Raw genomic sequence first — 115,343 nt, 5'->3', positions numbered from 1 at the left:
TTGGGGATTAAATTGCTTCTATTAAGTAGATAAACACACTATGGGGGTGTTTAGATAACTGCCCCCCTACCATGTCTGTTATATTTATTGTAGCTTCTCTTCCTGCCTTTCCTCCTTAACTTGGCCAATTACTGAGAGAACTGAACCAACTGCCTGAATCCAACTGCCAGCAAAAATGATTGTATCTCCTGATGATGCTGGCTCCTTAGAAATCCGCTTTTCCTTTAAGTTAATGCTTCCACCGATTGCTTGTAGGGAATTACCTATAGACTGTAGCAAGTTCCCATATATATTATATATTTGCCCTGCTGCGGTTGGGTCATTAAATTCATCTCCTAAGGCAACTGCCCCACCAAGTGCTTGAATCCAATTCCCTGTAATAACTAGTTTTTCTTCACTTACTTCATCTACATTCCACACAAGCCCAGCCAGTACCGTACTGTTGCCTATGGCTTGGATTTCATTTCCAAGCTTCTCAAGTGAGGGGGTACTTTGCCCCTCTGCTTCAAGGGCATTCCCCATAGCTTGGAGAGTATTTCCGACAATATCAAAATCTTTATATAAGTCAATAATCCTAGTGGTTTCAGATGGGATACTAGCTATCGCTGAAAGAATGGTACCTATCGCTGCTATCACCGCTCCAAATATTTCTTTGACCTGATCGTCCATAACATACTCCTTAAAAGTGGTATGTTAAATTATATTCCGTTCTTGGAGTCCTGCTACGTCAAGATAGTTACTAACAATAACAATCACTTTATGAAAAATAAAGACCCTCGCGTAACGAAGGTCCAAACTCACTCCTTAGGATTTCTAAACCATTTTTTATACTCTATTTCTAAATCTGTAAGTGTCAACTCAAATAAATGTCGCTCATTCTTCTTATAGATTCCCGCACTGATTAAATAATTTATTAAGTATTTCTTTCTTTGTTCTACTGCTAATCTTAATTGTTTTGACATCCTTCATACCTCCAGTTTAGTGTATTCAGTACCCAACAAGTCTTAATACCGAACTTTGGAAACCAAACTGAATTATTTTCTAAAAGATACACCATTTCAACAAATAAAAAGCCCCCATAGTAACAGTACAACTTCTTGAACAGTTAACTAACAGGAGCCTTCGGGTGTCCGATCGGCATATATTTACTTTTGTTTTTTAGCATGTTTTTGTTGTGTTTTTCCTTTTGCTAGTAAAGGTAAACGGTGTTTTTCTATTGTATCGACTTTAGTTACCTGAGAGTTATGTACCGTTATTTGAACCGTACCATATTCTAAGCTCTCGAGTAAAACCTTATCTTTTTCTATTACTTGCTCATCAATTTGTCCTTTTGAAAGCAAGAAAATTATCCCCTTTATTCAAAGTCAATTTATTCTCCAATAAATCCTCTAAAGTGGTTTGATCTAACACATATGCGATGGTATCTCTTACAAGCGACCAGAGCGGCTTTAGTTGACATGAAGGTTCTAATTGACATGGTTCGTATTTCGTAATTGATGCACATCCCATAGGGGAAAGTGGCCCCTCTAACACCCGAATGACTTCACCAATGTTTATGTCCCTTGTCTCCCGTTTTAAGATATATCCGCTTTAATAAAATTTGTTCTAAATAACTTACAGTAACTAAAGTTTTATCTGAAATTTCTTGAATTGATACCACTTTTCCATGATGTTCCCCAAGAACTAGGAGTGCCCTTAGTGCATATTCTCCCTTACTTGAAACCTTCATTTTGTTTTCCCCCTACTTTAGCCCATTCAATTAATTAAATTTTAACCTCAAAGTTGAGTATTCTAGTCAACATTTTACCATAAAAAGATGATTTTTGATTAAAACAGTCGACTTTTGCATATAAAAATGGATTACTTTGTATTCTTTAGGGGGAAACAAAACTTAATTTACTACTTCACTTGCATTTGTACTTGTATTTTTAATTTTTATTACGATATATACAATCGAAGCTATCCAAATACCTGCAATGCTAGCGTAAACAAATGGATAAACATTTGTTTGATCAATCCATGTTGTTACAAGATTCCTAGAGTTAACTAAGATAATAAATCCTCCTACAAGCACACCCATTAATTGAGCATGGATTTTTTGTACTAACCAGGCAGCAATCGGTGCAGCAATTAATCCACCAATCATTAACGCTCCTACCCACAGCCAGTTTACTTGTTCCCAACCAAGGGAGATTAAAAATCCAAGAGTAGCAGAAACGGCAATGGCAAATTCGCTTGTATCAACTGTACCAACTACTTTACGTGCACTGATTCCTTTTTGAGATAGCAAAACAGGAGTTGCAATGGGACCCCAGCCACCTCCACCAGTCGCATCAGCAAAACCGGCAATCAATCCTAGAGGGATGGATTTTTTTCTTGATAGGCCAATATTGTTTTTCTGTTCTCCAACTTTAAACATGAATAAGAATCTAGCTAAAACATATACACCAAGGGCAAGTAAAAAAATAGAAATATAGGGCTTTGCTAGGTCACCAGGAATATTACTTAAAAATGTAGCCCCTAAAAATGCTCCAATCGATCCTGGTATGACGAGTCTAACTACGGTTTTTTTATCAACATTCCCAAATTTAATGTGTGAAGCTCCAGATGCAGCCGTTGTTACCACTTCCGCTAAATGAACTGATGCGGACGCAACTGCTGGTGCAATACCAAAAGCTAGTAACATTGATGAGGACGTCACCCCGTACGCCATTCCTAATGCGCCGTCTATTAGCTGTGCAAACAAACCAATAAACGCAAATACAATTAACTTTTTCATTTCATTGCCTCCAAACTTCTTAAAGTAGCATTGTTTATATACTATAATCCACATTATCCCTACCTGTAAACTAGGAATTTAAAAAATATTAAAAACATTCTTTTGTTTGTTAAAAATAACCTGATCGGTTTTTAAGACCTGTTTCATGGAATATCTTAAAATATAAAATTTAGAGATTGATTTATAGGAGGTATTTACATGCAGGCAGTTGTTTGTACAGAGTATGGTAATTCTAATGTGCTTTCTTTAAAAGAGGTGGATAAACCTGTTCCTAAGAACAAGGAAGTGTTAGTGAAAATACATGCCTCTTCCATAAACTATGGAAATCTAGTTCTCTTAAAAGGTCAACCTTATTTAGCTCGATTGGCTTTTGGTTTATTTAAACCGAAATACTCCATACCTGGAGGCGACATTGCAGGTCAGGTTGAATCGATCGGCAATAAAGTAAACCAACTTCAATTAGGGGATGAGGTATTTGGTGACCTATCTGCCTATGGTTGGGGTGGTTTTGCAGAATATGTATGCGTCCCTGAAGGTGCACTTGCATTAAAACCGAATAATGTATCCTATGAGGAAGCTGCAGCAGTACCAATGGCGGGAGTTACCGCCCTGCAAGCACTAAGGAATAAAGGAAATATTCAACCAGGACAGAAAGTTTTGATCTATGGTGCTTCTGGTGGTGTTGGTACATTTGCTGTGCAAATAGCAAAAGCATTTGATGCGGAAGTTACAGGCGTTTGTAGTACGAGAAATGTGGAAATTTTACGTTCGATCGGTGCTGACCATGTCATCGATTATCAGAAAGAAAATTTCTCCCAATCTCAGGAAAAGTATGACTTGATATTAGGTGTAAATGGAAACCAGCCCTTATCTATTTATAAAAGAGCTTTGAATCCGAATGGCATCTTTCTTCATGTCGGAGGTTCAGGAGAACAGTTATATCAAACCATGATACAAGGACCATGGACATCAATCATAGGAAGTAAAAAGATCGGAAACATACTACAGCGAGCCAATCAAAAAGACTTAATTTATATTAAAGAATTACTTGAATCAGGTAGTGTAAAGCCAGTTATCGATAGAAAATATAAATTAAGTGAGATTGCTGATGCTTTCAATTATTTCTCTGAAGGTCATGCTCAAGGGAAAGTGGTAATCACTGTTTAATATTAATGATAAAAGCTCGTTTCCTCCTCATAACCTATAAAAATAGAAGTGTATCGCTTGTCACAATACCTATATAGAAAGTATAATTTTTTTAACTCAAAGAACCCATTTTTATTGTTTTCTGGAAACTAAAACAATAAAGATGGGTTCTTTCTATTTTTAGGAGGGGTTATCTTTTGTATCGTTTGGTCCTGCATTCATTTTATGTTTTTCTAGGAGCCTGTTCCTTCGGTATCTTGTCCACGATTGTGAAATTGGCTTACAAAGAAGGCTTTAGCTTTCGCGAAGTAACAATGGGGCAATATGGTTTTGGATGGGCGATTATGCTTATCTTAATGATTATTTTTTCCAGACAAAAAATAAGCTTTAAACAATTTATCCGTCTGGCGGTTGTTGGAGCATGTACAGCATTGACTGGCGTTTTTTACTACTATTCTCTACAAACCATCCCTGCCTCTATAGCGATTATTTTGCTGTTTCAATTTACCTGGATGGGCATATTGATTCATTCAGTAGCAACCAAAAAATGGCCTTCGAGGTCCACCCTTCTATCTATCTTCTTATTAATGGGCGGAACCTTCTTAGCAGGTGGAATAGTTGGAGGGAAAGTACATCATATAGATGTTATGGGGTTGATTTTTGGTTTGCTTGCCGCTTTAATGATGACCTTATTTATTTTATTAAGCGGAAAAGTCGAAACAAAACTACCACTCATTACTCGAAGTTTCTACATTTCTACTGGAGGTTTATTGATTCTACTAACGGTGTTCACACCAAAAGTAGTATTCACTTCGCTTGGAGAAGGTTTATGGTTTTATGGTTTCATTTTAGGAGCGTTCGGAACCGTCATTCCTATCCTACTCTTCTCATTAGGAGCACCAAAAATTAGCCCCGAACTCGCTAGTATACTTAGTGCGGGTGAACTTCCTGTAGCTGTCATAGCTTCAGTCTGGGTACTCCATGAGCAGGTGACATGGCTACAATGGTTTGGAGTGTTAATTATTTTGGCTGGAATTGCGTACCCGCAAATCAGATCTTACCTATTAACAAAACACCTTCAGAAGAATGTTAAGGTTTTGTAAAAAATAACTGTTTAGAACAGTATAAAAAGAAAGACATGTTATACTTGATTTCGAAAGTCAATATCGGTTTCCAATATTGATAATTGGAGGTGAATCTTTGGAAGACAAGGTATTAAGGAAACTATTTCTTGGATTTATCCACATTCATATCCTGCACCATGCCAAGGAGAAGCCTATCTTTGGTGTATGGATGCTCGAGGAACTGAAAGAACACGGCTACAATATTAGCTCTGGTACCCTCTATCCTATTCTCCATTCTATGGAAGAAGACGGATTGTTATGGAAGGAAGAAAAAAATGTTGACGGGAAAATAAGAAAGTATTATTCCACGACAGCAAAAGGGGTAGAGATTTTAACTGAGGCAAGAAATAAGGCATATGAATTATTTAAAGAAATAAAAGAATAGTTTTTCAGAGGTGATTTAATGAAACAAAGTAATCATTTGAAATCATTATTGGAAATCCTTATGGTGTCGACTCGACTAGGATTAACATCGTTTGGCGGTCCAATTGCTCATTTAGGTTATTTCCATAATGAATATGTACAAAGAAGAAAGTGGCTAGACGAAAAAACTTATGCTGATTTAGTGGCATTATGTCAATTCCTTCCTGGCCCAGCAAGCAGTCAAGTTGGTATCGGAATTGGTGTCATAAGAGCTGGGCTTCTTGGCGGAATTGTATCTTTTATTGGCTTTACTCTTCCATCAGTTGTTGCCCTTATGATATTTGCTCTCTTGCTTCAAGGATCCGGAGTAATGGATGCAGGTTGGATACATGGCCTAAAAATTGTTGCAGTTGCAGTTGTAGCACATGCGATACTAGGAATGGCTAGTAATTTAACTCCTGATATAAAAAGAAAAGCACTTGCACTATTTGCTCTGGTAGTAACACTGCTTTGGCAAACGGCCTTTACTCAGGTAGGTGTCATTCTAATTGCAGGAGTTCTTGGTTTTTTCCTGTACAGACAACAAACAGAGACACATGTACAAAAGGTGACTTTCCCGATTAGTCGTCGTTTTGGAATTATCTCCTTACTAGTTTTCTTTTGCTTATTATTATTGCTTCCTGTCTTAAGAGAAGGCACAAATATTCATTGGTTAGCTTTGTTTGATAGCTTTTACCGATCAGGTTCCTTAGTATTTGGTGGCGGACATGTGGTGTTGCCTTTACTGGAACGTGAATTTGTTCCTAATGGAATGTTAACGGAAGAAGCCTTTTTAGCTGGTTATGGAGCTACCCAGGCTGTACCAGGTCCCCTCTTTACATTTGCTGCTTATTTAGGAACTGTTATGAATGGTTGGCAAGGGGGGCTATTAGCCACTTTTGCAATCTTTTTACCCGCCTTTCTTCTTGTATTGGGAGCATTACCTTTCTGGGATTCGATTCGTCGTAATCCTAAAATTAAAGGAGCTTTAATGGGAGTGAACGCAGCAGTAGTAGGCATTCTAATATCCGCCTTCTATCAACCTATTTGGACAAGTTCCATTTTATCTTCAATTGATTTTGCATTTGCAGCTATTTTATTCTGTATGCTTGTATACTGGAAGATGCCTCCATGGATTATCGTCGTGACTGGAGTAATCGGTGGAACACTTATGACTTTTATATAAAAATAAGACAAAGGACTATGCTTGATTACTGGCTAGTCCTTTTTTACATGTAATAAATACTTGTTCTTAGAAATCATTTATTATTTTGTATTTTATTTTACATTTATTTACAAACTATTAGAGGAAGGAAATTATATAAATATAATGAGGGATCATATGAATCACGAACAACTTAAAAATTTGCAAAAACTGAAGGATACATCTAGCGAATTAGCCCATGATTGGGTTAATTATTGGAAAGAGTATTCCAGTATTGATACATGGCAGTTCTGGCTAAATATTGCATTTTTAATTATTCCATTAATTGTTTTATATTTTAAACTCGATCGGTCAAAGGCTTTTCATATCGGTTTTTTTGGCTACAGCGCTCATATTATATCAACTTATATTGATGGGTACTCAACCAGATTTGGACACTGGAAGTATCCTTATAAAATAATCCCCTTATTACCAATAAATATGGGATTGGATACGTCTTTAATCCCTGTAGTAATCATGCTTGTTTATCAATGGACGTTAAATAAAAAAAAGAATTATTACATTTCCATGTTAGTTGTAGCTTCACTGTTTGCATTTGTATTTAAGCCGATTTTATGTTATTTTGAATTATTTCAATTATCAAAGGGGACTACTTACTTTCATTTATTTCTTTGGTATATTAGCGGCGGTTTATTATCCAAATGGATTACAAATGTTTTTTTACACTTTGAAAAAAGTAGTAAATAAGCCAAAAGACCAAATCTATGGTATGTACGTTTGGTCTTTTTACTCCCCTTTTATTAGTCTCTCACGGTTATCCGATTGAGGTGGTTCCTCTAGCCACCCGTGTTTTATCATAATGTTTGCTCCATCCTCCGCGTATAGGGCAATTTCTGGAATTAGCGAAGCATATTTTAATCCTAAATCTCTTCTCGGACTCCTAGACATTGAAGCACCATAATTACCTATCCCAGCTGCAATCATACCAGACACATGGAACATCATTAGTTTCTCGGAGAAAACAGGGATTGTTGAATCCGTAAGAGCTGTGTCCCAAGTCATCGGTGCAGGTAAATCTTCCTTTTTTAAAAGGTCGCTGAATATGTCGATATATTTTTGAGCCATTCGTTTCCCTCTAATAAAATAGTCCTTCACTTCTTTTTGTTTGTGCAGTTTACAAATGTTAATTTTATAAGTATTCCTGGTCTTTCCTTCAGATTTCTGTCTAATATATTGAGGTTTGTAGAATATTACTACAGATAGAGATTTTATTTTTATAATCACAATAAGGGGATGATTAAATGGAATACGTAACACGCGAGAACATCATGAACGAATTACAACAATCTTTTCATTCATTAATGGATACATATAACCTAGAAGATATTGGTCTATTTGAAGAACAAGGTCCAAATGGCCAATATTACATGGGCTATACGATTAATCAGAATGGTGGAACCTACTTCATTCATCAAACCTATAAGACCAATTCTAACGGACATCTTGCACTTATCGGTAAAGAATGGACAATTGAAACAGATGAGCCGAACACTGATGACAAAACGGGGTATGAAAGCATAGAAGATGTTTTTCAACAATTGGATTAGGAAATGAGAAAGGTGCATTATCCGGTAAGGATTGATGCACCTTTCTTCTTTTGTATTTAGTGGCCTACAGCCTTTTGTTTTCCAGACATGAACCAACCGCCTACAGCAATTAATAGCATGACGGACCAAAAAATCGTATTCCAAACAGGACCTTCAACAAAATCATGTGAAATGATATGCACGGATGGGTGAGCCAGAGTATGCATAAGAAGTTTTATCCCTACCCAACCAACTAACAACATGGCGGCACGTTCTAGACTAGGACGTTCCGTTAAGATCTTAACAAAGAACGCTGCTGCAAATCGGATAACAATTAATCCTGCAATGGCTCCCAATAAAATTACGATGAATTGAGCCGCATCCATTCCACCAATATCTCCTAGTGGTGTATCTGGTAAAGCTAGGACAAGCGCAACGGCTGCCAAAATAGAATCCACGGCGAATGCAATATCTGCTAGAGCAATTTGAGCGACGGTTGCACGATAACTTTTTCCTTTTGCATCCTTTTCACGTTCGTGCTTTGTGAACAAGTGTTTTAACGCAATATAGATTAAATACGCTGCTCCGATGGCCTGCACTTGCCAAACGTGAAAGAGGAACGAAATGATAAAAATGGCCCCAATCCTAAAAACAAATGCTAATAGCAACCCAATATTGATTGCCTTTTTCTGTTGATCCTCAGGTAAGTGCTTTGCCATTATCGCTAAAACAAGGGCATTATCAGCCGATAATAAACCTTCTAAAACAATCAAAATCAACAAAACCCAACCATATTGCAACAATAATGAAACATCCATTTACTAAATCCCCCTATTTAACAGTTCCACTATAATTTCTTAGTGAATTTCCCTTTATTCTTCTTTTAGTGTTTGCAGAAACACAAGTTTAACTAATTCTACATGAAGGTACATTATTCCTTCCTTTACACATTTCTCCAAACCAAAAATACCTTTACTATTGTAAAGGCAGATTAATTTTGTACTTTGGAATGTTCGTATTTTTTTTGAGTCCACAAAAATACATTAGTCATGAATTTTGCCATCAGTGAAACAAAAATGTACCCCACTAATAAATGCAAATAATTCTTATTTTCATACATTCTAAACAAACCAAGTTCAACAAGTAGGGGTTTAAAAACAAACGAAAATCCCCCTGATGTTAAGAACGCATAAAGATAATAGTTCTTTTTGTGATTTATCGTCCATTGGTAAACGAGCATGAACGTAACTGGTACGAAGCTGGCGTCTATCGATAAGCTCGGTAATGTAGGAATTAATTGGAAAGGATAATGCCAGTAACCCGCATTCATTCCAAACAAATCAATATATGCAAAAACAACATGAAAGCTGTATCCAAAAAATCCAATTAAAAAGATTTTACTTTTATCTATTTTGAAAAATAATATTAATAATGGTACAACAAGAACAGAAGCCATCATCCAATATTCCAAAGTAGTATATAAATGATACTCCTTCCAAATTTGTATAAATAAATCGGTTGATTCCTCTCTCATACGTACGGCTTTATCAAATTGCTTTAGGCGGTCATTAGACAATTGAATCATCCTTTAAATACAATAATAACTGTATCGTTACCCAGATTGAACCAATGTATCCGAAGAACCATTAAATTAGTATTTTTCCATATTTTCCAGAAACTCCCTCGAACCCATATACCGAACCTTAATGAGATTTCGATGATGAAGTTCATGTCCTGCAATAATAAAAATTAATGCACGAACGGTAACCTCGGAACCATTTGCCTTTCCTTTACGTAAGTATGCTTCTTTTGGTAGGCTTTTTATCAACTGTATCGTTGACTGTCGAATTACTTTTAAGTTCTCGAGTAAATCCTTTAGGGAGCGCTCATTAAACATCGCATTTTCAACATATTCATTATCATTATACCCTGGAAGCTCGGCTGTTTCGCCACGTGCAATAGATAAAAGCCTGTATCCCATAATTCGTTCTGTATCCGCAATATGTCCAATCACTTCTTTTATACTCCACTTTCCTACCCCATAACGAAAATGCGCCTGTTGATCTGTTACATCTTTAAGAATAACTGATGTCTCATCCATTTGTTGAGTTAAAATGTCAATCATATTTCCTTCAGGAACCAAATCTACATACGTTGAATAGTAAGGCGCATACTCAGTTGTCTCTAATAAATGTTTCATCTTTCTACCCCTTTCTTTATTACTTCCTATTCAATAAGGCAATTTCACTTCAATGCTCGTTCCTTTTCCTACTTCACTAGAGATAGAGACGCTTCCTTGGTGATTCTCCACAATCCTTTTGCTTACCATAAAACCTAGACCCGTCCCTTTCTCCTTAGTCGTATAAAACGGTTGACCTAATTTTGATATAAGTTCGTCTGGAATCCCGTTTCCTTCATCTATAAAACGAATGATTAATTCCTGCTCCATTGTAGAAATCAGTTGTATAATTAAGGTTCCACCATCCGGCATGGCATCAATTGCATTTTTAATAAAATTGATACAGACTTGTTTGATTTGATATTCTTCACACATAACTTGTGCTGCTTCTGTTTTTAGATCCATAATAATTTGAACATTATTTAATGTTGCTTGAGGTCCTAAAAGCGTTACCACATCCCGAATAAGTACGGTTATATCCTTACGGGAAAAATGAACCGCTTGGGGTTTAGCTAACATGAGAAGTTCACTAAGGATTTGTTCAATACGATCGATCTCTGAGGACATAATGTCATAATAAATTTTCTTTTCATAGTTGCTTGATTGCATCAACTGAAGAAATCCTTTGATGGAGGTAATGGGATTGCGAATCTCATGAGCAATTCCAGCAGCCAACTCCCCTGCGATCGATAATTTTTCTGACTTTATTAACAACTCCTGCGCTTGCTTTCTTTCGGTTATATCCCTTATGATTACAGCCCAGCCATCAACCTTATTTTTTTCATCTAACAACGGAAAAGAAGATAACTGGACTTGAAGCACCTTGCCATCCTTGGTTTTTCTTATCGTTTCGTACCCTTTAACCTTTTCCCCCAATACGGCAAAGCTTCTATTAAGTATCACTTCAAATTTCCTATCCTCTGGAATAAAAGGAAGTTCATTCGCATTTTTACCTATCACTTCATTTGACATGTAACCAAAAGTTGTCTGATAGGCTTCATTTACCGTAATGACTTTGTCCCATTTATCAATAATGACAACCGGATCTAGATTATGAAAGATAAAGGATTGTAATTGATGCTTTGAAGCGTTTAATTTTTCTTCTAAATGGATTTGCTCTTCTTGTATAGCTAAAGAAGGGATAGCAATTGAACTATTTTTGTATAAATAAGATTTTACTAGTTCATGATCCGTCATAAAGTACTCATGGGATTTTAGCAGACTGTTTTGGAGAGAAGCAGATATTTTATTTCCGTTATATGCGCACACAGAAATAAGGTTGGTATAGCGCATGCATTGATCTGCTGTTTTTTCTAAGTTCTCAAGTTTTGCCTCGATTTCTTTTTCATCGTTCCAGCAAACATTCGCCCACGTTCTTACGGTAATATGTTTTTCTAGAAGATTATGGATTACATCTGAAAAATGACTAAGAATTAAGTCACAATGAAAATCATCATATAGTCGATAGAACTCATAATTATCAATAAAGTGGATGCATTCAAATTCTTCCCGCGTTAATCTACCGCTTAATCCAATCTTCATTTGTTCATATAAATCTTTGCTCTCAATTATCATCAGGTGATGTCCTTGTTCAATCCCTGTTTCAATATAAGAAATAGCATTTTCAATATAATTACTCACCGTATCGTATGTATACAAAATGTGACCGTGGTCCTTAATGTCTATCATATTCGTTAAAGGTACAATTTTATTTTCCATAAATACCTCACCTAAACGTAATATGTTAAGTATATAGCAAAACATAAATCATTTCTAATATTATGAAAATTGTTAACTACCAAATAGTTTTATTAGTTAGAATCATAAAAAAACTACCAGTTACGGCAGCTCCAAATTATCTTCTTATTCAATTTTTCCATTTATAAACCAAATTCGCCAATAGATTAGCCCCTATGAATAGTAAATTCCCCTGGGCATTGAAGTGTAGTTAAGTAAAAAGGTTTCATGAATTATTTTATTTAAAATTTAATTAGGGTAAAACCTCATATGCTAGTTTTTTAATGATTTTTTCGTGCTGCGGGTATTTCTGTAGTAATTGTTTTTGTGTAAATAGTTCAAAATCTTGATACTCAAATCCAGGGGAGACCATACAACCTACTAAAGCAAAACCACCTGCATCTAATACAGAAGAACCAAAGATCGTATTCTTCGGAACAGCTATTTGCGGAACTTCCCCCTCCTCTATGTTTAGCCCAAGGCGGACCTCTTCATATTGACCATTCTCATGGATAATGTGAACAGAAAGAGACTGACCGGCATGAAAATACCACAGCTCGTCTGATTGCAAACGATGAAAATGAGAAACCTCCCCTTCTCGCAATAAAAAATAAATACTCGTATAAAGAACTCTCGAATAATTTGACAATTCTTCACTTGACCGGAAGGACTGCTTAAAATACCCTCCTTCTGCATGTGGTTCTAAATTTAATTGATTAATCCAATAATCAGCTGTTTTCTTTTCCATATGTTTACTCCACTTCTATCCAATATCGTCGAATGATGTTTCCGTCTTCCTCCACATAATCATTGTCTCTTATTCCACCATTATTTATGATGACCTTTTCTGATGCGATATTCCATGCATCACAGACGACAAGTGCTTTTTGTATCCCGAGTTCCTTGGCTTTTTCTAATGACAACGCTAATAGCTGTGTGGCATAACCCTTTTTCCTCTCAGAAGGACGAATTCCATACCCAATATGACCTCCACGATTAAACAGATCATCAGTAAGCTGATGTCTAATGTTTACTGCACCAAGTACCGTTTTATTGTCATCCACTAACCAAAAAGTAGAATCCGGTACCCATCCTTCTGGAAGATTCTCACCCTTCTCAGTATCAATCATGGACTGGAGCATTTCTTGAAAGTTAGTGGGTTCCTTCGCAATAACCCAAAGTACCATTTTTTCCCCACTTTCCTTCCATTCTTCATAAAAATTTATGTATCGGTCTTTCAGTTCTACTGTAGGTCTTAATAAGATTACCATGTAATTAATTCATCCTCTCGTACGGGCATAACATCAACTCAATAACTCTATTTTGAATAATTTTACCATATGAAACCATCTGATTATTACTCTATTAAAAACAAAGAGAGCTTTGAACCAAAATGGTCACAAAGCTCATAAACCTATTATTTTATAGAATTTTCCGTTCTTGATAATTTGTTTCTTCCATATTTTCGTGATGTGCTTTTATCTTAAAGTGATAAATCAAGTAGCAGGCTATGACAAACGGAACACCGAGATATAGGGCTAATCTTTGCTCGGAATCAAATGCTAAGCTAGCAAGTACAATAATATTTAATGTTAGTGCAATTATGGGTAGTACCGGGAAAAACGGTGTCTTAAATTTCAGATCCTCTAGCTTGCCACCGTCTCGAATATATTTCCTACGGAAAGCAATTTGAGAAGCAGTAATTGATATCCACCCTACTTGTGCACCAAGTCCAGCAATGGAAAGAAGCCATACAAATACGGTTTCTGCTGCAAAAAATCCTGAAAGCAGTGACAATAAAGAAATCCCCATTGTTAAAATCAATGCATTCATGGGTACACCCTTTTTGTTCACTTTTGTTAAAACGGGACTTGCCATTTTTTCTTTTGACATAGCATATAGCATACGAGTAGCGGCATACAATCCTGAATTCCCAACTGATAACAAGGCTGTAAGGATAACAAAATTCATAATATCAGCAGCATATGGGATACCGATACTATCAAATACAACAACAAATGGACTCTCAATTACTCCGGCTTTTTCCATCGGAATTAATCCGGCAACCACAAAGATCGCTAGAACAAAGAATACTAGAGTTCTCCAAACCGTTTGTTTTATAGATTTAGGAATCGTTTTCTCTGGATTTTCACTTTCTCCTGCAGCTATCCCAATTAGTTCTGTCCCTTGAAAGGAAAAGTTTACAGCAATCATCGTAATAATTAACGCAGAAAATCCATTCGGTAGAAAGCCGTGAGCGGTAAAATTAGATAGAAACGGTGCCTCTTGTCCACCCTTTAGATCAATTAAACCAAACAAGGCTGCCCCACCTAAAGCAATAAAAAGAAGAATGGCTAGTATTTTTATACTAGAAAACCAGAATTCCGCTTCCGCAAAGGCTTTAGCGGATAATGCATTCAACGAGAACAAAACAACAGCAAAGATTCCACTCCATATCCAAACCGGAACATCAGGGAACCACCTTTCCATTAACTGCCCTGCTGCTAGGAACTCTAACGCTACCGTGACAGACCACCCGAGCCAATACAACCAACCAAGAGCAAAGCCCGTTCCAGGTCCAATAAACTTGGTCGTATATGTTTGAAAAGATCCTGATACCGGCATGGCGACAGATAACTCACCTAGGCACAGCATCGTTAAAAACATAATAACTCCACCCACTAGATAAGATAGGATCGCCCCCATAGGTCCTGCTTCGCTAATCGTATAGCCAGATCCTAGAAACAACCCTGACCCTATTACCCCTCCTAATGAGATCATGAATAAGTGTCGAGTTTTCATTGTTCTTTTTAGTTCATGAGAATTGTTATTTTCTGGTATATTCATTTTTATCCCCCTTTTCCCCATGCGGGTATGCGCTTACATTTTTAGTTATGCAAATTTCATGCCACATTGAAAAGGTTTAATTGTGAACTTTTTATGAACATACTGTGCAAACTAATTTGGCATTTGAACTGTAATTTTGCATAAGAGATGCAAAAAACTCTTTCCGTTTTATCGGAAAGAGTTTTTTATTCTAATCGGATCCGGTAATGATTAAGTCATCCTGAATGGTTGCTAGTACGGTCAAAGGTTTCACAACTTCGCCTTCCTTCACATGTAAAGAAGTGATATGGCCACTAATACCCACTGATATTTCTTCTGTACTACCGTTATTCTTTTTAATAACGAATAATTTTTCCCATTCATACACATGGTTACTTTCCCCTGTAAGAACCTTATCTATCCTACCGGAACAAGGACTATAAATACATTCATATACTTTACCTAGCAACTAAGCTCACTCCTTTTACCACTCTTTTTACTTACAGGGCTACTCTTTAAGGTTCAGTAACCTTCGTTCAGCTGCTCAGCTTATACCCAACCACGGAATCTAGCCGCTTCTGCCACCTTTTTAATACCTACCATATACGCTGCTAAGCGCATATCCACTCGATGGAGCGCAGCAGTTTGATATATATTCTCGAAGGAATGAATCATTACCTTCGACAGCTTTTCATCGACTTCTTCCTCTGACCAATAATATCCCTGATTATTTTGCACCCATTCAAAGTAAGAAACCGTAACTCCTCCGGCACTTGCCAAGATATCGGGCACTAACAAAATTTCTCGTTCAGTTAAAATAGTCGTTGCCTCAAGGGTGGTCGGACCATTAGCTGCCTCCACCACAATTTTCGCTTTAATATTGGCTGCATTTTGAGCTGTGATTTGGTTGGAAATGGCTGCCGGTACTAAAATATCACAGTCCAGTTCCAATAATTCTGAATTACTAATCGTATTCTCAAAGATATTAGAAAAGGTTCCAAAGCTATCGCGTCGATCCAGGAGATAATCGATATCAAGTCCATTCGCATCGTAAACCCCTCCGTAAACATCCGAAACGGCAATAACCTTTGCCCCCGCATCATGCATAAATTTAGCTAAATAGCTTCCCGCATTCCCAAACCCCTGAATCACGACTCTTGCTCCTTGTAATTCAATGCCTTTTTTCTTTACAGCTTCTTCTACGCAAATCGTTACTCCTCGGGCAGTTGCCGTTTCTCTGCCCTTAGAGCCACCTAATACGATTGGCTTTCCTGTGATAAACCCTGGAGAATCAAACTCACGCAATCGGCTATACTCATCCATCATCCACGCCATTATTTGTGAATTTGTATAGACATCTGGTGCTGGAATATCCTTTGTTGGTCCAACAATTTGGCTGATTGCCCGAACATACCCTCGACTTAATCTCTCGAGTTCTCTGAAAGACATTTTTCGTGGATCACATATGATTCCACCTTTTCCGCCTCCATAAGGGAGATCCGTGATCCCACATTTTAAGCTCATCCAGATCGATAATGCCTTAACCTCTTCCTCATCTACTTCCGGATGGAATCTTACGCCGCCTTTTGTCGGTCCCACGGCATCATTGTGCTGTGAACGATATCCTGTAAAAATTTGAACTGTCCCATCATCCATACGGACTGGAATTCGAACCGTTAGCATCCTTATAGGATCTTTTAATAATTCGTACATTTCGTGTGTATATCCTAGTTTATTTAAGGCTTTTTGGATAACCGTTTGCGTTGAAAGGAACAAGTTAAGTGATTCTTGTTCCTTTTGTTGATCCTTTTCGATCGCATTTACCACAGTATTATTAGGCATATTTCTACCCCTCAGTCGATTTAGTAGTATTGATAACGATTGATTATTATGAACCTAACACATTTTTAATTTTTTCAAGCGCCCAATCGATTTCTTCCTTCGTTATAATTAAAGGTGGTGCAAAACGAATGACCGTTTCATGCGTTTCTTTACACAATAAACCAGCTTCCTTTAGTTGCTCACAATATGGTCTAGCTGCTTCATTAAGCTCCAAACCGATAAACAATCCTCTTCCTCTAATTTCTTTTATTTTCGGATTGGTGATCGTTTTTAGTTGGTTCAAGAAATATTCTCCTAACTCTAGGGAACGTTCTTCTAGTTTTTCTTCCTCAATCACTTCAAGAGAAGCAAGCGAAACCGCACAAGCTAATGGATTTCCTCCGAATGTAGATCCGTGTGAACCTGGATTGAATACTCCTAATACATCAGAGTTTGCGACCACACAAGAGATTGGGAATACTCCCCCGCCAAGTGCTTTCCCAAGAATAAGGATATCTGGCTCTACTTCCTCCCAATCGCATGCAAACATTTTCCCAGTACGTGCTAAACCTACCTGAATTTCGTCCGCAATGAACAATACATTATGTTCTTTACATAAATCAGAAGCAGCCTTTAAAAATCCTTCCGGTGGCAAAAGAATTCCGGCTTCTCCTTGGATCGGTTCCATTAAGAAAGCAGCCGTATTTGGCGTGATTGCTTCCTTTAAAGCTTCTAAATCACCATAAGGAATTAACGTAATCCCTGGTAAAAGTGGTCCGAAGCCTCGTTTGTACTCGGGATCTGATGATAATGACACTGCCCCAAGAGTTCTTCCATGAAAGTTGCCTGTACAAGCGATGATTTCTGCTCGATTCTCTGCAATCCCTTTCACATCGTATCCCCAGCGACGTGCTGCTTTCAGAGCTGTTTCTACCGCTTCTGCCCCTGTGTTCATTGGAAGTGCCATATCTTTTTTGGTCAGCTTACAAATCTTTTCGTACCAAGGTCCTAACTGATCATTATGAAAGGCACGTGACGTTAAGGTGACTTTGTCCGCCTGATCCTTCAGCGCTTGGATGATTTTTGGATGACGATGACCTTGATTCACTGCTGAGTAAGCACTAAGCATATCCATATAACGATCGCCTTCCGGATTTTCCACCCATACACCCTCTGCCTTTTCAATAACGATTGGTAGCGGATGATAGTTGTTTGCTCCAAATTTTTGAGTTTGTTCAATAATCGTAGTAGTTTTTGAAGTTGTATGATTCATTGTGTTACCTCCTAGTTTTATAGAGTTTCAGATGTTGTTTTCGCTTGCATATGCAATAGTAAATAGTCAGGTCCACCAGCTTTTGAATCGGTTCCTGACATATTAAAGCCTCCAAAAGGTTGATAACCAACGATGGCACCTGTACATGTACGGTTGAAGTAAAGATTTCCAACATGAAATTCTTCTCTAGCTCTTTCAATATGCTCACGATTGTTAGAAATAAGTGCACCAGTTAATCCGTAATCCGTATTATTCGCAATCTCCAACATATGGTCAAAGTCTCGAGCTTTACAGAATGCTAGAACCGGTCCGAAAATTTCTTCCTGCATCAATCGAGACTTTTCATCAACGTCGGCAAAAATGGTTGGCTGAATGAAGAAGCCCTTTGAATTGTCCCCTTCACCACCAGACATTAACATGCCCTCTTGTTTCCCGATCTCGATGTACTCCATGATTTTTTTGTAAGCTTTCTCGTCAATGACAGGTCCCATGTAGGTTTCTTGTAATTCTGGATTTCCTACCGTTAGTTGTTTCGTTAAATCAACAGCTTTTTCAAGCACTTCCTCATACACGTCCTGGTGTATGACCGCTCGTGATCCTGCCGAGCATTTTTGTCCTGAAAAACCAAATGCGGAGTATACAATTGAAGCAGCTGCAAGATCTAAATCTGCATCATTATCAACGACAACTGTGTCTTTTCCTCCCATTTCAGCGATTACACGTTTAATCCAAATTTGTCCTGGGTGAACCTTGGCTGCACGTTCGTTGATTCGGCAGCCTACTTCTCGAGAACCAGTAAAGGATACAAAGCGAGTTTTTGGGTGATCAACTAGGTAATCACCAATTTGCGCGCCGCTACCAGGGACATAATTTAACACTCCTTTTGGCAAGCCTGCTTCATACATTAACTCTACAAATTTAGCCGCAATAACTGGAGTTGAATTGGCCGGTTTTAATAAAACCGTGTTTCCCGCAACGATTGCTGCAACAGTCGTTCCTGCCATAATCGCTAGAGGGAAATTAAAAGGTGATATAATTACCCCTACTCCGAGTGGAATATAGTGAAATTGATTGAACTCTCCTTCTCGACTTTGCACGTCCATCCCGTTTTTTAATTTCAGCATTTGACGTCCGTAATACTCAAGAAAGTCAATTGCTTCTGCTGTGTCTGCATCTGCTTCGTTCCACGGCTTTCCCGCTTCTTTTACTAGATAACTAGAAAATTCATGTTTTCTGCGACGCATCATTGCAGCAGCACGGAATAAAATATTTGCTCGGTGCTCAGGTTTCCACTTTTTCCAGCTTTCAAATGCAGTCAAAGCAGCTTGCATTGCTTTCTCCGCTAGCTCTTGATTTGCCATGGAAACCGTACCAATCATTTCTTCCTTATTCGCTGGGTTGATTGAAACGATCTTCTCCTCTGTCGTAATACTTTCATTACCAATGATTACTGGGTATTCTTTTCCTAGTTGAGATTGAACATTAGCTAGTGCTTTTTGAAAAGCATGTTTATTTTCTTCAATTGAAAAATTTGTAAATGGTTCATGTGTATAAGGTTTCATTTTCTCTCCCCCTTTTGATTCTTCCATATGCTAGATGCAAGTTTTGTGCCAACATTGAGTTTTGCGACACAAAAAGGATTCACTTATGTTAGGTGCAATATTTTTTTGCGCTTTTTTCGTTTTTTTGTCACAATTAACAAAAAATATTTTGCGTTTTGAAGTTTGTTTTGATTAAATAGTTGGTAATAGAACTAAGTCTAGGGGAGAATACTCATGGAGAATTCAAAGAAATCATTATCTTATCTTCAATATGTAAATAAGTTGTATGAACGTATTTTGGACGAGGTAGAAGTTGGCGTTCACGCAGTAGATGAAACTGGTAAAACGATTATCTATAACAAGAAAATGATGCAAATGGAATCAATGGATTTACACGATGTAATTGATAAAAATTTACTAGATGTTTTTATGTTTAAAGACGATCAATCTAGTACTCTAGTACAAGCCCTTCAAGAAGGCAAAGAGACGACCAATGTAAAACAAACGTACTTCAACAATAAAGGCCGAGAAATTACAACCATTAACAATACATTTCCTATTTATAAGGATGGTGACATTCAAGGGGCCGTTGAAATTGCCAATGATGTCACGAAACTAGAACGCCTGATCAAGGGAAATATGAACAGTAAAGGGTCGACACGGTTTACCTTTGATCACATTATCGGCAATAGTTCTGCCATAAAAGAAGTGATTGAATTTGCAAAGCGTGCCGCGCGGACATCTTCCTACGTTTTAATTGTTGGCGAAACCGGAACGGGGAAGGAACTGTTCGCCCAAAGCATACATAACGCGAGTAACCGATTTTCCGCTCCTTTTATTTCACAAAACTGTGCTGCCTTACCTGATAATTTAATTGAGAGTCTGTTGTTTGGAACAAAACGAGGAGCGTTTACCGGTGCCGTTGACACTCTAGGCCTTTTTGAACAAGCAAATGGCGGTACCTTACTACTTGATGAAATAAACTCCCTAAATTTGAATCTTCAAGCTAAATTGTTACGAGTTCTTCAAGAAAAAATGATTCGTCGTGTGGGTGATACGAAGGACACAACAGTCGATGTAAGAGTCATTGCGAATATAAACGAAGATCCAATTGATGCAATTGCTAATGATCATTTACGAAAGGATTTATACTATCGTCTAGGAGTGGTAACTCTCTTTGTTCCTCCGTTAAGGGACCGAAAAGAAGATATCCCCCTCTTAGTTAAGCATTTTATTGAAAAATACAATAACTGTTTCCAAATGAATGTGAAGGGTCTATCTGAAGAAGTGACAAGGTCATTCATGGAATATGATTGGCTTGGTAATGTTCGCGAACTTGAACATATAATAGAGGCGGCTATGAATATCATGTTGGATGAAGAAGTCATTCAATACTCTCATTTACCATACCAATATCGAAGCAAGATGCAAATGAAAGAAATGATGATTCCTTTATCAACTGTGGATCATTTTATTAAAGAGAGTAATGAAGTAACCGTACCGCTAAAGGACCAAATGGAACTGTTTGAGCGCTCGTATATTGAACATGTGCTAAAGAAAAATGACTTTAATATTTCCAAGTCAGCCAACCTCTTAGGGTTAAGCCGTCAAAGTCTACAATACCGAATGAAAAAATTAAATATTGAATCAAATTAATAGTGCACCGGAATCTTGAGAAAGGATTCCGTTTTTTTTCTAGAAATAATTTATCAACACTTGGAAATACTTAAGTTGCTAACTAATATTGATAGGAGGAATTTATAGTGGTTGAGGAAAATGAAATAAAAATGAAGAAGATCTTTCTAAATACCTGCGGCTCTTTCGAGAATTGTACCGAATCCAGTATCCAATCTTTTTTACAACAATGCGAAGAAAACGGCATTGACTCACAATTCTGCATGAGTTGGGTTGAGCAGCATAAATCAGAAATCCCTGAATGGGAAACGGTATCCCAAGTCTCCCTTGAATGGATGAATCAACACACGTCAACAGGTTCACCGATCTCATTCTCAGAATAAAAACAGTGGAGAGATTATTTCTCTCCACTGTAGCAACGGACCCTCTGTTCTAAACTGTCTAAAAAATCGACTACCCTACGAAACGCATCTTCAGCGGAATGTTGATTGTACTTTAAAGAGTAAGGATCACTAAATCCGTGTTTTCCTTCAAATTTGTGTACTTCCACTTTTTTATCAATTAATTTAAGAATTAAATTATCTATATGAAAACCTTCTTCTTTTTCCGAAAAAAGAAGTAGGGCAGGACAGGCAGGTTCGATTTCAATGTAATCTCTGATTCTCGAACCGTAATATCCAACTACCCCATCAATTCCTTCCACTTCACTACACAGCCATGCGATGGTTGCTCCCACGCTAAATCCCACTAGATAAATATTCTTATATTTTCCCCTACTCTCTTTTATCGTTTTCAAGATCTTGTCTCTTGCTTTAAAAAAACCGATTTCTTTCATAAAATGCTGATAAGCCATTTCTTCTTGTTCATATGGAAAAGGTTGTTTGTTCTTTAAAAGATTTGGGAAAAACACCTCATACCCTAATTTGTCAAGATGGTTACAGTATGTCTTAATATGTTGGTTCACTCCATATATTTCATGGATAACAATAATGAGTTTGTCAGACTTATTCAATTTACCACTCCTACAGTTTCCCCCTAAATTATTGCGACCCACCAGTATATTTATTATCCCCCATCATATAGTTAGAGCTATCCCCCGGTTTCCTTTCGGGTTGGTTGGGATGTGAGGATGATTCTTAAGTTTCTTTCTTTTCCAGTCAATCCAAATAGCAAACCCAATGGCAAGAAGGACACTGGATAGGAATATCCACATAGTTTTCGACCTCCTTTTTTTTCCATTTTATCAAATGAGGGAGGTTTTTTATACAAAAAAAAGGATTGCCTTCGCAATCCTTACACCGGATCTACTTCCACTCTTGTTACGTGGGTTACCTCTCCACTTTCTAACTCCTTATGTGTAGCGTCTCGATCCAGTTCCTCTTGTGTGTTCATACCAGGTGCAATAGTAGGTTCATTATTAGATGATTCGTTTGTTTTTTTCATACTATATCTCCTTCAAACTTTCATACTAAAATTATCTTGTCTAATTAACAAATATTTATTAGTAAAATTGTGTAATTTCTCATGTACAAGGAGAGAGTAATATTAATGGGAATTGGAGACAAATGGAGTGATTTTTAGTGAAATTTTTATTGTTATCAAGTAGTATAGTCATACCCTTATTAATGATGACCCTTCAAAAGAAATGGCCAAGGGTCCGCTTCTATTTTCACTTAGTTGCTTTCTTAAGCGCTCTTATATTTGGCAATATTTCGGCCTTTGCCATTTACGATATTATCATAGATGATACGGTATTTATGACCAATATTCATGCCATATTCCTTAATCCATTCTTCTTGCTCACTGGTGCTTATTTAGGTGTCTATTTTCTATACACACTCACTGTAAACTTACTGGTAAAAGATAATTAAAAGGACTACCTTATAAGTAGCCCTTCTTAAACGTTCTTATCTAGTGATGGTAGCACTCCAAGTTCCTCCACCTTGTTCACATGTAAAGTTCCCGGATGCTCTCTGTCCTTCAATTCTACCTGTGTAGGTACAGTCGTTGCCATCGCTGCTATTTCGACGTTCAATTCGAACCTGATTGCCCTGCTGTTGCATTCTTAATACGGCTGTAACAGGGGTAGCACCTTGTCTAGTCCATCTGGCATCAAATATATTGCTATTTCCTCGTCGTATCCAAACGCCTCTCCATCCACCTTCTTCTACTTCCCATCTCCTACCTAAATCTGGTTCTGCTGGTCCTCTTAAAATGGTAGCTGACCAAGGACCACCACCTCTGTTACACACATTACTTCCCATGATTCTGTTTCCTTCAATTCTACCTACATACTGACAATTGTTTCCGTCACTACTATTTCTTCGTGAAATACAGACGAAATTGCCATCCACATTCACTCTCAATACAGCGGTTATTGGCGTTTGTCCTGCCCTCGTCCATCTACCATCAAACACATTACTGTTTCCTCGTCTTGTCCAAACAGCTCTCCAACCGCCTTCCTCTACTTCCCATCTTGTACCTAAATTTACCGGTTGTCTTAAGGTAGAATAATAAAGATCCTCGTAATAATATGGTTGAACTTGTTGATAAGTAGGTTGGGCATAATAATATGGGTTACCGTAGTTGTACATACATACAACCTCCTCCAGTACTAATTCCTAACATTACGGAATCATCATATGCCTACTACGATGAAAATGACTCAATAATTACAAAAAATAAGAACCGACTAGCTGTTCTGAAAACACATATTCTAGAACATAAAGGATCCTTTATACGGGAATAATATAATTTCTCGTATTAACCTTTGTTTTTCAACTTGCGAATCGGTTCAATTGGATTTTGGGATTAGCAAATGGTATGAGCATTTAGGAATTTATAAGCTAATTAATATCACTTCATTTGGTGTGCTCTTACTTAGCTTATTTGTAGCTATATTAATTTATAGTTTCCAAAAATGGTTAGACCCTGTTTGATGAAACAAAGTTGAGTCAACCCTGTGGTAAACAAAAAAAGCCACCCTGAATGGTAGCGTTGTATAAGTAATAATTAAATTGTTAATTCTATAAGATTCCCTTCAGGGTCCTCTATTACACTTTCATAATAGCCGTCACCTGTTACACGTGGCCCATCTATAAGAACGTATCCCTCTTCTTGGAATTTTGCCGTGAGTTCATTGACCTTTTCTTTACTGCCAAGAGAAAACGCGACATGTGCCCAACCAATTCTGTCTGCTCCATCTTCTTTATCCACACCTGTTTTGCGCATAATCTCTAAACGCGCTCCACTTTCGTATTGAATAAAATAAGATTCAAAGCCTTTTTTTACATTATGATACTTTTCATTTGATTTTCCGTTAAAGTATCGTTCATAAAAGGCTTTCATCTTTTCTAAATCTTTAACCCATATGGCTATATGCTCAATTTTCAAATCACTTCACTCCTCCTTATTGATTACATAGCAGTAGATTCAGTCTTGCTATTCAATAAAATTTTCCTTCCGATTATAATCCTGTTTAACCTTTCAGATGTGGAAACCATGCCAATAGAAAACAGTACAATCACATAGGGGAAAATTCCAATCGTTGTTTGAGAAGCAACCAATCCTAGTAATGGAGGTAAAAAGGTACTTCCCGTATATGCAAGCGCCATTTGATAACCCATGATCGTCTGAGAATGTTTCTTTCCAAAGCGTGTTGGGGTTTCGTGTAACATACATGGAAAAATGGGCGCAAAGCCTAAACCAATAAATATTAAACCTACAAGTGAAAAGATGGTTGGTATGGGTAATAATAAAAGGATTGTACCAGCAAGAGCTGTCAGCTGACCAGATCGAATTAACGTTTTATTATCAACCTTTAATGTAATAAATCCGGTCAAGAACCTGCCTATCGTTATGCCTCCATAATATAAAGAAATCCACTGAGCAGCTACGCCTACTGACAAATCTTTTACGTTTACCAAATAGCTACTTCCCCAAAGACCTACACCTGCTTCAGCACCGCAATAAAATAAAAACGTAGCCATGGCTAACTTTACTCCCTTAATTTTAAGAGGCTTTTCATTTTTTGTAGTGTGACCGATTGAGGAATCTATTTCTATGTTTAGTTTGTTGGTTGATTTTCTAGCTACCTTTTCCCATAACGGTAAAGTTAAGAATAGAATAACGACTAATCCAAACTGAAGGCCAGCAATGGCAAAATATCCACTTCTCCACGATTGATCTCCCGTAAGATAGGAAGACATAATAATTGGCCCAAGCGTAGCCCCCACTCCCCAAAAGCAGTGAAGCCAACTCATGTGGTGTGCCTTATAGTGGGCAGCCACATAATTGTTTAATGCAGCATCCACGCAACCCGCTCCTAATCCAAGTGGGATTGCACAAATAAACAGCCAAATCATTGATGGTGCAAAATTAAATCCAAGTATCGCTACAGCCGTCAGAAGACAGCTAATAAAAGTCACCTTACCAGTTCCAAATCTATTTAGTACTTTCCCTGTAAAAAGACTCGAAACAATCGTAGCACCTGCAATCATCATAAATAGCCATCCAGCCATCTCCATTGGTGCTCCGTATTCGGATCTAATTAATGGCCAGGTCACTCCTAACAAGGAGTCTGGCAAACCTAAGCTAATAAAAGCCAAATAAATGATCACTAAGAAAAATGTTGCCATTAGAAGTTCTCCTCTCATGTCTGCTTACGTATTTATATTTGTGATCATGAGCTCCAGCCCTAAATTCTGTAAACCAAACAAATAGTCTTGTTTCCAGTTACTTTCTGTTAGTTCAGGAAGATGCTCACTTGGAACATAGATTGAACTTTTCTTTTTAATCTCTTTAAGGACCTTTTCGTTCACTTCACCATGACAAAAAATAACCATATGAGGATTTAAGATAGCGACAAATGTAGCTACTAACCTACTCACAGCATCCAAAGTATGATCATCAAGAAATGCCGCTCGATTTTCTAATGCTTGAAAGAAGTTTTGTTTTTCGTACTGGGGAACAAAGGATACCTCCCCCGAGAAAAAGGAACGCCCACGAACCACATTTCCATTAATTAAAACACCGGCACCTGGTCCATTCTGGCCAAAATACAAGTATACGAGAGACTGATTGTCCGTATTACTGAGCGATTTAAAGTAGCCAAGTACGGCTGCATTCATATCGTTTTCGATTACGACAGGGATAGAAAAAAGATTTTCATAATACTCTTTTAAATCAAAATTCTGTAAATGGTCATAATCAGGTATGTAAAATATGCGACCATTATCAACCGATCCAGGTACTCCAATTGCAATGGAGGAAATTCTTGGATACACCGCAATAATGCCCTGAATACATTCGGTCAATAAACTCAAATCGTTATTCTTTATGACGCTTGTTGTGTTCCCTTGTTCTTTTACCTCACCTAAACAATTAAAAACGGTATAGTGGGTTTCATTACTTTCTAAAAAAATCGCCAAGCCCAGCATATACTCGGGATTGTACGCGTAACGTTTGGCCCTTCTTCCTCCACTAGAATCATCAAGACCAACGACCAACAGTTCTCCATCCTTTTCCATTTGCGCAAGAAATTTGCTAATCGTAGGAAAACTAATTCCTAATTTATTACTTAATTCAACTTTCGTTGCGCTCCTAAGTTCAAGTAATCCAGATCGGATACCCCTTAAGATGACGTGTTTCATTGATTTCGGAGTTGTTATTAAATCACTCATTTATTCACCACCATTTCAAGACACTTATTAAACTTCTTTAATAAGTTACAAAGATACAATAGCATACTAAAACTCGTGTACACAATAACAATTTAAATAAACTCAATAAGAGTCAACCATTTAGGCTGACTCTTTACCTATTCACTATGCCATTTAGGCAACAAATGCCGTACCAACAATAATTAACAAGATGAATAGTACAACGATTAACGCAAAACTATTGTTATACATTCAATAACACCTCCCTCAGCGTTACAATACTATCCTATGAAGAAGCAATAAGATCGGAAGGGCGAATGCCTAAAATTACTATTGGTAAAACCTACCTATTCTCAAGTATCTCTTTTATCTTTTTCAAATCCTTTATATTTGCTCTTTGCATCATCGTAGCCATAAAAGGAGAGAAAACTTTAGAGAAACCAGTTGGATTCCCCCGATTACGAAGAGTCATACGGGTAACATCTCTTCCAATAGACTCCCATGTATAGATCGTCTCCATCGGAAACGGCCCAGTACTCGTCTTCATGGATAACTTCTCCCCTGGTTGGAATTCGGTTATCTCATATATATAAGCAAGCTCTCGACCGAGGAAACTTGCCTTAAATGCAATTTGAGATCCTTTCTGTACCGTTTTTTCAGTTTTCCATTCCGCCGACTGTATATTCACATACCATTCTGGAGCATTTTCCGGATTTGAGGCGTACGTTGATACTTTTTCTATCGGAATATTTATGATGATTTCTGTTAACACGTCTACCATGCATTTATTCCTCCAGTTGAAATGATAATACAATCTCATCTACGTTATTATTTTCTTCCAGCTATTTCTTTCATACCTGTTAATTGAATAGACAAAAAGAAGAACTGGTTTTCTCATCCAGTTCTTCCTCTCTTATCAATTTGAGGTTTTCACCATGCTTGGTAAAATCTCATGTATCTCCTTTAAATGTTGAATCTCATAAGTGGGATTAACCCCTGACTGATTTACTTTTCGTAACGGGTTATACCAGCATGTATCTATACCTGACAGCTGTCCACCTTTAATATCTGCAGATAAGGAATCCCCGATAATCAAGCCATGTCCTAGGGTATAGCTTGGAATTCTATCAAACACATAATCAAAGAATTCCTTCATCGGCTTTTGAAACCCTGTATCTTCCGAGACAAACACTTTCTTAAAATAAGGATATAAACCAGAATCTCTAAGTCTTCTATCCTGTGTTTTGGACACGCCGTTTGTCACAATGTACAATTCGTAGTGAGGGTGCAGTTCCATAATTAGCTCCATTGCACCGTCAATAAGCTGATGTCCTTGCTCTAAATAACTACGATACTTTTTTTCTAATACACTTCCATCTACTTCTAAATTGTATTGCTTGAAGAAAGTAGAAAATCTCGTGTTGAGTACCTCGTCCCGCTCAATTTTTCCGTTTTCATATGCATTCCACAAACTCTGGTTTATCTCTTTATATCTGCGTTCGTCTTCTGAGGTTAAGACCATATTTTGTTCTGCAAACAGAGAGCGTAACGCTTCCTTCTCCGTAGCTTGAAAATCTAATAACGTATCATCGATATCAAAAAATAAATACTTATATGTTTTCACATTATTTCCTTCCTATCTTTTAACAATATAATGCAATTCAACAAATTGATTGAACCTTTTTATCCTCTTCAACTCGAGCTTCTGTTCAAGCTCATATTCCTTAAATAACGGAATCCCTGCCCCAAGTAAAACCGGAGCTAGGGTAATCGTAAGCTCGTCCACAAGCCCCTCTTTTAAAAAGGAGTGAATCAAGTCTCCCCCACCAACAAGCCAAATAGACTTCCCTGGCTGTGCTTTCAGCTTGTTCGTAAATGGGACAATGTCTTCCGCAACAAACGTCACATGTTGATTGTTCCCCGGTTGTTTTCTAGAAAATACAAAACTCTCTTTTCCTTCGTACGGAAATTGTCCATTTACCTGGTTCATTACCCAATCAAAGGTCCTTCTTCCCATGAGGATTGTGTCTACTGTTTCATAGAACTTTGAATAGCCATTGTCTCCTTCGCCTTCTACTTGAAAAAGCCAATCCAATGATTCATCATTAGTGGCAATGTATCCATCCAAGCTCGTCGCTATGAAAAGCACAACCTTTCGACTCATCCATTTTCCCCCTAACAGTAAAAAAGCCACCTTGAAGGTAGCCATTTTATTTCCATAAATATCATTTTATCATATTTGTTATATTATGAAACAATCAATGATTGTACTAATTTGTTCTCTACTATGAAGACCACGCATCGTATCGAGCAACTCCCCATCCTTGAACAATAATAGTGTTGGCAACCCCATAACTTCAAACTGGGAAGCTAGTTCAGCCTCTTCGTCCGCATCGACCTTTGCAACTACTAATCGTTGACCATATTCATTTTCAAGTTCCACTAAAATTGGTTCCTGTACTCGGCATGGCGGGCACCACGGAGCGCCAAAATCCACTAATACAACTCCTTTTTTTTGCACTGTTTCACGAAACGTTTCTTGTCCTAGTTCCAACATCCTTCGTTCCTCCTTTTATTTCAATCCTTCTTCTTTAATCGCTGCCACACGATCCATTAAATTTAATCGGATCATTTGTAGCGTCTCAAGCTGCTTTTCAATTTCCTCCAGTTTTTGCTCATATATCGGCAATACTTCCTTACAAAAGGTTTCTTTATTTTTCAGGACACAATGTAAAAATCCTGAAATCTTCTCAATGGAGAGTCCTAAATCCAAATAAAATTTGATCGTATGAACTTGATCAATCGCTGTTTCGTTGTATACTCGATATCCGTTCGACAATCTCATCGGAATTAGAATCCCCTGCTCCTCATAATACCTAAGGGAACGAATACTCACCCCCGTTATTTTAGATAACTCACCGATTTTCATTGAGGAGACTCCTTTCATATCCTTGATACTCTTATTCTAAACTGTAACACTAATGTGAGGGTCAAGAGTTTTTTAAAAAAATAAAAAAGAGTTAACCAGTTTGATTAACTCCTTCAATAAGATTCATTTAGTATATGTAGTAACTTGCCAATGCTTCGTTGCAGGTCTTTTCGCCCCTGTCCATCCCAATTGCAATAGCTCTCTCGCTATTAATATATTAAAAAATCCATGTCCGACCAATACTACAGATTGGGATTTTTTTACTACACGGACTAAATGCTCTGCAGCTTGTTTAGCTCGAATTTTTGCATCTGCAAGGGATTCGCATTTTCTACAATAACCCGCAAGCCACAAGCACCTCATCAAGACTGCCCATCCGCTCGGCCGCAACTTTACTTTCGAGATAAAACCTGATATTATTGGCAACTCTGTTTCTCTGAACAAGGAATTAGAAACAACTTCCACTGTGGGAATTAATAATTTCGCAGACTCCCTAGACCTAAATAAATTACTTGTAAAAACCATACTGGCTGATACCAATTTTTTTTGCGTTTCCTCCGGGTAAGTCTCTTCTGCATATACCCCATGATCGTCATACCTAGTAACCCACTCTTCAAATTGTTTAGATGTAATCCAATCCTTCTGTACCCATTTTGATCTTCCATGCCTTATTAAAGAAATCTCCATAATTAATCTCCTACTTAAAAATTAATAAAAGCAATGTAAATGAAATCTACACTGCCCATCCAGAAATCACCTAAAAATAAGCACTACTAAACATCACCTCACTTCTTCGAATCATATATAAACCATTTGCCAAAGGAAACCTACAAACATAATCGAAAGCACAAACGCTGGTATTGAAAGTATGACTTTCACTCGAAATTTGAGACTCTTAAATTTTTTATATGTTTTACTTACCAAGCTAAAAATAATGATAATGACAGGTATCCCTATTACAATTGCAATTACATCAACGTAGGTAAATGGTTTACTTATAAAGTCATCCATAACAATATTAAAAACAAAAAGAATACTAAACAATGTAAATTGAGAGGCAAAAAACTGAAAATGTGTCATTTGGACATTCCCCTGTAAGAACTCTCAACCTACGTTAACCAATGTTTTGGTACGTTTAGGTGAGAAGGTAATTTAGTATATTTGTCGCCTTCCGTGGCATTTACTTGTGCTTGGGTGAGAAAGATACTGCCTTGTAAATTTGCGCCATGTAAATTGGCATCTCTCAAATCGGAACCAATAAAGTCACAGTAACGTAAATCACTTTCCCGAAGATCCGCAGCTATTAGAAAAGTGCCTCTCCAACTCATACCTTTTAAGTTTGCACCTTTTAACTTGGCACCGATTAAATCCATGCCTTTGCCAACTTTTTTCTGAAGATTTTTATCTTTTTTCACCTTCAGACGAACAAGCTCACTTGTTTTTAAAAGGAGTTCATTTACGACCGCACGATGATTAGATACATTAAGATTCATTAGTGAAACCGGATTAAGTTTCGTAAGTGCAACCGTCTCGTCTAGTACCTTTTGAATCTCGCTATGAATGGAACGAGTTTCTACTAGATTAACTGCTTCCTGTAGGTAATACAGCATCTCGTGAAGCTGCTGCATAATTGGAAAAACATGAAACATTTCTTTTGCTGTGCTCTTATTTTCCCGCCAATCCTTCCCCTTGTAAGTAAACTGAGAAACCTTTTGTCCAGCTCCAAAACATTCATACACAGTGCAACCCTTATATCCCTTACCACGTAAATCTTCGTGAATCCCACACCGAAAATCTGATTGTAGGTTTTTACATGGTGCGCCACCATCTTTATCAACAGCAAAATCTGCTGATTTGATAAAAGGCAAAGCGACACAGCATAAACCAAAACAATTTTCACAATCAGCTTTATACTTTATTAAATTTCCTTTATTTATCATAGTTTGATGAGACAACCTTTACACTCCTCTTCCCAATTTAAACAACTACTTAAAAGAGGAATACCTTAGCATGCCCCTTTTTATCAAATTACTATTTAAGAATTTGACGATATATTTTCTATCCTTCACTGCAGGCAGAGTCAATTTTTCCTTACATTGGAAATTAAACGAATGGGGCCAAAACTAGCAGTAAAGTCGCACTAGTAATAAGAATTTGCGTAATTTTCTTGGGGAGCTTTTCTCTCCCCTTACCTTTGTACCAACCATGAAACTGTAACTTATTCCTATATAGGATAAATAATATAATAAATAAAGCAATAAAGACCATCCACTCATTATTACGTACATTCATTTCTAAAAAATCATATATAAATATGAATAGAAACCCTAATAAACTTCCCGGAAAACCGAACAATCACTATCGTGCCTCCGAGTTAAAGTTCAACCTTACTAAAATGTTCTACAGTCGGAAACGGAGCATAGAAATGGTGTAATAATTGTTTCCATTCCTGGTATTCAGCGGATTCACGAAATCCAATGGTGTGATCCTCTAGTGTCTCCCATCTTACAAGTAGCAAGTACTTCCCTTTCACTTCCAAACAGCGCTGTAACTCATGTGATACATACCCTCGCATGCTGGATATTATACCGGATGCTTTTCGAAACGCTTCCTCGTATTCTTCTTCAAGCCCATCTCTTACATGGAGCATTACTGCTTCTAAAATCATAAAACCTACACCTTCCATCCTACAAGTCTTTCGATAGTCGAATCATATCTCTACAACGAATCCCATTTTCGTAGATTTCCTCTGTGTAATACTTTATAAAATAGTCGCTGTCTACACCTACAATTCGAAATCCACATTTTTGATAAAAAGCCAACTGGCCAATGCTTGAATTACCTGTACCCAATTCTATCGTTTGATAACCAAATTCTTCCGCTATTTGGATTGCGTGCAAAACAAGTTTTTTGCCGATACCTTTCCCTTGCTCACTCTGCAAAACAGATATGTTTACTAACTCAACAGTTTTAGGTCTAGTGGGTAGAATTACGTATACACCGACGATCATGTTCAATTCTTCAGCTACATAACACTCTCCCCTATTAATATAGTCTTTTACCATTTTTCGAGAAGGATCTGCTTCGAGTAACAAATCGAATGGAAGTGATTCTCCATAATTAATTTTTCTAATATTCATATTTTCTCTCCTGAATTCTCTACGATATCAATTTCCATTATACACCATTTATATTTAGTAAATGGAATATTTTGAGGAGGGAAGTCAATTGTTTTTTTATATGAATTTAGTTTATTCATTACACTAATTATTGGAAATCATATGTTCTAAACGCGGATTTAGTTCACTCATTCCACTTATTCCTGGAAATCATATGTTCTAAATCTAAATTCCTATTTAGTTCCCTCTATCCTCTAATTTCTGTAACCCTTCATTAGCTCCCGCTCACATAAAAAAATGAAGACCCACCTTGGATCCCCATCTTCCTAAATTATAAATTCTCAAAAAACACTCGGATGACATCTGCACCACCGATTACTGTACCTAGTGTACTTCCAAGGTTCGATAATACAACGATTAGTAAGATTCGACTAACTTTGTTTTTCCAGAAACCTTTTACACTAAAAACATCTTCAGACAACGTTTCAAAATCCTTCACACTTGGGCGTCTTACATAGGCTTGTGCAAGCCCAGCAAACCAGCCTGATGCAAGAACTGGGTTAAGCGATGTAATCGGCGCTGCTAAAAAGGCTGTTAAAATAGTCAAAGGGTGTCCAAGAGCAATAGCTGCTCCTAAAGCCGATAGCCCACCGTGCCATAAAATCCAACTAAACGTTTGGGATAACCCTGCTTGTGGGTTGGCGATAAACGTATAGGCAATGATTGCTAAGATCATCACTGGGATACTCCAACCAATAATTTTGGGCCATTTTGATTTGGGAGGAACAGAGGTTAGCTTTGCTAAGTCCTGTTCTTTTTTTATTTCTTCTTTAATTCCTGGTACGTGTGCAGCTCCTAGGACGGCAACAATTTTCTCGCCAGGCGCCTCTTTAATTTTTTGTGCAAGATATTGGTCTCGCTCATCAATTAGAGGTTTTTTTAACCGCGGAAAGGCTTCTGTGAATTCATTCAGTATCGCTTGAAGCGTGTCCTGGCTTTTCATTTTTTCTAATTCTTCTTCTGTAATACTTTCCTTGCTAAATATACCTGCAATCACCTGGCTTAAAAGAAGCGCTTTTCCTTTTAGACCAATCCCACCCCATATTCTAGCAAATGTAATTTGGATATTTCGGTCGGCGAGTACGAGTGTTGCTCCTGATTCTTTCGCCGATTGAATTCCTTGAATCATTTCCTGCCCTGCTTTAATGCCAAATTGATCGGCCATTCGATTTTGAAAGGAAGAAATCGCTAAGTTCATTAACAATAAGGAGGCTTTTTTTTCCTTAATCACTTGAATGATATCCATTTCTTTCCATTTATTTCCATCAGTAATGGATTGATATCTTTGCTTATCCAACTCTACACAAACAGCATCAGGTTTTTCAGCTTCAATAACTTCTTTCACCTGCTCTGCACTTTGCTTCGACACATGGGCGGTCCCAATAAGTATGTATTCTTTGCCATCTAGATGAATCCTTGTAATGTTATCCTCTACCATAGATACCTTCCTTTAAATCCATCACCTGATTTGTCTATTAACCTAATAATGATGTCTATGTTCTTTTTGTCCATTATAACATGAACACCTCTCAGTTTGCGCTTACTGAACCATGAGTTTTTTTCTGGGGGAAGTTCCCCTAATTTCTCCTTAGTTAGTATGTACTTTAGGGTTTGATTCCAAGTACAAAATCCCTAGGATAAAAGATACGTAACTCATGTTATAATACAATTTGTATTTATTATTTTTGAGGTGTTACTAGATGAACGAAAAGGAACCACGTTATATCACACTTTCCAAGCAAAAGTGTAAAGAAATAGGGATGGATCCAAATGAGATCGTTCGTCCCAAAGTAACTTTAACCAAACAAGAGGTTCAAGGCAGACAAGAAGCCTATAAAGAAATTTTATCTGTTGTTCGCTTCTTTTCAGAAAAACTCATTCATTCTTTACCAGAAACTCCTATATTAGTCGTAATCTCTGATTCTGACGGTTACTTATTAGAATTAGCAGGGGACGAGGTAATAAAAACTACCATCGATCAATTTGGTATTACACTAGGAAGTTTGTTTAGACAAGAAGATACTGGAACAAATGTAGTTAGTTTGGCTTTAGAACAGCGACATCCGGTTCAGCTAGTCGGTGAGGACCATTACCACACATTTCTTCATGAAATTGCGTGTTACGGAGCTCCGTTTCATTACACTGATGAGGATAACTTACTTGGAAGTGTAAGTATCATGGTCCCAATTCCCTTTCATAACTCCTTGTTTTTGCCCATGCTTAGTCAACTAGTGGACTCCATTGAACGAGAATTGCTATTAAGAAAACAAAATCGAAAGCTTAATATTTTGAATCAAGTATTGCTTAGTGGAGCCAGAAACGGAATCATTATTACTAATGAAACTGGGATTATTATAGAATTTACAGACTTTGCAAAACAACTCTTCTATCATACCCTTCCTAATTCTAGTATTTATGATCTTCCTATTATAGGAGACCATTTCAAATACGTCCTAACTGCGGAAGTACGTTATGATAGTAAAGAAGTCGTTTTTCAAAATTCTGCTGGTGATCCCATCATTTGTCTCTTTGATGCACAACCTATTTATGAGGGTGAGAAGGTTATTGGAGCTTACGGACAACTACGTGACATGACCGATCGCTATTTAATGGAGGAAAAGATTAAGGCAGCTGAAAAGCAAGCACTAGCGGGTCGAATTGCTGCGGGAATTGCGCATGAAATAAGAAATCCTCTTACAACTGTTCGTGGGTATCTTCAATATTTTGAAAAAGAAGTGGGGAGAGACATCGGGCAATTATTCACCGAATTACTTATTCCTGAAATTGATCGTGCTAATAAAATCATTACTGATTTCCTTAGTATCGCAAAACCTTCTGAAAAAGCGTTTGAACGGATCCAAATTAAACATTTTTTTACAGACTACTTATGGAACTTCCTAAAAAGTGAAGCTCTGCTTTACAACGTAGAATTAGATTTTGACATACCTTCACACACAGAAAATTACTATATCCTCTGTAATCGTGAAGAGCTTCTTCAAGTATTTATTAATTTATTTCAAAATTCTTTACAGGCAGAAGGTGAGAACCCCCTTGCCGTAAGAATTTGTACCGATATTAAAGATGGCCATATCCAAATTATATTCAGTGACAATGGGAAAGGTATTCCAGCTTCTATCCTCATTAATATATTTGAACCTTTCTTTTCAACTAAGGATATAGGTACAGGTTTAGGACTTTCCGTTTCTCAAAAAATCATTGAGAACCATAGTGGTCAAATGACTGCAAAGAGTATTGAAAATACTGGGACGACCTTTGTAATTGAACTCCCCCTTCACAAGGTAACAAAGTAAAACAGCAGCTTCCTTTATTGTTAGGAAGCTGCTGTTTTACTTTACACTTTAAATTTTCCAATTAATTGTTGTAGCTCTTCTGCCATTTTTGCTAAGGAGTCTGATGATGAACTAATTTCATCCATTGCTGCAAGCTGCTCTTCTGTTGATGCCGCCATACTTTGGGTTCCGGCTGCTGTCATTTCCGAAGTATCACCTACTTTTTCAACTGCAACAACCATTTGTTCTGTTTCCCTTGATATTTCTTGAACTGTGCTGGACATTTCACGAATATCAGCAGAAACATTCGTTACCGCTTGCTCTATTTCTTTAAACGACTTACCAGCATGCTGGATTAATGTTGTACCTTCTGTTACTTTTAGTGTTGTTTCATCCATTGAACGTATTGTTTGATGGGTGTCTGATTGAATAATGTGAATCAATTCAGAAATTTGACTAGCTGATGCTGCCGATTGCTCTGCTAATTTTCGTACTTCATCTGAAACAACGGCAAATCCTCTCCCGTTTTCTCCTGCTCTGGCAGCTTCAATGGCAGCGTTTAATGCCAAAAGATTCGTTTGCTCAGCGATACCAGTAATAACTTGAACAATTTCACTTATTTGACTAGAACGTTCACCTAGTTTTCTAACCTCTTGCGATAATTGTCCTACAGTAGAATTAATATCATCCATTTTTTCTGCAATTCCTTCAATTGCTTTGTTCCCTTCAACCGCTCCGCTTGACGTTGACAAAGCAGTTTTTGCAACCAATTCTGATTTTGATGCAATGGAACTTAATCTAGATGATAGTGTGCTCACTTTTATCGAGGTTTCTTTTACTGTTTGTACTTGATCATCTGTTCCTGAAGCTACTTGTTCTACTGTCGAAGCAATTTGTTCTGTTGCTCTTGTTGTTTCCTGCGAGCTAACATGTAATTGCTCAGCAGCGGCAGCCACCTGGTCTGCATTTTCACTAACTTGTTTCATTAAATCACGTAATTTCCCTACCATTTGATTGAATGATTTAGCCATCACGCCTAGTTCATCTTTGGATTGCAATTGAATAATATGTGTAAGATCGCCTTCCCCCTCCGCGATATCACGCAAACGCTCAGTCATCTCATTTAGTGGCTTGGTAATGGATCTGATAACAATTACTGCCACAACAAGTCCTATTAAAATAGATAGACCAATAACTGCATTTAGTATAATCGCACTTGTTTTTTTGTCATCATTTACTGTCTGTTTATCTGCTTCAATTTCTTTCGTTAGTTTGGTGATAAATGTTTCTATACTAGGATCAACCAATTCTTTTCGGATCTTTCTTTGTTCTTCCATATGGATCGTTAAGGCTACTTCTTTCTCTCCATTGGAATAGGTTTCAACCATTTGTTTATTTTTATCAAAATAGGTTTGTAAATTGGCTTGAATTTCTTTGATCGCTGCCTTATCTTCTGCAGTTAAGTCATCCGTTGATTCTAATTTAGAAAAGTAGTTATTTATATCTTCTACCTTCTCTTCAATTCCACTAACTAACTCTGTTTTCCCAGTTAGAAGAAAAGCTCTTTCATCATTTGAGATTCCGGTAAAACGATACTGAAGTGACTTCATGGTTAATTGGACTTCTTCATCCTTTTGCATTTCAAGAAATGCTCTTTCAGTAGAATTTAATTCCTTAATAGATAAAGTTCCCGTTACGATTAAAGCCACGAATAAAATAGTCATTAGTAGAATAAGTTTAATTTTTATCTTCACGTTTATCCCCTTTTCAAATTTATGTATAGTGTCTATATCGGCAGAAATCCAACGGTTCTTTAACTATTAATTTATTGCATGAAAAAAAGCGTAGAAAACTACGCTCCGATTACCCCCGCTCTATTACCATTGCAATTCCTTGACCGCCACCAATACATAAGCTGACAACAGCAAATCGGGCATTTCTCCTTCTTAGTTCATAAGCTGCAGAGAGTAAAATCCTTGCTCCACTAGCGCCAACCGGATGCCCTAAAGCAATTGCCCCTCCATTCACATTTGTCTTTACTCGGTTTAATTCAAGTGCTTTTTCTACCGCTAAATATTGTCCTGCGAACGCTTCGTTCACTTCGATTAAATCCATGTTATCAAGAGTAAGATTGGCTCGTTTCAATGCTTCCTTAATTGCTGGAACGGGCCCAATCCCCATAATTGTAGGATCTACTCCTGCAACGGCCCAGGATACAATTCTTGCAACTGGCTTCAGTTTGTTTTCTAAAATGGATTTTTTACTAGCTACGACTAGAGACGCCGCTCCATCATTGATTCCTGAAGCATTCCCCGCTGTAACGGTTCCATCATTTTTAAAAGCTGGCTTGAGGGATTGAAGTGCCTCAATCTGAACACCTGGCTTTATATGTTCGTCTTCCTTAATAATTCTAGAACTCTTTCTCGTTTTAACCTCGACAGCCACAATTTCTTCTTGAAAAATTCCCTTACTAGCAGAAGTGGCCGCTCGTTGATGTGATTGGGCGGCAAAGTTATCCTGCTCTTCTCTCGTAATCTCATACATTAGTGCCAGCTTTTCAGCAGTCATCCCCATTCCGCTTCCTGTATACTGGTCAGTCAATGTTTCCAGTAGCATGTCGTCAAACTGAAGATTCCCCATTTTAAAACCGCCGAATCTTTGGGAAAAATTTGAGTACGGGGACTGTGACATATTTTCTGCTCCTCCAGCAAGAACGATATTTGCATCACCGACTAGGATATGCTGTGCAGCTGTAATAATGGATTGAAGCCCAGAGCCACAAAGTCGATTTAATGTGAGTGCCGGCACCTCTTTGGGAACTCCACTATGCAATCCAATATGTCTTGATAAATAGGAGGCATTTTTACCAGTATGAATAACATTTCCATAGATTACATGATCAATCTGACCGGGGTCCACATTTGAACGACGAAGCGCTTCGACTGCACTCACTGTACCGAGCTCCATAGCCCCCGTTTGAGCAAATGAACCACCAAAATTCGTAAAAGCTGTTCGTGCGCCATCTACAATATAAACATTTGTCATTTTCTGATTCCTCCTGTTAATTGATTACCTAATGTCAAATACCATCTTATTTCGCGTCAACAATTAGTATTCAATGATTAATCTACTATTTCAATAATTTCTGAGCAAAAAAAAATGGAAGTAGCTTTCACTACTTCCGTTACATACTCTTTTCACGCATCCGCATAAATAGCTTTGTAATAAGATAGGCGATAGTAAATAATATGACATACAACAAAAAGACAAGAGGAATGTTAACCCACTTATACATTTGAAATAAGTCTAGACTGGTTAACAATGGTTTAAATCCAAACCCAAAAACTGCAGCGGCAATGATTCCATATAAATAAAAATTCTTATTTTTCTTTAATGTCCATTGGAAAACGAGCATAATTCCTACTGGAATGAGGGAGACATCAAGAGATACACTTGGGAGGTATGGAATTAATTGATACGGATAACCCCATAAACCACTTCTGATTCCAAACATCTCAACCCAAGCAAACAAAGCATGCGTAGCAAATCCAAAAAAACTGATTATAAAGATGTTTTTTCGGTCTATCGTAAAATATAACACAATTAATGGAACGATAAGCATTAGCAGGACGACCCAAAATTGCCATGAGCCGAAATCCGAATAGGTTTGCCAATACTCTACAAAACCTTGTGTGTTCTTTTCTTGGCCCGAAATTAATTTCTCAAAGTACTCTCTTTGTGGAGTATTCAAAACAACCATCCTTCTCTTCTCTTTTTCCATAGTTTTCCCAAAAAGTGAAAAATCATGAGTCAATGAAAAAAGCTACCATAAAGGTAGCTCCGATTTTATATCAATTTATATTTTTTAAAACTATTATAAATCCCATCGTTATCATGTGTATCTGTAATATCATCGGCTGCTTCTTTTAACGCTTCTTTCGCATTGCCCATGGCAACACCATATTGGACAAATTGGAGCATTTCTAAATCATTCATACCATCACCATAAGCGTATGTGTGTTCTCGATCAATTTGAAGATGCTCAAGCAATTTTTCTATCGCAACCGCCTTATGAATACCAGGCACGGATAATTCTCCACTATTCTCTCCAAATAGGGGAACCGTACTTGGAATCACAGTAAATTTAGATGAGAATTCCTGCTTTATCGTTTCAATGGGAACGCTAGAGCCTAAAAATGAAATTTTATTAATATCATCGCGAATCAGATCCTCATTGTCAATTAAGCAATCATGAAAGGGCTGAATTCCCTTATTGACCTCTTCAACTGCATGTGGGTTCTCCGCTAAAAAATCATGAATTATCCCTTGGATATGGTTCTTACAATTCTTACTAGCAAATAATCCACCATTTGACTCAAGATAAAAATCGATTTGATGTTTATCAAAAAACTCAACCAGATGTATCACATCTTCCGTAGAAACTCTCTCATGAAGTAAGACCTTTTCGTCTACTTCAATGTAGCCCCCAGCTGCACCAATAATCCCATCAAACCCAATTTCCATGATTTCATGAAATAACTCTGCCTTCGATCGGCCGGTACAAATAAATACTTGATGTCCATTTTTTCTCGCTTGTTGGATAGCCATTTTTGCTGATTTGGGTACAACACCGTGTTCATTAACAAGTGTCCCATCGATGTCCATAAATATAACTTTTTTCATTTCTATCACCTTTACCTGTTTAATTGTAGTTGAATGAATTTTCGTTTTCCAACTTGAATGATTAATCCATCGGTAATTGTCAAATGTAAATGGATATCTTCTACTTTTTCTCCATTCAATCGAATACCCTTGTTCTCTATCATTCGTCGTGCTTCACTTTTCGAATCTAACAGGTTTAGTGCTAACAAAAGCTCAATCAAGGACGTTTTCGTTTCCCCTTCCCATTTCACAGTTGGAATATCGTTTGGCATTGCCCCTTTTTGAAAAACAGAAATAAAATTCTGTTCTGCTAGTTCCGCCTGTTCTATTCCATGGTACATGCGTACAATTGTTTTGGCTAGTAACATTTTTGCATCTCTTGGGTGTATATCCCCAGTATTTATTTCCTCTTTCATAAGCTGAACCTGTTCAGGTGGTAAGTCAGTTACCAATTCAAAGTATTTAATCATTAACTCATCTGGAATCGACATGGCTTTACCGTACATTTCTCTAGGGTTCTCATCAATTCCAAGGTAGTTTTTCTTTGATTTTGACATTTTCTCCACACCGTCAAGACCTTCTAATAGAGGCATTAACATGGCTACTTGCTTTTCTTTTCCAAACTTTTCTTGAAAATGTCTTCCCATTAATATATTAAAATGTTGATCCGTTCCACCTAGTTCAATATCACATTCTAAAACGACAGAATCGTATCCTTGCATTAATGGGTAGAAAAATTCATGTAACGAGATGGGCTTACTAAAGGCAATTCGTTCCTCAAAATCATCTCTTTCTAACAGTCTAGCTACCGTAATTTTCCCCGCTAGTTGAATCACATCTTCAAAGTTTAGCTTGGATAACCAGTTAGAATTGTAATGAAGTTCGACCTTAGACATATCTATAATTTTGGCAAACTGTTCGAAGTATGTTTTGGCATTATGCTTCACTTCTTCATCTGATAATTGTTTTCTTGCCACTGATTTTCCAGTAGGGTCACCAATTTTCCCAGTAAAATCACCAATAATTACTTGAATGATATGACCATTCTCTTGAAACTGCCTCATCTTATTTAACACTACCGTATGTCCAAGATGAACATCAGGTGCGGATGGGTCCAATCCAAGCTTTATTTTTAAAGGCTTATTTTCTTTTATTGATTTTCCAATTTTGGCTTCAAGCTCTTCGGTCGGGATGATTTCTTGTACTCCTTGAGTATATATTGCCATCTGCCTTTTCACTTCTTGCTTTTGTTCCATCGTTAGTTCCTGCAATAACTTTGTCATCTCTACTTCCTCCTTTATATAAATAAAAAAACCACATCCCCCAAAAAGGGACGTGGTTTTTGCACGCGGTACCACCCTCATTGAAGAATCTAGTTCTTCCACTTAACGAATAACGGATCGTCCGTTCTTTGCTAGGCAAAGAAAGCTCAGGGAATGTATTTCATGTTATCTTTGTGTCGATTTACACCAACCATCGACTCTCTGTTACAGGGAGATAACTACTACTTGGTTTCCCGTCATCACTTTTACATTATTAAAATTTATTTTCTCTTATTAATCTTCTTAATAGGGACGAAATATTATGTTGCTCGACTTCTGACAAGCTTGAGACAATATCTACTTCTCCCATATGAAATCGTGGATAAAGTTCTTCCATTACTCTTTTCCCTTTCTCGGTAAGGAGAACGTAGGTTATTCTACGGTCTCTGTTATCCACCTTTCGATAACAGAGCTCTTTTCGTTCTAACGTATTTGTAATATTACTAATCGTTGCCTTTGAAACTCCAGCAGACGCAGCTAGTTTTTTTGTCTCCATCGATTCCCAAATCCATAAATCATATAGAATCGAAAATGATGTCCACGATAACCCATATTCCGATAAGACCTCTCGTTCCATTTTATTTCGTAAGCCCTGTGCAACTCGGTATATATTGGTCACTACTGCAATCGCTTCTAAGTTTAGTGAATGAATTGGCATTTTTGTTAAAAGATTAATGGTATCAATCTCTTCAAGAAGTAAATTACCCTTTTCATTAAATGAGTGAATATGTCTCACCTCTGAATTTTCATAATCATTAGCTATGAAACGATAATACCAAAAAAAGAATTGATAAGCAACTACAAATCGCTAATCAATTATGTTCTCTGGATGCCACTGGTATTCACCTAAACAAACCATACCCGTTTCGCTTACTTTCACTCCCTCGCTTTGTAAAGACATCATTTGCTCATGATAAGAGGAATCCTCTTGGATAGAAATTTTTCCTTTTACGCTGATGACACGATGCCAGGGTAAATGGTGCTTTTTACTCATCGAGTGAAGGATGCGAACAACTTGACGAGCAGCTCTTGGACTACCAGCAAGTCTGGCAATTTGACCATACGTCATTACTTTTCCTTCGGGGATATTTTAATAATCATTACTACTTGCTGTGTAAATGGCTGCATATGAAATATCCTTTCTTTCCAACTAGTAAAAATAACATTACTAAAATTGGACCTATATCAAAAAGCTGAGGGCTACTTAAATAGCCCACCAGCTCCCATTTTTTATTCTCTTATACCACCATCATACAACACTTCAAAGTAACGATTAACAGCATTCCCAGAATCATTCGTAGCCGATATTCTATAAAAATTATAGGCTGGACTATTATCATTAAATAAAAGGGTTTTTTCAAATGAACTAGTTAATGTCTCCGTCGTTTCATCCCCAAATCCAGAAACACCAAATAGTAAGAAATTAGCATCTGAACGACCTTTAAAAGTGATGGTATGATCCCCTTCAGGTAGATGTGTTACCAAATCAACAGGACTCTCAATTGTTAGTTGAGGAAGAGTAGTATTTGGTGCTTCTTTGAACGAAAGGCCATTAAGATTAAAATCGTAAGAAAGAAGTGACGGGTCTTCCGGTGATTCGGCAGGATTGGAAGTGACAACAAACATATAGTCACCTTCTGGTAACACATCTCCATTCCCATACATGGCTCCCCAATTTTTATCAGTAATAATAAAGTCAGAACCATCTGAATTCGGTCCCCAGGTTACCTCAATGGTCCCTTTTTTAGTAGTTGAAAAAAGATAGTAATGTGTCTCTAGGTCCCGATAAATCTTTCCTTTCCATTCAACACTCGTGATTTTCTTTTTTTCTTTTGTGACCTTTTCCTCTGCCTTTACCGAAAAATCTAATACCGGAACAGCTTTTGCCTGTAAGAAACTTGGTGTTAGCAATAACAACAACATAAATAGTCCGATCCCGATTAATAATAATATTCTTGATTTTAACATGCGTCTTGCACCCTTTCCTATCAATAAATGGGTAGTTCATCCGCTGCCATGTTGTGTGCTGTAACTTTTTCCACTAATAAGGTAGACGGGAATTTATAGGAAAGGTTACATACTTTTCATCCAAATAAACACGACAAGAAATGTCGTGTTTATTGCTTCACCCAGTATTCTGTGCAGTCTTTGCTGCGCTCAATAAATCCATACTCGATTAAGTACCGCCGAATGGTCGCAAAATCATTGAAGATGGTCTTTAATACGGTATTTACTTCCAACTCCGTATATCTTTTGTTTGGAGTAAATCGAGTAAGAATATGTTGAAGAATAATGATCTTTCGTTTTTCTTTGCTCGGAAAGTTGTCCAATGGACCATCTAATCCATTTTTAAAATAGGTTTCTAATACTTTTTCTTTCTCTTCTATAGTAATTGCGTAGCGTTCATCCACCATTTTTGCCCCCTTATGAATTTCAATAAAGTCCTTAGTACTTTTGTCCTTCTGTCCATTTAAAACATTCATAATGGCTAAATAGATCTTTGCTTGTTTTTCCTTCTCTCGAAATTTGAAACGATGATTTCTTATCGTCGAAGGGCTCCCACCCTCCAATTCCTTAACTATTTCCTTATCGTTTAAGCCTGATTGAAAGAAAGTTAACAATTCCTTTTGGTGTTCTGATAACCCGGTATACTTCTTGTCCATGGAAAGCAAGTATTCAAATGGACTTCCGTGGGAATGTAGTATATGTTGTTTTACTGCCTTTTTCGCTTCAAGCAGCCTATCACTCATTGGATAGATCACACCATCTTCAAAAGCCTCATAACAAAATAAGCAAGTGTACTGTTCTTTTTCATCATTAAAATAATAACCTTGAGAAAGTTCTTCAACTGAAGCGTCCCAAAAACGTTCTTCATTTACCAAAATAAACACCTCTTAAATTTGTTTATTATATATATAAACATTATATATATTTGTTTATATTTTAACAATAAAAAAAGATCCTTCAGATGAAAGATCTACCATTTATAGTTTAGCTTAACAGTTGCTACCAGGACTTCATTACGATAATCCTCTTCCTATGTAATTTGCTTGAACAGGTGAAAGCCCAAGCTCTCTCGCCCAAATAGATAATTGTCCGATATGATGAATTTCATGAACAATTACATGTTTCATGACCTCTCCATATGAAAAGACTCGCTTCCCTTCTTCGATGACTAATTGCTTATCGCTTAAATTATCTGTCCAATTTTCCACAAAATTTCGAATCATTGGATGCCAATGTTGATGTAGGTTAATCACATCATCAATCGTTTGATAGTCTTCTAGTTGAAACTCAATGACCTCTCCGCCAAGGAGATCATTGATCCAATCAAACTCAACTACAACAATATGTAGCAAAGTATGGAGAATGTTATTAAAACCACCGACTCGCTGTTTCAGCAGGTCTTCCGCTGATACTTGTTTTGCCCATTCAAACCACTCTTCTCTCACTTGCCAATTGTAATAAAAAAATTGCTTCAACTGCTTCACCTCATTTATGATGGTTTTCCACCAATAGGTTGAAACGTACTTATCCTTTCCACCCCCGTAATAATTGGCTTCGCTTGTTTAATTAAGGTTTGTGTTGACTCCAAGCCAAGAGAAGCTTGATGAGCATCTTCACTTTTCCACTCTTCGTAAACATATACGGAATTTGGCTCTAAGTCTGCTGTACTTACTAGGTACACCTCACAATCCTCTAAATCATTCATTGATTGTGCTGCTTCCATCAAAATCCGTACCATTGTGTCACGTTCCCCATCTTTAACAGTAAACTTTCCAAACAAACCATACTTGCTCACAATATCAACCCCTTATATTAAAAAAACACTATATATTCATTCTTTAAAACCATGTAATTGTCCTTCTTTACAGAAAAAACACTTCTCCTTAATTGGAAGAAGTGTTAAGCAAATTACCTTTTATCTTCGAAATAGTCTCTAAATTCCTTTGTATCCGTTAGGTTTTTATTTTTATAATAAGGATTATCCACTGTAGAATCCTTAGGATCTAAATTCGTTTTGATCACTAACATTGGTGCTTCTGTATGTTGAGCGATTACACGATCATCTAATTGTTCAAAATCGGGTAATTTATCGCTTCCAGGCTTTCTTGGCTCCACGTTCACACACCTCCTAATGATAGGATGCTTTAAAGAATCAGAACTATGTACGAAAAAGTTTCTTTAGGTAAATACTACTTTTAAAAGACATAGGAGGGAATAGACTTGGGAGCAATCGAAAGAAATGGCTGGACGTTTGAGACCGAATTCAGTGTGATTCAGCAAAAGGGATCGATTCAAGTGTATCACCATGGTGATTTTAAAGAAGAAATAACCTTTGATTTTCACGGGAAATTTCCAAACCACGATGAAATAGAAAAGATCGTCGATATCTATTGTGAAAGCCATCATATTTAATATTGGTTTTTTATGGTACGTACATTAATTTTATAAATAGGCAATAATATGAGCGATAACCTTGAAAGGGAGGGATTTTCTATGTCTTTAGAATGGTTTGATCGAGTAAGTGGTGAATTGCAAGATCATTTAGAGTCTATTTGCGATAAGTATGACCAAGTAGGTCATATGTCTGTTGATCGTGGTGCGAAACATCCACGTATGGAGTTTTACGTAGAAACAGAAGATGATGATCGTGAGTATTTCTGCACCCTTTATTTTGATCCACATAACGAGGAGTTCTACATTGATTCAATTGATGTAGACCTTGGCCAAACGTCAAAAACGATCCTTGCTGACATTGAGGATATAATTGATGCGGTTCATGAGAGTTTACATGATTTTATGAATGATGATGATTTCGATGATGAAGATTATTATGAAATGGATGACGACGAGGATGACGACGTTGAGGTCGATTATGTCCTAATGGACGATGAGGATGAGACTGACGATATCCTAGAACAGGTCGATGTTGACTGGGAAACTCCTGAAGTGACAGCCTTTATGTACGAAGATGAAATTGAAGTCTCCTACCAATTCGGTATCGTCCAAGAAACCGGTGACGGTGTGCTTCGAAGAGTAAACCGAATTTGGACCGATGACGAAGACCTAATCAAGGACGAAACCAATTTTATTTTCTCTAAAGAGGAAGCGAGCACAATTATTGCCATGATCGCGAGCCATATGGATTCGTTATCTGACTTTAACTATGACCGTTAATCAACATATAGATCACTCAAATTGAGTGATCTTTTTTTCATGCCTGGTAAATTACTTTAATTAATTCATCAGCGAACATTACAACTAATAGAAATTCCTTTTTTTTAGAATAGATATGTTAACACCAATTTAATCACCTGCGCATCCTATCTGGCATGTATTTCATCCATTTTTTCAGTCTATAACTCGCCACGCCATAGCCTACAAAGGAAACAGCCGATAATCCGATTCCTATTTTCCATATTAATGGGTTCATTACATACAGACCAAATCCTACACCAGCTAATCCGACTAACAAAAGTAGAAACAAATGTTTTTTATGATTCTCTTGAGTGATAAATAGAAAGTCTCGTCTTTGTTCGCTTTCTTTCAGCTGTTCGAGCTTTTGCGGTACTTGAAGAAATTCATTCACTGAGTGAACGATTTTAAAGATAGGTTGTGATTGGAACCACTGCCAAATAAAATTCCATTTATTGCTTTGGTTTCTGAGCCATTCCATAAATACAGGCTTTCCGAGGTCGAGTGGCTCTTCATCTGGAACTACATTTCGTAGGATGCCTTCGATTGTCCCCACTGACCGACCTAAAAATATGAATCTTGTAGGCACCTGAATAGGAAGGGCTTGAATGATATCGTTCATTTCTAATTTTAATGCAATCAGGTCTATCTTTTTCAGGTCCCCTATTTGAAAGGACATAAGCTCGGTTAAAAGTCTTTCCATTGTTCGTGAATCTGCATCTGGTAGCAAAAAACCTAAATGTGACAAGCAATCTACTGCCTTTTTGTAATTCTTAGCTAAGAAAGCCTCGATGAGTGATTGAAAATAGGAGGCATCCTTTTTACTGATTTGTCCCACCATTCCAAAATCTAATAAGATAATTCTTCCTTCTTTACTAACCATGATATTACCCGGATGTGGGTCGGCATGAAAATAACCGGCTTCTAACCATTGAGGTAAAAATAATTGAATTAGCTTTTGAGCAATCTCTTTACGACTAGTATCTATTTGCTCTAAACGTTCGCCGTCGGTCAGCTTTATTCCTTCTACCCATTCCATGACGAGCACCTTGTTTGTACAAAGCTCTGGATATACATTTGGTATTTTAACAAAATCATTATCACTGAATCGGTTATTAAATGATTGTAGCGCCTCTAACTCTTTGGCAAAATCTAGTTCCCTCTCAATCACCTCTTTTAATTCCTTATACAACACATGAAAATTAAGAAACCCTTTTGGTACTGGAACAAAATGGTCAGCAAACCATATGATGATTTGTAAGGTCCGAAAATCGATTTGAACGATAGATTGAATATTTGGACGTTGAATTTTAACAGCCACTTTCGTTCCATTCTTTAAAACGGCTTGGTATACTTCACCAATAGAGGCTGATGCCACCGCCTGCTTTTCAATAGAGTCTATTTTATTATAAATAGAGCCTCCCCATTCATTTTCAAGTATTTCCTGAATATCCTCCCATTTCGATGGCGGCACATGATCAGTCAGGTCTTCCATCTGTTTGATAAAAGAACGTGGCAATAAATCTGAACGAATGCTTAATATTTGACCAATTTTTATCAATAGACCTTCTAATTCAAAGAGGGTTTTCCGAAATCTTTCACCGATTTTCCCCCATAGATTTTCCCATTCTGAATCAGGCTTTCTTCGTAACTTGTACCAATAGATTTGAATAAAAATAGTAAATGCTAGTGACAACACCTTTGTCATACGAATGAACTTACTTTGAACTTTCATTCAGAATCCTCGTTTCCTTTTAAGAGTAAAAAGTGGCTACTGTTTGGCAATTCCTCTCCCCTTTTAAATCCAGAACTTACATAGAATTTATCCGCTTCCTTTGTATCTGTATGTAAAACAATTAATTGAAAATGGGTAGTAGCTTTAGAGAGTATATATTCTAATAAAAAAGTACCTATTCTCATCCTTCGATATCGTTTTCTTACATAAAAACGCCTCAGCCTCCCTATGGTAGGTTGTTTAGAAAAGGGGTCTTGATTTAATCCTCCTAAGGCCACAAGGTCTCCGTCATTATTAAACACACCATACAAAGCCTCACCTGGAAGAGAAAACCGATTGTCACCAGATTCATAATCATGTACTAGCCTAGTTACAAAATTGAAGCCCTCCCTTTTACTTTCTTTTACCACCTCAGCGAAACCTACCTGAGACAGAAGATTTATTTTTCTAACTTCAAACCCCTCCATACCCGTCCTCCTAATTCGCCTTTTACATCTAGTAAAAGAAAATACGATCATCTTTTATATTGGTTTCACCTCAAAAGTAAAAAACGTAAAAAACACGCGATTCCCCTTAAAAATCACGTGTTAATCTATATCAGGTTCATAAAAAGACATCATCATAATATACACAGGCTCATGACAAACTGTTCTCCAAGTGATCCAATCACTCTTCTCCCCGTATCATGAAAGCCAACTCCTAGATACAGATTTTGTGCAGGAATATTTTGATGGTTAACCCCTAATACGATTTCCTTACAGTTTGGAAAGTAATCCTGTATACATTTTTTTAACAGCGATAAACCTTGTTTGGCATATCCTTTCCCCTGGTTTCTGTAATCTATAGAAAATGCTGTTAAAAGCATCGCATGAGGATTCTCAGAATACTTCTTGACTCGCGATGTCGAGTGCAAGATAAAAAAACCAACAGGAGTCTCATCTTCCACTATAACAAAAGGAAACTGTCCCGATTGTACGTCCAGCACGTTACTTGGCAGGGCGGTAAATTTCTCCTGCTCTTTAGGAAGTTTAAAAGCAAGTAAACCTTCCATATGCTTAGGTTCATATAATTGTAGACTAATATAAATTGGTTGGCTCATTTCCCTACCTCCACTCTTCTGCAAGGATGGCGTAGTAATATTCATCCCACCAGCCATCTCCATTAGGGATACAGTTTTTAAAATATCCTTCCCGTCTCATCCCAATTTTGTCCATCACACGATAGGAACCGATATTTTCAGGCTGACATGTAGCGATAATACGATGTAACTTTAAATCCTCAAACCCATACTGAAGAACCGCTTTTGCAGCTTCGGAGGCAAAACCTTGGTTATAATAATTCGGGTGAAATACCCATCCAATTTCATATGTATGTTCACCAAAGTAAGGATGGAATACAATATGGCCGATAAGCGTGTTATTTTCTTTTAATATTACTGGGTACTTCTCGACCTTCTCCCCTTTATTTTTCACTACAAACTTCTTAGCATCCTCTTCCGTAAAAACCCCTTCTGGTATATACCTCATTACAATGGGATCGGATGTGTATGTATAAACTGCGAGGTAGTCGTTTTCTTCAAATTTTCGAATCGTAAGCCGCTCTGTTTCTATGAACATCGTTGCCACTCCTATAAATCATGATATAAAACTCCTAGACTAAACATTCGATATAAAAGGAAATTTCCCCTTCTTTCTAAATAGTAGAGTTAAAATTCGTTGCTGAATAGTACATAGAATATTAAGATTAACGTAACGAAACCGCGGGGAGGCAAGATTTTATTGCGTAACATGATGTGATTCCTTCATAAAAATAAAAAATAAGGGAGAACAATATGATGAATTTATTTAAGGGGAACTTAGTAAAACTTACTTCGGTTCGACCGGAGGATGCAGCGATTATGGCAACTTGGGAGGAAAACTCAGACTATTTACGTAATCTCGATACAGATATCGCCTATCCTCATTCAGTTGCGGAACTAGAGGAGAATAAAGAACGTAGTCATAATTCAGCCTATTTTCGTTTACGTACAATTGAAGATGACACTTTAATCGGCTTTGTCGTCATCCATTCTATCGAATGGAATAATCGGGTTGGCTCTCTAGCAATTGGAATAGGAGATACAAATTACCAAAACAAAGGCTTTGGTAGTGAGGCACTAGAGCTGATTCTACGTTATGCATTCCATGAGTTAAATCTACATAGAGTCGGTTTGGACGTCATCGGCTATAACGGTCGTGCTATCCGTGCATATGAGAAAGCTGGCTTTGTTGAAGAAGGCAGACTTCGTTCCGCTATTTATCGTGACGGCAACTACTCTGATCGTATTATAATGGGGATTCTGAGATCTGAGTGGGAACAACAACAGGTAAAACTATAGTAAGTCAAAAGAGCCAACGAATGATCGTTGGCTCTTTTGATTTTAAAATGTATGTGCCAAATCCTTTGCTCTAGCGATTGCATTTTCTTTGATTTCTTGTGCTTTTTCTGGCATAGCGGCATGACCTTCAACAAATAGTCCTTCAAACGAAGGTACTCCGTAAAACTGCATGATAATGCTTAAATAACGGTGTCCCATTTCAAAATCTGCAGCAGGTCCTTCAGAGTAAACACCACCGCGAGCTTGGATATGTAACGCTTTTTTATCCGTTAACAATCCTACTGGTCCTTCTGCCGTATACTTAAATGTTTTTCCAGCAACTGAAACAGCATCAATATAAGCCTTCATTACTGGAGGGAACGAGAAGTTCCAGAATGGGGTCACAAAAATATATTTGTCAAAAGACACAAATTGATCTACCAGTTCACCAAGACGTGCCACTTTTTCTTTTTCCTCTGAAGAAAGCTCGTCAAAGCCTTTTCCTGACTGAAGCTTGCCCCAGCCACTAAACACGTCAACATCAATTTGAGGTATGTTTTCTTTGTAAAGGTCTAAATGAACAACTTCATGGTCTGTATTCTTTTCTTTGTACGTGTCAATAAATGCTTTCCCTACAGCCATACTATATGACTGTGTGTCATCGTGTGGATGAGCAGTAATGTAAAGAACTTTCGTCATTTTCTCATCTTTCCTTTCTTCCATTGTTGTGCATTCTAGTTTGTGAGAAAACGACTTTTGTATGCATGTAATTCTTTTTTTATAAAAATAAAAAGGGACGTCCCTTGAATGCCCCTTTCATCCTATTTGGTTCCACTTATAATTAACTTTGCCTTTTCGTAAGGTCTATGTGCCTCCATATACAAATCCTCTGCTATCATCCAATTCTTCTCCCACATATCCCGAGCTTCCTCTCCGTCCCTATCAAGCCCTCTAGCTAATCTTGTTTCACGCGGGCACTCAACCCATATAGAATAATCATACATATCCACCAATTCTTCTCGGAGGGAGTAAACTCCTTCAATAATAACAATTTCCCCAACTGGAACCTGATGCCATTCAGCTAATTGATCGAGATTCCAATCATATCTCTGGTATTTACCTACTCTGTTTTGGCTTAGTGGATTGAGAACTTGGTTAAATAACCGTTTGTAATCAAAATCAGCGCCAATTGGCTTGTTCTTTGGATGATCCTGAATGATTTCTGAGGACGGTAAATAAAAATCATCGAAATGGACAATCGTTACATTCCTACATCTTTCTTCCAATTTCCCAGAAAATGTACTTTTACCAGAACCACCACACCCATCTATACCAATCAGCAAAGTGTTTTGTTTTCTCGGTAACAGATTGATTGAATGGATCAATTGATCAATACTTGTTATTTGCATACTAACACAGCCTTTTATCATTAATGAAATCGTTTTCGATTATACCACTTTTAGAAAATAATGGAACGAAAAAGTATGTAGCTCATTATGAACTACATACCATTCATCTTATAATTCCAACTTGCCTAACTTTTCATATGCCTTTAATCGGGTATGATTATACGACTGCCAAGTGGGATTACTTATATTAAATCGGTCTGCTTTTCTCTGCTTAAGCAACTCTTCTAATCCAGGTATTTGGGCTCCACTTTCATAGAGATCAATAAGCCCCAGTGTTCCGGTATATGAAAGATTATTTAAATAATAAATATCAATTTTTCCGGTTGTTTCATATCTCTTTATATTCTGGTCAACAACAAATTGGTCGATATTTACAATATTAATTCCTACGTAATAGACAAGTGCAGTAATAAAGAAAAAATGAAACAAAGAAAGTTTCTCCAGCCAAATCTTCACAAGCGTATAAGCAAATATCACCATTAGAAATATCATAAACGTATGTGCAAGTACCCTAGTAAACGTAAAGCCGTAAGCCTCCTCGTACATCATCATACGCATAAATGCAGATATAAGTAGGACAACACTTGAAAGAACAAGAATAGATAAACAAACACGGATAAACTTCTTTAAAGAGCCATGGACTGTCCTCGATAATTGGATGGCACCTGTCGTCACGGATAAGTTAATCATAGTTACAAATAGCAATTCAAAAAATCCGCGACGTGCATATTCAGCATACGTATATCCATCCCCTAACGAACCACTAAAAAAGTAAGTAAACTGTACAGCTACAAAAGCAATATACACTAAATCTAATAATAGTATTACTGTCAGTGTAATAACTCCATCCATACCCATGGGTTTAGTTGGGCCTTCCTTTTGGATAATTACATTATTCTTTATGAATAGGGATTGCATAAACCCGAAGAAAGCAAATGTAGAAATAACTACAACCATTGTTCGGAATATCATTTCCTCATTAAAGCTAAATAAAAGAGGAATCTCATTCACCAATTTTTCAAATTGAGCATCAGCAGAGAGGAGCAAATTCAAAACAATAAACAAAAACGGAATAGATAAGGCTATACCGAGGATAATTTTTTTCCAGACTACAAAGTAACCTCTATTCTCTGCCTTTGACAGGTTAGCAACGTATTTGGTAAAGAACACATGATAACGCAAGCCATCGATTATACGTAAGAATGTGTATAGAAAGAAATACATATTATGCCAAATCCTATAATTAGACGAAGTTACTAAGGATAAATGAAAGATTACAAGTGCTGGGATTACTAGAATATTTAATGCGTAGAAAAGCTGCGTGTCGTAAAGAAAGTATCCGACTGATAACATCCAAATACAGATTAATACGAAATATCCAACCCTGTGATGGGAGAACGGAAACTTATGAAATCTCCAGAAAAACACGGCATAGAACAACACAATAAATACAAAATACGATACTCCAATTTGATCTCTAAAAAAAGATTCTTCCCCTACTATTCCTAAAATGAAGCAAAGGGCCAAAAAGATCCAATCCTTTTTAAACAATTTTTCTTCCATCATGGTTTCCCTCCATTATATCGTTTTTCTATATACATAGTTATTCTATGTAGTAGGACAAAAAAAAGCTCAGATTGAAGCTTTTTTTCCCCAGCGATAACTGATAATGCACACTGGGTAAAGTAATAGTGTGAAAAAAATACAGATGACGATAAAGGTTTCAGTTAAAAGTGGGTGAAACCATTCACGTGGTATCAGATGAAAAACCGTTAGAACCATTAAAATAAGATTCGGTATTAATGCTAGCACAAATGTCTTTTTCATTACCCTCTTTCCTTTATGGCCAAATCCTCTTCCAATCTCATATCCTAAAAGAGCCCAGAAGAACATATAAATGCAAGCGATGATGATCGGAAAGGACGTAATATTTTCCCAAAAATTGGTCAGCCATTTCCAATCCAAAACATTATGAGCGAGCGTGAGAACGGCCCCACCAGCAAAGAATATTATATTCACAGCAATAAACAACCACTTCATTCTACTCGGGGTAAAAGAAAGTTCCTCTTTCCACATTGCAGCAATTTCTTCCGGTGTACCGAATCTTCCATAGACCTCTTGACGAATCTCCTCATACTCAAGTTTGTATAAACTTAATAGAAGTTCATCAAGATGCATCTCATATTCAGCTATAATGGATTCCTTCTCTTTGTGGTTTCCAAGGCTTTCTTTCAGGCTTTCTAAAAACTCACTCTTCAGCCGGTCCATGTTTTTTTCTCCCCATCATCTTGTTCATTACTGAAACAAAATCATTCCACTCACGTGTTTTTTCCAGGAGCATCTCTTTGCCTGCATCTGTAATTTTGTAATATTTACGGGCTGGACCTTTCTCCTGCTCTTTCCAGTAACACTCTATATACTCCTGCTTTTCAAGCTTATGAAGCGCAGGATATAAAGTGCCCTCCTTCACTGAAAACTCATTTCCGCTTCTGTTTTCTAGTTCTTTAACAAGCTCATAGCCATACATATCTCGCTCTTCTAAAAGCTGAAGCAACAAGAGCGAAGTGCTGCCTTTCACCAACTCACGATTAAACATCTTCTCACCTACCTAGTTTTTTTAGGTATATAGAAATTCTACAACAGAGTCATTTTATTGTAAAGTGAAATGATTACCCAAAAAAATTCTTGAATAAAGCTAAATGATTTGTTTATTTTGTCGAAATAAATAGTGTATTAGTTTTATTCTCGTTTTAGTCCAGAGGTGTTCTACATTTGAAAATCAATATCCATCTTCGTACATATGTTGCAGCTATATTCGCCCTAGTGATCATAGGATTAACAAGTGTCATAAGTATTGCTATTAGCAATCAATCTAGTGACATATTAAAAAAGGAGATCGGTCATACACTTTCGACTACCGCTTTTCAAATGGCAGATAAACTAGACTACTTCATGTGGTCACGTATTGCTGAGATTGAAGTGATTAGTGAATTAGATTTACTAAAAAACCAACAAAATAATAAAGAAGCCCGTAAATTACTTAATGAAGTTCAATCTAGTATCCCAGCATTCTCATGGATTGGATTAACTGATTCAGACGGGAAAGTCGTTGTCGCTACTAATGATATTTTAACCGGAGTAGATATATCAATGCGGCCAGTATTTAAAGAGGCACTTTCAGGAACATTTATTGGTGACGTGCATGACGCTGTTTTATTAGCAAAGCTACTTCCAAACTCAAATGGTGAGCCCTTACAATTTGTTGATATCAGTAAACCAATTATTAGTAATGATGGGGAATTTTTGGGCGTTTTAGCTTCCCACTTAAGCTGGAAATGGTCTGAGCAAGTGCATGATGAAATTATTTCTCCCTTAAAAGACGAGATGGAGGATGCTCAAGTCTTTATCATTAGTCAAAAGGATCAGACGGTCCTACTTGGTCCAAGAGGTATGGTTGGTACCTCTGTGCAGCTTGGAAGTATAAACAAAGCTAGAAAAGGAAAAACAAGCTGGTTGGTTGAGGAATGGCCAGATGGTGATAAATACCTAACTGGATACTCTTTAGGAGATGGTTATTTAAATTACAAGGGGCTTGGTTGGGTTACGATTGTTAGAATTCCAGCTGAAAAGGCATTTTCTCCTGTAAGAGATCTACAACTTTTTATTATTAAAATAGGAATTGTATCTTCCCTTATCTTTGCATGGATTGGTTGGTTCCTAACAGGATTTGTAACCAGACCACTACAGAAAATCTCTGAATCAGCCAATCAAATTCGTTCAGGGGGGGGGCAGTAGACATTCCATACTATCGAGGGATAAAGGATATTGAATTACTTTCCTCCTCCCTAAAAGATCTGGTTGAATCTCTTATCAAAACTGTCTCTGATTTAGGAAAAATGGAAGAGCTGGCTCACCGTGATAAACTAACAGGACTAGAAAATCGAACTGCCCTGGAGGAATGCATGAAGGTGATTGCAGATGAGGCAAGAAAATCTGGAAAAGCCATCTCCTTTTTATACTTAGATTTAGATGGTTTTAAAATGGTAAATGATTCGTATGGTCACGAAACTGGGGATTTACTTTTAAAAACCGTAGCAAACCGAATGAGGAAATGCTTGCAAGATATAACAGGGTATATTCGATTCTACCGTTTAGGTGGTGACGAATTTCTTGTTATCTACCTACCTGATTTTGATCAATCTATTGAGGAAACAAGCATATCCGCAAATTTGATTTTATCTTCTCTTAACAAAACTTATCATTTAGAAGGGAAGGATATAACGGTTGGCTGTAGTATTGGCGGTGCTATTTGGCCACAGGACGACCCAGATTTATTTACAGTTATGCGCTATGCCGATGAAGCTCTTTATGTATCTAAACGTTCGGGGAAAAATCGGATTACGTTTAAGTCTAGTATATAGATAAGTTCCCCTCTAATCCTTTATAGAGGAGAATTTCTTTTCATGATTTTCACATATATGTCAACTCAATTCCTTCATACTTTTGATCAATTCCCGTTTTTCCAAACTGATAATGGTTATTTCTTTGTCGGTGAAAAAGCTAATCCCTGTAACGACTCTTTTTACTAAACCACCATCGTTAGTATTACTAGTAAGAAAGCATCTACTGTGAAGGGTAGATGCTTTTACCTATTATTCTATTTCCTCGCTATCTAGGATGAATTTAGCCAGACTCATCGCCGATTCCTTAGAGTAGCTATTATACAAACCAGACTCTAATCGGACGGGATCTCCAAAAAAGAATCTTTCATATTGCTTTTGTCTTCCTCCAAAAGCACTTAGACAAACATCCCATGCTAAACGGAACAACTTGGTCCTGTCCCTTGCTTCACATGAGGCCCCCTGTAGATATTGGTTTAAGTCCCCACGTACGGGTGAATCAAAGTCTTTTTCAGTTGGAATGGAAATTAAACCACTTGCTCCTAACGTTTCTAAAATTTCAATAAACCTAGGATATAATCGTGGAAAGCTAGTAATGGCTGCGGACAATGGGTTAACATCAGGAACCATCCTCCCCCTCTTATCAGGCTTTGCGTTTATCTCAGAACTCAACAATAGCGCCTTTAACGTCTCTAAAGCCGAAATGATCTCACTAACTTTTCCTTGAACATGCGAATAACTACCTATATCAATTGTTTCCACAATCATCTGTGCAAGTCCTAATAGAAACTCAGTCTTCACCACCTGACGAGCAGTTGCTTGGTGGAGTAAAAAAGTGAAATACCTCGTTTCACTTGCTAGTTGCATAGAAATGGAGTAATCATTGTACAAAAACACCCGATCCCAAGGCACAAACACATCGCCAAAGACAACAATTGTATCCATTTCCTCAAATCTTGCACCTAGTGGATGGTCAAATTGCGAGGTTCGGTATCGAAAAGATTCTCTACATATAAACCTTAAATTGGGTGTATTACTTGGAATACTAAATGTATAAATAAATGATTCACTGATATACTTTCCCCCGATTGGTAAAACGAGTAATTCATCTGTAATCCCACCTTGAGTAGCTAACAATCTAGCACCTTTAATAATAATTCCATCGCTTGTTTCCTTTACTACCTTTGCAGAAATAGGATGCTCCTCATCTTCAAAATATAACATCGATCGATTCACTTGCGGATTCACAAATGTATGAGCAAAGGTTAAATCATTTTCTCTAGCACGCTCATACATTTGTAATATATTATTTCCCCTTGAAAGTGAATCTTGAAAGTGATCTGAAGCGGTTCCGAGGGCCATTAAGCAAGAGTTCATATAATCTGGTGACCTTCCCATCATTCCTCCTGATAGCTTTGCCCATGCTTGGGTGGAAAGTCTCCTCTTTTCTAAATCCTCTTTTGTTTTGGGCAGCATAAATGACGTTCCAACCCGTTCACCACTTACTGGAGAATTGTAGGTCATTAAATCCATATGATCCTTCTTCATTTGAAAGTCAAAAAGGGCTGCTTTACTTTTCAAAATATCTTTAAACGCCTCATGATTGCAAACATCTGTTATTCTTTTTCCTTCGATCCATATTTCAGGTTGTAGGTGGCGAATTCTCCTTAAGAATTCTTGACCGTTTATTGCAGGCAAAAAAACACCTCCGTTCAAAAGGTTTATAAATTCATATGTATGAACCATGAGATATTGCTTTTCCATATTAAATATATAAAAAGAAGGTTAACCATTATCGTTAACCTTCTTTTTATATATTGTATAATTGACCTATTATTTAACTAATTGTTTGACTAGCTCCCGATTCCGCTGCTTAAACACATCATTATGTGAAGAAACCATTGCCGCTTGCTGAGCATCTGGTTCGATAAACTTTTTCGCTTTGTTCACTGCGTTAGCTGCGTCTTGGAAAGCTCCTGCGATCAAGTTCAGTTTTCCATCGTACTTAAGAATATCCCCGGCAGCAAATAACCCAGGAACTGAGGATTCACTACAAGAATTTCCCTCAATATAAAAATCCTCCAGCATATTAATATGTAGATCGCTGTTTTTTAATAGGCCTGTATCCTGCTCATATCCGTGATTAATTACCACCTCATCAACTGCTAATAGAGTTACTTCCCCAGTAACATTATTCGTAATCTCTACCTGTTCAATTGTTTCTTGGTCGTTTGTAGCTATTAACTTCGTTATGGAAGTGTTACTTAAACAAGTGACTGAGCTATTTTGTAATTGAGAAACTTGAGCTTCATGACCTGACATTTTGTCTTTTCGAAATGTAATATAGACTTTTTTGGCAACAGGCTCTAGCTCATTTGCCCAGTCCAAAGCAGAATTCCCACCACCTGAGATTATTACCGTCTTATCCTTAAATTTCTTTAATGATTTAACGGTATAGCTCAGATTGGATACCTCAAAGCGTTCCGCCCCTTCTATATTCAGCTTCTGAGGTTTAAGAATTCCACTACCAACTGCTATAATCACTGTTTTCGAATAATGAATGTCACCAGAAGAACCTTCTAGCAAAAAGATACCTTCTTTGTTCCGAGAAATCGAAATAACTTTCTCGTTAAGTACTACTGTTGGATTAAAGGTGAGTCCTTGTTCAACTAGTTGCTCGATAAGCTTTGCTCCTGGAACGGGTGTCATTCCACCAACATCCCAAATCATTTTTTCTGGATACACATGAACCTTACCACCTAATTGGGGCTGAAATTCAATTAATTTCGTCTTCATTTCCCTTAAACCACTATAAAAAGTAGAGTACAGCCCTGCCGGCCCTCCCCCAATAATCGTTACATCAAACAGATTCATTTTCTCCATTTCACTCACTCCTATAACCAATCGTTATTGATTATCATTCTCATTAACTATTACTATACGACCTTTTTCATATGATGACAATCATAATATTCAAAAAAAAGAGAAGAAATTCGTTTATGTAAATTAATCTTACAAAAAAATATAAGAACTCTCTTGCCTTTTTCACACTTATTTGGCATGCTTAAGTTATCAGAATATTTCATATAATTATCAAGAATGGATGAAACCAAACATGTCCTTCATTCGTCTAGTTAATATGGCTTCAATTATTTTTTATCAATCATAAGGTTTCTGCTATAATAGGATGATATAGATATTTATTGGAATTTCTCTTATTTTGTTTGAAACATTTTTAAATATATTTTTCAGGAGGTTATCTATGTACGAAATTAAAGACAAACAAAAATTATTTATTTACACAGGTCCTGATGGTTCCGGAAGAAAAACGATTGCAAAAATGGTGGCAACTGCTTTTGACATGGAAACAGTTCTTTCCTATACTACTCGTTCACCACGTCATTACGAACAAAATGGAGAAGATTATTTTTTTATTGATGACATTACTTTCAAGAAAATGGAGGATAATGGAGAGTTTCTTGAAAGTGTAGAAATTGATGGTTTCCATTATGGTATTCGGGAAGAAGATATTGTTAAAGCATTCGAATCACATAATCTTGTTTACTTGACACTAAATCCAGAAGGTACTGAAAAACTAAAGAAAATGTATGGGGACCGTGTTATGCGCTTCTTCATTTACGCAGATCGTGATACGGTTATTTCTCGTCAGCAAGAACGCAAAGATAATGAGGATGTTATTAAACGTCATATGTCCCACTATGACGAAACCATGGCTTATAAAAATAGCTGCGAGCATGTATTTGAAAACTATGATTCACCACAGACTTCATTCCGAATCAGTGAAGTAATTGAGGCCTTCCTTGATCGAGATATGGTTGTTACAGATTATTAATAATAGAAAGGACGATTGAAAAAGCTTAATGCTCCTTTCAATCGTCCTTTTTAATTGGGAACTACTACTTATCCTTAGAAAAACTCTCTAATAGTGCCCTCGGAATATTCAGTTTTCCCTCACTTGCCTGTAAAAGGTTAAACTCGCTTTCAAAGTCATCATCATCGGAATCCCATTTACGTATTTCTTCATGTAAAGTTTCCATTTTTTTATCTAACATCGCTACCGTATCTGCAGCGTTTTTCAGTTCTTTTGATAAATGAGCTGGGACCTCGTTTTCAAATTTGTAATAGAGCTTATGCTCAAGACTTGCCCAAAAGTCCATTCCAATCGTACGAATTTGTACCTCTACATATACATTTTCGATACAATTGGACATAAAAACGGGAATTTTCACAATTAAATGCAAACTTTGATAACCATTTGGTTTTGGATGATTAATGTAATCTTTTTTTTCAATTACTTCAATATCACTTTGATTCTCAAGCATTCTACTTATCTCAAAAATATCAGAAATAAAAGAACACGTAATTCGAATCCCTGCAATATCTTTAATATTTTCCTTGATGCTTGGCAAAGAAAACTCAAGATTTTTCCTCTGTACCTTTTTAAGAATGCTTTCTGGTGATTTAATTCTAGATTTCACATGTTCAATTGGGCTGTAGTCATGTATATATTGAAATTCCTGCTTTAAAATATCAATCTTTGTGTTTAGTTCATCAATTCCAAATTGATATAACATCATAAATCGAGTTAATTCGTTTTTAAACTTTTTTAAAAGCTTTAAGTCAACTTGATTTGAACTCATTCGTTCTATTTCACCCTTTAAGAAAGAAGTATTTAATTCGAGTTTAATGTACACTTCTTCACAAACAATGTCAATTTAAAACCCAAGGACAATTTTGAACGGTTCCTTAATAAAGTCTATCCTTGTAACTTTCCTTCAGTCTTTCCTCAACCGCCTTAGCAGTCGTATTCGGTAAATTCACATGGTCAGAAATGATTGTAGCCACTGAAGGCAATAATCCTTCGTCCTGCCAAGTAGATGGGTCCCATAAACCTGATCGAATAAATGCTTTTGCACAATGAATAAAGCACTCATCCACATCTACAGCTATTCCAACTAAGGGGGTCTTTCCCTTTACAGCCATACTCTCTAGTATTTCTGGATCTTTTATAAGTTTCGCCTGACCATTCACACGCAATGTTTCACCTAGACCAGGGATGAAAAAGATCAATCCCACTCGCGGATTCGATAAAATATTACGCATAGAGTCCATTCTCTTGTTCCCAGGTCTTTCAGGTATGACTAGCTGGGTGTCATTTAACACGTGTACAAAACCAGGCAAATCTCCCCTTGGCGACACATCACAATAGCCTTCATTATCGGACGTAGATAACACTAAAAATGGTGACTTTTCTATAAAATCTTTACAGTGGTGATCAATATAGGATATGCTCTTATTTTTAACCATTTCGCTTGGATAACCCAACATAGACTGCAATTCATTAACTGAATTAATGATTTCTTGATATGTAATCTTTTTCAACGTAACCTTCTCCCCTTCTCCTACACTACCACTTTACTAATAGTTTAATTGTTCGTATGGCAAATGTAAAAAAAACACCCTTACATATCAAGATGCAAGGGCGAGTAATACTATAACAAATCACGAGGGATCTCAGATGTCCACGTTTTGCAAAACACCTGTTCTTCCCCTTCAAATGCGATTAATTCATTTTTTATAAAAAATTTGTCTTTATCTGCGCTCATCGTACTTAAACTTTCAAGCCTAGTCTTCCAATCTCCTCGACCTATATGCAATGTCCATTCACAGGTTACTTTAGCAGATAGGGGGTCTCCATCCTTAATCTGATAGATATTTCTATTTTCACTTCCATACTCAATATCGTTACTTATTAAGTGACGTGCTCCTTCATCAGAATAATCCTCAAGTACCCATTCACCTGTAAGTAAATTATGAGAGATATTACGTGATCGATTTTCTTCTCTTAGAATCTTTCTTGCCATAACGGGAGCAGTTTCCGGTCTATCGAATTCATGAAGAGTGTTATCTAGTGGCGAAGGATTTCGTACAGGTAGCCTCACTTTTGTATTTTTCCCAGAGAATAATTGTAACGTAACTACTTCTCCTGACGGCCATGCATGGGGCCAGTACGTAGGAGACAATGCCACTTGCCATCGATGACCAGCCTTCAACTTATGACCTACTGCATTTAATTGAACTTTTACTGTATAACGCTTCCCTGGCACCAATGGAGTTGGCTCCTCGTGGCTATCTCGGTGTGTTAGATTCAGTAATCCCCAACTTACTAATGTAGATGCCCCATCTTCGTCCACATCACATAGCCGAACAGAAAGTAAAGCATTGGGTTTATTAGAAGAAACTTCTACGGACACTTCTGGAGATCCTAAAATTTCCAGATCATGTTGTAATGGGTCAGAGGAGAAACATACCGCTAAACCATTCTCGAATCGCTGATCTGAGGCTAAATCACCTTCTTGACCAAACGGACACCATACACCCGAATATAATCCATGACTTTGCACACTCGGAATGGTAGCTATTTTTTCCTCTAGTGCCTTTTCGGCAAACTTTCCCTCACCAAACCAGTACTCTTTAAATTGTATATCGGGTGATGGCCACTCTGTCTCAGCCACCCATTTCCCCGGTCTTTCTTTGTAATCCACTTGTGGAGGGACACTTTCTTGAATCCAAGCTCGAAGTAAAGGCTCATCCATCACACCGGTTTCTTTCCCTTTTAACCAGTGGTCCCACCAACGAATACACTCCTGGAGAAATCCAATTGCAGGACCAGGTATAGCTACTTCTGGATACTCATGGGCCCATGGACCAATTAATCCCTTTCGGGGGCCTTCCAATCCTTTGATCAATCGAAAAATCGCATTTGTATAGCCATCTGCCCAGCCGCCAACAGCAAAAACAGGAATAGTAATCTTTGAATAATCCTCACATACGGACCCATGCTTCCAATAATCGTCACGACGTTGATGTTGGACCCACTTTTCTACAAATGGAGGTGTCTTTTCTAAGCGTTCAAGCCATGTACTCTTCCACTCATCCCCAACAATCAGGGGGTCTGCTGGTCGTGCATTGTAGACAAGCATTGTTGAAGCCCACCACAACATATCCGATGCTAGAAGGCACCCCCCCATATAATGTACATCATCAGCATATCGATCATCTGTTGAACACAAAGTAATGATCGCTTTTAAAGCAGGATGCTGTTTAGCTGCAACCTGAAGGCTACTGAAACCTCCCCAGGATTTCCCAATCATACCAACACTCCCTGTTGACCATGATTGCTCAGAAATCCAGCTCAATACCTCTAACGCGTCTTCTTGCTCCTGAACTAAGTACTCATCATAAAGTATACCGTCCGAATCACCAGACCCTCTCATATCTACTCGTATACTAGCATACCCATGTCCTGCAAAATAAGGATGGCGAATTGAGTCTCTCAGCGCTGTAAAATCATTTTTTCGATATGGAATATATTCTAGTATGGCTGGCACGGGATTTTGTTCAGCATCAGCTGGCATCCAAATCCGTGCAGACAACCTAGTACCGTCTGACATGGGTATCCAAATATGCTCTATTTCCTTAATTTCGTGAGTATATTCTGTTTTGATGAAGAGATTAGTATCACGCACATTAAAAACCACGGGAAAACCTCCTTAATAACACTCTTTTTCTATTAAAAACTTTCCTCTTTGTCTGTAAATGAAGACTTTCTTTCAATAAGTTTTCTATCGGGATTTAGAATGTTTTGATCAGTTCCAAAATCCTGCTTTAACCATCTTACTAATGAAATTGCTAATAACAAATAAATAATAATAACAGGAACAGATACAATAACAGACGAAGTTTGAATCACTTTTAGACCACCCACCATTAATAACGCGACCGCCATGACAGCAAGAATTGCCCCCCACAACAACCGATGCCAGCGTGCAGGCTCTTGCTGATCTTTTAATTCTTTTGTAGCAATTGCCGATAAAATGTATGTGGCAGAATCAAGCGATGTAGCTAGGAAAATGAAACCAAGCACGACGAAGAAAATAAGAACTATCTTACTAAGAGGTAAAGTGTTTAATAGCTCTACAACTACAGTTGGACCGCCTTGTTCATTTAGAATTTGAGATATTGGTAAAATATTATTGAGCTCGAGATGCATGGTGTATCCACCAAAGACAGCAAAATAGAGCCAACTTCCTAAAGAACCCCAGAGAAGAATTGAACTAATAAGCTCTTTTATTGTTCTACCTTTGGAAATCCTTGCCACAAATAAACCCATGAACGGTGCTGTGGCAGCAAACCATGCCCAATAAAAAACCGTCCAGGCCTGTGGAAATCCTCCCTTATTAATTGGATCCGTATAAAAGCTCATTTGTACGATATTTTGTAGCATTAAACCAAGGCTATTTGTAAAATATGAGAGGATAAATAAAGTTGGTCCTACAAGTAGAACAAAAACCGCAAGACCTAATGCTAGGTAAACATTAATATCACTTAGCTTACGAATCCCTTTATAAAGTCCAAGATAGGCACTAAAACAGTAAATTGTTGTCCAAATTAAAATAATAACGATACTAAGACCAAGAGATTGCTCCATACCCAAGATTTCACCTATAACAGCTGAAATCATTGGTACACCAAGACCTAATGAAGTTCCTAAACCACCAACTAGACTCCAAATCACTAAAATATCAATTATTTTCCCAATCCATCCGTCCGCATATCTACCTAATGCTCCACGACAAGCTGTACTAATTTTTAACGATGATTGTTTTTTCACGAAGAATGAATACGCTATGGTGACTGTAGGCAACGCATATAGTGACCAAGCGGATATACCCCAATGAAATAATCCATATGTAACGGCCCACTCTGCGGCTTCATTGGTACTGGGTTTAATACCAAATGGTGGTCCAATATAATAATAGATTGGCTCCATAATCGACCAAAACATAATACTTGTTCCCATCCCCGCACAAAAAAGCATGGAACCCCAGCTGAAATTAGAAAATTCAGGCTTCCCTTCCCCCAGCTTTACCTTCCCATACCGTCCGAAAATTAACCATATTAATAAAACAAATAGTCCAACGGTTAACAATTGAAAGGTCCAATCTAACTTATAAGTGATTTCTGTCATTAGGTTGTTTAAGACTGGCTCAGCAGATTCTTGATTCAATACTAATAAAAGCGTTGCAGCAACAATTACTAATAACGATGACCAAAATACCACAGGATCAATTTTCACCTTTTCCATTCATTCATCCCCTTTTTCCATAAAATGTTCTACAAACAGCTTCAAACATGTTAAAATTAAAAATAATCATGATTACTTTTTAATTATGATTATAATAACATAGCATCAATATCAAGACAATATAAAATATTCTGATAATTGATGAACAATATAATTATAATTTGTGAGGAGAATGACTTTTGAATAAAAAAGATTTAAAAAAAAGTAGAATGTGGAAATACTTTATCGACTCAACTGCAGAAATTATTCAAGAGGAAGGCATTGAGAAAATAACCATACGCAAAGTAGCTGACCGGGCTGGCTATAATAGTGCAACAATCTATAATTATTTCTCAGAAGTTTCTCACCTCATCTTTTTTGCATCGATGAAGTTTCTAAAACCGTATACGGATGAAGTTGCTATCTACATGCAAAGGGCAAATAATCCCCTCGATCAATACATATTGGCTTGGGAGTGCTTTTGTAAGCATTCATTTGAGACTCCAGAAATTTTTAATGCTGTGTTTATTATGGATTTGGGTGAAAATCCTGAAAAGCTACTAAAGGATTATTACAAAACTTATCCTAGTGACTTAATTAACATCCCAGAAGAACTTAAACCAATCTTATTTGAAAGAAACGTCTCCAAGAGAGGAAGGTCCGTACTAGAATCTGCTAGTAAAGCTGGGTATATCAAGGAAGAAAATATTGATGCAATTAATGAAATTACTATTCTTATATGGCAAGGAATGTTTACGAATATCTTAAACAATCGGAGAACATATAAATTAGATGAAGCTGCAACAATAACAATGAATTATATTACGGAAATTGTTCGAAACGAAAAAATGTTTGAATTTAATCAAATGAAAAACACATCTGATTGAGGTCAGATGTGTTCTCATTTTAGTCTTGGTTTTCTTCTATTTGCTTTTTCGTTTTCTTTCTTTTTTTCATGGCCTTCAACAAGAAACCCCCTCTAAATGTTTTCGGTTCATAGGCGATTATGAACGCATTGGGTTCAAATTGCTGAATCATGTCATATAGACCTTCTTCTTGGTTTCTCTTGGTTAAAACCTCTAGCTTGTAACGGATTGCTTCAATACCTTCTCCTTCGTAAACAGTCACGCCATAGCCCTCTTTACGAAGCTGATCAACGAGTTTCATATTTTTATTTGTTAGAATTACTTGAATCGTTGTATAACCTATCGCCAATGCTTCTTCAATTCTAGAACCAATGATAATTCCTATTCCAAATCCTATTGCATATACTAGCATTACAATCACATTCTGTTCGCCATTGAATACGATTGACAGCCCGAATATGTATATAAGAGACTCAATTAATCCTAAAAATGCTGCTTGCATCCTCAACCCTTTTACAAGGAAAATTGTTCGTAGTGTAAAAGTCGGAACGTAAACTAACTGAAGAACCAATACAAGAATAATATCCTTAACCATACACATTCCTCCTTACATTTTCACTCTGCCAAGTCTAACGAAAAAAAGTGCCTCTGTAAATACCCTAGAGTATCTACATTCATTTCCCTAACATGGATATAATTAAACCTAATATGTGTTAATCAAAAGGGAAGCCTGTCCCTTTCAATCGAGACAAGCCTTTTCATTGTTTATTAGGCCTGATCCGCTTTCACTGTTTGATTTCTTCCATCCCCTTTTGCTCTGTATAAGGCTTGGTCAATCAAATTAAATAACTCGTTGTGGTGGCTGGCGGTGTTTGGCATGTTTCCTACACCGACCGAGATTGTGACCGCTTTACCAATGGGACTGATTGTTTCCTCAGTTGTTTTCCTTATGCGTTCAGCAATTTGATACGCTTCTTCTATGGTAGTATTCGGTAGGAGTATCAAAAACTCTTCACCACCATAACGGAAACATATGTCACATTCCCTCGTTTGTTTTTGAATTAAACCAGATAAAAACTTTAATACTTCATCACCCATTAAATGACCATACGTGTCATTTACCATTTTAAAATGATCAATATCAAACAGGATAATCGAATACTCATTAAATTCATGAATTCGCTTTTGTAGAGTTCGACGATTAAACAAACCGGTTAGAGGATCTAACGTGGCTTCATTTTCAAACATTTGAATTTGTGATCGGTAATGGTCTACCATTAAAAACATCGTATGCTTTAATTCATTCACTTCAAAATAATCTTCAGGGATTTCCGGTCTTTTAGTGGTTGTTTTTTCAGCCACTCGATGTGCATACTGTGCTAATTCACGGAGTGGACTCACAAATTTTTTCAAAAGATAAACCGATATAAAGAAAACTAGAATAACAAAGGGAATTGTAACCTTACCAACTTGCTTCACTAGGTCTAAAGAAGGTTGAATATAAGAATTCTTCGGTGTTTGGCTGACGATTCCCCAATCACTCGTTCTCACATATGCATACCCAGCTAGCATTCTAGTCCCTTTGGAGTTAGTTATTTCTATTCTACCATCCTTGCCCTCTACGACTCGTTGGACAGCACCATTTTCAATCACATTATCGCCGATCCGAGCTTCTTCAGGATGATAGATAATGTTTCCCTTTGAATCCACAACATACACATATAAATCGACGGCATGATTCGGATGAAAACTTAACGTATCTTTAATGCTATTTTCTTCATCTAAATAAATGGTTCCTCCAAGAAAACCAAAATACTCTCCCTGTATATCAAAAACCGGCATGGAAACAAGTATAATTAATTTATTTGTAACCTTGCTTATATAAGGCTGGGAGATAAGCGGCTTTCTTTTGCTAATTGCTTCATTGACCCCATGAGTATCAATCTTTGTTCCCTCTAAATCAAGATGGGGAGCAGAACGTATAACTTCCCCTTCTTTATCGACTAAAAAAATCGAGTTAAAGAAGTTGGTTGAACTTAGTACTTGGCTTAATTCTTCAGATAAAAGGTCACTATTTTTAGTAAGTGGATAAATGGAAATGGCACTGACTTCAAGCGTTTGCAACATATTTTGAAATAGTAAATTTGTCGTATCTGCAAGCTTTTCTGCGTACACTTGGTTTTCACTTAGATATCCTTTTTCTCTGTTTTCCTTACTAACGACGATACTCGAAATCATTACACCTAGATATGTTCCAAGCATTGCAAAAGCTATTAATAGTAAGATAATTGATTGCAAAGTAGTTTTTCTTTTATTCATCTGTTTCTCCGCATAGATATTCTGTGTCAATTTCTATATCGGATAGAATTTAATATTTTTAATGTCTAACCTGTGAAAAATAAAAGCAGACACGCTTTGACTGCTTTAATAGCATTCTTACCGGAAAACCTTCGATGGTACATCAAAGATTTGCCATAGAGATAGGATAAATATAAAAGAAACCGCCCAAGCTAGGATTGGTCTACGATAATGGATCCATAAAACCAAAAACATAACCATATTAAATACTATCGACCATTTTATGTTCCACCCATTCGTATATGTAATGAGACCTGTTTTATAGTCGATCCCTTCGTTAATCATGTACAGACAGGTCCATCCTAATAAATATAATATCTGCTTGCTAAGTTTGTCCTTCGGGAATTTGGATAAATAAATGAGTGCAGTGGCCGGGTATTTAATCAACATTACAGATAAAGAGATATGCGTATTCGTGAGTCCTGCTTGTCTATCGATTTCAGGTGGATTGTATCGCCACATTGGATAAAGATCTGATAATAAATACAAATAAATAAAATCTCCTATAATAAAAAATAGAATAGTTGGGTAGTACTTTTGCCAGTTCTTCCAGTCCCCCCATTTCCACATCGCGAAAATCCAGACGGACGCATAGAGTACATTTACCATGATCTAGCATCTCCTATTTACATACATTTTTTAGGAGATTACCCCTATAATTCGAGTCTTTCCATAACAAAAGAATTTTACACAACAGATAGCACAGTTGACTCCCTGTGCTACTTTCTCATTCAATTCGACTCCTTTATTCTTTGACTGACCTTTTCTCCTAAAAATAAAACTATACCTGGGAAGATTGCATAAAAATAAGGGTCCCAACAAACAAAAACCTTTAGGATTCTGTTATGTATTAGAAAACCACTAATGGACAAAAGCGCAACTAGTAAGAAAATATATTTCCCCCATCTATATCTTAACTTTAGCTTGGCCAAAGCCGTTATGAGAAGGCCAGAGCCTATATAGTAAATAGCTGCAAATGCATTTGTGTCCTGAAACACATTCTCATACCACCCTAAATCGTAATAACGATTTGATAAAAACATGATTGGAAGCATATGAATTGTTCCTAAAATTGGACTAATAATTAAGAACAATAACAAAAAGTGGCGAATACCTTCTTGTTTTTCCAACAACCACCGGTACAACAATTTAATTATTGGAAAATAAAAAAATAATAGTCCAAAAAAGGTAAACTCAATTCTCCACCAATTATGCTGATATATTTTAAGCTCTAGAAATAACCATTCAATCCCTACGAGTAGTACTGAAAAGAAAAGTGACCAACCCCAATTTTTCCCCTGCGTTGCTAGAAACACACCGATAACTGGTAAGACAAATGCATTTGAGGCAATTGCTCCCATGTTGCTATCATACGTAGGATTACTAGGAATAAAATGAGGGTAATACACATAACAATGCAAAATGTTATATATAACCCCCTCTATGATATAGCCAAATCCAGTAGTGGCTAGCAATAGTAAAAATACTGGATGATTGCTTTTTTTGTAGTAAGTGTATATAAACAGAAGGCTACTTGCGGCCACTAACGCAAGATACCAGATGGAATGATAATCCATTAGTGACCACTCCTTCTCTAACTCCTTTCTATACATTATTCCAAATTTCGACAAAAATCTTCATTACTCTTAAAAAAATCCCACTTGAATTTGGTTCTTTATTTTCTAGGTATGATATAGCCATTTTCGATTTTCTGAAATCCAATTTTCGGGTAATACTCCATGGCTATTGGTGATGCCAAAAGGAGTAAGGATATATCATCTCCTAACTGTTCATGAACACGTCTTACAAGCTCTTTTCCAATCCCTTTTTTCTGATAATCTCGATCAACCGCTAAATCTGATAAATAACAGCAATAGCTAAAATCAGTAATTGCTCTTGCAATGCCTACAAGTGTCCCACCCTCCCAAGCTGTGATCGTAATATCCGCTTGGTCAATCATTTTTTGTAGTCTCGGAAGGTCCTCGACGGGTCTTCTTATGCCAGATTTTCTAAAAACGGCTGCCAGCTCCTCTGCAGAGATTGTTTTACTTTCTTCATAGTGTATCGTTGTCATCTTTTTCATCTCCTTTTTTTATTATTTTATCCATCTACTGACCATCACTAAAGTGTCAGATATGTTATAATTGACCATGCCAGTTTATATGAACAGGAGGGACATACCTATTCTTGAAATTACACTTTCTTTTGATTCTAATAGCTCGGAGCCCCTCTACTTACAGCTTTACTCTTTTTTTAAGAAAGAAATTGTTGAGGGGAGACTGATTCCTGAAACAAAATTACCTTCAAAAAGAAAGCTATCTACCCATTTGCAGATTAGTCAAACAACCGTTGAGAGCGCTTATCAGCAATTAATAGCTGAAGGATATGTCAAGAGTGAACCGAGAAAGGGATTATTTGTGACTCAACTTGAAATGGGGTTTTTCAATGAAAAAGAGCGCACCTCACCCCATGACAAACTACAGAAGAATCCTATCGTTAATCCAATCAAAGTAGACTTCGGTCACGGAAACATTGCTCGAAATGAGTTTCCGTTTCCCACTTGGCGTAAACTGACGGTACAAAGTCTTTATGAAGACGAAAGCCACCTCTTATTAAGTGGGCATCGTCAAGGGGATCTTCCTCTCCGCGTCGAAATCGCCAAATATCTATACCAATCCCGCGGGGTTCAATGTGAACCTGATCAAATTCTAATTGGTGCAGGCACACAATATATGGTTACTTTTCTTACGATGCTCATTGGACGAGATAGAGTATATTCAATGGAGAATCCAGGTTTCCACCGCACTCGAGAGGCATTTAAGGACCAAGGTGTCAAGCTTTTAGGCATTGAATTAGATCAAGAAGGTATAAAAATGGAAGATTTAGTAGCCAGTAAAGCTAGCGTAACGTACGTGACCCCCTCTCATCAGTTTCCAATGGGAATGGTAATGCCCATCTCAAGGAGAATGGAGCTATTGAAATGGGCACACGAAACGGAGAGTTATATTATTGAGGATGACTATGACGGGGAATTTCGTTATACAGGAAAACCGATCCCATCGTTACAAGGTCTAGACAAGCATGGACGGGTGATTTATCTTGGCACCTTTTCAAAATCATTGATTCCGTCTTTGAGAATTAGCTTCATGGTCCTTCCACCTACTCTTCTTTCGCGGTACCAAGATCGTTTTTCGATCTACAAACAGACCGTATCAAGACTGCATCAACAGACGTTGTACTTGTTTATGAAAGAAGGTCACTGGAGTCGTCATTTGCAAAAAATGAGAAACACTTATAGGAAAAAACAGACTGTTTTGCTCGCTCTCATTACCGAAAGGTTAGGAGAACACGTAACAGTAATTGGAGTAGATTCAGGACTACATATTTTACTCAAGGTACATAACCACATGACCGAAAGTGAACTAATTAGTCATGCTGAAAAAATGGGGGTTAGGGTGTATCCTACATCTGTTTATTATGACGGCGATCCTCATCCCAATATTCCCATGGTTTTGCTAGGATATGGTGGCGTATCGGAAAGAGAAATGCAAACAGGAATTCATTTATTACAAACAGCTTGGGAGCTATTTTAGCTCCAGCTGAATTTTATTAATTAATGCCTCATAAAACGTTTGATCATGTGGGACAAACTGTTCCTTATCAACAGATTTTTCATAGAAAGATCTCTCTCCATTTTCCACTTCAAAGCCTTGCATTGGAATCTGCTCCTTTTCATTCTTCCAAAGAGCTACAAAGTCACTAAACTTCATTCGGTAAATCCCTGCGACTTCTTCTTCCTGAAGAATAAACGAATCCCATTGAACATTTTTCATATGTAAAAAGACGTGAGCCAACTCGTTATCGAATAACGGTTCCATCTTAACCGAATACTTGAGAATCCCTAGAAATAGCAGGTCATCCATTTCAACGGTCAATCCTATTTCCTCTTCCACTTCACGAATTCCATCTTCAACTGTCTCATTTGCAAGTAAATGACCTGCTGCTGTAATATCCAAAAGGTTCGGATAATCTTTTTTCTTTGAGCTTCGTAGCTGAAGAAATATATAGTCTTCCCCCTGCTCCTTTTCCATTAGCCAATAGTGAAACGTCTCGTGCCAATACCCCTTTCCATGTATTTCAGCCCGCGTAGCTACACCTATTGGCTCATGGTCTTCATTAAAAATCCGCAACAGTTCTGATTCCATAACAACTCTCCTTTTGACTAAATAATACATCCATTTTATCACCACTTGGACGTGTATTACTATTTCAGCATTTCTTTCATTGTGATATATTAGCTGATAGCAACTAGATTTAGGAGGAAACGTATTGACTAGAAAGACCCAGATAATTACCATCATATTTACCTTTTTACTGATGTCCAACCTCCCTTTACAGGCATGGGCACATAATGGGTCAAGAGATGAGCTTGGAGGACATTTTCGACGAGCTGATTGTGTCTACTTGTTACATGAACCAACTGAGCTTGCGAAAAGTGCCTCAAATATGTCAGAACTCATTACCTTCATTAAGGTGCATAATAGTAACTCAACATGTTCGAGTGGATTATCAGAAAACAATGTGGACCTTGGAGGGTATACTTTTTCAAAAAGTAGTGTGGCTAGCGCATCAACATTAACAAACGGCCCATTGGAATTAGGAAAAACATACAAAGCCACGTTGGAAAAATGCACTGACGGAGACACCGCTACGTTTACGATTAACGGGGCGTCCTATAAAACCAGATTTTTATACATTGATACTCCGGAGAGCACAAACCAACAGGAACCTTACGGAAAAGAGGGAAGTGACAATTCGTGTTCCTTATTATCTAAAGGTGAAATTACCATTGAAACCGATGGCCCTTCTCTTTATGACAAATATGACCGTTTGTTAGCCTGGGTTTTTGTGGATGGAAAGCTTCACCAAGAAGAAATTACGAAGGCTGGTTTAGTTGAAGATTTTTACGATTATGGCACATATAAATACGAAGACCGTATAAATGAAGCGATGCTAGAGGCCAAAGCCAATAAGGTTGGAATATACACAGTTAAAAATGAGGAAGAGAATATTCATGAGGACTCTTCTAAGGAAGTAGTCGCACCTACCAATACGGAAAAAAACGACGCTTCCACTGAGGAGAACATGGAGCAAAGACAACCGATTGAACCCGAGCAAAGCAGTGGTTTAACTGGCCTAGGGATCTTTGCTTTAGCAACCGTATTTCTCTTTTTTATGTTCCCTCGTTTTAGCAGGAAGAGAGGGATTCAACCACTTCTAATTCATAAAATGTGGACAAAAAACCTCTGGGTCAATGCCTTGCTCCTATTCCCTGTTTATACTGCTTTATTTTTCTTCGTACTAGTAATCCTAGTCATTGAAGTGATTCGTTTTATAAAGATAAGAGTATGACCACCAAAGAGGTGGTCATTTTCTTTATGCAGCGACGTCTCTTTTCCTAAAAACGAAAAAGGCAAGACTATGGAAAAGGACAAAATATACGACAAGCATGCTAACAGAAAAAGGTAACGTCATTCCCTCTACCAATGGCATTCCTTCAAAATATTGCATTAGATCTGTGTTTGCAAATAAAATATACTTTGCCCAATCAAATTTTATAGCAATTAAATTGGTAAATTGAGCCCCGGTAAACATAAGGAAAATTGATAACCCAATAGCAAGTGAGCTGTTTCTGAAAACTGCCGATATCATAAAAGCCATGGTCGACAGCATAATCATACTAATCGAACTTAAACCATGAAATTTAATCAAGTGAAAAACCATCGATTCTTCGGTTACTTTTCCAGCAAAATAATTTAAATAAGGAGTTGACTGTTCTGGCATACCAAATGCAATCCATCCAACTAGAGTGGAGAAGCCAAATAATAAGGTCAGCATAAGTAAGGCGAAAGAAATAACGGTTGTATACTTCGCTAAAAGGATTTTTGACCGGCTTGTCGGTCGAATAAGAAGCAATTTAATTGTGCCCCAGTTAAATTCAGACGCTACTATTCCAGCTGCAACAATTATTGTAAATAATCCTGCTAATTGTATTAAGCTGGAGGCATCTTGAACAAAGCTCCATATAGCATATTCCCCATTCGGAGCGAGATTATGTTCCAAACGGTATTCATTAATGGCAATACTTTTCTCCAAATATTCTCTTTGTCCCTTTGGTACATTCTCCATCTGTACAAGATTTTGCTTCTGTTCAGCTATCGTCGTTTGAATCTCCAGCTTCCAGTTCGGGTTTGGCTTCTCATCTTGACTTTGGTATTTAATGATTCCCCCCATAAGAACAACGGTTACTAGTAAAAGGCCCATCATCACAAATGTACCAGGACGCTTGATGATTTTCATCCATTCGTTTTGTAATAGCTTAAGCATAAAGCGATACCTCTCTTTCCTCCGTTACTTCAAGGAAACGTTCCTCTAACGATTTAGTTACTTCCTTAATTCCATAAACGTTAATGTTTTCTGTTGTTAAACTTTTAACAATAGAAGGAATGTCCTCCTTGTTAATTTTACAAGTCAAACCTGCTTCACCCTTTCGTGCAGGGATACCCAGTGCTTGAATAATCACTAGAGCTTTATCAACTGGAACAACGTTAAACTCAACAACATGGTCGACACCATTTTTAAAATCTTGAATCGTTTGAACATCAACAAGCTTTCCCTTTTGAAGAATCGCAATCCGATCACACATCATCTCCATCTCCGAAAGCAAATGACTAGACACGATTACAGCTAAACCCTTTTCCCTTGTAAGCATTTTAAGATGATCCCTCATTTCCCGAATACCCGCAGGATCAAGTCCATTTGTTGGCTCATCAAGTATTAGTACCTCTGGGTCGTGCAAAAGCGCCTGTGCTACTCCTAATCTTTGGCGCATCCCAAGTGAATAATTCTTAACTTTGTCATGAATACGGTCCGATAAATTTACGAGCTTAACGACCTCGTCAATCTTCTGCTTATCGACTTTATTAGACAATCTAGCAAAATGGATAAGATTTTCATAGCCTGTTAAAAATTTGTACATCTCTGGATTCTCGACAATGGCTCCTATTCGACTCACCGCTTGCTCAAAATTAGATTGAATACTATTGCCTCCGATTTTGATATCACCTGAGGTTATCCCGATTAGTCCAACCATCATACGGATTGTAGTCGTTTTACCAGCACCATTTGGTCCTAGAAAGCCAAACACCTCCCCTTTATTCACTTCAAAGCTCAGAGAGTCAATGATCGTTTTCCCTTTAATCGTCTTTGTGACATTTTGTAACTGAACAATCCCTGTCATTTTCGTAACACCTTCCATCTCTTATGATCTTTATTTATCATACTTGGTATAAGAAGGAGAGCACACGAGCCCCCGCCGTAGTTTTTTCTAAGACTTTAGACGTAAATAAAAAGATAAGAACACAGGGATCTTCTCTTGAGGACGAGGGTTTTACATCCAAAATAAAAAGCGCAGGAATCACCTTGCGCTTCTTTCAACATTTATTACTCTTTAAGAAACTGTGTCTCCGAAATGATTCGTACTCCATTTCTCCTCAACAACGCAGCAGTTACACCGTGCCCTTTCACTTTTTCACCTGTAAAGGTTCCATCATAGATTTTCCCACTTCCACATGATGGGCTGTTCTCCTTCAAAACTACTACTGTTGCTTGGATCTTTTTGACAATAGCAAGCGTTTCATAAGCCCCTTTAACAAATGCGTCCGTCACGTCTGTTCCAGCATTGTCAAAAACCTTAGCCTTTCCATCCAACACATCTTCTCCGGATCCACCGACAATTTCGGCTGGCTGCCTAGGTGTTTCAAGTCCGCCTAGTAATTCAGGACATGCGGTAATAGCTTTCTTTTCACTTACCAGTCTATGTATTTTCTTTTCTAAAGAACTTAGCCCATTGTAACGAACAGGCAATCCTGCTAAACATGCACTGACAACAATCATTTCTCACCTCAAAAATTTAGTCTATATGACAGGTTATAACGTTATCTTTATGTTTTCAAAGCTTGTGCCAGTTTCTTTTACAACATCCCTTGTAGTAGGTAATATAATGCGAATCGTTGTCCCTTTATTTACTTCACTATCAATATGCAGCTGACCTTGATGGTTCTCGATAATCTTATAACAAGTCATCAAACCTAAACCTGTCCCCTTTTCCTTTGTTGTGTAAAAAGGTTCACCGAGCGTCGGAATACGTTCTTTTGGTATGCCCACACCTTGGTCAGTAATTTGAATGATAATCCCCTTCTCCTCATCCTTCTTGACCTTTAACTCAATGCTTCCTCCATTAGGCATTGCCTCAGTTGCATTCTTTAGTATATTTAGAAATACTTGCTTTAATTGATTTTCATCACAATAAACATTTGGTAGATTACTCTCATACTCCATTGATATTTGGATGTTGTTTAGGATCGTTTGTGTTTGGATTAACGTGATAACATTACCTAACAGCATTTTCACATCACGGTCCTGCATAGATGCCACTGTCGGTTTTGATAGGAACAAAAACTCTCCTACAATTCCATTGATTCGATCTAATTCAGATAGAACAATATCATAATAAACATTCTGGTCTTGTTCCCCTTTAAACAGTTGAACGAATCCTCGAATAGAAGTTAACGGATTTCTAATTTCATGAGCGATTCCTGCAGCCATTTGTCCCAAAAGGGCTAGTTTTTCGGACTTTTGTAGTAATTGGTCTGTGTGCTCATTTTTCTCAGTAATGTCTTTACCGATTGAAAGAATGGCCTCCACACCTTCAAAAATGATTTTTAGTGAAGACACCTCAAAATCCATCGTGGTTCCATCGTGTCGTTTCAACTTGTATTCAATGCTTTTTAAAGGTTCATTTCCATTAGATAATGCTCGTGTTCTCTTTTTCAATTGATCTGCATACTTAGGAGTAACGAGTTCTAAAGTAGATTTGCCAATTAGCGCTTTACGATTAGGAGCACGAAACATTGTCACTGCAAAGTCATTTACATAAATGACTTGCTGGTCTTTATGAATAATAATGGTGCTAGGGAGAGAATCTAATAAATTCTTATAACTCTTTCCACTTAATCTAGCAATCTGTTCATAATGCTTCGCCTTGTCGTACTGTCTTCCGAGAAACCACGAGAGTGCCCCGTAAAAAAAGAGCTCAAAGGTAAAGATGCTCTCTCCATGAGAAAAATTATGGAAAATGGTTATTCCTAATGTGAAAAGTACAAAAATGATTTGACCCCATATTTTCATAGGTATGCCTCTATAAATGGATTTTTTACTGTTATCATATCATAGAATTATGGGAGGAAATTTGAATTTTTAAAATTTAATAATAATATCTTTCTAAGACAGCCCTCAATTACCTCTTCGGAGTTCATGCTTCAGGTTTTACCATTACCTTTCTTACCTTTTGTGCTTTCAACCGTATGTAGATGGTTTCTTGCACGTAACAGGACTATTCTGACGGGCATAAAAAACCAATAGAATTTATACACTATTGGTTTTACCCGCTCCTAGCTAGGTTCTACGTGAACATGTACATTGTAAACATCATATTCCGTTATAAGCTTATCTTCAACTTTGCTGGAGATGTCATGTGCTGATCGGATACTTAAGTTTTCGTTTACTAAGATAATAATATCAACCACTGTATTATTACCGTAATTTCTAGCACGAATATCCTTAATACCTGCTACTCCTGTAGTTTTTAATATACTCTCTTTATATTCCTCAATTAACTGCTCATCAAAACCGTCTGTTAATTGATGAGAGGAATCATAGAAAATATCATAGGCTGTCTTACAAATTAGGAGTCCCACGATAATAGCAGCTAGGGGATCAAGCCATGGTAATTGAAACTGTGAACCAATGATTCCAATTGCTGCTCCTACACTCACCCAGGCATCTGATAAATTGTCCTTGGCTGCCGCTAACACAGATTGACTTTTCACCCTCTCTGAGAGCGCTTTATTATATCGATAAACAAGATACATAACTACTGCGCATAGAAGCCCAGTCCACGCTGCTAGCATGTCTGGAACCACCTTTTCATGTGAAAAAAAAGACACTACGGCTTTATGTAATACGTTCAATCCGACTGCCGCCATAATAAAAGAAGCAACCAATGACGCAATATTCTCTGCTTTCCAGTGACCATATGGATGATCTTCATCTGGTGGCTTTTGAGACATTCTTAATCCTATCCATACGGCAATTGAAGCAATTATATCTGTTAAATTATTAAACCCATCCGCCTTTAAGGCCTCTGATTGGGTAGAAAATCCAATCAATAATTTAATAAAAGCAAGGCAAATATAAGCTGCGATACTGATCATCGCCCCACGTTCGCCTAGTCTTAGCTGTTCATATCTTTCTTTGTCCATATTCACACCTCCGTGCCCAAAACCTCCTTTAATAGGATAACAATCGAATGGTAGGTGGGTCTACAGCAACCTTTTTTCATCCCTTTATATAAATGTTAATTACACAAAAATGTTTCTCTTGGTAAAATTTCGGGTCCTAAACAAGAAGAAGTAAATTTTAACATAAAAAAGAGCCAAGACAAACTTGTCATGACTCTTACTCGTTTAATTTATTGCATTGTGGCAACAAACTTTGTTCCGTCCAGTTTTTTTAGCGGCATATAAAGCTTTATCCGCATCTTCGATTAACATGCCTGGATTTTCGGTTGTATCTATATAAGATGCCACACCAACAGACACTGTTACCTTAATCACTCCACCGCCTGATAAGGAAAACTCCGTGCTCTCCACCGTTTTCCTTATATGTTCTGCTATATCCTTTGCTCTTACAACGGAAGTGTCTGGGAGAAGAACCGTAAATTCCTCTCCCCCATTCCGGCTAACAACATCGAAGCTTCTTGTAGCCTCAGTTAGTAATGTCCCTAGTCTCTTTAGTACGAGGTCCCCTTCCGAGTGACCATAGGTATCGTTTATTTTTTTAAAAAAGTCAATATCAATATAAAGGAGTGACAAACTTTGAATACTTTTATTCAATTCTTTAATCAGCGAGTTAAATACCTCATCAAATTTCCGAACATTATTTAATCCCGTTAATCCATCCGTTGTGGACTCAGATTTATATTTTTCCAGTAAAAACTGACTCTTTCTGATGAAATCAAGAATATAAAATGAGAGAAAACCAGCTAAATATGAAATAATCCAATATAGTGGAACTAGTTTGACTAGTAAAGAGACATCACTCAGTAAATAAATAATCACAAAAGTAAAAATAATATTAGAAAAAGTAAGCATCAATATTGCCTTATTCTTCTTAGACATCCTTTGTTTAGAAATAAAAGTTGAAAAGATAGTAATAAGAACCATAAGAATAACTGATGCATAAGCAGAAGCATTCACTCCAATTACCAAGCGGCCGATAATCACTAATACCATCCCAATGACCGCAGGCAAAGTACCACCAAAAAACGCTAGTAAAATAATTGGTATATGTCTTAGGTCAACGATTGTCGTATCTATTCGAATACTGTATTGCATGAGAATATTCGAAAACAAACCACCGACCACACCCAACAAGACTTTTCTCATAAAGGTTGAATCTTTCTTTAGGGGACTCGCTGAAAAGATATGCGAATATAAAAATAATAAGGATACAACAATTGCTAAATTTGTAAACAAATCTTTAATCATCAACATTATTATCACCATAAAGTACCATATCATATTTTTCTTCATTACAAAATATGAAACACTACTTTTCTACTATAAAATTTAAACTAGATTTTTCACTTAGGTTTATTGTCTATTGGATAGAGGAAGGATAACAGAAATGAAAGGAGTTATAAACATGAACATTTCAATCACAAATAACGCACTAGAAAAACTAACAAAACTAGAAATCCCTCCTCAAAAAGGAATTAGAATCTATACATCCATGTCAAATGGCTGAAGTTCCACCGTTAAGTTTGACTTGGTTCTGGATGAACCAGCAGAAGATGATCAAGTAACTACAGTTTCCGATATCCCTTTTTATATTAATCCTGAATCCATCAAACAAATTGATGACAAAATTATTCTTGATTTCAACCAATCATATGGATATATCATAAAAACAGAAAATGAAATCCTCCAGTTCGGAGTAAAACTCCAAACATAAAAAACACCACGAAAAGAGTGGAAACGGTGTCTGTCACCCTTCGTGGACACTTTTGGGTATTTTGTCCGTCTTAGATGGACACTCCAATAACAAAATTGATTCAAGTCTGAATAGAATACCTCTCCTTTTTGGATAGTAAAGATGATGGAGGTGAGAAATGATGACTGAAAAAGATTACCCGAATGTTCAACTAGGTGGAAAGATTGTAAAGGAAAAAGGTAACGGCGGAGACCAAGTGCACGGGCACGAAAAAGAGAACAAAAACGGCAAGTTCAACACAAACCCTAAATCTGGTATGTAAAACAACCCCCACACCTTCTATGTTCTAGTTAGGTGTGGGGTATTTTTGTTTATGATAAGTTAGATTACACCGTTAAACGCTCGATTAACTTCACTTTAATTTCTTCCTGAAAGATTGATGGATACTGCATCGCCTGAATAAATAATTTTTCACCAACCTCAACTAGAGGAATCTCAAGCGTGGTGATGTTCATGATTTTTGCAATAGGTTGATTATCAAAACCCATAATCGCTAGCTTGTTAGGAACTAGAATTCCTCGTTCTCTTGCACAAGTAATAATACCTGCGGCAACTTGATCACTTGTAACCAATAAAGCGGTCGGAGGAGAAATCATTTCTTTTAAACGGGAGACGATTCCCTCCCCATCTTCAAAGCGATAGCTGTCATAAAAAATATACTCCTGCAAAAATGGTTGCCCATTTTCCAAAAGGAAATTCTTATACGCCGCTTCTCGCATTTCACTATTCGTTCCTGATCTTCTCCCAATGCAATAGCCAATACGATTGTGGCCCTTTTGATGTAAATAATTTAATGCAATCGAGAAACTTTTATAATGATCAATATAAGTGGCCGACACGATTTTGTCTTCTACTTCTTCACATAAAATAATCGGTCCATATACTTTATACTCACTGATTACTTCCCAGTCACTAATCCTAGAACAAATAATTAGCGCATCAATCTGTTTTTGCTTAAGCATATTTAAAGCTTCAATTTCTCTATTCAACTCATAGTTTGTTTGAAATAGAACGAGCTTGTAATTATTTTTAACCGCTTCATTTGCAATTCCCTCTACTAAAAATGCAAAATAAGGAGAATTTGAAAAAGGAATAACGACACCTATTAAATACGTTTTCCCTTTACTTAAGTGAACAGCATTGATATTACGCTGATAATTTACTTCCTCCATCACTTTTTGTACAGCTGCCTTTTTCTCTTCACTCACATATGGGTGATCGTTTAATACACGAGAGACAGTTGTGACAGAGACTCCAGCCATTCTTGCGATTTCTCTAATATTCGCCATACACTCACCCTTTAAGAAACTTTTTCTTGCACTGAAACGCGTTTCACCATTTAAGCTAAAAATGTAATAAACAGGGAGAAATGGTTTTCCATTTGAATGGTATATCTTACTAGTCATCTTATCATCTTTTACCTTTTCTCCATACACCAAAAAGGGGGAAGTACGATGTTAGGACTTATTTCACTATGCTTCATCATTTATCTTTTCGCTTATTTAACCATTAAGGTTGAAGGAACTCCCATTCGTGTGGTGCCCGTTCGTACATTCGATGATTTTTTTATTGATTACAATAAAAAATGCGGGGAGATTAAGAGCGATGAATGATTACAATAACAAATTATTTATGTGCAAAACCACTGACACAACAACTTTTTTCCACAGCGGAACCATTTTTACTTTTAAACAATACGGTCGTCTCATTCACGCAACTTTTAAAGCAGAGAACATTAAATATGGGGAGTTAATAGGATTAACTAGGAATGGTCTCATTGAATATTCGCTAAATATTCAACTGCAGAATCAAGAAGTTTATGGGGGGATTGGCACGATCCAACCATGCCGTACAACGGGGCCAATTCTTCAAGGATACTACTCTATCACAAACGCTTATGAATCATTTGATTGTTCCTTCATTCTAGAGAAGGTATCCCTTCAGAATCAGATACCATGGAGAAGAAGATCCTGTTAAAAGAACAAAGCTTAGGTTGTTCCCTAAGCTTTGTTCATCTTATTACTTTTCCTACTCCTAATGCATAGTGTTCAAATAGGATGTTCTCTACCATCTCACCTTGAGTTTCTTCACGATCAACGATTAAAATCATTTCCGAATGGTATCCTTTTAATCGTCTCCTCTTTTTCTTTAACACAAATTCGGTAAATAACCGAATGGCAAAGCCAATAATAAAGTATTATCATTTGTGTAATTATCCATACCTACCTCGTTTTTAATAAACTTCCATATTACTCAGTATTTACTATACAAAATTTCTGATTCAGTCAAAATATACAAAAAACACCTCTTTATAATAAGAGGCATTTTATTGCTTAACTATAAGAAAAAAATGAGTAATTGTGAAATAATCGCGACAAAGATAAGGGCAAAAGGATAAGCGGCAGCATAGGCAATCGCTGCATCATCCGAATCGATTTGTTGGTTGACAGCACCCAAACCAGGGGTACTGGTCATGCCTCCACATAATGCTCCGAGAGAGTGTATAACGCTCATCTTAAATAACTTTCTTGATATAAAGAAGCCGACTATCATTGGAATAATTGTGATTAACGCTCCTCCAAATACCAGACGGAACCCTTCTTCCATAATAACTTCAACCAACCCTTGACCAGCCGTTGTTCCGGCTCCAGCTAAGAATAAAACGAGTCCAATATCACGAATCACTTGATTGGAAGGCTGGAAAAAGCGAGCACGAATTGGACCAATCTTCCCAAAGTGACCAATGAACAAGGCAATAAAAAGGGGACCACCTGCAACACCTAAAGTGATGGTTCCCAATTCAGGTAAATGAATAGGGATCATCCCAACTGCAATCCCAATCAATAAAATTAAGCTTAGTGATAAAATATGGATATTCGTCACTACAAGAGTTTTTCTACTAAATAGCTTTTCTGCATCATCTAACCGGTCTTCACTACTGACCAATGTTAATATGTCGCCTCTTTCCAGCGGCCATCTGGTACTTTGGTTGTACTCAAATCCCCCACGCTCAATTCTTGTTACCGTCACTCCGTATTTCCTTCTTAACTCAAGTTCTTTTATATTTTTCCCAATAATTTCCTCTGATTCAACCGTTACTTTACGAATTTTTACATGGTCATGGTTCTTTAAATTCGTAGAGACCTCTCTTCCAACATCTTGAATAATGCGATTTAAATCTTCCCTCAAGCCAACTGCCACCAATCGATCCTCATTCAAGATAACGGTATCATTTAGAGCAATAATATTTCTGTCTCCACGAATAACACGACTAATCACAACAGAACCATATCGGTTAAAACGCAACTCTTTTAATGTTTTTTTATTTATAATCGGATCCATTACCTCGATGGTTGTTACTTCAGGAGATTCTTCATTTTTTACCGGACCGCTTGATTCATTCAAATCCTTTTCCATATCCACACGAAGGACTCTAGGTAATAACTGAACGAAAATCACAACGGCTAATACACCAAACGGATAAGCGATCCCATAACCAACAGAAGCAAGAGGGTCGTTCGTAGCATGTAATGCAGCAGCAAGACCCGGAGTACTTGTCAACGCTCCTGTCATTATTCCTATACTAAGTGCTGGAGAGAGATCAAAGACCTTTGCAACCACAACTGTTGTGACCGCTGCGACAAACACGATAACTAATCCAATTAATCCAAAAATCATACCGCTTGATCTCATCATCCGGAAAAACCTCGGCCCTGCTTGTAAACCAATCGCGACAATAAATAAGCTTAACCCGAGGTTTTGAACAGTATGAGGAATATCATAGCCCCAATGACCAAAAAACATGGCAACCAAAAGAACACCAGAAGAGCCTAGACTTAATCCTCTTATCTCGATTTGACCGAGAACAGATCCTAAAAATAAGATAACGAATAATAATAGCAATGGTTCTTTTAATAACGTCACAACCCAATCCACGACACATTCCTCCATGAGTGACAGTAACATTTTTCTCCATTATATTCTTTTCGAATTCAAAATAAAGAGCATACTTCATTAATTCACTAGATTGCCTTAATGAATACGCTTTAATTATTGAAACACACTAGTACTGTGTTGATATTCAACACAATTCAATGTGGAGGGTGATACTTTGAATACGCTAATTAGCTCCTTTATGATGATTATAAAAATGTTATATAAGCTTGATAAGCTCATTTTATGATTGTATCAATCATAAGGATGCCTGCCTTTAGTAAAGCATAAGCAGTATCTATTATCCCATTGAGTAAAAAAAGGTAAGCAAAGACGCTTACCTTTTTCTATTTACATTTCTTCTGGAGCTTTCATTCCAAGAAGACGGAGACCTTCATTTAGTATAGTTTTTACTGCGAAAACGATAGATAATCGGGACTGTCTCTTTTCTAAATGATCTAATATCCGTACGGTTGCGTAGTATTTATTAAATGATTTCGATAGATCAATTAAATATTTGGCTATTAGAGAAGGGTCATACGCTTCCAAAGAACGATTAATTATATCCGAGAAGGAATTTACTAATACAACGATCGTCCATGCTTCCTCATCAATGAGTGCAACCTCCTGATCGTGAATAATAAAGTTTCCTTTTCTCAATAGCGATGATGCACGAGCATGTGTATATTGAATATATGGCCCAGTCTCACCTTCAAATCGAAGCATATCCTCTAAAGAAAACTCAATATCATGTAATCGATGATGAGCTAAATCATGAAAAATGATAGCACCTGTCCCGACTTGAATAGCCACTTCATCTTTATTCTTCAGTGACGGATTTCTTTCTTCAATCCCCTTTTTCGCCAAACCAATCGCCTCTAGTAATACAGTTTCTAGCAACACGACCTTTCCTTTACGAGTCGACATTTTCTTCCCGTCTTTTAACATCATGCCGAACGGAATATGAACCATTCCCTTCTGCCAATTGAATCCCATTTTACTTAGCACTTGAAAAAGCTGCTGAAAGTGTAGACTCTGTTCATTACCAACGACATAAAGTGCTTTTGAAAACTGATAGGTTTCTTGGCGATAAAAGGCTGCTGCAAGGTCACGCGTAGCATACAATGTCGTACCATTGCTTTTCTTAATTAAACACGGAGGCATATTTTCAAGGTCAACGACATGTGCTCCGTCTGACTCTTTTAATAGACCCTTTTGATCGAGAAGCTGTACTACACGCTCCATTTTATCGTTATAAAATGCTTCCCCGTTATAGGAATCAAACTCTACTCCGAGCAGTTGATAAATTTTCGAAAACTCTTTTAATGATTCTTCTCTAAACCACTGCCATAACTGGGTGGCCACTTCATCTCCATCCTCTAGCTTTTTAAACCAATCTCTTGCCTTATTGCTTAGGAGTGGATTGCTTTCCTCTTCGTCGTGAAATTTTATATAAAGTTTTAACAGCTCTTTAATGGGGTTTTTCTTAATTAACTCATCGTCTCCCCACATTTTATACGCAACCATTAATTTCCCGAACTGTGTTCCCCAATCACCTAGATGATTGATTCTAACGACTTGATATCCACATTTCTCACTGATTAGCGATAAAGCATTCCCGATCACCGTCGAGCGTAAATGCCCCATGGAGAATGGTTTCGCAATATTAGGGGAGGAAAAATCAATGGTGATAACTTGATTTTTTCCAATTTTTAAACCACCGTAATGTTCTTTCTTAGTAAGGATTTCCTTTATGACTCTTGAGGTAACTTCTTGCTTATTTAAAAAAATATTCAGATAACCACCAATAGCTTCAATTTTTTCGAAAAGTGATGAATGTAATCGTGTTGCAAAGTCTTGTGCAATCAGTTGCGGAGATTTTCGGTATATTTTTGCTAATTGAAAACAAGGAAAGGAAAAATCCCCTAAATAGGAATACTTAGGAACTTCGACCATCTTTTCAATCTGTTTTTTTTCTAAATTCCCATCAATTAAATTCACTAACAAATCAATAAACACTTCTTTTTCCTTCATTTTTTCCCCTCCCAAATAAAAAAGCCCCCGCCTCTTTTTCGATTTAAAAAGAGGCGAGAGCTTATCATCCCGCGGTACCACTCCAATTGTTTTTACGATCTCGTAAAAACCACTTTCCATTGTTAACGAGGTTACTCCCCGACTATCTCTACTTCATTCGAGAAAGGATCTCCAAAGTGCGCTTCATCATTTGTTCCGTATCAGGCTTCCACCGTCCCCGACTCGCTATCCCTTTCCAAATGATTACTCTCTTTATCATCGATTTTTAATATTAAGACTATTATATACACTTTTGGAAAAAATCTACAAGAAATTAACTTTTCTCTGTTGAGATGTTCGAATGTACTATCTATTTATTCACCAAGCTGTTGAATTTGGTTGGATAATTCCGTTAACTCTTGTAGAGTTGTAAATAATTCGGTATTTTCCAGTAATGCTGAATCTAGCTCCCCATTTTCAATATTTGATAAGAATACATTAATCCCCTCTAACGCCCTGTTATTTTGCTCCATAACTTGTTGATGGAGATCCTCTGCTAAGTTTGGAGCTTCCAATTCATTAAATGCTTCTATTTCTTGTTTCATTTCTAGTAATCTAGTTTCTAAATCAGCTAATGCCTGTGTATCAGTAATTGCTTGCTCTGCCATAGCAGGTACTTCGTTTGCAAACTCTGTCGCTTCATTTACATAATCTGTTGCTTGATTCACGTAGTCTATTGTTCCGTTCACTTCTTCCAAGAAAGAACAACCACTTAATCCTATTACTGCTGTTAGTACGATTGTCATCCACTTCACCTTCATTCTTTTTTCCTCCAATTTTCCTATATTTGAAAAATAAGAAAGATCACTACCTTTGTGGTAATGATCTTATGAAAAGGGGCAGACCTTTACCAAAATATTGGCAAAGGTCTCACTAGCAACATAAATTGCCCAACAAAACCGGAGATTTTTCATCTCGTAATGACGACTTTGTTGTTATAGCTACTCCCCTTTGGTATTCATTTATCTTATAAATCATCATACTTGTAAACAAGCTAGAAAGTCAAACAATTCGATGTTCATCTCTTACTCATTACTAAATGATGCCTCCCATTTAGTAACCTCGTTCTTTACAATTGGAGCCACTTCTTTCCCTAGTAACTCGATTGCCTTCATCACATCTTCGTGTGGCATAGACCCCACCGGGACGTGGAGCATGAAGCGAGTAATCCCTACGTTCTTACGTAAATGAATAATTTTTTCGGCTACTGTCTTCGAATCTCCTACGTATAAAGCACCTTCAAAGCTACGTGCCGCGTCAAAGCTAGCACGACCATAATGTCCCCAACCTCGCTCCCGTCCTAGAACGTTCATAACCTGTTGGGTTGATGGGAAAAACTTGTCCGCAGCAAGTTCCGTCTCTTCCGCAATAAATCCATGGGAGTGGGATGCTACTGTTAATTTTGAAGCATCATGACCTGCATGTACGGCAGCTTTTTTATAAAGCTCAACAAGTGGAGCAAATTGTAAGGGGCTTCCTCCGATAATCGCTAATACGAGTGGAAGACCTAGAATACCAGCCCTAATGACTGATTCAGAGTTGCCCCCACTTCCAATCCATACTGGAAGTGGATGTTGGACCGGACGTGGATATACCCCTTTTTGGTGAATCGCCGGTCGATGCTTCCCCGACCAAGTTACAATTTCAGAATCTCTAATTTTTAGCAATAAATCTAGCTTTTCCTCAAATAAATCATCATAATCTGCTAAATCGTACCCAAACAATGGGAATGACTCAATAAACGAACCTCTTCCAGCCATAATTTCAGCCCGCCCATTTGATATAGCATCCAGAGTAGCAAAATCTTGAAATACACGAACAGGATCAGCAGACGAGAGAACTGTAACTGCGCTCGTCAGACGAATCCGTTTTGTTTGTGAAGCCGCAGCCGATAATACGACCGCTGGAGAGGAAGCAGCAAAATCTTCTCTATGATGCTCCCCTACTCCAAAAACATCTAAACCAACTTGGTCGGCAAGAACGATTTCCTCCACCACTTCGCGAATTCTTTGTGCATGACTTACTGTTTTCCCTGTCACCACATCTGGAGTTGTTTCTACAAACGTACTTACACCTATTTCCAATATGAATCCTCCTAATCAATCATACAGAGCTATGTATGTATACCGTAGATAATCTATGTCACTTGGATATATAACTTTATCTTAAACATTCTTAGAAAGAATTGCTACTTTCATCTCTTTTCAGAAAAAAAGAGACTATGCCCTAGTCTCTTCGCCTCCCCGTGCACTAACAGTCAGCACACAAATATCATCGACCTGTGTTTCTTGAGCTGATGTCAACTTTTCTAAAAAACAACTAATGGATTCCTTTAGGCGTAAGGACTCCTCTATTTTTACTCGTAAGGTTTCAAGCTTGGAGAGATCCGTGTTTTGAAAACAATCCAATAGACCGTCTGTATAAAGCAATAGTTGAAAATCTCTCGAAATGGACACGGTCTTTCTTGTATCCTCTAGCTTGTCTAACAGGCCAAGTGGTACGGTAGATTGTGATAATAATGTAGCTTCATTTTTTTTAATCAAAACAGCCGCTGGATGTCCCGCATTCATATAAATGATCTCCATAGTCGTCAGATTAACTTCTACATAAATCCCTGTAACATACATTCCATTATTTATGTTTTCATTAAATAAGGCCTTTATTTTTTGATTGAGAGAGCTCATCACTTGGTATGGATTCTCATACTCTATTTGTTGATTCTTTAAATGAGAAAATACCCTCATACCAACTAATGCAGAAGATATATCATGACCCATAACATCTAATATTGCAATCCCGTATTTCCCTTCTCCTAGCTTTTTCCAGGTGAAAACATCTCCTGATAAATAAGAGCATGGAAGATATAACGGTTCAATACTAACATTTTCTTGTGACATAGGTTTACAAAACATAGCCGTTTGTAGGTTTCTGGCAATATGAAATTCTCTTTCGGTTCTAATCTCATTTTCCTTTAACTGGATTAGTGATTTTTCTAACTCAATTGAACCTGAAATTACCTTGGAGAATTTCTCCATGACAGAAATATGTTCCTCATATAAGATGTTTGAGCTGGGATCTAAAGCACAAAGTGTGCCAAACACACTACCATCTTCTAGAAATATGGGAACTCCAAGATAGGAACCAATGGAAAGCAGTGAGGTCACCTCTAACTCTTTTACAGTTGAGGATTGTCTTGTATCAGGTATTAACAGCGGGACCGCATCAGTAGCTACATGTTGGCAGTAAGATATTTGTAACGGTTCATTTACATCAGAAGGTATAGGACAACCGCCTACATGATTAAACATTTCTAAAATAATAAACCGGTTTTCTGTCGTTGATGCAATAAAAAATGATTTTGCAGGAATGAGCTCGGTTAATAAATCGAACACATTTCTTGCCGTCTGTCTAAATTTACATTGTATGATCTCCATATTGCACCTGTTTTCAATAAATTATAAATTTTTTTCACGTAACCTAATTTTATATCGGCTCATTCTTATAAAGTTCCATCCTTTTTTTCCTCTACCAGAAAATACAAAAAAAAGCATTTCTTCATAAAGAAATACTTTCCCTTACTTATCTTTTGGCTAGCTGCTGAAGCAATAAAGCCTCCGTATCTAGCTTGTTTAATGGAGGACTGAATAGATAGCCTTGAAATTCATCACAATCAATGGATCGTAGGAATACTTTTTGACTCTCTTCTTCAACGCCTTCTGCAATTACCTTGTAGTTCAACCCTTTTGCCATCAAGACAATTAATTTAACAATCGCCACATTTTTCTCACTAGTATTCAGCGACGAGATAAAGGAGCGATCAATCTTCAAGCGGTCAATTGGATACTGATTCAGGTATTGTAATGAAGAATACCCCGTACCAAAATCATCAATTGCGATATAGAATCCCATTTCCTTTAAAGCTTGAAGCTTCGCCAGCGTGTCTTCAATTGAACCCATAGCAACACTTTCCGTAATTTCAAGTTCAATATATTCTGGATTTGCTTTTGTTTCAAATAGAGTCGCCGTTACCTTTTCAATGAAGTTACTCTGTTTGAATTGGATTGCTGATATATTTACAGCAATGCGAACCGGGGACAGCCCCTGTTTTTCCCATGCAACGGATTGTAAACATGCTTCTTTTAATACCCATTCTCCTATAGGAAGGATAAGGCCAGTTTCTTCCGCTAGTGGAATAAACTCACAGGGTGGAACCATTCCTTGTTCAGGTCTAATCCAGCGCAGTAATGCCTCTACCCCAACAATCTGATTGTTTTCTAATGAAACCTGCGGTTGATAGAATAGCTCAAGTTCATTCCGCTCAATCCCTTTTCGTAACGCGTTCTCCATCGTTACTTGAGGTTCTATATCCATTTCTTCATTATATATTTTGTAGTGGTTTTTTCCAGCTTCCTTTACTTTATACATTGCTGTGTCAGCCTTCATTAGTAAGGACTCAAAGGTATTTCCATGGTCGGGGAATATTGACACCCCAATACTCGGTGTTACATAGAGTTCTTCTCCTCTAATATCATAGGTTTTACGAAGAGCGGTTAGGATATCTTCAGCCATTTGGTTAATTTTTAATTCATTCGTGTTTTCCAGTAATATTCCGTATTCATCTCCACCAATACGACACACTAACTCGTTCGGTTTAAGACTAGAACTTAATCTATCTCCTACCTCTTTCAATAATAAGTCTCCGTAAGAATGACCAAGACTATCATTTATATGCTTAAAACGATCTAAATCCAGTAGTAAAAAAGCAATTTTCTTTTTACTTCGTCCATTGTGATTACTAATTGCTCTCGAAAGCCGCTTCTCAATAAATCTTCTATTGGGCAATCCCGTCACAACATCATGATAAGCTAAGTACTCCATCTGATTAATCGTTTCTACTAAACGATCTGTTCTCTCTTTTACTTTTACCTCAAGTTGTTCATTTAAATGGTTTAATTCAGAAACCAATTTATTATTCTCTAATAAGGTAAATAACTGCCTTAACACAACTAATAGGATTGTTAAAAACAGCCCTACAACAAAAGGAGCGGTAGTGTAAATATGAGAAATCACATACAATGAGAGCAAAACAACTCCTACATAAGGCAAGCTATGCTTTATAAAGAATTTGTTCTTACTTTCTGTTTCGTATTCCTTCTCGCCTATTACGTGGGATGGAGTTTCATGATAAAGTCCAGCCAGAGCAAGAATAAACAATGAAAGGATCCATAATGGCTCTGAAATGCTTCCAACCGTGTACAAATTATTTACAGTTAAAAATGAAAAAATGCTATCAGCCAGAATCTGTACTAATAAACCTACTACTAGTAGATATAACGTTTTTTTATTAAATAGAGAATTGGAAGCAATAAAAAGACTGATTACTCCCCCTAAAACTCCAAGATCTAATATTGGGTACATTAATTCTACAAGATGAAATGGATTTCCTTTCATTTTTAATAAAGGTGATATAATTAACACCCAATTAAAAGTAGTTGCAACGGTCATGATGATCAGCATATCAAAGGAAAATCGTATGGTAAGTAACTTACTTCTTACAACTTTCATCATGTATAAAAGTGCAACAAAATAAAACCCATTTTGACCAATCCAAAAGAGTTTTGGCAAAAGAAGAGTATCTCCTTGGGCACCTAATATAAACTCGTAAAATACCCAGATAAGAATTCCTATTATATAGCTTAAAATTCCCAAGCCTAAAAACAGCCAAAAGTTTTTGGCCTTTCCTTGGTCATTCTTATACGTTAATAATAGCCAGCCAAGGGAAGTCAAGCAGGCAATTGTTTGGAATGCAACTCCACCCCAGTCCAGAAAAGCTTGCTTATGTTGAAAGAAGTAATTCCATAAGAAGTTCGTTATTATAAAAAAGGCAATAAAAAGATAAGCAAACTTTTGGTTTTTCAGGGCGAACATTATTTTCTCCTTTAAGTATAAATCGGTTTCCTTTCAAATCCTTGGTTAGAAGGAATAATCCATGGATAGTCTTCCTTCTTGGTATACACTTCACGGGAGTGAATAATTGCGGGTATCACGTAATCACCTTTGTAGTACATTTGTTCCGCAACAGATTCGATCGGTATTTTGTAAACATTTCTTAATGCTCTATAGAATACTCTCTCCAAAAGAACCACGCAATAGTTCATTTGGTAGAATTCTGTGTAGTAAACAAATAGGGATAACAATCTTTCAAGATTTTTCCCTCTATATTTTTTTAGAATTGAGACCTTATCTATTTCAATGACCTTCATAGGATTCATTTCTAGTTTCTCTATTTCATGGAACGGGAATATCGTGTTTATATAATTTTGCCTAGTGGGAAAATAGGGTTTGAACTCAATTGTCCCAATTTCTCTACTGTCTTCATCAAGGATAATAAAGCGATCTGTCTTATCGAAGGTTGGATCTAGCATATACCCCTTCTCAAGCCAGCACTCCATCCATATTTCGTTAAATGAATTAAGATCTGCCAATGTTTCAACCTTTATATACATCGTATCCTCCACTTGTCGAATAGTTGTCGTAGTTTAAATTTTTGCGGCAATCTTAGATGAATTACTATTAACCTATATTATACTACTACAATAGTAACAAGCGGAAGTAGGAAAGTTTAGTTGTTTTGATGAGAATTTATGTAGAATGTAGGAAGATTCTCTTCGAAAACTATATTGGAAGAGAAATTCCTACATAACATTTTTAGAATCGATTTAGCAACTCTATTTTAGGAGATAATCTCCTCCTTTAGTAATTGCTACAAGAATTAAACACCTGGAAATTCAATTAGTGATAATTCACTAATGTCAACTACCACTAGTCCTCCGCCAACACCTGAGAAATATGCAAGTCCTCTTGCTTTGTCTAAAGTAATGAAAGCAGTAGCATGCTCATAATAGCCATCTACTTGGATTCCACTTACAGGTGTTTGTGGTGCTAAATTTTCCAATAAATCTACGATACTACCTCTTTGGTTTGAATGTGACATTATGTCATCTCCTTAAATTTACTAGAAATCTCTATAAATCTACTCACAATACAATGCACTTATTTAAACACCTGGAAATTCAATTAGTGATATTTTTCTGATATCAGCTACCACTAACCCTCCACCAGTTTCTGAGAAATAAGCAACACCTCTTCTTCTGTCCAATGTAATGAAAGCACTAGCACGCTCATAATTTCCATCTACTTGAAGCCCACTTACAGCTGTTTGTGGTGCTAGACTCTCAAGAAGATCGGAAATACTTCCTCCTCTTGGATTACAATGTGTCATAGTTTCACCTCCTCTCTTACATTCCCTTTTACTCAAGGGTTAATATATATTATTCAAATCTACGAAAGCTGCATAGATAACTATCCTCACTATTAAAAAAAGGCTCTAGTCTATTAAATTTGTTATTTATACTTTTACCTATTCTTTGTCTTCCAGTTAAATCCAATCGACTCATCATCCCATGGGATCCTTTTTTCATCAGGATTAGAAGAGTTATACGATTCTGTTGTGCAATAAATAATCGTAGCAGGCTTACTTCCTAGTACACGATAGCCATGCGCTACACCTTTTGGTATTACAAGTAAAATCGGGTTATTTTCTCCCATGTAAAAAACATTGGACTGCTTATACGTAGGAGAATCTTGGCGATAATCATATAAAACTACCTGTGCATCTCCAGAAGGGAAAAACCATAAATCATCTTGTATTTCATGGTAATGAAAAGCTTTAATTACCCCTGGATAAGACATTGACCAAGATAATTGTCCAAATTTCTGCAGCAAATCTTCATCATTTCTTAACACTTCAGCAAAAAATCCTCGATCATCACAGTGTTTTATTAACTCCTTTGTAACAACACCTTCAATCCTCATTTTCAATGTACTCCTCTCTAAAAAAGGTTGACAAAGCGGCCTTCCAATCTCTTAACCTAATCCCCTCTTTTTCAAGCTTGTAATTATCAAGAACAGAATAACTTGGTCGAGGAGTATTGAATTGATAATCCTGGGATGATATTGGAAGTATTTCTGTTTTTGAGTGTATAAGCCTCATTATCTCTTTTGCAAATTCATACCAGCTACACTTCCCTGAGTTGGTAACATGATAGATTCCTGTTTTATCCTTCATTAATGACTGAATGGCCAGTGCCACATCCCTTGTATATGTCGGGCTGCCAAATTGATCATGGACAACTTTTATAGAATTCAATTTTTCCGACAACTTCATCATTGTATGAACAAAGTTATTGGCATCGTTTCCGTATAACCAGGAAGTCCTAACAATTAGTAGATTGTTACAATTTTTCAGGAGCAACTCTTCTCCTAAAAGTTTGCTTTTCCCATATATTGTTTGGGGATTTGGTTGATCCGTTTCTTTATATGGGGATGTTTGGTTCCCTGAAAAAACATAGTCTGTGCTTATATGAATAAGCTTCGCTTGATGTTTATTTGCTTCTGTTCCTAGATAAAATGGAGCTAAACCATTGATGAGATATGCTTTTTCTACATCCGTTTCACAAAGATCAACCTTTGTAAAAGCAGCACAGTTGATGATGATGTCAGGGCTAATTTTATTAAAAACCTCTTTAATTTGCTCTTTACTCGTGATATCTAATTCCCTTTTTGTAAAAGAAAATACTTTATAATCACAGGATGAGAACAATTTAACTAATGCCTTTCCTAATTGACCTCCTGCACCTGTTATGATGATCTTCATGATATTTCCCTACTGTATTGTTTGACATACCAATCTACTGTCTTTCTAAGTCCCTCTTCGAATGTATACATTTGTGTCCACCCAAGCTCATTTCTAAGCTTTTCAGAATTAATCGCATATCGGCGATCGTGACCCTTACGATCTTCAATAAAGTGAATAAGCTCTTCACTCCTAGATAACATCTGAATAATCTGGGTAACCACCTCTATATTTGTCTTCTCGTTTCCTCCTCCAATGTTATATACTTGTCCTTCTCTTCCTTTCTCCATCACCAATTTAACGGCGTGACAATGGTCTTCTACAAATAACCAATCTCTAATCTGTTTCCCATCACCGTAAATAGGGATTTCCTTTGAATTTAAAGTACGCTGAATAATTTTTGGAATAAATTTCTCACTATTTTGAAAGGGACCGTAATTGTTGCTACATCTAGTAATAATGATTGGAAGATTATGAGTGTGATAGTAGGAAAGTGCAAGTAAATCTGAACTTGCTTTTGTTGCAGAATAGGGATTATTAGGAGTTATTTGGCTTTTTTCAGTAAAAGGCAGTTCACATTCCTCTAAGGATCCGTATACTTCGTCTGTAGAAATTTGGATCATCCTTTTGGCATAGCCTCTTTGGAGAAGTTTAATTAGATGGAATGTTCCGATGATATTGGTGTATATAAATGGTTCTGCATCAATTATGCTATTATCTACATGGGATTCAGCAGCAAAATGAACAAATGTGTCGTACTCACGATCCATCACTGATAACAACTGATCATAATCTGTTACATCGTATGGGAAAAAGCGCACTCTTTCATTTTTAGCAACATCTTCCATTTCAGTAATGTTACTCGCATACGTCAAAGAATCAACAACGGTTAGATAGTAGTCCGACGTCTTTAACAAGTAATGGACAAAATTTATACCAATAAATCCTGCCCCACCCGTTATTAGTATCTCTTTTGTCATTGTTCATCCCCTTTTCTATGGTCTCTGCTTTGATACACAAATTGGTTGGCTTCATAAAGAGATTCATGAGTACCAGCATCCACCCACCAGCCGTCCAGCATTTCATAAGTAAGACTATCGTTAGCAATATACATATTATTTACATCCGTAATTTCAAGCTCACCACGTGCAGAGACCGTTAGTTTCTCAATATAGCTAAATACCAAACTATCGTACATATAGATTCCTGTTACACAGAAATTTGAGACAAATGAGGTTGGTTTCTCAACAATTGAGGTAATTATTCTTCTATCTTCATCTATTACCCCTACTCCGTATCTCTCAGGGTCATCAACTTCCTTTAGTAATACTTTTGCTGATTCTTTTTGACTAATGAAACTTTGAATATATGGTTTTAGTGAATCTTCAAAAATATTATCACCCAGTAATAATATAAAACGTTCTCCATTTACAAAGTCCTTGGCTAATGCAAGACCATGGGATATTCCACCCGCGTGCGGTTGCGCTTTATATGACAAATTGATTTGATAGGACTCACCCGAACCAAACATGGTCTGAAAATGGGCAATAGATTCATTATTTGTAATAATTAATACCTCTTCGACTCCTGCTTCCTTTAACTTAAGAATGGACCAATGAAGCATAGGAAATGGACCGACTGGCAGTAAATGTTTATTAATGATCTTTGTAAAGGGCTTTAGCCTTGTTCCAGATCCACCCGCTAAAATAACACCTTTCAATATTCACATTCCTTTCTGACACAAGATTTGTAAAATCCTTATAATAAAGCATCCCAGGTTAGTGGAGTACCCATTGTAAGATCTTTTCGTAGTTCGCGTCCCAAAAGCAAGTCATAGTATTTTGGTTCTAAACCATATCCTGGTCTAATAATTCTAATATTTTCTTTTGAAAGAATTTCACCGGCTTTTATATCTTTAGAAACATAAATGGAACGTCTAAATTGTAACGACTTTTCTTCTTCTTTTGTCGGCCCAATAAAAACACTTCCAAGGGATTGCCAAGCTGTCTTCGTCTCCTTTACCAGAGAAGAAAATTCTGAAGGTTCTAATGAAAATGCTGCATCAACTCCACCTTTGCTTCGGTCTAACGTAAAATGCTTTTCCACAACTGTAGCCCCTAAAGCAACGCTAGCAACAGCAGCTCCAATTCCTAATGTATGATCTGATAAACCAATATGGCATCTAAAAATCTCCTTTAAATAAGGAATGGTATTTAGATTTGAATTTTCTGGTGATGCAGGATAACTACTTGTGCATTTCAATAAAACAATATCCTCACACCCCTCCTCACGAATCGTGTTTACTAAATAATCAATCTCAGCAAGAGATGCCATTCCTGTTGAAACAATCATAGGCTTACGTTTTGAAGCTACTTTCCTTATTAAAGGAATATCAGTATTTTCAAAAGAGGCAATCTTGTAGCACGGAACACCAATACTTTCCAAAAATTCAAGTGAGGTTTCATCAAATGGCGTACTAAAAGGTATCATCCCTAATTCCTTACTTAATTTAAATATCGGTTCATGCCATTCCCAAGGGGTATACGCCTCTTGATAAAGTTGAAATAGTGATTTTCCTTTCCAAAGTTGGTTCTTCTCATCTATTAAAAAGTCTTTCTTATCACTATTCAAAGTCATCGTTTCAGCAGTATAGGTTTGTATTTTTAACGCATGTGCTCCTGCTTTAGCAGCAGCCCTAACAATTTCCAATGCATGCTCCAAAGATTGATTATGATTTCCTGACATTTCAGCAATAATAAACGGTTCATGTCCTTTCCCAATCCATTTACTTGCAATTTTAATATCTTTCATCCCTTTTCAAACCCTTCTATTGCAAAATCCCCTCGAGCCAGTTTCCAATTTTCCTTTAATAGACCGAATAGTACTACATCGACGTACTCGTTTTTCTTGAGAATTTGTTTTAGTAACCTTCCTTCTTCATGGAACCCTAATTTTTTATGATAAGACAAACTTTTCTCATTATAATCTAGTACTTGGGCACATACCTTTCTCATTCCCACTTCCTGAAAAATAAAATCTAATGCAAGCATACCCATTATTCTTCCCGACCCACGAGGGCTATTTTTCTCACCGATGTAAAATCCCCATTCACAGATTTTGTTTTTTTCATCAATTGAAAATTGAACCAACCCGATTGGTTTACCTTTGTGCAAACATAACTTTAGAATCTTGTTTTGATCGTTACGGCACTTCTCATACCATTTATAATGATCTGCTAATTCGATAAAATCACTATGCATCATAAATGGTCTAATGTGTTCTGCATTTCGCCACTCGTAAATAAGATTTATTTCATTGTTACTTACATCACGTAAACAATACTCACGTTTATCCAGCATTCTCCACCTCCATTATTCGTTCGATGATTTCATTAAATCTACTATCTCCCATCAATGCCCTAGCTTTTTCAGACATTATTTTAACCCGTTTGGGATTGGTTAGCATATCTTCTACTGCATTTGCAATCATCGATTGAGTTACTGTTTCACTCAAACCAAGGTAATGAATAGCTCCTTTGCTATTTACCAGCCGAGTTATTTCAACTTGGTTTTCTGCTGTCGCAATAACAATTGATGGCAATCCCAAAAAACAGCGCTCCCAGGTGGTACTTCCCCCTGCTCCTATTGAAAGATCTGCCTCCCTCATTAATTCAGCCATATTTTCAATTTGACAATGATAAGAGATATTAAGGGCTTTGTCACATTCTTCCTTTATTAAATGTTTATAAGGATTCGACTTGCCAACTACCACATTTATGTGTAAGTCTGAGACACTTATACTATTTAATCCTTTTAAAGCTTTTATTGTTTCACTTGTTGGATCTGTGCCACCAAAGAATATAAGAAGATTTTTAATTTGGCCTGACCTTTCTTCCATTCTTATATTCTCTCTACGAAATTCTTCACGAAGGATCGCATAACCTGTGCCTAATAACTTTACACAGTTATTTGGTAGTAAATGATTATATCTGTTTGATTCATTTGAAAAATTTTGGTCTAGTAAAATCTTACAATCGTGAGGTCGGTTGGCAAGATCGTCAATAATAACGATTTTACCTACAAACGCCTTTACCATGACCTCCCATTTCTTATCAATTGCATAGTGATCAACAATCAAACCATCTACTGGCTTTGCTACTTTAAGTATTTCAATGGTTTCTTCTGCATCTATTTGCCACGGAACTTTCAGCCAAGACTCGTATAAATGGTTATATTTAACTTGATCGCAATTCTTAGGAGGTGGTAATAAACAGACGTTGAATCCCTTCTCTATTAAATAGTTTCCTAAATTACCAGGTAAATCACGACAGATAAAGGAGATTCTTGCCCCTTTTCTCCTTAAAACTTCAGCAAGTGTGAGACATCGCATAACATGACCTGTTCCAATTTCAAATGAAGAATCGACTCGGATAACAATGTTCATTAAGATATTACCTCCCCAACAAAAAGGGTAAATTTGTCTCAATAGCTCCTATAGTTCCTTTTGTTTAATATCTTGATTTATTTTAACGATATCAGGCATTTTCTTTAGATAGTTAACAACTTCCTCTGTAGAAAACATGGGTGAATTCATGTATAAATTTTCTATTACATTTTTTATTACGAAGAAATCCTCTTGCGTATCAACTGTTAAACGATATTGACTGTCATCATTAGATTGTTTCACTTGTTTTATTTGAAACATGTTAGGATTCCTAGTTAGAAAGGATGTGACATGTTCTCTTTCAGATGGAGAAGTTGCTTCTCTACGTAATCTTTCCAAAGTAGAAATAGAAAAAACCTCTATATCCATCCCTCGTGGATACGTCCTTTCTATCGTATTAGAAACATAATCAAGTGATGGGTCGCTTAAAAATTCAGCCACATTTCGATCGATAATAGAAGGATCAACTAATGGACAATCAGAGGTAAGACGTACAATAACGTCCGCATTACACATTCGTGCTGCCTCATAATACCTAGTTAATACATCCTCTTCTGAACCTCGATAATAGGGGATTGATCTTGCCTTACAAAAATTCACAATCTCTTCATCACGTTTATTTATGGTAGTCGCAATAACGATATCATGCAGCAACGTCGCTTTTTTTACCCGTTCCAATTGGTACTCTAATAGTGATTTATTTCGTACTTTTTTTAATACTTTCCCTGGGAGTCTAGTAGATCCCATTCTTGCTTGAATAATAGCAACAACTTTCAAGTATGACTCACCCCCATCTGGAATCTACTTTCTATAGTATTTAATAACCTTTTTCAACCCACGAACAACATCCATAACATCCCCTTCATCCATTCCCGGAAATAAAGGGAGAGTAAGAAATTCTTCATAACTTTTCTCAGCAATTGGACATATACCCTTTGTGAATCCAAGAGTTTGATAATAGGGATGCAAATACACCGGCAAGTAATGAACATTAACGCCAATATTTTCTTTTTGGAGAGCCTCAAAAATTTCTTTTCTTCCAACGGTTAGTTTTGATAGCTGGAGCTTTAATACAAATAAATGCCAGCTGGACTCCACATAGGGCAATTGTTTTGGTAATTCAATTTCATCCATATTCTTTAATTCTTCCATGTACAATTCAACTAACTGTTTTCGTTTCTGAATAAAAGTTTCTAATTTTTTCAACTGAGATACACCAAGAGCTACTTGAATATCTGTTATTCGATAGTTATATCCTAAGAATTGCATCTCGTAATACCAAGGGCCATGATTTTCCCTCATGATATTTGGTTCTCTTGTAATGCCATGTGTACGAAATTGAATTAATTTTTTATAAAAGTCTTCCTGATTGGTAGTGATGATTCCACCTTCTCCAGTTGTTATATGCTTCACTGGATGAAAGCTAAACATCGTCATATCACCAATAGACCCGATTTTTTGATTTTTATACATAGCCCCAAGTGCATGTGCAGCATCTTCTATCACAATTAACTGATTTTCACGGGCTATTTTCATAATTTCATCCATATCAGCTGGTTGACCCGTAAAATGAACTGGAATAATGGCCTTTGTGTGTTTTGTAATTTTCTCTTTAATTGACATTGAGTTGATGTTATACGTATCTGGATGGATATCAACAAAAACTGGTTTACCACCTTGATATAATACACAATTGGCTGATGCAGCAAATGTCATCGGTGTTGTAATTACTTCGTCATCTTCACTGATTCCCGCTGCGAAGCAGGCTGCATGTAGGGCGGCCGTCCCATTGGAGAAAGCAACCGCGTACTTTGCTCCTGTCAAATTAGCCATGTCTTGTTCAAACTGCTGAATTACTGGTCCAGTTGTTAAGTAATCGCTTTTTAGTACCTGAACTACGGACTGGATATCGTCTTCATCTAATACTTGTTTCCCATAAGGAAGATATGCATTTCTTACTGGTTTTCCACCATGAATAGCTAACTGCTCATCACTCATGATCTTCTTCATCCTTTTTTGCCATTGTTTCTTTTATCCAAGCTTCTGTCCTTTTTATCCCCTCTTCAATGGAGATTTTTGGTTTCCAACCGAGAATACGTTCGGCTTTTCCTGAATGACAAAGAAGTTTTTGTATCTCACTTTGCGGGTGTATGTGTGGGATGTGTTGAATAGACACCTGGTTTTCTGAAATGAGCTCTGCTAAAGCATTAATAGAGATATCATTGCCGGTTCCAGCATTTACAATTTCTCCATGTAATTTATCACTGTAACCTGCTTCTACCACAAAATCAGCACAGTCCTCCACATACAGAAGATCTCTCGTTTGTGTTCCATCACCATAAATCTTTATAGAGCTACCGACTAACTTATTATGAATAAAAATTGCTACTACTCCCCCTTCACCTCCTGTCTTCTGAAAGGGACCATACGTATTAAAGGGTCTAACCACTACAGCAGGTAAACCGTAAGCAAAATAATACGAGAGTACCATGTTTTCTGCACCAATTTTTGCCCCTGCATAAGGGGAAGCTGGCTTAGTCGGCGAGGATTCATCAATACCTCTTTCATCACTGGCTCGATCATAAACCATACAAGTACTCATTAAGACGATCTTAACGTTCTTTTTCCGGCATTCCTCTAGCAAATAAAAGGTTGCCACCGTGTCATTGGTAAATGTCGTTTCTGGATCATCAATACTATCTTGAACATTAATGCTTGCTGCAAGATGGTAGCAAAGATCAAAGTCTACTTCGTTGAAAATATATTGTAAAAACTCCTTATCTCTTACATCCATAATCTTGATGCTTACTAAGTTCTTATGATTAGAAAATTCGTTTAAATTGTCGATTGATGAGTTTGCCAAGTTGTCAACAACCCATACTTGATGTCCATCTTGTAATAATCTTTTAACTACCCATCTACCGATAAAACCTGTTCCACCAGTAACTAATATTTTCATAGTAACCTCCATTATAGTAATTTTTCTTTTACAATGATCTCTCGTACTTGCTCCTTTGTTAATGGAATTTGACCTTCCGAGCTATACGTTCCTGGGTTAGTTTTATTGGCCTTCTCATATTGATTTTTGGGAGCAAACGGAGAAGGAATAATAAATAACTCGGGTAATTCAAATGCATGTAAAGATTCGTCAAATGTCATGAGCTCTTCGTATCTTTTCTCTCCTGGTTTTAAACCAATCTCAATGATTTTACTTGTGGAGGAATGTATTTTATATTTCTTAATTGTTTCTTCTAGAACAACTTCGGCCAAATCTGAAAGTCCGATGACAGGCATTTTTAAAATAAATGTCTCTCCACCTAAAGAAATCTTTAGAGCTTCAATGGTTAACTTCGTTGCCTGTTCTAATGTCATCATGAACCTAGTCATTGAGAGTTCGGTTACTGTAAGGTCCTTTCCTTCTCTTACTTGGTTTACGAATAATGGAATAACTGATCCTCTTGACCCCATTACATTTCCAAAACGAACACTTGCGAAGACCGTTTTTCCGGTACCTTTTGAATACTCTGCAGAAGAAATCAGCTTTTCAGCAGATAATTTGGTTGCTCCATAATTATTTGTAGGTGAAATCGCCTTGTCTGTACTAGTAAAAACAACCTTTTTCACATTCTGACTCTTAGCGGCCTTAATTACGTTATAGGTACCGATAATATTGGTCTGTACTGCCTCGAAGGGATTGTATTCACAAAAAGACACATGTTTCATTGCGGCTGTATGAAATACATAATCAATATCCTCCATCGCACTAAACACACGATCATAGTCACGAATATCACCAATTAAGAATCTAAGCTTCGAATGATTCCCCAAGTCATTTGTTAACTGAAATTGTTTAAATTCGTCTCTGCTAAAAATCCGTATCACTTCAGGTTCTTCTTTCAAAATATGCTTAACAATGTTCTTACCAATTGTTCCTGTACCACCAATTACTAGTACCTTTTTCCCTTTAAAATACACTATTCCCCTCCTCCTTTATTTTTGTTATTTAAACCGCCTGTTATCTTCTCAATTGACTTAACAAGCTCCGAACTAGCATTAGAAACACTATAGGATGACTCTAAAAATTTGATTCTCATGTGTTCGTACTGTTTCCTTTCCTCATCTTCTTGAAAATAAGAATTAATCATCTTTACTAATTCCTTTGGATCTCTTTGGACGTAATTCCCTAAGCCATTGAAGTAGTCGTACTCTCTATTGCTTTGAATGAAGTAGTAGATGAATACGGGCTTGTTTAGTATCATGGCTTCTAATGCAACCGTCGAGAGAGAAGAAATCACTGCATCAGAGTTCATAATTAACTCGTTTGTATCGATTTTTCTATCTGTAATAACTTGAAGGAAATTATATTTTTTCTGTAATTCTGTATATAATGACGTTCTATTTTTGGCTAACTCCCAAGGATGGGGTTTTAAAAGGATTTGATATCTTTCACTAAGATTCAACTCTGCAATGAATGAAGTAAGTTTTGAGGCATCTAGATTAGGACCAGTCGTGATTAATAATTGAATTTTAGAGGGATTAAGGTGGGATTTACTTCCATTTACTTTTAGGTCTTGTATTTTTGTAAATAAATGATCATATCGAGGGTGTCCAATTATTTCTATTCGATTTTCCTGGAGGCCCCTAGTCATATACCATTGTTTCTCATAGTCACCATAAACCGCGACATGACTCGAGAAGACCGGAATAAAGGCTTCCTCACCCATTAGTATCCCATGCTGCAAACAAATGCTTGGAATTCCATACATGGATCCAACCATCGCCCATGCTCTACTAACAACATCTTCTGTTGTTCCAATGACTAATATCGATGTTTGTACTTCTTGGTAAAAGGTAACAGCCGTTTCTATTGCGTCAACGATAGTGGGAATTCGCTTTATGAAAGTGTTAGCAAAATACGAATTCCCTAATGCAGGATGATCTTTGTATTTTGTAAGTATTCTAGATGCCGTTTTTACTAACTGAGCAGAATGACCATTCGTTTCCCTCTTGAATTTACCAATATACTCATTCGAGATACCAAATAGTTCTGGTTTCTTGGAACGTGAAATGATGATAGTTTTTTCTTTCCTAAAATAATCTGTAAATGTCTTCTCAGGTAGTCTGGTATAATCAGAATTCACTACCACTTTCCCTTTGGGTTGATTCTTTATTGGTATCCTGATCGGCCTAAGAATTTTATCAAAGAATGGCTGTATCTCACGTTTTTCGTGAATACTAGAATACTTTAGTTTTAATGAAAAATCTTCCTTTTCCATTTCCAATCTTAATTCATCGTTAATTTGTTGATAGAAATTGGTTAATAGAGCTATAGGTATATTTCTATACTTCATATTCTTAAATACATTAATAAACTCACTATAGAGAGACCAGTAATTATTCAAATATGTGGACACTGTTTACCCTCCTAGTTTCGTTTCTTCATGGCTCGTAATTCTTCCCTTAGTTCCTTACAAGTCCTTTGCGTTGGTAACATCTGTACAAATTCATTTTGCTTTTCATTGGCAAGCTTGTGGTGAATGGATAATTCTGTTATATAGTTATCATCTAAGATTTCTCTTATTGGGTAGAAATCCCAATACTGGTTTAATCTCCAAAAGAATCGTGCGTCCCCAATCCGGTAGAACTCTGGATTCTCGTCCCAAAAAGAACCAAATTTTTCTTTTATTATTGGTAAAATAGATTGTCTGTGCATGATTGAACAATGATCAATTTGACAAGGTGCAATGGAAACAATTCCCTTGGTCGGTCGAACTTGGGTTTTTAAAACTTCATTACTCAAATTAATATGGTTCGTTAGCGACGCCGAATAAACAATATTTACGTTTTGATGTTTTTCTAAGTAGTTCACCATCGTCTTTAGTCTATTTGGTCTGTAACAATTATCATCCGTTGCATATGAAATATAATTTCCTGAACACATCTCTAATGCTTCATTAATTAACGCAGCATATCTTACTTTTTCAACTCTTTGTTTTGTTGTTTTAATATTACTTTGAAAGAATTTAACTCTAGGATCCTTTAAAAATGGTTCTATTGCTCTTATCGTTTCTTCATTCGAATTATCATCCATAATAAACAACTCAAAATCTGCAAACGTTTGATTCAAAATGGCTTTAATCGAATTTGCTACATACTGTGGCTTATTGTAGCTTGTCATTATTACTGAAACCTCCGCCATTGTAATACTCCCTCCCTTTAAGTCTTTTCATCCTATGTAGAAATTGATGTACCGGTTATAGTAAAATAATCTATTTTACAAATAATTCCACATAATAACTATAAATAAATTAGTAGACAAAAAGAAAAAAAGCTGGATCCCACTTCTTCTAATAGAAATTGGGTCCAGCTATATTATTCAACTATAAACTTGATGGAAAAGTAATAGCTAAAATTTGTCTACTATCAACCACGACTAAACTTCCGTCACTATGCTGAAAAGTAGCCATATTGGTTTCCTCATCGAAGTTGATAAAGGATTGAAGTTCTAATTGACTTCCCTTTACAGTCACGGACGATATTTTTTTCCCTGTTGGTAACGTAGCTAATAACTTAATGATGGTACTATTTATTTTTTCAAATAATTTAATTACCTCACCTTGAAGGGTATGAATCTCCTCAAGTTGATTTGAAATATGCGCATGTGAGGCAACTGTTTGTATTTCAAAGGAAGTGTGCTTCTCATCTAGTTTATTTAACAAACTGTATATATTCCCCAGATCCTTTTGTTCTTTCTCATACCGTGTAGCCTCTAAGTTCTGAAAATCTGAGAAGTTGTCGCTGATCCGCTTCAGCTGGTAATCCGTTGCTCCGTGTAAAGTATTAGCCTCTTCAAACTTAGATAATAGTCCTGAATAAGCAATTGACGCTTGGTTTTCGAAGGATGTTTGATTTTTATTTATTTTGTTTATTTGATTACTGATACTTTCTAAATACTCCTGCTCTTTCCTATGGTGACACTCATCTATATTCCTGTAGCTAGACAACTGATTCTTGATTTGTTCAAGCTGTTCATCCGTCAAACCTTGATTGTCATAAACCTCTTTAATTTTTGACAGGAGTTTAGAAAGAACTTCAGAAGCTTGGTTTGCGTGAGACATCTGTTTTAAATCTAACTGATTTACTTGTTTGAGTATTGTTTCGAAATACTCTTTCTCTTTTCTATGGTTAATTTCCTCTAAGCTGCCATAACTAGAAATTTCATTTTTGATTTGTTTTAGCTGTTCATCCGCCTCACCTTGCGATGATTGAACCTCATCAACACCTGTCAATAATTGAGCAAGGGCTTCTATTGCTTTGTTTTCGTAAGACATCTGTTTCTCATCTAGTTGAGTTACTATATTGATTATTGTTTCTAAATACTCCTGTTCTTTATTATGGTGATTATCCTCTATGTTGCTATAATTAGATATTTCATTCTTGATTTGTTCTAAACGCTTATCCGTCTCACCTTGAGATAATTGAACCTCTTCAACACTTTTCAATAATTCAGAAAAATCTTCTATTGTTTGGTTTTCGTGAGACATCTGTTTCTCATCTATATGAGTTACTATATTGATTAGTGTTTTTAGAGACTCCTGGTCTTTACTATGGTGAATATCCCCTATGTTGCCATAATTAGTTATTTCATTCTTAATTTGTTCTAGCTGCTCATCCGTCTCACCTTGATGCAAGAGAACTTCATTAACACTTTTTATTAATTGAGAAAGAGCTTCCATGGTTTGATTTTCATACGAGCTATGCTTTTTGTCAGATTTCTTTACTTTTTTAATTATACTTTCTAGATATTTTTTCTCTTTCTTGTACCGTTTGTCTTCTACTTGTCTGAAATTACCTATGGAATTTACTATTTCACCTATTTGTAAAAGTAATTGGTCTCGGGTAGAACCAATCTCCGCTATCATCCCTTGTTTGCTGTTTTTTACTACTTCTGAAACTCCCTTTATTTCCTTCATTTGAACTTGATTCATTTGAAACATTTTTTCCTCAAGACTTTCAAGTTGATTTAATAAACTGTTAAAACGGTAAATTTGTTGGTTAGGTGGAGTTTCCGTATTTCTATTCCAATAAATCTGTGACTCATTGGATTCTTTACAACTATCCATTTTCCCTCATTCCTTATCACATTTTTTATATAAACATATGAACCATTCATTATATTGTGACTCATATGTAATCTCCACGAGAAGAAAAATAGTAGGCTATTCATTCATTTTTCTTTAATATCAACTCTTTTACTATACAAAAGTTAGAATATTTTTATATGTTATCCTGTAAATCAAATTTTAATAGGAGTGAGATGAATGAATAATAGAGGTTTTTCAGCGGTATTTGAGAACATGAATCCAGGAACAATCATTACAGTAGTGACTTTTTCCGGAGATAATATTGGACCAGCTCAATTTGTTACATTTGATCCATCTACTGGCTTAGTTACTTTAAAAGAATTCAGTTCCGTTACACCTAGTGATAGTGTGGTTGTATTGTTACTTGCTGATCGAATTGAATCCATTAAATTCGGGTAAGGATGAGAATTCTTCATATTCAATCGGGTTACCAGGGGATCTATCCGTTTATTGAAGAATGGATTGAAGAAGGAAGTAATAACAATGATCTGGAATTTATCTCCTTTCCTCCAATTATCAAGCCTATGGAACTGAAAGAGAAGATACAATCCCAAAAACCCGATCTTGTATTAATTATGATCGCAAATAAAATACCATACACATTAATAAATACAATCATAGAGAATCGAGTTCCCCTTGTAATATGGTTGACGGAAGATCCTTTCTACATGGATGTAAGTAGGAAAGTTCTACCGTTGGCTGATACTATCCTTACTATTGATGAAGGGGCAGCTGTCTTTTATCAATCTTTAGGATACAATAATGTTTACTACTTCCCGCTAGCAACAAATGAGAGAGTGTTCAAGCCTCTTGATACAGAAAAAGAAATTGATTTATTAATCGTGGGCTATCCCTACCCAAATAGAATTCAACTGGTAGAGTACCTATCCAATCATACCGATTATTCACTAACGTTAATTGGAGATAAGTGGAATACCCTTTTAAAATCAAAAGTAAAAAGATGGAGAAACTTAGAATTAATAAATCGCTGGTTGCCACCTTTGGAAATTAATAGTTATTATAATAAGGCGAAAATTATTATAAATGCTCATCGAGAATATCATTTTAAATGGAACAAGAACAAGAATCACATTAAGAATGTAAGTGTTAATAACCGTTTTTTTGATATTTTCTCATCAGGGGGATTTCAGATAATTAATGACTCAATAAGCCCCCCCAATAATTTTCCCAACAAAACTATATTTTCCTACACCAATGAAGAAGATTGCGTCAGGATGATAAACAAGTATATCCAGTCACCTTCATTAATACAGGAAGTTGCAACGATTGGAAGATCGTGTACTCTTCAATACCATACTTTTACTAAAAGGATGGAAGATTTCCAAAATTTCATTAAACAAGACAGTAAATAAACTTGAATGAAAGTCACCCAATAGTTTCAAATAAAGTAACTATTGGGATTTTTTTGTTTTATTCAATTAAAAAGAGTGCGGTTAGAGAGTACACTAGGATGGTCCGGTCGGTATTCTCCTGCTTTTTCATTGTGTTCATAAGACTTTTCAAGATCCTTTAACTCCCAATAACAAACACATAGTTGTAAGTGAGGATACCAAGTCCAATAATCAGGATTTTGAAATCCTCCCGTATCTGTCTTTTTATTATTGATGGCACAGTCATACCAAAAGGTTGCAGTTTCATATTCTCTCTTCTCCATAAAATAGTCACCCATTTTACAACAGAATTCTGCTCTTGGAGAATCGTATTTAAGGCTTTGAAGTAAAGAAGCCATTTCGTTCTCGTTTTCTCCTAAACTTTGATAACAATCCGCTCTATTTATGCACGCTCTTATTTCGTCTTCCACCCAACCCTTTTTTGTTGCAAGAAATTTATCATAATAACGAATAGCTTTCCTATATTTTTGGTGGTCCCTTAATTCGTTAGCATAATAATATAGATCTCTGGGTGTAAAGACTTCTCCCTTTTTTAATCTATTATCATAGATGGTTATGTTTCTTTTTGATGGGAGGTGTTGTTTCATAGCTCGATTATGCATAACAGCTATTTCAGATTGTATGATTTTTCCTGTTACATCTAAATACTCATGAACTGGTCCGTGCCATTTAAAATAATTCGAGCGTTTAACCAGTCGATTTCTCCTAAAAGAAAAGTTCGGATTTCCGCTTTCATCAAAGGCATAATGATATATCATTGATACCGCATCAACGGACAAATCAAGCTTATTTTTTAAATCCTTTAACTTCATAAGATTCTTTTCATCTAAGGAATCATCTGCATCTAACCACATAATATAGTCCATTGTCGCATGACTAAAGGCAAAATTACGAGCGGCAGAAAAATCATCGATCCATTTAAAATCTATAATACGATCGGTAAACTTGGCGGCTATCTCTTTTGTTTTGTCTGTTGATCCGGTATCAACAATGACAATTTCATCACAAACATCTTTTACACTACTTAAACACTGGTCTAAGACTTCCTCTTCGTTTTTAACTATTAAACAGAGACTAATTGTGGACACAACAATTTCACCTCACAATTTATACAAGCCTATAAAAAATACCTATAAGTTGTTCTCCTTTATATATTTAGTTAAGCTCACATCATTGCATTAAATTTGAATTTAGAAAAAATAGTTTATGGTTACCTTTTATTAATATATGAATTATTAGTAGAAAACGTTATACCCATTTTCCCTAAAATGAACACCATTTAAATAAATTTTACATACAATTTTAATGTCTACTATAATTAAAAATTCAATAAAAAACTACTATTATAAGGGGTGAAGAATATGTCGGTTGAAGCAAGTGTCATTATTCCTGCATTCAATCGTGTTCATCAGGTAAAGTTAACTTTAGCATCACTTGAAAACCAAACTTATCCTCTAGACCGATTTGAAGTTGTTATAGTAAATGATGGTTCTAGCGATGAATTAGAACAATTTATCCAGGATTATCAGTCTCACTGTCCTTTTCCTTTGATTTATACCTCAACGAACAAACAAAAAGGAAGAGGTTCCGCCCGTAATCAAGGTGTAAAACATTCAAGCGGTGAAATTCTTATTTTTTGTGACTCGGACTTTATCGTACTCCCTACTTTCATAGAAACATTCATATATGGACACGAATCAAAAGAAAACATTTCACTTTCGGTTGTCCCTCAATCCTGGATAGGAGTATATACACATATATATCCTGAATTCTCACGATCGGAGAAAGAAAGGATTAAATCCCGACTTTCAACTTCTGGATTATGGAAAAATTCATTTTCACGATCAAGTGAAGTGGTTTCAGTAATAACTCCCGAAGATATTCGAAAAAGAAACTATAAAAAACTACAACTGGTTACAGTAAAGTTAATAAATGATGACTGGAAAGAAGAGTGGAAAAAAACTGATGTAGCCCCTTGGATGCTCTTTACAACAAGAGGAGTATCAGTGAGAAAAGAGTATTTCCTTCGTGTTGGTGGCTTCAATGAAGAGTTTATTGAATATGGCCTAGAAGATTGGGAGCTTGGTTACCGTTTGTCTAAAGTTGGGATAGAATTTCAAAGTATAAACGAAATTCTCGGATATCATCAGGAGCATCCTAACAGTTTCCGTGGTATTGATGGAAATGAAGAAAATCTAAAGAAAATATTCAAAAGACACGGCCTTAGTGACCCAGTCATTTGTATGATGGCAATTTACCGCCCTTGGAATGACCCATTTAGGTATAGAAATAGCTTAAGAAAAATTAAAGAGCAAACAACATCTATCCCAACAAATCAATTAAACTCCAACATTAATATTGATGTTATTACAGCTAAAACAAACGAAACACTTCAGTACGACATACAAGGTTCCTTAAAGAATGAAGTTCCTTTCTACTATTGGACTGACCATCCACTATTCAAAGCTGATCAATTTACTGAGTCTGTGACAGTTAGTAACATAGGAGAATCGGGCTGCATGTGGTTAAACAAACATCCATACGGAGGGTGGGGCGAGCCTAACGGTCTTATATTCTACCATACTACCTTTACCCTTGATAAGCCAACCCATATCCATTTCATTTTGCATTTTGCCGATGATGAAGCAATTGTATATCTTGATGGAAAACCACTAGCTTATAAAGGTAATTTCTTTCAAATTGGTATAGTAGAAAATGGATACGAGTTACCACCATCAACAGGAACGCTTATCCTACAACCTGGTGTCCATACGGTCATAATTGAAGCTGTCAATGCATATTATGACACTTCAGCTAACAGAGCAGGTGTTGGCTTTTTAATTGAAGACTGGGATGGTGGAACAAGTTTGGTATCAACTTCCAATGTTGATCAGTGGAGAAGTACAGGTTATGTAAAGTCTCCTCCTAAAGGACTCTATAATAAACAAGGAACGTATCCATTATTGGCTCAAATTCTACATTTAGATCAAAATAATGTAACTTTAAGCAAACATTTAAAAATACAAATAGATTAATAATAAAGACCTGCTTGAAAGCAGGTCTTCTTTAATAGTACTTTTATTACTATCTATTATTCTTTGCTATTAATTCATTATAAATAGCTAAATATTCATCTGTCATTCGGCTGACTGAAAACCGTTCAATTACATATCTACGAAGCTGATCAGGATATGGAAATGAATTTTCACGGACCTTTTCTATCATCTCTTCTACTGTGTGACAGATTAATTGAGGAAAACCTTCCAAAATCTCTGGTACTGAACCCTTTGGAAACGCAAGTACTGGTGTGCCACAAGCCATCGCTTCTATCATAACTAACCCAAACGGTTCTTCCCAATCAATGGGGAATAGCATGCATTTTGCCCTTTTTAAAATCTCTTGTTTTTGTTTTCCAGCAACCATCCCTATATATTCAACATTTGGGTTTGACTCTATTCTCGGCTTGTATTCCCCTTCGAATAGAGGATAATCATGGATCGGGCCAGCTATGATTAATCTGTCGTTTGTTTTCTCAACAACGTCCAAAGCATTCCCAAGTCCTTTTTCCCGAGTCAATCTGCTTAAAAACAATACATAATCTTCTTTTTCACAACTAAATTCATAGCTCGATGGGATGATACCATTATGAACATATTTCTCGTTAACACTACCTAGATATTCTCTTGCACGTTTACTAATAAATACTCGATTTTCTACAGCATACGCATGGTCAACATGTATGGTCGATATGGTAGGAATAGGCAGATTTAATCTACCAATAAGTGAATCGTGGGTATGGTCATGGATAATATCAATATTATTAGGCAGTGTCCTTTTAACACGTTTGACAATCCTACTATGCTGCCAGGGGTCATTATGCAGATAGGGAATCAGTTTTGCACTTGTGGTACTCTCTCGTGGTGCATATACGTATACTTCGTGTCCTCTTTTAACAAGTTCTTCCGTTAAATCATAAACGACATTTTCTATTCCACCATATCCATTGGGTGGAATTGGATAAACATCTGGGGATATTTGTACTATTCTCAACACGATACACTCCTACCTTAATATATTCAGTGCTCGAAGAATTGTTTATAATCCATAAAAAAGGGTCAACCAAACAACAGTTGACCTAATCGAAATGAAATTATTTATCTATTGGTCATTTGATTTAAGGGAAAACGAATTTTTAGTCTTCTGTAGGGATAATAAGGTTTGGATTAATATTTTGAATAGACGAAATGAAACAAGTTGATAAGACAACTACATCATTGGCAGTCTCAATTTTTACTAAACCTGTTTCTAGATCTAAAATGGTTGCATTCTGTGTGTTAACAAAGTTTAAAGAACCCTCTGTAAGAAAATCAGCTTCTCCCTCTGATATGAAAATAGCATTGAGAATGTCTCTAGTTGCCTCTTCACAACAATCACAGAAACCTGCATCCCCTTCAGGATTCACTGGTAAAGAAACTTCGGCCAATGCATCCCCACTTAAACCAACTATCTTACAAATTGGTACTGCATCATCTCCATCATTTAGAATAACAAAATCTCCTACAACAGCTTCAATATCTGCGTTAACAAGTGCACCTCCAGCACTTTGTTGGGTTGTAGAGATTGTAATGTTCTCCTCACCTACAAGTTCCAGTAATAATTCTCTCATTGGTTCTACACAGCAATCACATATGGAATCTCCAGGTTGACCAGTTGGACCTGTTGGGCCTACCGGACCTGGCTCT

At 36.8% G+C, this 115,343-nt stretch carries 127 protein-coding genes, 2 pseudogenes and 2 other annotated features (1 of these 131 running past the window's edge); of the genes and pseudogenes, 26 read left to right on the top strand and 103 right to left on the bottom strand.

All coding sequences use genetic code 11. From position 1 onward, the window contains the following. Nucleotides 1-33 carry the final stretch of a LysE family translocator gene (locus BKO01S_RS08340; protein WP_066051664.1) on the top strand. 573 nt of this gene lie to the left of the window's left edge, so 33 of the gene's 606 nt are visible here — the last part of the coding sequence; the start codon falls outside the window, past its left edge; its stop codon occupies nucleotides 31-33. 51 nt (nucleotides 34-84) lie between these two features. On the opposite strand, the gene BKO01S_RS08335 is transcribed toward BKO01S_RS08340, so the two are convergent. The 6 genes from BKO01S_RS08335 to BKO01S_RS08315 form a co-directional block, all read right to left on the bottom strand. After that, nucleotides 85-669, bottom strand: a complete 585-nt coding sequence (locus BKO01S_RS08335; protein WP_066051661.1) for a DUF6944 family repetitive protein — start codon at nucleotides 667-669, stop codon at nucleotides 85-87. A 128-nt stretch (nucleotides 670-797) separates the two neighbouring features. Next, nucleotides 798-962: a Fur-regulated basic protein FbpA gene (locus BKO01S_RS08330; RefSeq protein ID WP_066051658.1), complete on the bottom strand. Its 165-nt coding sequence runs from the start codon at nucleotides 960-962 to the stop codon at nucleotides 798-800. Nucleotides 963-1,145: 183 nt separating this feature from the next. Continuing rightward, nucleotides 1,146-1,340: a DUF2292 domain-containing protein gene (locus tag BKO01S_RS08325; RefSeq protein ID WP_066051655.1), complete on the bottom strand. Its 195-nt coding sequence runs from the start codon at nucleotides 1,338-1,340 to the stop codon at nucleotides 1,146-1,148. Beyond that, nucleotides 1,318-1,533, bottom strand: a complete 216-nt coding sequence (locus BKO01S_RS25195; RefSeq protein ID WP_369690993.1) for an Rrf2 family transcriptional regulator — start codon at nucleotides 1,531-1,533, stop codon at nucleotides 1,318-1,320. Before BKO01S_RS25195 ends, BKO01S_RS08325 begins: the two co-directional genes overlap by 23 nt. A gap of 10 nt (nucleotides 1,534-1,543) precedes the next feature. Then, complete coding sequence (locus BKO01S_RS25190; protein WP_369690992.1) at nucleotides 1,544-1,729, bottom strand: Rrf2 family transcriptional regulator; 186 nt, start codon at nucleotides 1,727-1,729, stop codon at nucleotides 1,544-1,546. A 162-nt stretch (nucleotides 1,730-1,891) separates the two neighbouring features. Then, complete coding sequence (locus BKO01S_RS08315) at nucleotides 1,892-2,779, bottom strand: sulfite exporter TauE/SafE family protein (RefSeq protein WP_066051652.1); 888 nt, start codon at nucleotides 2,777-2,779, stop codon at nucleotides 1,892-1,894. Nucleotides 2,780-2,977: 198 nt separating this feature from the next. Between BKO01S_RS08315 and BKO01S_RS08310 the strand changes: the two genes are divergently transcribed. The 5 genes from BKO01S_RS08310 (at nucleotide 2,978) to BKO01S_RS08290 (ending at nucleotide 7,363) form a co-directional block, all read left to right on the top strand. Further along, nucleotides 2,978-3,946, top strand: a complete 969-nt coding sequence (locus BKO01S_RS08310) for an NAD(P)-dependent alcohol dehydrogenase (protein WP_066051649.1) — start codon at nucleotides 2,978-2,980, stop codon at nucleotides 3,944-3,946. A gap of 176 nt (nucleotides 3,947-4,122) precedes the next feature. Further along, nucleotides 4,123-5,028: an EamA family transporter gene (locus BKO01S_RS08305; RefSeq protein ID WP_066051645.1), complete on the top strand. Its 906-nt coding sequence runs from the start codon at nucleotides 4,123-4,125 to the stop codon at nucleotides 5,026-5,028. A 97-nt stretch (nucleotides 5,029-5,125) separates the two neighbouring features. Then, nucleotides 5,126-5,434, top strand: coding sequence for a PadR family transcriptional regulator (locus BKO01S_RS08300; RefSeq protein WP_066051642.1), 309 nt, complete (start codon nucleotides 5,126-5,128; stop codon nucleotides 5,432-5,434). A gap of 18 nt (nucleotides 5,435-5,452) precedes the next feature. Next, nucleotides 5,453-6,637: a chromate efflux transporter gene (gene chrA / locus BKO01S_RS08295; protein WP_066051639.1), complete on the top strand. Its 1,185-nt coding sequence runs from the start codon at nucleotides 5,453-5,455 to the stop codon at nucleotides 6,635-6,637. 156 nt (nucleotides 6,638-6,793) lie between these two features. Next, complete coding sequence (locus tag BKO01S_RS08290) at nucleotides 6,794-7,363, top strand: CBO0543 family protein (protein ID WP_066051636.1); 570 nt, start codon at nucleotides 6,794-6,796, stop codon at nucleotides 7,361-7,363. Between the two features lie 39 nt (nucleotides 7,364-7,402). Here the strand turns inward: BKO01S_RS08290 and BKO01S_RS23865 are convergent, their stop codons facing one another. After that, nucleotides 7,403-7,900 (bottom strand): DUF3231 family protein, encoded by a 498-nt coding sequence (locus BKO01S_RS23865; protein ID WP_269748510.1) that lies wholly within the window; start codon nucleotides 7,898-7,900, stop codon nucleotides 7,403-7,405. A 17-nt stretch (nucleotides 7,901-7,917) separates the two neighbouring features. Here BKO01S_RS23865 and BKO01S_RS08280 point away from each other — a divergent pair, with 17 nt between their 5' ends. Further along, on the top strand, nucleotides 7,918-8,223 hold the full coding sequence (locus BKO01S_RS08280; protein ID WP_066051630.1) for a DUF5634 family protein: 306 nt from the start codon (nucleotides 7,918-7,920) through the stop codon (nucleotides 8,221-8,223). Between the two features lie 56 nt (nucleotides 8,224-8,279). Here BKO01S_RS08280 and BKO01S_RS08275 read toward each other — a convergent pair whose 3' ends face one another. The 12 genes and pseudogenes from BKO01S_RS08275 to pruA all read right to left on the bottom strand — a co-directional run bounded on the left by BKO01S_RS08275 (nucleotide 8,280) and on the right by pruA (nucleotide 19,600). Continuing rightward, the gene (locus tag BKO01S_RS08275; RefSeq protein WP_066051627.1) at nucleotides 8,280-9,020 is read right to left on the bottom strand and encodes a TerC family protein; all 741 of its coding nucleotides are present in this window, start codon (nucleotides 9,018-9,020) and stop codon (nucleotides 8,280-8,282) included. 173 nt (nucleotides 9,021-9,193) lie between these two features. Further along, nucleotides 9,194-9,778: a CBO0543 family protein gene (locus BKO01S_RS08270; protein ID WP_157077330.1), complete on the bottom strand. Its 585-nt coding sequence runs from the start codon at nucleotides 9,776-9,778 to the stop codon at nucleotides 9,194-9,196. A gap of 75 nt (nucleotides 9,779-9,853) precedes the next feature. Further along, nucleotides 9,854-10,402: a DinB family protein gene (locus BKO01S_RS08265; RefSeq protein ID WP_066051622.1), complete on the bottom strand. Its 549-nt coding sequence runs from the start codon at nucleotides 10,400-10,402 to the stop codon at nucleotides 9,854-9,856. A gap of 30 nt (nucleotides 10,403-10,432) precedes the next feature. Then, nucleotides 10,433-12,100 carry an ATP-binding protein gene (locus BKO01S_RS08260; protein ID WP_066051619.1) on the bottom strand — a complete coding sequence of 556 codons (1,668 nt, stop codon included), beginning with the start codon at nucleotides 12,098-12,100 and terminating at the stop codon, nucleotides 10,433-10,435. Between the two features lie 148 nt (nucleotides 12,101-12,248). Beyond that, nucleotides 12,249-12,320, bottom strand: a pseudogene (locus tag BKO01S_RS25185) (DUF3949 domain-containing protein); the annotation flags it as partial. A gap of 51 nt (nucleotides 12,321-12,371) precedes the next feature. Next, nucleotides 12,372-12,866 carry a cupin domain-containing protein gene (locus tag BKO01S_RS08255; protein WP_066051614.1) on the bottom strand — a complete coding sequence of 165 codons (495 nt, stop codon included), beginning with the start codon at nucleotides 12,864-12,866 and terminating at the stop codon, nucleotides 12,372-12,374. 4 nt (nucleotides 12,867-12,870) lie between these two features. Next, nucleotides 12,871-13,389, bottom strand: a complete 519-nt coding sequence (locus BKO01S_RS08250; protein ID WP_066051610.1) for a GNAT family N-acetyltransferase — start codon at nucleotides 13,387-13,389, stop codon at nucleotides 12,871-12,873. 151 nt (nucleotides 13,390-13,540) lie between these two features. Then, nucleotides 13,541-14,965, bottom strand: a complete 1,425-nt coding sequence (locus BKO01S_RS08245; RefSeq protein ID WP_066051605.1) for an amino acid permease — start codon at nucleotides 14,963-14,965, stop codon at nucleotides 13,541-13,543. A gap of 190 nt (nucleotides 14,966-15,155) precedes the next feature. Next, nucleotides 15,156-15,413 (bottom strand): biotin/lipoyl attachment domain-containing protein, encoded by a 258-nt coding sequence (locus BKO01S_RS08240; RefSeq protein ID WP_066051600.1) that lies wholly within the window; start codon nucleotides 15,411-15,413, stop codon nucleotides 15,156-15,158. A gap of 80 nt (nucleotides 15,414-15,493) precedes the next feature. Continuing rightward, the gene (locus BKO01S_RS08235; protein ID WP_066051597.1) at nucleotides 15,494-16,786 is read right to left on the bottom strand and encodes a Glu/Leu/Phe/Val family dehydrogenase; all 1,293 of its coding nucleotides are present in this window, start codon (nucleotides 16,784-16,786) and stop codon (nucleotides 15,494-15,496) included. 46 nt (nucleotides 16,787-16,832) lie between these two features. Beyond that, complete coding sequence (locus BKO01S_RS08230; RefSeq protein ID WP_066051594.1) at nucleotides 16,833-18,038, bottom strand: ornithine--oxo-acid transaminase; 1,206 nt, start codon at nucleotides 18,036-18,038, stop codon at nucleotides 16,833-16,835. Nucleotides 18,039-18,055: 17 nt separating this feature from the next. After that, the gene (gene pruA, locus BKO01S_RS08225; RefSeq protein WP_066051591.1) at nucleotides 18,056-19,600 is read right to left on the bottom strand and encodes an L-glutamate gamma-semialdehyde dehydrogenase; all 1,545 of its coding nucleotides are present in this window, start codon (nucleotides 19,598-19,600) and stop codon (nucleotides 18,056-18,058) included. 213 nt (nucleotides 19,601-19,813) lie between these two features. Here pruA and BKO01S_RS08220 point away from each other — a divergent pair, with 213 nt between their 5' ends. Both BKO01S_RS08220 and BKO01S_RS08215 read left to right on the top strand, forming a co-directional pair. After that, nucleotides 19,814-21,235 carry a sigma-54 interaction domain-containing protein gene (locus BKO01S_RS08220; RefSeq protein WP_066051589.1) on the top strand — a complete coding sequence of 474 codons (1,422 nt, stop codon included), beginning with the start codon at nucleotides 19,814-19,816 and terminating at the stop codon, nucleotides 21,233-21,235. 107 nt (nucleotides 21,236-21,342) lie between these two features. Beyond that, the gene (locus tag BKO01S_RS08215) at nucleotides 21,343-21,597 is read left to right on the top strand and encodes a hypothetical protein (RefSeq protein ID WP_198158785.1); all 255 of its coding nucleotides are present in this window, start codon (nucleotides 21,343-21,345) and stop codon (nucleotides 21,595-21,597) included. A 14-nt stretch (nucleotides 21,598-21,611) separates the two neighbouring features. Here BKO01S_RS08215 and BKO01S_RS08210 read toward each other — a convergent pair whose 3' ends face one another. The 3 genes from BKO01S_RS08210 to BKO01S_RS24600 form a co-directional block, all read right to left on the bottom strand. Then, complete coding sequence (locus BKO01S_RS08210; protein ID WP_066051585.1) at nucleotides 21,612-22,226, bottom strand: dienelactone hydrolase family protein; 615 nt, start codon at nucleotides 22,224-22,226, stop codon at nucleotides 21,612-21,614. 63 nt (nucleotides 22,227-22,289) lie between these two features. Beyond that, nucleotides 22,290-22,427 carry a hypothetical protein gene (locus BKO01S_RS24605; RefSeq protein WP_198158792.1) on the bottom strand — a complete coding sequence of 46 codons (138 nt, stop codon included), beginning with the start codon at nucleotides 22,425-22,427 and terminating at the stop codon, nucleotides 22,290-22,292. An 80-nt stretch (nucleotides 22,428-22,507) separates the two neighbouring features. After that, complete coding sequence (locus tag BKO01S_RS24600; protein WP_198158784.1) at nucleotides 22,508-22,657, bottom strand: hypothetical protein; 150 nt, start codon at nucleotides 22,655-22,657, stop codon at nucleotides 22,508-22,510. Between the two features lie 137 nt (nucleotides 22,658-22,794). On the opposite strand from BKO01S_RS24600, the gene BKO01S_RS08205 reads away from it, so the two are divergent. Next, complete coding sequence (locus tag BKO01S_RS08205) at nucleotides 22,795-23,085, top strand: transposase (protein WP_066051583.1); 291 nt, start codon at nucleotides 22,795-22,797, stop codon at nucleotides 23,083-23,085. Between the two features lie 36 nt (nucleotides 23,086-23,121). Here BKO01S_RS08205 and BKO01S_RS08200 read toward each other — a convergent pair whose 3' ends face one another. From BKO01S_RS08200 to BKO01S_RS08125, 15 genes are all read right to left on the bottom strand, one after another. Next, nucleotides 23,122-23,808, bottom strand: coding sequence for a hypothetical protein (locus BKO01S_RS08200; protein ID WP_066051580.1), 687 nt, complete (start codon nucleotides 23,806-23,808; stop codon nucleotides 23,122-23,124). Between the two features lie 418 nt (nucleotides 23,809-24,226). Next, a complete protein-coding gene (locus BKO01S_RS08195; RefSeq protein WP_066051578.1) occupies nucleotides 24,227-24,607 on the bottom strand; it encodes a VOC family protein in 381 nt (126 codons plus the stop codon). Between the two features lie 23 nt (nucleotides 24,608-24,630). Next, nucleotides 24,631-25,851: an MFS transporter gene (locus BKO01S_RS08190; protein ID WP_066051574.1), complete on the bottom strand. Its 1,221-nt coding sequence runs from the start codon at nucleotides 25,849-25,851 to the stop codon at nucleotides 24,631-24,633. Nucleotides 25,852-25,875: 24 nt separating this feature from the next. Next, complete coding sequence (locus BKO01S_RS08185) at nucleotides 25,876-26,895, bottom strand: ROK family transcriptional regulator (RefSeq protein ID WP_066051571.1); 1,020 nt, start codon at nucleotides 26,893-26,895, stop codon at nucleotides 25,876-25,878. A gap of 153 nt (nucleotides 26,896-27,048) precedes the next feature. Further along, the gene (locus BKO01S_RS23860; protein WP_084362022.1) at nucleotides 27,049-27,126 is read right to left on the bottom strand and encodes a YjcZ family sporulation protein; all 78 of its coding nucleotides are present in this window, start codon (nucleotides 27,124-27,126) and stop codon (nucleotides 27,049-27,051) included. Nucleotides 27,127-27,217: 91 nt separating this feature from the next. After that, nucleotides 27,218-27,655 (bottom strand): SRPBCC family protein, encoded by a 438-nt coding sequence (locus tag BKO01S_RS08180; protein ID WP_066051568.1) that lies wholly within the window; start codon nucleotides 27,653-27,655, stop codon nucleotides 27,218-27,220. A gap of 135 nt (nucleotides 27,656-27,790) precedes the next feature. Beyond that, nucleotides 27,791-28,498: a YjjG family noncanonical pyrimidine nucleotidase gene (locus BKO01S_RS08175; RefSeq protein ID WP_066051565.1), complete on the bottom strand. Its 708-nt coding sequence runs from the start codon at nucleotides 28,496-28,498 to the stop codon at nucleotides 27,791-27,793. A 12-nt stretch (nucleotides 28,499-28,510) separates the two neighbouring features. Next, entirely contained in the window at nucleotides 28,511-29,038 is a 528-nt protein-coding gene (locus BKO01S_RS08170) for a dihydrofolate reductase family protein (protein WP_084362012.1), read from the bottom strand. A gap of 78 nt (nucleotides 29,039-29,116) precedes the next feature. Further along, nucleotides 29,117-29,431, bottom strand: a complete 315-nt coding sequence (locus tag BKO01S_RS08165) for a thioredoxin family protein (RefSeq protein WP_066051558.1) — start codon at nucleotides 29,429-29,431, stop codon at nucleotides 29,117-29,119. A 15-nt stretch (nucleotides 29,432-29,446) separates the two neighbouring features. Then, complete coding sequence (locus tag BKO01S_RS08160; protein ID WP_066051556.1) at nucleotides 29,447-29,803, bottom strand: MerR family transcriptional regulator; 357 nt, start codon at nucleotides 29,801-29,803, stop codon at nucleotides 29,447-29,449. A gap of 123 nt (nucleotides 29,804-29,926) precedes the next feature. Next, the gene (locus tag BKO01S_RS08155; RefSeq protein ID WP_066051553.1) at nucleotides 29,927-30,490 is read right to left on the bottom strand and encodes a histidine phosphatase family protein; all 564 of its coding nucleotides are present in this window, start codon (nucleotides 30,488-30,490) and stop codon (nucleotides 29,927-29,929) included. 422 nt (nucleotides 30,491-30,912) lie between these two features. Next, nucleotides 30,913-31,743, bottom strand: coding sequence for a pentapeptide repeat-containing protein (locus BKO01S_RS08145; RefSeq protein WP_066052054.1), 831 nt, complete (start codon nucleotides 31,741-31,743; stop codon nucleotides 30,913-30,915). A gap of 434 nt (nucleotides 31,744-32,177) precedes the next feature. After that, the gene (locus BKO01S_RS08135) at nucleotides 32,178-32,471 is read right to left on the bottom strand and encodes an antibiotic biosynthesis monooxygenase family protein (RefSeq protein WP_066051546.1); all 294 of its coding nucleotides are present in this window, start codon (nucleotides 32,469-32,471) and stop codon (nucleotides 32,178-32,180) included. A 19-nt stretch (nucleotides 32,472-32,490) separates the two neighbouring features. Further along, complete coding sequence (locus BKO01S_RS08130; RefSeq protein WP_066051543.1) at nucleotides 32,491-32,943, bottom strand: GNAT family N-acetyltransferase; 453 nt, start codon at nucleotides 32,941-32,943, stop codon at nucleotides 32,491-32,493. A gap of 310 nt (nucleotides 32,944-33,253) precedes the next feature. After that, nucleotides 33,254-34,420 (bottom strand): TraB/GumN family protein, encoded by a 1,167-nt coding sequence (locus tag BKO01S_RS08125; RefSeq protein WP_066051539.1) that lies wholly within the window; start codon nucleotides 34,418-34,420, stop codon nucleotides 33,254-33,256. Between the two features lie 262 nt (nucleotides 34,421-34,682). On the opposite strand from BKO01S_RS08125, the gene BKO01S_RS08120 reads away from it, so the two are divergent. Beyond that, on the top strand, nucleotides 34,683-36,293 hold the full coding sequence (locus tag BKO01S_RS08120) for an ATP-binding protein (protein WP_066051536.1): 1,611 nt from the start codon (nucleotides 34,683-34,685) through the stop codon (nucleotides 36,291-36,293). A 41-nt stretch (nucleotides 36,294-36,334) separates the two neighbouring features. Here the strand turns inward: BKO01S_RS08120 and BKO01S_RS08115 are convergent, their stop codons facing one another. From BKO01S_RS08115 to BKO01S_RS08060, 12 genes and pseudogenes are all read right to left on the bottom strand, one after another. Next, nucleotides 36,335-38,026 (bottom strand): methyl-accepting chemotaxis protein, encoded by a 1,692-nt coding sequence (locus BKO01S_RS08115; RefSeq protein WP_066051534.1) that lies wholly within the window; start codon nucleotides 38,024-38,026, stop codon nucleotides 36,335-36,337. Nucleotides 38,027-38,135: 109 nt separating this feature from the next. Next, nucleotides 38,136-39,317, bottom strand: a complete 1,182-nt coding sequence (locus BKO01S_RS08110) for an acetyl-CoA C-acetyltransferase (RefSeq protein WP_066051531.1) — start codon at nucleotides 39,315-39,317, stop codon at nucleotides 38,136-38,138. Between the two features lie 139 nt (nucleotides 39,318-39,456). Beyond that, nucleotides 39,457-40,023 (bottom strand): hypothetical protein, encoded by a 567-nt coding sequence (locus BKO01S_RS08105; RefSeq protein ID WP_066052051.1) that lies wholly within the window; start codon nucleotides 40,021-40,023, stop codon nucleotides 39,457-39,459. Between the two features lie 95 nt (nucleotides 40,024-40,118). Beyond that, nucleotides 40,119-40,955, bottom strand: a complete 837-nt coding sequence (locus tag BKO01S_RS08100; RefSeq protein ID WP_066051528.1) for a Cof-type HAD-IIB family hydrolase — start codon at nucleotides 40,953-40,955, stop codon at nucleotides 40,119-40,121. An 11-nt stretch (nucleotides 40,956-40,966) separates the two neighbouring features. Then, nucleotides 40,967-42,217, bottom strand: a complete 1,251-nt coding sequence (gene tyrS, locus BKO01S_RS08095) for a tyrosine--tRNA ligase (protein ID WP_066051525.1) — start codon at nucleotides 42,215-42,217, stop codon at nucleotides 40,967-40,969. Between the two features lie 43 nt (nucleotides 42,218-42,260). Beyond that, nucleotides 42,261-42,466: a binding site (T-box leader), on the bottom strand. A 4-nt stretch (nucleotides 42,467-42,470) separates the two neighbouring features. Further along, complete coding sequence (locus BKO01S_RS08090) at nucleotides 42,471-42,914, bottom strand: MarR family transcriptional regulator (RefSeq protein ID WP_084362021.1); 444 nt, start codon at nucleotides 42,912-42,914, stop codon at nucleotides 42,471-42,473. 150 nt (nucleotides 42,915-43,064) lie between these two features. Further along, a pseudogene (locus BKO01S_RS08085) lies at nucleotides 43,065-43,384 on the bottom strand (MGMT family protein). 102 nt (nucleotides 43,385-43,486) lie between these two features. After that, on the bottom strand, nucleotides 43,487-44,224 hold the full coding sequence (locus BKO01S_RS08080; RefSeq protein WP_066051522.1) for a hypothetical protein: 738 nt from the start codon (nucleotides 44,222-44,224) through the stop codon (nucleotides 43,487-43,489). Between the two features lie 149 nt (nucleotides 44,225-44,373). After that, nucleotides 44,374-45,138, bottom strand: coding sequence for a DUF2087 domain-containing protein (locus tag BKO01S_RS08075; protein WP_439951036.1), 765 nt, complete (start codon nucleotides 45,136-45,138; stop codon nucleotides 44,374-44,376). A 138-nt stretch (nucleotides 45,139-45,276) separates the two neighbouring features. Then, nucleotides 45,277-45,738, bottom strand: coding sequence for a DinB family protein (locus tag BKO01S_RS08070; RefSeq protein WP_066051519.1), 462 nt, complete (start codon nucleotides 45,736-45,738; stop codon nucleotides 45,277-45,279). Nucleotides 45,739-45,752: 14 nt separating this feature from the next. Next, a complete protein-coding gene (locus BKO01S_RS08065) occupies nucleotides 45,753-46,058 on the bottom strand; it encodes a putative quinol monooxygenase (RefSeq protein WP_066051516.1) in 306 nt (101 codons plus the stop codon). A gap of 113 nt (nucleotides 46,059-46,171) precedes the next feature. After that, nucleotides 46,172-46,378 carry a hypothetical protein gene (locus BKO01S_RS08060; RefSeq protein WP_066051513.1) on the bottom strand — a complete coding sequence of 69 codons (207 nt, stop codon included), beginning with the start codon at nucleotides 46,376-46,378 and terminating at the stop codon, nucleotides 46,172-46,174. Between the two features lie 105 nt (nucleotides 46,379-46,483). Between BKO01S_RS08060 and BKO01S_RS08055 the strand changes: the two genes are divergently transcribed. Both BKO01S_RS08055 and BKO01S_RS08050 read left to right on the top strand, forming a co-directional pair. Then, nucleotides 46,484-46,675 (top strand): YbxH family protein, encoded by a 192-nt coding sequence (locus BKO01S_RS08055; RefSeq protein WP_066051512.1) that lies wholly within the window; start codon nucleotides 46,484-46,486, stop codon nucleotides 46,673-46,675. A gap of 81 nt (nucleotides 46,676-46,756) precedes the next feature. Beyond that, nucleotides 46,757-47,437, top strand: a complete 681-nt coding sequence (locus BKO01S_RS08050; RefSeq protein ID WP_066051509.1) for a hypothetical protein — start codon at nucleotides 46,757-46,759, stop codon at nucleotides 47,435-47,437. A gap of 133 nt (nucleotides 47,438-47,570) precedes the next feature. Here BKO01S_RS08050 and BKO01S_RS08045 read toward each other — a convergent pair whose 3' ends face one another. The 4 genes from BKO01S_RS08045 to BKO01S_RS08030 all read right to left on the bottom strand — a co-directional run bounded on the left by BKO01S_RS08045 (nucleotide 47,571) and on the right by BKO01S_RS08030 (nucleotide 50,806). After that, on the bottom strand, nucleotides 47,571-49,190 hold the full coding sequence (locus BKO01S_RS08045; protein WP_066051505.1) for an ABC1 kinase family protein: 1,620 nt from the start codon (nucleotides 49,188-49,190) through the stop codon (nucleotides 47,571-47,573). After that, nucleotides 49,187-49,708, bottom strand: coding sequence for a GNAT family N-acetyltransferase (locus BKO01S_RS08040; protein WP_232311199.1), 522 nt, complete (start codon nucleotides 49,706-49,708; stop codon nucleotides 49,187-49,189). The genes BKO01S_RS08045 and BKO01S_RS08040 overlap by 4 nt, the downstream gene beginning before the upstream one ends. A 101-nt stretch (nucleotides 49,709-49,809) precedes the next feature. Continuing rightward, a complete protein-coding gene (locus BKO01S_RS08035) occupies nucleotides 49,810-50,289 on the bottom strand; it encodes a GNAT family N-acetyltransferase (protein WP_066051499.1) in 480 nt (159 codons plus the stop codon). A 4-nt stretch (nucleotides 50,290-50,293) separates the two neighbouring features. Further along, a complete protein-coding gene (locus tag BKO01S_RS08030) occupies nucleotides 50,294-50,806 on the bottom strand; it encodes a GNAT family N-acetyltransferase (protein WP_066051496.1) in 513 nt (170 codons plus the stop codon). A gap of 218 nt (nucleotides 50,807-51,024) precedes the next feature. Between BKO01S_RS08030 and BKO01S_RS08025 the strand changes: the two genes are divergently transcribed. Then, entirely contained in the window at nucleotides 51,025-51,567 is a 543-nt protein-coding gene (locus BKO01S_RS08025; RefSeq protein WP_439951035.1) for a GNAT family N-acetyltransferase, read from the top strand. A 42-nt stretch (nucleotides 51,568-51,609) separates the two neighbouring features. Here BKO01S_RS08025 and BKO01S_RS08020 read toward each other — a convergent pair whose 3' ends face one another. The 5 genes from BKO01S_RS08020 to BKO01S_RS08000 all read right to left on the bottom strand — a co-directional run bounded on the left by BKO01S_RS08020 (nucleotide 51,610) and on the right by BKO01S_RS08000 (nucleotide 55,551). Further along, a complete protein-coding gene (locus tag BKO01S_RS08020; RefSeq protein WP_066052042.1) occupies nucleotides 51,610-52,245 on the bottom strand; it encodes an FMN-dependent NADH-azoreductase in 636 nt (211 codons plus the stop codon). Between the two features lie 122 nt (nucleotides 52,246-52,367). Next, complete coding sequence (locus BKO01S_RS08015) at nucleotides 52,368-52,955, bottom strand: uridine kinase family protein (protein WP_066051489.1); 588 nt, start codon at nucleotides 52,953-52,955, stop codon at nucleotides 52,368-52,370. Between the two features lie 108 nt (nucleotides 52,956-53,063). Further along, nucleotides 53,064-54,521, bottom strand: a complete 1,458-nt coding sequence (locus BKO01S_RS08010; RefSeq protein ID WP_232311198.1) for a DUF4153 domain-containing protein — start codon at nucleotides 54,519-54,521, stop codon at nucleotides 53,064-53,066. Nucleotides 54,522-54,587: 66 nt separating this feature from the next. Continuing rightward, on the bottom strand, nucleotides 54,588-55,223 hold the full coding sequence (locus tag BKO01S_RS08005; RefSeq protein WP_066051486.1) for an HAAS signaling domain-containing protein: 636 nt from the start codon (nucleotides 55,221-55,223) through the stop codon (nucleotides 54,588-54,590). Continuing rightward, entirely contained in the window at nucleotides 55,204-55,551 is a 348-nt protein-coding gene (locus BKO01S_RS08000; RefSeq protein WP_066051483.1) for a PadR family transcriptional regulator, read from the bottom strand. Before BKO01S_RS08000 ends, BKO01S_RS08005 begins: the two co-directional genes overlap by 20 nt. A 176-nt stretch (nucleotides 55,552-55,727) precedes the next feature. Between BKO01S_RS08000 and BKO01S_RS07995 the strand changes: the two genes are divergently transcribed. Further along, entirely contained in the window at nucleotides 55,728-56,750 is a 1,023-nt protein-coding gene (locus tag BKO01S_RS07995; protein ID WP_066051479.1) for a cache domain-containing protein, read from the top strand. 101 nt (nucleotides 56,751-56,851) lie between these two features. Next, on the top strand, nucleotides 56,852-57,376 hold the full coding sequence (locus BKO01S_RS07990; protein ID WP_084362011.1) for a GGDEF domain-containing protein: 525 nt from the start codon (nucleotides 56,852-56,854) through the stop codon (nucleotides 57,374-57,376). A 231-nt stretch (nucleotides 57,377-57,607) separates the two neighbouring features. Here BKO01S_RS07990 and hpaB read toward each other — a convergent pair whose 3' ends face one another. Both hpaB and BKO01S_RS07980 read right to left on the bottom strand, forming a co-directional pair. Continuing rightward, a complete protein-coding gene (hpaB, locus tag BKO01S_RS07985) occupies nucleotides 57,608-59,053 on the bottom strand; it encodes a 4-hydroxyphenylacetate 3-monooxygenase, oxygenase component (protein WP_157077329.1) in 1,446 nt (481 codons plus the stop codon). 135 nt (nucleotides 59,054-59,188) lie between these two features. After that, nucleotides 59,189-60,238, bottom strand: coding sequence for an NAD(P)/FAD-dependent oxidoreductase (locus BKO01S_RS07980; RefSeq protein ID WP_066051470.1), 1,050 nt, complete (start codon nucleotides 60,236-60,238; stop codon nucleotides 59,189-59,191). A gap of 379 nt (nucleotides 60,239-60,617) precedes the next feature. Here BKO01S_RS07980 and BKO01S_RS07975 point away from each other — a divergent pair, with 379 nt between their 5' ends. Beyond that, nucleotides 60,618-61,208 (top strand): guanylate kinase, encoded by a 591-nt coding sequence (locus BKO01S_RS07975; protein ID WP_066051467.1) that lies wholly within the window; start codon nucleotides 60,618-60,620, stop codon nucleotides 61,206-61,208. Between the two features lie 64 nt (nucleotides 61,209-61,272). Here BKO01S_RS07975 and BKO01S_RS07970 read toward each other — a convergent pair whose 3' ends face one another. The 4 genes from BKO01S_RS07970 to BKO01S_RS07955 form a co-directional block, all read right to left on the bottom strand. After that, complete coding sequence (locus BKO01S_RS07970; RefSeq protein WP_066051464.1) at nucleotides 61,273-62,016, bottom strand: GTP pyrophosphokinase; 744 nt, start codon at nucleotides 62,014-62,016, stop codon at nucleotides 61,273-61,275. A gap of 106 nt (nucleotides 62,017-62,122) precedes the next feature. Further along, nucleotides 62,123-62,704, bottom strand: a complete 582-nt coding sequence (locus BKO01S_RS07965; RefSeq protein ID WP_066052036.1) for a pyridoxamine 5'-phosphate oxidase family protein — start codon at nucleotides 62,702-62,704, stop codon at nucleotides 62,123-62,125. A 164-nt stretch (nucleotides 62,705-62,868) separates the two neighbouring features. Then, complete coding sequence (locus BKO01S_RS07960) at nucleotides 62,869-64,917, bottom strand: CocE/NonD family hydrolase (protein WP_157077328.1); 2,049 nt, start codon at nucleotides 64,915-64,917, stop codon at nucleotides 62,869-62,871. Nucleotides 64,918-64,949: 32 nt separating this feature from the next. Next, nucleotides 64,950-66,524 (bottom strand): BCCT family transporter, encoded by a 1,575-nt coding sequence (locus BKO01S_RS07955; RefSeq protein ID WP_066051461.1) that lies wholly within the window; start codon nucleotides 66,522-66,524, stop codon nucleotides 64,950-64,952. A gap of 179 nt (nucleotides 66,525-66,703) precedes the next feature. Between BKO01S_RS07955 and BKO01S_RS07950 the strand changes: the two genes are divergently transcribed. Continuing rightward, nucleotides 66,704-67,390, top strand: a complete 687-nt coding sequence (locus BKO01S_RS07950) for a TetR/AcrR family transcriptional regulator (protein WP_232311197.1) — start codon at nucleotides 66,704-66,706, stop codon at nucleotides 67,388-67,390. 19 nt (nucleotides 67,391-67,409) lie between these two features. Here BKO01S_RS07950 and BKO01S_RS07945 read toward each other — a convergent pair whose 3' ends face one another. From BKO01S_RS07945 to BKO01S_RS07925, 5 genes are all read right to left on the bottom strand, one after another. Further along, entirely contained in the window at nucleotides 67,410-67,964 is a 555-nt protein-coding gene (locus tag BKO01S_RS07945) for a DUF5698 domain-containing protein (RefSeq protein ID WP_066051459.1), read from the bottom strand. A 173-nt stretch (nucleotides 67,965-68,137) separates the two neighbouring features. Beyond that, nucleotides 68,138-69,688, bottom strand: coding sequence for a sensor domain-containing diguanylate cyclase (locus BKO01S_RS07940; protein WP_066051456.1), 1,551 nt, complete (start codon nucleotides 69,686-69,688; stop codon nucleotides 68,138-68,140). A 117-nt stretch (nucleotides 69,689-69,805) separates the two neighbouring features. After that, nucleotides 69,806-70,336, bottom strand: a complete 531-nt coding sequence (locus tag BKO01S_RS07935; RefSeq protein WP_066051453.1) for a CBO0543 family protein — start codon at nucleotides 70,334-70,336, stop codon at nucleotides 69,806-69,808. A 122-nt stretch (nucleotides 70,337-70,458) separates the two neighbouring features. Then, on the bottom strand, nucleotides 70,459-71,304 hold the full coding sequence (locus BKO01S_RS07930; RefSeq protein WP_066051450.1) for a hypothetical protein: 846 nt from the start codon (nucleotides 71,302-71,304) through the stop codon (nucleotides 70,459-70,461). A 98-nt stretch (nucleotides 71,305-71,402) separates the two neighbouring features. Next, nucleotides 71,403-71,810: a GNAT family N-acetyltransferase gene (locus BKO01S_RS07925; RefSeq protein WP_084362010.1), complete on the bottom strand. Its 408-nt coding sequence runs from the start codon at nucleotides 71,808-71,810 to the stop codon at nucleotides 71,403-71,405. 67 nt (nucleotides 71,811-71,877) lie between these two features. On the opposite strand from BKO01S_RS07925, the gene pdxR reads away from it, so the two are divergent. Next, the gene (gene pdxR, locus BKO01S_RS07920) at nucleotides 71,878-73,320 is read left to right on the top strand and encodes a MocR-like pyridoxine biosynthesis transcription factor PdxR (protein WP_232311196.1); all 1,443 of its coding nucleotides are present in this window, start codon (nucleotides 71,878-71,880) and stop codon (nucleotides 73,318-73,320) included. Here pdxR and BKO01S_RS07915 read toward each other — a convergent pair. Further along, nucleotides 73,312-73,932, bottom strand: a complete 621-nt coding sequence (locus BKO01S_RS07915) for an NUDIX hydrolase (RefSeq protein WP_066051444.1) — start codon at nucleotides 73,930-73,932, stop codon at nucleotides 73,312-73,314. The two genes, pdxR and BKO01S_RS07915, sit on opposite strands and share 9 nt — an antisense overlap. A 124-nt stretch (nucleotides 73,933-74,056) precedes the next feature. On the opposite strand from BKO01S_RS07915, the gene BKO01S_RS07910 reads away from it, so the two are divergent. Then, on the top strand, nucleotides 74,057-75,139 hold the full coding sequence (locus BKO01S_RS07910) for a thermonuclease family protein (RefSeq protein WP_232311195.1): 1,083 nt from the start codon (nucleotides 74,057-74,059) through the stop codon (nucleotides 75,137-75,139). A 24-nt stretch (nucleotides 75,140-75,163) separates the two neighbouring features. Here BKO01S_RS07910 and BKO01S_RS07905 read toward each other — a convergent pair whose 3' ends face one another. The 6 genes from BKO01S_RS07905 to BKO01S_RS07880 all read right to left on the bottom strand — a co-directional run bounded on the left by BKO01S_RS07905 (nucleotide 75,164) and on the right by BKO01S_RS07880 (nucleotide 81,402). Further along, the gene (locus tag BKO01S_RS07905) at nucleotides 75,164-76,114 is read right to left on the bottom strand and encodes an ABC transporter permease (RefSeq protein WP_066051441.1); all 951 of its coding nucleotides are present in this window, start codon (nucleotides 76,112-76,114) and stop codon (nucleotides 75,164-75,166) included. Then, nucleotides 76,107-77,027: an ABC transporter ATP-binding protein gene (locus BKO01S_RS07900; RefSeq protein ID WP_066051438.1), complete on the bottom strand. Its 921-nt coding sequence runs from the start codon at nucleotides 77,025-77,027 to the stop codon at nucleotides 76,107-76,109. The genes BKO01S_RS07905 and BKO01S_RS07900 overlap by 8 nt, the downstream gene beginning before the upstream one ends. A 203-nt stretch (nucleotides 77,028-77,230) precedes the next feature. Next, nucleotides 77,231-77,683 carry a 2-thiouracil desulfurase family protein gene (locus BKO01S_RS07895; protein ID WP_066051435.1) on the bottom strand — a complete coding sequence of 151 codons (453 nt, stop codon included), beginning with the start codon at nucleotides 77,681-77,683 and terminating at the stop codon, nucleotides 77,231-77,233. 33 nt (nucleotides 77,684-77,716) lie between these two features. After that, the gene (locus tag BKO01S_RS07890; protein ID WP_066051432.1) at nucleotides 77,717-78,976 is read right to left on the bottom strand and encodes an ATP-binding protein; all 1,260 of its coding nucleotides are present in this window, start codon (nucleotides 78,974-78,976) and stop codon (nucleotides 77,717-77,719) included. 263 nt (nucleotides 78,977-79,239) lie between these two features. Next, nucleotides 79,240-80,109: a cation diffusion facilitator family transporter gene (locus BKO01S_RS07885; protein WP_066051429.1), complete on the bottom strand. Its 870-nt coding sequence runs from the start codon at nucleotides 80,107-80,109 to the stop codon at nucleotides 79,240-79,242. A 204-nt stretch (nucleotides 80,110-80,313) separates the two neighbouring features. After that, a complete protein-coding gene (locus BKO01S_RS07880; RefSeq protein ID WP_232311194.1) occupies nucleotides 80,314-81,402 on the bottom strand; it encodes a diguanylate cyclase in 1,089 nt (362 codons plus the stop codon). Between the two features lie 617 nt (nucleotides 81,403-82,019). On the opposite strand from BKO01S_RS07880, the gene BKO01S_RS24285 reads away from it, so the two are divergent. Then, the gene (locus BKO01S_RS24285; protein ID WP_157077327.1) at nucleotides 82,020-82,163 is read left to right on the top strand and encodes a hypothetical protein; all 144 of its coding nucleotides are present in this window, start codon (nucleotides 82,020-82,022) and stop codon (nucleotides 82,161-82,163) included. 64 nt (nucleotides 82,164-82,227) lie between these two features. On the opposite strand, the gene BKO01S_RS07870 is transcribed toward BKO01S_RS24285, so the two are convergent. Continuing rightward, on the bottom strand, nucleotides 82,228-83,190 hold the full coding sequence (locus BKO01S_RS07870) for a LacI family DNA-binding transcriptional regulator (protein ID WP_066052024.1): 963 nt from the start codon (nucleotides 83,188-83,190) through the stop codon (nucleotides 82,228-82,230). 165 nt (nucleotides 83,191-83,355) lie between these two features. Here BKO01S_RS07870 and BKO01S_RS24280 point away from each other — a divergent pair, with 165 nt between their 5' ends. Both BKO01S_RS24280 and BKO01S_RS07865 read left to right on the top strand, forming a co-directional pair. Further along, a complete protein-coding gene (locus BKO01S_RS24280) occupies nucleotides 83,356-83,514 on the top strand; it encodes a hypothetical protein (RefSeq protein WP_157077326.1) in 159 nt (52 codons plus the stop codon). Then, nucleotides 83,507-83,878 (top strand): avidin-fold protein, encoded by a 372-nt coding sequence (locus BKO01S_RS07865; RefSeq protein WP_066051423.1) that lies wholly within the window; start codon nucleotides 83,507-83,509, stop codon nucleotides 83,876-83,878. Before BKO01S_RS24280 ends, BKO01S_RS07865 begins: the two co-directional genes overlap by 8 nt. A 360-nt stretch (nucleotides 83,879-84,238) precedes the next feature. Here BKO01S_RS07865 and BKO01S_RS07855 read toward each other — a convergent pair whose 3' ends face one another. The 23 genes from BKO01S_RS07855 to BKO01S_RS07745 all read right to left on the bottom strand — a co-directional run bounded on the left by BKO01S_RS07855 (nucleotide 84,239) and on the right by BKO01S_RS07745 (nucleotide 109,168). Beyond that, nucleotides 84,239-85,837, bottom strand: coding sequence for an aspartate:alanine exchanger family transporter (locus BKO01S_RS07855; RefSeq protein WP_232311193.1), 1,599 nt, complete (start codon nucleotides 85,835-85,837; stop codon nucleotides 84,239-84,241). Nucleotides 85,838-86,185: 348 nt separating this feature from the next. Beyond that, nucleotides 86,186-87,868, bottom strand: coding sequence for an arginine--tRNA ligase (argS, locus tag BKO01S_RS07850; protein ID WP_066052020.1), 1,683 nt, complete (start codon nucleotides 87,866-87,868; stop codon nucleotides 86,186-86,188). 46 nt (nucleotides 87,869-87,914) lie between these two features. Further along, nucleotides 87,915-88,136 (bottom strand) — a binding site (T-box leader). A gap of 85 nt (nucleotides 88,137-88,221) precedes the next feature. After that, the gene (locus tag BKO01S_RS07845; RefSeq protein WP_066051421.1) at nucleotides 88,222-88,668 is read right to left on the bottom strand and encodes a DUF6376 family protein; all 447 of its coding nucleotides are present in this window, start codon (nucleotides 88,666-88,668) and stop codon (nucleotides 88,222-88,224) included. Between the two features lie 264 nt (nucleotides 88,669-88,932). Then, a complete protein-coding gene (locus BKO01S_RS07840) occupies nucleotides 88,933-89,991 on the bottom strand; it encodes an LLM class flavin-dependent oxidoreductase (RefSeq protein WP_066051418.1) in 1,059 nt (352 codons plus the stop codon). A gap of 135 nt (nucleotides 89,992-90,126) precedes the next feature. Then, the gene (locus BKO01S_RS07835; RefSeq protein ID WP_066051413.1) at nucleotides 90,127-91,341 is read right to left on the bottom strand and encodes a GAF domain-containing SpoIIE family protein phosphatase; all 1,215 of its coding nucleotides are present in this window, start codon (nucleotides 91,339-91,341) and stop codon (nucleotides 90,127-90,129) included. Nucleotides 91,342-91,486: 145 nt separating this feature from the next. Further along, nucleotides 91,487-93,835 (bottom strand): putative bifunctional diguanylate cyclase/phosphodiesterase, encoded by a 2,349-nt coding sequence (locus tag BKO01S_RS07830; protein ID WP_066051410.1) that lies wholly within the window; start codon nucleotides 93,833-93,835, stop codon nucleotides 91,487-91,489. Nucleotides 93,836-93,846: 11 nt separating this feature from the next. Beyond that, on the bottom strand, nucleotides 93,847-94,413 hold the full coding sequence (locus BKO01S_RS07825) for a hypothetical protein (protein WP_066051405.1): 567 nt from the start codon (nucleotides 94,411-94,413) through the stop codon (nucleotides 93,847-93,849). Nucleotides 94,414-94,679: 266 nt separating this feature from the next. Then, nucleotides 94,680-94,901, bottom strand: coding sequence for a hypothetical protein (locus BKO01S_RS07820; protein ID WP_066051403.1), 222 nt, complete (start codon nucleotides 94,899-94,901; stop codon nucleotides 94,680-94,682). A gap of 63 nt (nucleotides 94,902-94,964) precedes the next feature. Beyond that, nucleotides 94,965-95,189, bottom strand: a complete 225-nt coding sequence (locus BKO01S_RS07815) for a hypothetical protein (RefSeq protein ID WP_066051400.1) — start codon at nucleotides 95,187-95,189, stop codon at nucleotides 94,965-94,967. A gap of 134 nt (nucleotides 95,190-95,323) precedes the next feature. Continuing rightward, entirely contained in the window at nucleotides 95,324-95,782 is a 459-nt protein-coding gene (locus BKO01S_RS07810) for a dTDP-4-dehydrorhamnose 3,5-epimerase family protein (protein ID WP_066051397.1), read from the bottom strand. Continuing rightward, nucleotides 95,772-96,623, bottom strand: a complete 852-nt coding sequence (gene rfbD, locus BKO01S_RS07805; protein WP_066051395.1) for a dTDP-4-dehydrorhamnose reductase — start codon at nucleotides 96,621-96,623, stop codon at nucleotides 95,772-95,774. The genes BKO01S_RS07810 and rfbD overlap by 11 nt, the downstream gene beginning before the upstream one ends. Continuing rightward, a complete protein-coding gene (gene rfbB, locus BKO01S_RS07800; RefSeq protein ID WP_066051392.1) occupies nucleotides 96,620-97,582 on the bottom strand; it encodes a dTDP-glucose 4,6-dehydratase in 963 nt (320 codons plus the stop codon). Before rfbB ends, rfbD begins: the two co-directional genes overlap by 4 nt. Next, nucleotides 97,579-98,322 carry a sugar phosphate nucleotidyltransferase gene (locus BKO01S_RS07795; RefSeq protein ID WP_066051389.1) on the bottom strand — a complete coding sequence of 248 codons (744 nt, stop codon included), beginning with the start codon at nucleotides 98,320-98,322 and terminating at the stop codon, nucleotides 97,579-97,581. The genes rfbB and BKO01S_RS07795 overlap by 4 nt, the downstream gene beginning before the upstream one ends. A 38-nt stretch (nucleotides 98,323-98,360) precedes the next feature. Then, nucleotides 98,361-99,413 (bottom strand): pseudaminic acid synthase, encoded by a 1,053-nt coding sequence (pseI, locus tag BKO01S_RS07790; RefSeq protein WP_066051386.1) that lies wholly within the window; start codon nucleotides 99,411-99,413, stop codon nucleotides 98,361-98,363. Next, nucleotides 99,410-99,961, bottom strand: a complete 552-nt coding sequence (pseH, locus tag BKO01S_RS07785) for a UDP-4-amino-4,6-dideoxy-N-acetyl-beta-L-altrosamine N-acetyltransferase (protein ID WP_066051383.1) — start codon at nucleotides 99,959-99,961, stop codon at nucleotides 99,410-99,412. The genes pseI and pseH overlap by 4 nt, the downstream gene beginning before the upstream one ends. Continuing rightward, nucleotides 99,951-101,045: a UDP-2,4-diacetamido-2,4,6-trideoxy-beta-L-altropyranose hydrolase gene (gene pseG / locus BKO01S_RS07780; RefSeq protein ID WP_066051380.1), complete on the bottom strand. Its 1,095-nt coding sequence runs from the start codon at nucleotides 101,043-101,045 to the stop codon at nucleotides 99,951-99,953. The genes pseH and pseG overlap by 11 nt, the downstream gene beginning before the upstream one ends. Before the next feature lie 48 nt (nucleotides 101,046-101,093). Next, the gene (locus BKO01S_RS07775) at nucleotides 101,094-101,822 is read right to left on the bottom strand and encodes a cytidylyltransferase domain-containing protein (RefSeq protein WP_066051377.1); all 729 of its coding nucleotides are present in this window, start codon (nucleotides 101,820-101,822) and stop codon (nucleotides 101,094-101,096) included. Nucleotides 101,823-101,846: 24 nt separating this feature from the next. Beyond that, entirely contained in the window at nucleotides 101,847-103,043 is a 1,197-nt protein-coding gene (pseC, locus tag BKO01S_RS07770) for a UDP-4-amino-4,6-dideoxy-N-acetyl-beta-L-altrosamine transaminase (RefSeq protein WP_066051375.1), read from the bottom strand. Next, a complete protein-coding gene (locus BKO01S_RS07765; RefSeq protein ID WP_066051373.1) occupies nucleotides 103,036-104,004 on the bottom strand; it encodes an NAD-dependent epimerase/dehydratase family protein in 969 nt (322 codons plus the stop codon). The genes pseC and BKO01S_RS07765 overlap by 8 nt, the downstream gene beginning before the upstream one ends. A gap of 11 nt (nucleotides 104,005-104,015) precedes the next feature. Beyond that, nucleotides 104,016-105,020, bottom strand: a complete 1,005-nt coding sequence (locus BKO01S_RS07760; protein ID WP_066051369.1) for an SDR family NAD(P)-dependent oxidoreductase — start codon at nucleotides 105,018-105,020, stop codon at nucleotides 104,016-104,018. Beyond that, nucleotides 105,020-106,459 carry a CDP-glycerol glycerophosphotransferase family protein gene (locus BKO01S_RS07755; RefSeq protein WP_066051366.1) on the bottom strand — a complete coding sequence of 480 codons (1,440 nt, stop codon included), beginning with the start codon at nucleotides 106,457-106,459 and terminating at the stop codon, nucleotides 105,020-105,022. Before BKO01S_RS07755 ends, BKO01S_RS07760 begins: the two co-directional genes overlap by 1 nt. 11 nt (nucleotides 106,460-106,470) lie before the next feature. Beyond that, nucleotides 106,471-107,244: a glycosyltransferase family 2 protein gene (locus BKO01S_RS07750; RefSeq protein ID WP_066051363.1), complete on the bottom strand. Its 774-nt coding sequence runs from the start codon at nucleotides 107,242-107,244 to the stop codon at nucleotides 106,471-106,473. A 181-nt stretch (nucleotides 107,245-107,425) separates the two neighbouring features. After that, complete coding sequence (locus BKO01S_RS07745; protein ID WP_066051361.1) at nucleotides 107,426-109,168, bottom strand: hypothetical protein; 1,743 nt, start codon at nucleotides 109,166-109,168, stop codon at nucleotides 107,426-107,428. Nucleotides 109,169-109,366: 198 nt separating this feature from the next. Here BKO01S_RS07745 and BKO01S_RS07740 point away from each other — a divergent pair, with 198 nt between their 5' ends. Together BKO01S_RS07740 and BKO01S_RS07735 are read left to right on the top strand one after the other, a co-directional pair. Beyond that, entirely contained in the window at nucleotides 109,367-109,588 is a 222-nt protein-coding gene (locus BKO01S_RS07740; protein WP_066051358.1) for a hypothetical protein, read from the top strand. 2 nt (nucleotides 109,589-109,590) lie between these two features. After that, nucleotides 109,591-110,562 carry a CgeB family protein gene (locus BKO01S_RS07735; protein WP_066051355.1) on the top strand — a complete coding sequence of 324 codons (972 nt, stop codon included), beginning with the start codon at nucleotides 109,591-109,593 and terminating at the stop codon, nucleotides 110,560-110,562. A gap of 62 nt (nucleotides 110,563-110,624) precedes the next feature. Here BKO01S_RS07735 and BKO01S_RS07730 read toward each other — a convergent pair whose 3' ends face one another. Beyond that, nucleotides 110,625-111,689 (bottom strand): glycosyltransferase, encoded by a 1,065-nt coding sequence (locus tag BKO01S_RS07730; RefSeq protein WP_066051349.1) that lies wholly within the window; start codon nucleotides 111,687-111,689, stop codon nucleotides 110,625-110,627. A 273-nt stretch (nucleotides 111,690-111,962) separates the two neighbouring features. Here BKO01S_RS07730 and BKO01S_RS07725 point away from each other — a divergent pair, with 273 nt between their 5' ends. Next, nucleotides 111,963-113,636 carry a glycosyltransferase family 2 protein gene (locus BKO01S_RS07725; RefSeq protein ID WP_066051344.1) on the top strand — a complete coding sequence of 558 codons (1,674 nt, stop codon included), beginning with the start codon at nucleotides 111,963-111,965 and terminating at the stop codon, nucleotides 113,634-113,636. A 49-nt stretch (nucleotides 113,637-113,685) separates the two neighbouring features. Here BKO01S_RS07725 and BKO01S_RS07720 read toward each other — a convergent pair whose 3' ends face one another. Further along, nucleotides 113,686-114,651: a glycosyltransferase family 4 protein gene (locus tag BKO01S_RS07720; RefSeq protein WP_066051341.1), complete on the bottom strand. Its 966-nt coding sequence runs from the start codon at nucleotides 114,649-114,651 to the stop codon at nucleotides 113,686-113,688. Between the two features lie 142 nt (nucleotides 114,652-114,793). Then, nucleotides 114,794-115,343: hypothetical protein (locus BKO01S_RS24595; RefSeq protein ID WP_066051338.1), on the bottom strand; the 550-nt coding region annotated here is incomplete at its 5' end.

The organism is Robertmurraya korlensis NBRC 107688 (assembly GCF_001591645.1).
Lineage (GTDB): Bacteria > Bacillota > Bacilli > Bacillales > Cytobacillaceae > Robertmurraya_A.
The sequence above is the reverse complement of the archived record's forward strand: the minus strand, read 5'-3'. Positions and strand labels throughout refer to the sequence as shown.

Bases quoted from the DNA above. Each gene is read 5' to 3' on its own strand.
- BKO01S_RS08335 (WP_066051661.1), bottom strand. From the start codon at position 669: ATGGACGATCAGGTCAAAGAAATATTTGGAGCGGTGATAGCAGCGATA.
- BKO01S_RS08330 (WP_066051658.1), bottom strand. From the start codon at position 962: ATGTCAAAACAATTAAGATTAGCAGTAGAACAAAGAAAGAAATACTTA.
- BKO01S_RS25190 (WP_369690992.1), bottom strand. From the start codon at position 1,729: ATGAAGGTTTCAAGTAAGGGAGAATATGCACTAAGGGCACTCCTAGTT.
- BKO01S_RS08315 (WP_066051652.1), bottom strand. From the start codon at position 2,779: ATGAAAAAGTTAATTGTATTTGCGTTTATTGGTTTGTTTGCACAGCTA.
- BKO01S_RS08310 (WP_066051649.1), top strand. From the start codon at position 2,978: ATGCAGGCAGTTGTTTGTACAGAGTATGGTAATTCTAATGTGCTTTCT.
- chrA (WP_066051639.1), top strand. From the start codon at position 5,453: ATGAAACAAAGTAATCATTTGAAATCATTATTGGAAATCCTTATGGTG.
- BKO01S_RS08290 (WP_066051636.1), top strand. From the start codon at position 6,794: ATGAATCACGAACAACTTAAAAATTTGCAAAAACTGAAGGATACATCT.
- BKO01S_RS08280 (WP_066051630.1), top strand. From the start codon at position 7,918: ATGGAATACGTAACACGCGAGAACATCATGAACGAATTACAACAATCT.
- BKO01S_RS08275 (WP_066051627.1), bottom strand. From the start codon at position 9,020: ATGGATGTTTCATTATTGTTGCAATATGGTTGGGTTTTGTTGATTTTG.
- BKO01S_RS08265 (WP_066051622.1), bottom strand. From the start codon at position 10,402: ATGAAACATTTATTAGAGACAACTGAGTATGCGCCTTACTATTCAACG.
- BKO01S_RS08260 (WP_066051619.1), bottom strand. From the start codon at position 12,100: ATGGAAAATAAAATTGTACCTTTAACGAATATGATAGACATTAAGGAC.
- BKO01S_RS08255 (WP_066051614.1), bottom strand. From the start codon at position 12,866: ATGGAAAAGAAAACAGCTGATTATTGGATTAATCAATTAAATTTAGAA.
- BKO01S_RS08250 (WP_066051610.1), bottom strand. From the start codon at position 13,389: ATGGTAATCTTATTAAGACCTACAGTAGAACTGAAAGACCGATACATA.
- BKO01S_RS08245 (WP_066051605.1), bottom strand. From the start codon at position 14,965: ATGAATATACCAGAAAATAACAATTCTCATGAACTAAAAAGAACAATG.
- BKO01S_RS08235 (WP_066051597.1), bottom strand. From the start codon at position 16,786: ATGCCTAATAATACTGTGGTAAATGCGATCGAAAAGGATCAACAAAAG.
- BKO01S_RS08230 (WP_066051594.1), bottom strand. From the start codon at position 18,038: ATGAATCATACAACTTCAAAAACTACTACGATTATTGAACAAACTCAA.
- pruA (WP_066051591.1), bottom strand. From the start codon at position 19,600: ATGAAACCTTATACACATGAACCATTTACAAATTTTTCAATTGAAGAA.
- BKO01S_RS08220 (WP_066051589.1), top strand. From the start codon at position 19,814: ATGGAGAATTCAAAGAAATCATTATCTTATCTTCAATATGTAAATAAG.
- BKO01S_RS24605 (WP_198158792.1), bottom strand. From the start codon at position 22,427: ATGTGGATATTCCTATCCAGTGTCCTTCTTGCCATTGGGTTTGCTATT.
- BKO01S_RS24600 (WP_198158784.1), bottom strand. From the start codon at position 22,657: ATGAAAAAAACAAACGAATCATCTAATAATGAACCTACTATTGCACCT.
- BKO01S_RS08200 (WP_066051580.1), bottom strand. From the start codon at position 23,808: ATGTACAACTACGGTAACCCATATTATTATGCCCAACCTACTTATCAA.
- BKO01S_RS08190 (WP_066051574.1), bottom strand. From the start codon at position 25,851: ATGGCAACATTTTTCTTAGTGATCATTTATTTGGCTTTTATTAGCTTA.
- BKO01S_RS08185 (WP_066051571.1), bottom strand. From the start codon at position 26,895: ATGAGTGATTTAATAACAACTCCGAAATCAATGAAACACGTCATCTTA.
- BKO01S_RS23860 (WP_084362022.1), bottom strand. From the start codon at position 27,126: ATGTATAACAATAGTTTTGCGTTAATCGTTGTACTATTCATCTTGTTA.
- BKO01S_RS08180 (WP_066051568.1), bottom strand. From the start codon at position 27,655: ATGGTAGACGTGTTAACAGAAATCATCATAAATATTCCGATAGAAAAA.
- BKO01S_RS08170 (WP_084362012.1), bottom strand. From the start codon at position 29,038: ATGAGTCGAAAGGTTGTGCTTTTCATAGCGACGAGCTTGGATGGATAC.
- BKO01S_RS08165 (WP_066051558.1), bottom strand. From the start codon at position 29,431: ATGTTGGAACTAGGACAAGAAACGTTTCGTGAAACAGTGCAAAAAAAA.
- BKO01S_RS08160 (WP_066051556.1), bottom strand. From the start codon at position 29,803: ATGAAAATCGGTGAGTTATCTAAAATAACGGGGGTGAGTATTCGTTCC.
- BKO01S_RS08155 (WP_066051553.1), bottom strand. From the start codon at position 30,490: ATGGAGATTTCTTTAATAAGGCATGGAAGATCAAAATGGGTACAGAAG.
- BKO01S_RS08145 (WP_066052054.1), bottom strand. From the start codon at position 31,743: ATGATAAATAAAGGAAATTTAATAAAGTATAAAGCTGATTGTGAAAAT.
- BKO01S_RS08135 (WP_066051546.1), bottom strand. From the start codon at position 32,471: ATGATTTTAGAAGCAGTAATGCTCCATGTAAGAGATGGGCTTGAAGAA.
- BKO01S_RS08130 (WP_066051543.1), bottom strand. From the start codon at position 32,943: ATGAATATTAGAAAAATTAATTATGGAGAATCACTTCCATTCGATTTG.
- BKO01S_RS08125 (WP_066051539.1), bottom strand. From the start codon at position 34,420: ATGGTAGAGGATAACATTACAAGGATTCATCTAGATGGCAAAGAATAC.
- BKO01S_RS08120 (WP_066051536.1), top strand. From the start codon at position 34,683: ATGAACGAAAAGGAACCACGTTATATCACACTTTCCAAGCAAAAGTGT.
- BKO01S_RS08110 (WP_066051531.1), bottom strand. From the start codon at position 39,317: ATGACAAATGTTTATATTGTAGATGGCGCACGAACAGCTTTTACGAAT.
- BKO01S_RS08100 (WP_066051528.1), bottom strand. From the start codon at position 40,955: ATGAAAAAAGTTATATTTATGGACATCGATGGGACACTTGTTAATGAA.
- tyrS (WP_066051525.1), bottom strand. From the start codon at position 42,217: ATGACAAAGTTATTGCAGGAACTAACGATGGAACAAAAGCAAGAAGTG.
- BKO01S_RS08090 (WP_084362021.1), bottom strand. From the start codon at position 42,914: ATGCCAATTCATTCACTAAACTTAGAAGCGATTGCAGTAGTGACCAAT.
- BKO01S_RS08080 (WP_066051522.1), bottom strand. From the start codon at position 44,224: ATGTTAAAATCAAGAATATTATTATTAATCGGGATCGGACTATTTATG.
- BKO01S_RS08050 (WP_066051509.1), top strand. From the start codon at position 46,757: ATGTCTTTAGAATGGTTTGATCGAGTAAGTGGTGAATTGCAAGATCAT.
- BKO01S_RS08045 (WP_066051505.1), bottom strand. From the start codon at position 49,190: ATGAAAGTTCAAAGTAAGTTCATTCGTATGACAAAGGTGTTGTCACTA.
- BKO01S_RS08040 (WP_232311199.1), bottom strand. From the start codon at position 49,708: ATGATCGTATTTTCTTTTACTAGATGTAAAAGGCGAATTAGGAGGACG.
- BKO01S_RS08035 (WP_066051499.1), bottom strand. From the start codon at position 50,289: ATGAGCCAACCAATTTATATTAGTCTACAATTATATGAACCTAAGCAT.
- BKO01S_RS08030 (WP_066051496.1), bottom strand. From the start codon at position 50,806: ATGTTCATAGAAACAGAGCGGCTTACGATTCGAAAATTTGAAGAAAAC.
- BKO01S_RS08025 (WP_439951035.1), top strand. From the start codon at position 51,025: ATGAATTTATTTAAGGGGAACTTAGTAAAACTTACTTCGGTTCGACCG.
- BKO01S_RS08020 (WP_066052042.1), bottom strand. From the start codon at position 52,245: ATGACGAAAGTTCTTTACATTACTGCTCATCCACACGATGACACACAG.
- BKO01S_RS08015 (WP_066051489.1), bottom strand. From the start codon at position 52,955: ATGCAAATAACAAGTATTGATCAATTGATCCATTCAATCAATCTGTTA.
- BKO01S_RS08010 (WP_232311198.1), bottom strand. From the start codon at position 54,521: ATGATGGAAGAAAAATTGTTTAAAAAGGATTGGATCTTTTTGGCCCTT.
- BKO01S_RS08005 (WP_066051486.1), bottom strand. From the start codon at position 55,223: ATGGACCGGCTGAAGAGTGAGTTTTTAGAAAGCCTGAAAGAAAGCCTT.
- BKO01S_RS08000 (WP_066051483.1), bottom strand. From the start codon at position 55,551: ATGTTTAATCGTGAGTTGGTGAAAGGCAGCACTTCGCTCTTGTTGCTT.
- BKO01S_RS07990 (WP_084362011.1), top strand. From the start codon at position 56,852: ATGGAAGAGCTGGCTCACCGTGATAAACTAACAGGACTAGAAAATCGA.
- BKO01S_RS07980 (WP_066051470.1), bottom strand. From the start codon at position 60,238: ATGGAGAAAATGAATCTGTTTGATGTAACGATTATTGGGGGAGGGCCG.
- BKO01S_RS07975 (WP_066051467.1), top strand. From the start codon at position 60,618: ATGTACGAAATTAAAGACAAACAAAAATTATTTATTTACACAGGTCCT.
- BKO01S_RS07970 (WP_066051464.1), bottom strand. From the start codon at position 62,016: ATGAGTTCAAATCAAGTTGACTTAAAGCTTTTAAAAAAGTTTAAAAAC.
- BKO01S_RS07965 (WP_066052036.1), bottom strand. From the start codon at position 62,704: ATGTTGGGTTATCCAAGCGAAATGGTTAAAAATAAGAGCATATCCTAT.
- BKO01S_RS07955 (WP_066051461.1), bottom strand. From the start codon at position 66,524: ATGGAAAAGGTGAAAATTGATCCTGTGGTATTTTGGTCATCGTTATTA.
- BKO01S_RS07945 (WP_066051459.1), bottom strand. From the start codon at position 67,964: ATGGTTAAGGATATTATTCTTGTATTGGTTCTTCAGTTAGTTTACGTT.
- BKO01S_RS07940 (WP_066051456.1), bottom strand. From the start codon at position 69,688: ATGAATAAAAGAAAAACTACTTTGCAATCAATTATCTTACTATTAATA.
- BKO01S_RS07935 (WP_066051453.1), bottom strand. From the start codon at position 70,336: ATGGTAAATGTACTCTATGCGTCCGTCTGGATTTTCGCGATGTGGAAA.
- BKO01S_RS07930 (WP_066051450.1), bottom strand. From the start codon at position 71,304: ATGGATTATCATTCCATCTGGTATCTTGCGTTAGTGGCCGCAAGTAGC.
- BKO01S_RS07925 (WP_084362010.1), bottom strand. From the start codon at position 71,810: ATGAAAAAGATGACAACGATACACTATGAAGAAAGTAAAACAATCTCT.
- pdxR (WP_232311196.1), top strand. From the start codon at position 71,878: ATGCCAGTTTATATGAACAGGAGGGACATACCTATTCTTGAAATTACA.
- BKO01S_RS07915 (WP_066051444.1), bottom strand. From the start codon at position 73,932: ATGGAATCAGAACTGTTGCGGATTTTTAATGAAGACCATGAGCCAATA.
- BKO01S_RS07905 (WP_066051441.1), bottom strand. From the start codon at position 76,114: ATGCTTAAGCTATTACAAAACGAATGGATGAAAATCATCAAGCGTCCT.
- BKO01S_RS07900 (WP_066051438.1), bottom strand. From the start codon at position 77,027: ATGACAGGGATTGTTCAGTTACAAAATGTCACAAAGACGATTAAAGGG.
- BKO01S_RS07895 (WP_066051435.1), bottom strand. From the start codon at position 77,683: ATGATTGTTGTCAGTGCATGTTTAGCAGGATTGCCTGTTCGTTACAAT.
- BKO01S_RS07890 (WP_066051432.1), bottom strand. From the start codon at position 78,976: ATGAAAATATGGGGTCAAATCATTTTTGTACTTTTCACATTAGGAATA.
- BKO01S_RS07885 (WP_066051429.1), bottom strand. From the start codon at position 80,109: ATGGACAAAGAAAGATATGAACAGCTAAGACTAGGCGAACGTGGGGCG.
- BKO01S_RS07880 (WP_232311194.1), bottom strand. From the start codon at position 81,402: ATGTTGATGATTAAAGATTTGTTTACAAATTTAGCAATTGTTGTATCC.
- BKO01S_RS24285 (WP_157077327.1), top strand. From the start codon at position 82,020: ATGATGACTGAAAAAGATTACCCGAATGTTCAACTAGGTGGAAAGATT.
- BKO01S_RS07870 (WP_066052024.1), bottom strand. From the start codon at position 83,190: ATGGCGAATATTAGAGAAATCGCAAGAATGGCTGGAGTCTCTGTCACA.
- BKO01S_RS24280 (WP_157077326.1), top strand. From the start codon at position 83,356: ATGTTAGGACTTATTTCACTATGCTTCATCATTTATCTTTTCGCTTAT.
- BKO01S_RS07865 (WP_066051423.1), top strand. From the start codon at position 83,507: ATGAATGATTACAATAACAAATTATTTATGTGCAAAACCACTGACACA.
- argS (WP_066052020.1), bottom strand. From the start codon at position 87,868: ATGAAGGAAAAAGAAGTGTTTATTGATTTGTTAGTGAATTTAATTGAT.
- BKO01S_RS07845 (WP_066051421.1), bottom strand. From the start codon at position 88,668: ATGAAGGTGAAGTGGATGACAATCGTACTAACAGCAGTAATAGGATTA.
- BKO01S_RS07835 (WP_066051413.1), bottom strand. From the start codon at position 91,341: ATGGAGATCATACAATGTAAATTTAGACAGACGGCAAGAAATGTGTTC.
- BKO01S_RS07830 (WP_066051410.1), bottom strand. From the start codon at position 93,835: ATGTTCGCCCTGAAAAACCAAAAGTTTGCTTATCTTTTTATTGCCTTT.
- BKO01S_RS07825 (WP_066051405.1), bottom strand. From the start codon at position 94,413: ATGTATATAAAGGTTGAAACATTGGCAGATCTTAATTCATTTAACGAA.
- BKO01S_RS07820 (WP_066051403.1), bottom strand. From the start codon at position 94,901: ATGTCACATTCAAACCAAAGAGGTAGTATCGTAGATTTATTGGAAAAT.
- BKO01S_RS07815 (WP_066051400.1), bottom strand. From the start codon at position 95,189: ATGACACATTGTAATCCAAGAGGAGGAAGTATTTCCGATCTTCTTGAG.
- BKO01S_RS07810 (WP_066051397.1), bottom strand. From the start codon at position 95,782: ATGAGGATTGAAGGTGTTGTTACAAAGGAGTTAATAAAACACTGTGAT.
- rfbD (WP_066051395.1), bottom strand. From the start codon at position 96,623: ATGAAGATCATCATAACAGGTGCAGGAGGTCAATTAGGAAAGGCATTA.
- rfbB (WP_066051392.1), bottom strand. From the start codon at position 97,582: ATGACAAAAGAGATACTAATAACGGGTGGGGCAGGATTTATTGGTATA.
- pseI (WP_066051386.1), bottom strand. From the start codon at position 99,413: ATGAAAGATATTAAAATTGCAAGTAAATGGATTGGGAAAGGACATGAA.
- pseH (WP_066051383.1), bottom strand. From the start codon at position 99,961: ATGCTGGATAAACGTGAGTATTGTTTACGTGATGTAAGTAACAATGAA.
- pseG (WP_066051380.1), bottom strand. From the start codon at position 101,045: ATGAACATTGTTATCCGAGTCGATTCTTCATTTGAAATTGGAACAGGT.
- pseC (WP_066051375.1), bottom strand. From the start codon at position 103,043: ATGAGTGATGAGCAGTTAGCTATTCATGGTGGAAAACCAGTAAGAAAT.
- BKO01S_RS07765 (WP_066051373.1), bottom strand. From the start codon at position 104,004: ATGAAAATATTAGTTACTGGTGGAACAGGTTTTATCGGTAGATGGGTA.
- BKO01S_RS07750 (WP_066051363.1), bottom strand. From the start codon at position 107,244: ATGGCGGAGGTTTCAGTAATAATGACAAGCTACAATAAGCCACAGTAT.
- BKO01S_RS07745 (WP_066051361.1), bottom strand. From the start codon at position 109,168: ATGGATAGTTGTAAAGAATCCAATGAGTCACAGATTTATTGGAATAGA.
- BKO01S_RS07740 (WP_066051358.1), top strand. From the start codon at position 109,367: ATGAATAATAGAGGTTTTTCAGCGGTATTTGAGAACATGAATCCAGGA.
- BKO01S_RS07735 (WP_066051355.1), top strand. From the start codon at position 109,591: ATGAGAATTCTTCATATTCAATCGGGTTACCAGGGGATCTATCCGTTT.
- BKO01S_RS07725 (WP_066051344.1), top strand. From the start codon at position 111,963: ATGTCGGTTGAAGCAAGTGTCATTATTCCTGCATTCAATCGTGTTCAT.